The 89,614-nt window shown below is 71.8% G+C and carries 78 protein-coding genes and 2 pseudogenes; 34 read left to right on the top strand and 46 right to left on the bottom strand.

All coding sequences use genetic code 11. The features are described from left to right. On the bottom strand, window positions 1–2,222 hold a 2,222-nt coding region (locus CF165_RS25885; protein WP_276209741.1), incomplete at its 3' end, for an SdrD B-like domain-containing protein. A 1,195-nt stretch (window positions 2,223–3,417) separates the two neighbouring features. On the opposite strand from CF165_RS25885, the gene CF165_RS25880 reads away from it, so the two are divergent. After that, on the top strand, window positions 3,418–5,325 hold the full coding sequence (locus tag CF165_RS25880) for a tetratricopeptide repeat protein (protein WP_158226828.1): 1,908 nt from the start codon (window positions 3,418–3,420) through the stop codon (window positions 5,323–5,325). An 8-nt stretch (window positions 5,326–5,333) separates the two neighbouring features. Here the strand turns inward: CF165_RS25880 and CF165_RS25875 are convergent, their stop codons facing one another. Continuing rightward, window positions 5,334–6,959 carry a hypothetical protein gene (locus tag CF165_RS25875; RefSeq protein ID WP_093950158.1) on the bottom strand — a complete coding sequence of 542 codons (1,626 nt, stop codon included), beginning with the start codon at window positions 6,957–6,959 and terminating at the stop codon, window positions 5,334–5,336. Between the two features lie 239 nt (window positions 6,960–7,198). Here CF165_RS25875 and CF165_RS25870 point away from each other — a divergent pair, with 239 nt between their 5' ends. Both CF165_RS25870 and CF165_RS25865 read left to right on the top strand, forming a co-directional pair. Beyond that, complete coding sequence (locus CF165_RS25870) at window positions 7,199–8,053, top strand: helix-turn-helix domain-containing protein (RefSeq protein WP_158226827.1); 855 nt, start codon at window positions 7,199–7,201, stop codon at window positions 8,051–8,053. A 97-nt stretch (window positions 8,054–8,150) separates the two neighbouring features. Continuing rightward, a complete protein-coding gene (locus tag CF165_RS25865; protein WP_093950156.1) occupies window positions 8,151–8,408 on the top strand; it encodes a DUF397 domain-containing protein in 258 nt (85 codons plus the stop codon). A gap of 221 nt (window positions 8,409–8,629) precedes the next feature. Here the strand turns inward: CF165_RS25865 and CF165_RS25860 are convergent, their stop codons facing one another. The 4 genes from CF165_RS25860 to CF165_RS25845 all read right to left on the bottom strand — a co-directional run bounded on the left by CF165_RS25860 (window position 8,630) and on the right by CF165_RS25845 (window position 14,503). Next, a complete protein-coding gene (locus CF165_RS25860) occupies window positions 8,630–11,374 on the bottom strand; it encodes a bifunctional YncE family protein/alkaline phosphatase family protein (protein ID WP_093950155.1) in 2,745 nt (914 codons plus the stop codon). Between the two features lie 4 nt (window positions 11,375–11,378). Next, window positions 11,379–12,707, bottom strand: a complete 1,329-nt coding sequence (locus CF165_RS25855; RefSeq protein WP_093950154.1) for an ABC transporter permease — start codon at window positions 12,705–12,707, stop codon at window positions 11,379–11,381. Further along, entirely contained in the window at window positions 12,704–13,603 is a 900-nt protein-coding gene (locus CF165_RS25850; protein ID WP_093950153.1) for an ABC transporter ATP-binding protein, read from the bottom strand. The genes CF165_RS25855 and CF165_RS25850 overlap by 4 nt, the downstream gene beginning before the upstream one ends. A 213-nt stretch (window positions 13,604–13,816) precedes the next feature. Continuing rightward, window positions 13,817–14,503 (bottom strand): response regulator, encoded by a 687-nt coding sequence (locus CF165_RS25845; protein ID WP_093950152.1) that lies wholly within the window; start codon window positions 14,501–14,503, stop codon window positions 13,817–13,819. A gap of 115 nt (window positions 14,504–14,618) precedes the next feature. On the opposite strand from CF165_RS25845, the gene CF165_RS25840 reads away from it, so the two are divergent. Continuing rightward, complete coding sequence (locus CF165_RS25840) at window positions 14,619–15,299, top strand: hypothetical protein (RefSeq protein WP_093950151.1); 681 nt, start codon at window positions 14,619–14,621, stop codon at window positions 15,297–15,299. 44 nt (window positions 15,300–15,343) lie between these two features. Here the strand turns inward: CF165_RS25840 and CF165_RS25835 are convergent, their stop codons facing one another. The 3 genes from CF165_RS25835 to CF165_RS25825 all read right to left on the bottom strand — a co-directional run bounded on the left by CF165_RS25835 (window position 15,344) and on the right by CF165_RS25825 (window position 17,587). Further along, a complete protein-coding gene (locus CF165_RS25835) occupies window positions 15,344–16,021 on the bottom strand; it encodes a polysaccharide deacetylase family protein (RefSeq protein WP_093950150.1) in 678 nt (225 codons plus the stop codon). Between the two features lie 3 nt (window positions 16,022–16,024). Next, a complete protein-coding gene (gene xynA, locus CF165_RS25830) occupies window positions 16,025–16,684 on the bottom strand; it encodes an endo-1,4-beta-xylanase XynA (RefSeq protein WP_093950149.1) in 660 nt (219 codons plus the stop codon). 120 nt (window positions 16,685–16,804) lie between these two features. After that, entirely contained in the window at window positions 16,805–17,587 is a 783-nt protein-coding gene (locus CF165_RS25825) for a hypothetical protein (protein ID WP_093950148.1), read from the bottom strand. Between the two features lie 232 nt (window positions 17,588–17,819). Between CF165_RS25825 and CF165_RS25820 the strand changes: the two genes are divergently transcribed. Continuing rightward, on the top strand, window positions 17,820–18,686 hold the full coding sequence (locus tag CF165_RS25820) for a Scr1 family TA system antitoxin-like transcriptional regulator (protein WP_093950147.1): 867 nt from the start codon (window positions 17,820–17,822) through the stop codon (window positions 18,684–18,686). Then, on the top strand, window positions 18,683–18,901 hold the full coding sequence (locus CF165_RS25815; RefSeq protein WP_240521784.1) for a DUF397 domain-containing protein: 219 nt from the start codon (window positions 18,683–18,685) through the stop codon (window positions 18,899–18,901). Before CF165_RS25820 ends, CF165_RS25815 begins: the two co-directional genes overlap by 4 nt. A 388-nt stretch (window positions 18,902–19,289) precedes the next feature. Here the strand turns inward: CF165_RS25815 and CF165_RS25810 are convergent, their stop codons facing one another. Further along, a complete protein-coding gene (locus CF165_RS25810; protein ID WP_143268659.1) occupies window positions 19,290–19,958 on the bottom strand; it encodes a hypothetical protein in 669 nt (222 codons plus the stop codon). A gap of 187 nt (window positions 19,959–20,145) precedes the next feature. Here CF165_RS25810 and CF165_RS25805 point away from each other — a divergent pair, with 187 nt between their 5' ends. Then, on the top strand, window positions 20,146–23,013 hold the full coding sequence (locus tag CF165_RS25805; protein ID WP_093950145.1) for an AfsR/SARP family transcriptional regulator: 2,868 nt from the start codon (window positions 20,146–20,148) through the stop codon (window positions 23,011–23,013). A gap of 7 nt (window positions 23,014–23,020) precedes the next feature. On the opposite strand, the gene CF165_RS25800 is transcribed toward CF165_RS25805, so the two are convergent. Both CF165_RS25800 and CF165_RS25795 read right to left on the bottom strand, forming a co-directional pair. Further along, on the bottom strand, window positions 23,021–25,558 hold the full coding sequence (locus tag CF165_RS25800; protein WP_093950144.1) for an ABC transporter permease: 2,538 nt from the start codon (window positions 25,556–25,558) through the stop codon (window positions 23,021–23,023). After that, window positions 25,552–26,292: an ABC transporter ATP-binding protein gene (locus CF165_RS25795; protein ID WP_093950143.1), complete on the bottom strand. Its 741-nt coding sequence runs from the start codon at window positions 26,290–26,292 to the stop codon at window positions 25,552–25,554. The genes CF165_RS25800 and CF165_RS25795 overlap by 7 nt, the downstream gene beginning before the upstream one ends. Window positions 26,293–26,416: 124 nt before the next feature. On the opposite strand from CF165_RS25795, the gene CF165_RS25790 reads away from it, so the two are divergent. From CF165_RS25790 to CF165_RS25780, 3 genes are all read left to right on the top strand, one after another. Further along, window positions 26,417–27,613: a sensor histidine kinase gene (locus CF165_RS25790; protein WP_093950142.1), complete on the top strand. Its 1,197-nt coding sequence runs from the start codon at window positions 26,417–26,419 to the stop codon at window positions 27,611–27,613. Beyond that, window positions 27,601–28,257 (top strand): response regulator, encoded by a 657-nt coding sequence (locus CF165_RS25785; protein ID WP_093950141.1) that lies wholly within the window; start codon window positions 27,601–27,603, stop codon window positions 28,255–28,257. The genes CF165_RS25790 and CF165_RS25785 overlap by 13 nt, the downstream gene beginning before the upstream one ends. Window positions 28,258–28,328: 71 nt before the next feature. Continuing rightward, on the top strand, window positions 28,329–28,544 hold the full coding sequence (locus tag CF165_RS25780) for a hypothetical protein (protein ID WP_093950140.1): 216 nt from the start codon (window positions 28,329–28,331) through the stop codon (window positions 28,542–28,544). On the opposite strand, the gene CF165_RS25775 is transcribed toward CF165_RS25780, so the two are convergent. From CF165_RS25775 to CF165_RS25745, 7 genes are all read right to left on the bottom strand, one after another. After that, on the bottom strand, window positions 28,541–29,107 hold the full coding sequence (locus CF165_RS25775; protein ID WP_093950139.1) for a TetR/AcrR family transcriptional regulator: 567 nt from the start codon (window positions 29,105–29,107) through the stop codon (window positions 28,541–28,543). The genes CF165_RS25780 and CF165_RS25775 overlap by 4 nt on opposite strands. Before the next feature lie 60 nt (window positions 29,108–29,167). Beyond that, a complete protein-coding gene (locus tag CF165_RS25770) occupies window positions 29,168–30,481 on the bottom strand; it encodes an ABC transporter substrate-binding protein (protein WP_093950138.1) in 1,314 nt (437 codons plus the stop codon). Continuing rightward, window positions 30,468–31,535, bottom strand: a complete 1,068-nt coding sequence (locus CF165_RS25765; protein ID WP_093950137.1) for a branched-chain amino acid ABC transporter permease — start codon at window positions 31,533–31,535, stop codon at window positions 30,468–30,470. The genes CF165_RS25770 and CF165_RS25765 overlap by 14 nt, the downstream gene beginning before the upstream one ends. Continuing rightward, window positions 31,532–32,383 (bottom strand): branched-chain amino acid ABC transporter permease, encoded by an 852-nt coding sequence (locus tag CF165_RS25760; RefSeq protein WP_093950136.1) that lies wholly within the window; start codon window positions 32,381–32,383, stop codon window positions 31,532–31,534. The genes CF165_RS25765 and CF165_RS25760 overlap by 4 nt, the downstream gene beginning before the upstream one ends. Window positions 32,384–32,414: 31 nt before the next feature. Beyond that, window positions 32,415–33,122 (bottom strand): ABC transporter ATP-binding protein, encoded by a 708-nt coding sequence (locus CF165_RS25755; protein ID WP_093950135.1) that lies wholly within the window; start codon window positions 33,120–33,122, stop codon window positions 32,415–32,417. Beyond that, the gene (locus CF165_RS25750) at window positions 33,115–33,921 is read right to left on the bottom strand and encodes an ABC transporter ATP-binding protein (RefSeq protein WP_093950134.1); all 807 of its coding nucleotides are present in this window, start codon (window positions 33,919–33,921) and stop codon (window positions 33,115–33,117) included. The genes CF165_RS25755 and CF165_RS25750 overlap by 8 nt, the downstream gene beginning before the upstream one ends. 222 nt (window positions 33,922–34,143) lie before the next feature. Further along, window positions 34,144–35,121, bottom strand: coding sequence for an ABC transporter substrate-binding protein (locus tag CF165_RS25745; protein ID WP_093950133.1), 978 nt, complete (start codon window positions 35,119–35,121; stop codon window positions 34,144–34,146). Window positions 35,122–35,410: 289 nt separating this feature from the next. Between CF165_RS25745 and CF165_RS25740 the strand changes: the two genes are divergently transcribed. After that, window positions 35,411–36,454: a Shedu anti-phage system protein SduA domain-containing protein gene (locus CF165_RS25740; RefSeq protein ID WP_093950132.1), complete on the top strand. Its 1,044-nt coding sequence runs from the start codon at window positions 35,411–35,413 to the stop codon at window positions 36,452–36,454. 9 nt (window positions 36,455–36,463) lie between these two features. Here CF165_RS25740 and CF165_RS25735 read toward each other — a convergent pair whose 3' ends face one another. After that, a complete protein-coding gene (locus CF165_RS25735) occupies window positions 36,464–37,699 on the bottom strand; it encodes an MFS transporter (protein ID WP_093950131.1) in 1,236 nt (411 codons plus the stop codon). Window positions 37,700–37,729: 30 nt separating this feature from the next. Beyond that, a complete protein-coding gene (locus CF165_RS25730; protein WP_093950130.1) occupies window positions 37,730–38,353 on the bottom strand; it encodes a thioesterase II family protein in 624 nt (207 codons plus the stop codon). A gap of 87 nt (window positions 38,354–38,440) precedes the next feature. Between CF165_RS25730 and CF165_RS25725 the strand changes: the two genes are divergently transcribed. Both CF165_RS25725 and CF165_RS25720 read left to right on the top strand, forming a co-directional pair. Next, window positions 38,441–41,518, top strand: coding sequence for an AfsR/SARP family transcriptional regulator (locus CF165_RS25725; RefSeq protein WP_093950129.1), 3,078 nt, complete (start codon window positions 38,441–38,443; stop codon window positions 41,516–41,518). 48 nt (window positions 41,519–41,566) lie between these two features. Beyond that, window positions 41,567–42,334, top strand: coding sequence for a GntR family transcriptional regulator (locus CF165_RS25720; RefSeq protein WP_093950128.1), 768 nt, complete (start codon window positions 41,567–41,569; stop codon window positions 42,332–42,334). On the opposite strand, the gene CF165_RS25715 is transcribed toward CF165_RS25720, so the two are convergent. The 4 genes from CF165_RS25715 to CF165_RS25700 are packed head-to-tail and all read right to left on the bottom strand — an operon-like array spanning window position 42,331 to window position 46,166. Then, window positions 42,331–43,662 carry a hypothetical protein gene (locus tag CF165_RS25715; protein ID WP_093950127.1) on the bottom strand — a complete coding sequence of 444 codons (1,332 nt, stop codon included), beginning with the start codon at window positions 43,660–43,662 and terminating at the stop codon, window positions 42,331–42,333. The genes CF165_RS25720 and CF165_RS25715 overlap by 4 nt on opposite strands. Next, window positions 43,659–44,057, bottom strand: a complete 399-nt coding sequence (locus tag CF165_RS25710) for a PTS sugar transporter subunit IIA (protein ID WP_093950126.1) — start codon at window positions 44,055–44,057, stop codon at window positions 43,659–43,661. Before CF165_RS25710 ends, CF165_RS25715 begins: the two co-directional genes overlap by 4 nt. A 9-nt stretch (window positions 44,058–44,066) precedes the next feature. After that, window positions 44,067–45,683 (bottom strand): PTS system mannose/fructose/sorbose family transporter subunit IID, encoded by a 1,617-nt coding sequence (locus CF165_RS25705; RefSeq protein WP_093950125.1) that lies wholly within the window; start codon window positions 45,681–45,683, stop codon window positions 44,067–44,069. Between the two features lie 6 nt (window positions 45,684–45,689). After that, on the bottom strand, window positions 45,690–46,166 hold the full coding sequence (locus CF165_RS25700) for a PTS sugar transporter subunit IIB (protein ID WP_093950124.1): 477 nt from the start codon (window positions 46,164–46,166) through the stop codon (window positions 45,690–45,692). Between the two features lie 375 nt (window positions 46,167–46,541). On the opposite strand from CF165_RS25700, the gene CF165_RS25695 reads away from it, so the two are divergent. After that, window positions 46,542–47,486 carry an MBL fold metallo-hydrolase gene (locus tag CF165_RS25695; protein WP_093950123.1) on the top strand — a complete coding sequence of 315 codons (945 nt, stop codon included), beginning with the start codon at window positions 46,542–46,544 and terminating at the stop codon, window positions 47,484–47,486. Window positions 47,487–47,591: 105 nt separating this feature from the next. Here CF165_RS25695 and CF165_RS25690 read toward each other — a convergent pair whose 3' ends face one another. After that, the gene (locus CF165_RS25690) at window positions 47,592–48,089 is read right to left on the bottom strand and encodes a MarR family winged helix-turn-helix transcriptional regulator (protein WP_093950122.1); all 498 of its coding nucleotides are present in this window, start codon (window positions 48,087–48,089) and stop codon (window positions 47,592–47,594) included. A 77-nt stretch (window positions 48,090–48,166) separates the two neighbouring features. Here CF165_RS25690 and CF165_RS25685 point away from each other — a divergent pair. Beyond that, window positions 48,167–49,051, top strand: a pseudogene (locus CF165_RS25685) (EamA family transporter); the annotation flags it as partial. A gap of 293 nt (window positions 49,052–49,344) precedes the next feature. Further along, on the top strand, window positions 49,345–50,151 hold the full coding sequence (locus CF165_RS25675) for a lipase family alpha/beta hydrolase (protein WP_240521782.1): 807 nt from the start codon (window positions 49,345–49,347) through the stop codon (window positions 50,149–50,151). Here CF165_RS25675 and CF165_RS25670 read toward each other — a convergent pair. The 3 genes from CF165_RS25670 to CF165_RS25660 are packed head-to-tail and all read right to left on the bottom strand — an operon-like array spanning window position 50,141 to window position 53,015. After that, window positions 50,141–50,983, bottom strand: coding sequence for an ABC transporter permease (locus CF165_RS25670; protein WP_093950121.1), 843 nt, complete (start codon window positions 50,981–50,983; stop codon window positions 50,141–50,143). The genes CF165_RS25675 and CF165_RS25670 overlap by 11 nt on opposite strands. Next, window positions 50,980–51,891, bottom strand: a complete 912-nt coding sequence (locus CF165_RS25665) for an ABC transporter ATP-binding protein (protein ID WP_093950120.1) — start codon at window positions 51,889–51,891, stop codon at window positions 50,980–50,982. Before CF165_RS25665 ends, CF165_RS25670 begins: the two co-directional genes overlap by 4 nt. Next, window positions 51,888–53,015 (bottom strand): LolA-like protein, encoded by a 1,128-nt coding sequence (locus CF165_RS25660; protein WP_093950119.1) that lies wholly within the window; start codon window positions 53,013–53,015, stop codon window positions 51,888–51,890. The genes CF165_RS25665 and CF165_RS25660 overlap by 4 nt, the downstream gene beginning before the upstream one ends. 179 nt (window positions 53,016–53,194) lie before the next feature. On the opposite strand from CF165_RS25660, the pseudogene CF165_RS25655 reads away from it, so the two are divergent. Next, a pseudogene (locus CF165_RS25655) lies at window positions 53,195–54,263 on the top strand (methyltransferase). A 61-nt stretch (window positions 54,264–54,324) separates the two neighbouring features. On the opposite strand, the gene folP reads toward CF165_RS25655, so the two are convergent. Beyond that, on the bottom strand, window positions 54,325–55,197 hold the full coding sequence (folP, locus tag CF165_RS25650) for a dihydropteroate synthase (protein ID WP_093950168.1): 873 nt from the start codon (window positions 55,195–55,197) through the stop codon (window positions 54,325–54,327). A 95-nt stretch (window positions 55,198–55,292) separates the two neighbouring features. Between folP and CF165_RS25645 the strand changes: the two genes are divergently transcribed. Beyond that, the gene (locus tag CF165_RS25645; protein ID WP_093950118.1) at window positions 55,293–55,949 is read left to right on the top strand and encodes a rhomboid family intramembrane serine protease; all 657 of its coding nucleotides are present in this window, start codon (window positions 55,293–55,295) and stop codon (window positions 55,947–55,949) included. On the opposite strand, the gene CF165_RS25640 is transcribed toward CF165_RS25645, so the two are convergent. Continuing rightward, window positions 55,942–56,445 (bottom strand): YceI family protein, encoded by a 504-nt coding sequence (locus CF165_RS25640; protein WP_093950117.1) that lies wholly within the window; start codon window positions 56,443–56,445, stop codon window positions 55,942–55,944. The two genes, CF165_RS25645 and CF165_RS25640, sit on opposite strands and share 8 nt — an antisense overlap. Further along, a complete protein-coding gene (locus CF165_RS25635) occupies window positions 56,442–56,999 on the bottom strand; it encodes a hypothetical protein (RefSeq protein ID WP_093950116.1) in 558 nt (185 codons plus the stop codon). The genes CF165_RS25640 and CF165_RS25635 overlap by 4 nt, the downstream gene beginning before the upstream one ends. Before the next feature lie 121 nt (window positions 57,000–57,120). On the opposite strand from CF165_RS25635, the gene CF165_RS25630 reads away from it, so the two are divergent. Further along, the gene (locus tag CF165_RS25630) at window positions 57,121–59,889 is read left to right on the top strand and encodes an ATP-binding protein (RefSeq protein ID WP_093950115.1); all 2,769 of its coding nucleotides are present in this window, start codon (window positions 57,121–57,123) and stop codon (window positions 59,887–59,889) included. Between the two features lie 200 nt (window positions 59,890–60,089). Further along, entirely contained in the window at window positions 60,090–60,791 is a 702-nt protein-coding gene (locus tag CF165_RS25625; protein ID WP_093950167.1) for a trypsin-like serine peptidase, read from the top strand. 62 nt (window positions 60,792–60,853) lie between these two features. Here CF165_RS25625 and CF165_RS25620 read toward each other — a convergent pair whose 3' ends face one another. Further along, on the bottom strand, window positions 60,854–61,681 hold the full coding sequence (locus CF165_RS25620) for a DUF11 domain-containing protein (protein ID WP_093950114.1): 828 nt from the start codon (window positions 61,679–61,681) through the stop codon (window positions 60,854–60,856). 176 nt (window positions 61,682–61,857) lie between these two features. Next, window positions 61,858–62,484 (bottom strand): TetR/AcrR family transcriptional regulator, encoded by a 627-nt coding sequence (locus CF165_RS25615; RefSeq protein WP_093950113.1) that lies wholly within the window; start codon window positions 62,482–62,484, stop codon window positions 61,858–61,860. An 85-nt stretch (window positions 62,485–62,569) separates the two neighbouring features. Here CF165_RS25615 and CF165_RS25610 point away from each other — a divergent pair, with 85 nt between their 5' ends. The 4 genes from CF165_RS25610 to CF165_RS25595 all read left to right on the top strand — a co-directional run bounded on the left by CF165_RS25610 (window position 62,570) and on the right by CF165_RS25595 (window position 67,530). Next, a complete protein-coding gene (locus CF165_RS25610; RefSeq protein ID WP_093950112.1) occupies window positions 62,570–64,276 on the top strand; it encodes a TIGR03086 family metal-binding protein in 1,707 nt (568 codons plus the stop codon). 410 nt (window positions 64,277–64,686) lie between these two features. After that, window positions 64,687–65,271, top strand: coding sequence for a TetR/AcrR family transcriptional regulator (locus CF165_RS25605; RefSeq protein WP_093950111.1), 585 nt, complete (start codon window positions 64,687–64,689; stop codon window positions 65,269–65,271). A gap of 20 nt (window positions 65,272–65,291) precedes the next feature. Continuing rightward, window positions 65,292–66,464, top strand: coding sequence for a Glu/Leu/Phe/Val dehydrogenase dimerization domain-containing protein (locus CF165_RS25600; protein ID WP_093950110.1), 1,173 nt, complete (start codon window positions 65,292–65,294; stop codon window positions 66,462–66,464). 37 nt (window positions 66,465–66,501) lie between these two features. Beyond that, window positions 66,502–67,530, top strand: a complete 1,029-nt coding sequence (locus tag CF165_RS25595) for an LLM class flavin-dependent oxidoreductase (protein WP_093950109.1) — start codon at window positions 66,502–66,504, stop codon at window positions 67,528–67,530. On the opposite strand, the gene kstD is transcribed toward CF165_RS25595, so the two are convergent. The 3 genes from kstD to CF165_RS25580 form a co-directional block, all read right to left on the bottom strand. Then, window positions 67,527–69,251, bottom strand: coding sequence for a 3-oxosteroid 1-dehydrogenase (gene kstD / locus CF165_RS25590; RefSeq protein WP_093950108.1), 1,725 nt, complete (start codon window positions 69,249–69,251; stop codon window positions 67,527–67,529). The two genes, CF165_RS25595 and kstD, sit on opposite strands and share 4 nt — an antisense overlap. 141 nt (window positions 69,252–69,392) lie before the next feature. Next, a complete protein-coding gene (locus tag CF165_RS25585; protein WP_143268657.1) occupies window positions 69,393–70,079 on the bottom strand; it encodes a cytochrome P450 in 687 nt (228 codons plus the stop codon). 11 nt (window positions 70,080–70,090) lie between these two features. Next, entirely contained in the window at window positions 70,091–70,582 is a 492-nt protein-coding gene (locus CF165_RS25580) for a cytochrome P450 family protein (RefSeq protein ID WP_093950106.1), read from the bottom strand. A 204-nt stretch (window positions 70,583–70,786) separates the two neighbouring features. Here CF165_RS25580 and CF165_RS25575 point away from each other — a divergent pair, with 204 nt between their 5' ends. Further along, a complete protein-coding gene (locus CF165_RS25575) occupies window positions 70,787–71,491 on the top strand; it encodes an SDR family NAD(P)-dependent oxidoreductase (RefSeq protein ID WP_439098520.1) in 705 nt (234 codons plus the stop codon). Here CF165_RS25575 and CF165_RS25570 read toward each other — a convergent pair. Next, on the bottom strand, window positions 71,488–72,768 hold the full coding sequence (locus CF165_RS25570) for a 6-phospho-beta-glucosidase (protein WP_093950104.1): 1,281 nt from the start codon (window positions 72,766–72,768) through the stop codon (window positions 71,488–71,490). The two genes, CF165_RS25575 and CF165_RS25570, sit on opposite strands and share 4 nt — an antisense overlap. 190 nt (window positions 72,769–72,958) lie before the next feature. Between CF165_RS25570 and CF165_RS25565 the strand changes: the two genes are divergently transcribed. The 4 genes from CF165_RS25565 (at window position 72,959) to CF165_RS25550 (ending at window position 76,081) form a co-directional block, all read left to right on the top strand. Next, a complete protein-coding gene (locus CF165_RS25565) occupies window positions 72,959–73,984 on the top strand; it encodes a carbohydrate kinase family protein (protein WP_093950103.1) in 1,026 nt (341 codons plus the stop codon). Window positions 73,985–74,066: 82 nt separating this feature from the next. After that, window positions 74,067–74,867 (top strand): heavy metal-binding domain-containing protein, encoded by an 801-nt coding sequence (locus CF165_RS25560; RefSeq protein ID WP_240521781.1) that lies wholly within the window; start codon window positions 74,067–74,069, stop codon window positions 74,865–74,867. A 9-nt stretch (window positions 74,868–74,876) separates the two neighbouring features. Beyond that, window positions 74,877–75,683, top strand: coding sequence for a heavy metal-binding domain-containing protein (locus CF165_RS25555; protein ID WP_240521780.1), 807 nt, complete (start codon window positions 74,877–74,879; stop codon window positions 75,681–75,683). Next, window positions 75,683–76,081, top strand: a complete 399-nt coding sequence (locus CF165_RS25550) for a hypothetical protein (RefSeq protein WP_093950101.1) — start codon at window positions 75,683–75,685, stop codon at window positions 76,079–76,081. Before CF165_RS25555 ends, CF165_RS25550 begins: the two co-directional genes overlap by 1 nt. Before the next feature lie 93 nt (window positions 76,082–76,174). On the opposite strand, the gene CF165_RS25545 is transcribed toward CF165_RS25550, so the two are convergent. Continuing rightward, the gene (locus CF165_RS25545) at window positions 76,175–78,250 is read right to left on the bottom strand and encodes a PQQ-dependent sugar dehydrogenase (RefSeq protein WP_240521779.1); all 2,076 of its coding nucleotides are present in this window, start codon (window positions 78,248–78,250) and stop codon (window positions 76,175–76,177) included. A 311-nt stretch (window positions 78,251–78,561) separates the two neighbouring features. Beyond that, window positions 78,562–79,416 carry an alpha/beta fold hydrolase gene (locus CF165_RS25540; RefSeq protein WP_093950100.1) on the bottom strand — a complete coding sequence of 285 codons (855 nt, stop codon included), beginning with the start codon at window positions 79,414–79,416 and terminating at the stop codon, window positions 78,562–78,564. Between the two features lie 101 nt (window positions 79,417–79,517). Here CF165_RS25540 and CF165_RS25535 point away from each other — a divergent pair, with 101 nt between their 5' ends. Then, on the top strand, window positions 79,518–80,093 hold the full coding sequence (locus CF165_RS25535; protein ID WP_093950099.1) for a CGNR zinc finger domain-containing protein: 576 nt from the start codon (window positions 79,518–79,520) through the stop codon (window positions 80,091–80,093). Between the two features lie 152 nt (window positions 80,094–80,245). On the opposite strand, the gene CF165_RS25530 is transcribed toward CF165_RS25535, so the two are convergent. Then, on the bottom strand, window positions 80,246–81,082 hold the full coding sequence (locus CF165_RS25530; RefSeq protein WP_093950098.1) for an oxidoreductase: 837 nt from the start codon (window positions 81,080–81,082) through the stop codon (window positions 80,246–80,248). A 112-nt stretch (window positions 81,083–81,194) separates the two neighbouring features. Between CF165_RS25530 and CF165_RS25525 the strand changes: the two genes are divergently transcribed. After that, window positions 81,195–81,755: a TetR/AcrR family transcriptional regulator gene (locus CF165_RS25525; RefSeq protein WP_093950097.1), complete on the top strand. Its 561-nt coding sequence runs from the start codon at window positions 81,195–81,197 to the stop codon at window positions 81,753–81,755. 73 nt (window positions 81,756–81,828) lie between these two features. After that, window positions 81,829–82,236, top strand: a complete 408-nt coding sequence (locus CF165_RS25520) for a VOC family protein (RefSeq protein WP_093950096.1) — start codon at window positions 81,829–81,831, stop codon at window positions 82,234–82,236. Window positions 82,237–82,348: 112 nt separating this feature from the next. Here CF165_RS25520 and CF165_RS25515 read toward each other — a convergent pair whose 3' ends face one another. From CF165_RS25515 to CF165_RS25505, 3 genes are all read right to left on the bottom strand, one after another. Continuing rightward, the gene (locus CF165_RS25515; protein ID WP_093950095.1) at window positions 82,349–83,104 is read right to left on the bottom strand and encodes an SDR family NAD(P)-dependent oxidoreductase; all 756 of its coding nucleotides are present in this window, start codon (window positions 83,102–83,104) and stop codon (window positions 82,349–82,351) included. Between the two features lie 85 nt (window positions 83,105–83,189). Beyond that, entirely contained in the window at window positions 83,190–83,786 is a 597-nt protein-coding gene (locus CF165_RS25510) for a GTP cyclohydrolase II (RefSeq protein ID WP_093950094.1), read from the bottom strand. Continuing rightward, the gene (locus tag CF165_RS25505) at window positions 83,783–85,252 is read right to left on the bottom strand and encodes a PfkB family carbohydrate kinase (RefSeq protein WP_093950093.1); all 1,470 of its coding nucleotides are present in this window, start codon (window positions 85,250–85,252) and stop codon (window positions 83,783–83,785) included. The genes CF165_RS25510 and CF165_RS25505 overlap by 4 nt, the downstream gene beginning before the upstream one ends. 438 nt (window positions 85,253–85,690) lie before the next feature. Between CF165_RS25505 and CF165_RS25500 the strand changes: the two genes are divergently transcribed. Then, window positions 85,691–86,833: an OmpA family protein gene (locus CF165_RS25500; RefSeq protein ID WP_240521778.1), complete on the top strand. Its 1,143-nt coding sequence runs from the start codon at window positions 85,691–85,693 to the stop codon at window positions 86,831–86,833. 19 nt (window positions 86,834–86,852) lie between these two features. Beyond that, entirely contained in the window at window positions 86,853–87,692 is an 840-nt protein-coding gene (locus CF165_RS25495) for a hypothetical protein (protein ID WP_093950092.1), read from the top strand. Between the two features lie 235 nt (window positions 87,693–87,927). On the opposite strand, the gene CF165_RS25490 is transcribed toward CF165_RS25495, so the two are convergent. Then, window positions 87,928–88,788, bottom strand: a complete 861-nt coding sequence (locus CF165_RS25490) for an SCO6745 family protein (RefSeq protein ID WP_093950091.1) — start codon at window positions 88,786–88,788, stop codon at window positions 87,928–87,930. A 2-nt stretch (window positions 88,789–88,790) separates the two neighbouring features. After that, on the bottom strand, window positions 88,791–89,519 hold the full coding sequence (locus CF165_RS25485) for an SDR family oxidoreductase (protein WP_093950090.1): 729 nt from the start codon (window positions 89,517–89,519) through the stop codon (window positions 88,791–88,793). Between the last annotated feature and the right edge of the window lie 95 nt (window positions 89,520–89,614).

Genomic DNA, 89,614 nt, shown 5'->3' with positions numbered 1-89,614 from the left:
CGGTTCAGGTCCGCCCACACGAAGTCGCCGAGCCGGTTCGCCGCGGCGATCAGGCCGCCGTCGACGGTGTGGTCGACCGAGCCCGCCGGGCCCATCGTCACCTTGGCGGTGCCGGTGGCCGGGTCGACGTCGGAGTCGATCGTCGCGTCGCCCGCCTTCGGCACTGTCCACTTGATACTCGACAACGGTGGAGCGCCCGGCAAGGCAGCCGGGTCGACGCCCGAATAGTCGAACTTCACCGTGTAGCAGGTGCCGGCCTTGAGCCCGTCCGCGGCGCCGAAGTAGTACTCGCCGTTGGCTCCGGTCGTCTTGGTCGCCAGTGCCGCTCCCTTGCCGTCGCAGGGCAGCAGCAGCACCTTGACCCCGGCCACCGCGGGCTCGGCCGGGTCCTGGATGCCGTTCGCGTCGGTGTCGAACCACACGCGGTTGCCCAGCTGGACCGGCGCGCTGTCGCACAGCGCCTCCAGGTCGGCCAGGCCGTTGGCCTTGGCCCACCCTTCGGTCTTCGAGTCGTTGATCAGGTAGCTGTTCGAGTAGCCGGCGTTCATCATCGTGCCGTCGGCCCGGTCGAACCAGCCGACGCCGCCGGTGTTGATCGCCGTCGGATCCATCACCGTCGCGGGCATCCGCCCGGCCCCGAGCACCACCGCGAGGGCGCCCTGGGCGGTCTCGTTGTGCGGCTTGCCGTGCTCGGTGTCGCTGAAGTACTCACCGGGGTAGTACTCGACGACGTCGGTCGGCTCGCCACCGCCGTTGGCCGTCGCGTTGTTGTTGTTCGGGCAGCCGGAAGTGCCTTCCCAGACGTAGCCGCCGGCCTGCTTGCAGACCCGGTTCAGGTCACCGCCGCTGACGGTGTCGTACTTGTCGGGGGACCCGGCGAAGGGCGGCATGTCGTGCCCGCCCTGGTCGCCGAAGCGGTCACGGAAGCCGAGCACGAGGTCGCCCCCGGCTTCGGCGCGGATGTCGGTCAGCAGCGGTTCCGGACGCGTGATCAGGTGCCCGGCCTGAGGCGCGGGCGCCTGGTAGGTGGCCTGCCACGGGTTCCAGATGTGGGTGTCACTGCCGTTCCACAGCGCGTCGCCGCGCTTGAAGTCCAGTTTCCGGTCGACGAGCACCGGGCCGAACGCGCCCGCGGCGGCGTCGAACGCGCGGATCACCACCCGCATGTCGGCCGTCTTCTGCGTCGATTCGCCGGAGCACACCCCACCGACGAAGACGACGCCGTCGTGCACGCCGAGGCCGCCCGGCCGCCAGTCACCGGCCGCGGGGCAGTCCGGGTTCGGGATCGCGTAGCTCGCCTTCGGCGCGGCCGCGGTCGCGGCGGTGGCGTCGTAGAGGTAGAGCTTGCGGTCGACGAGGTTCACCACGAACAGCGTCGTGCCGTCCTCGCTGATGCGCATCGCGCCGAGGCTTTCCTTGCCCACCACGTCGGCGAACGCGCCGTCGAAGTTCGTCTGCATGGCGTGCGCGGTGTTCCCGGCCCCGGGCACCTTGGTGAAGAGCTTGGTGCTCTTGGCCGCGGTGTCCGTCACGTAGATGCCGCCGGTCCCGCCGGGGCCGTAGGCGGTGGCCCGCTTGGCGAACGCGCTGGAGAAGACGCGCTTGTCCTGCTTGCGGTACGCGATCCCGTAGACCGTCCCGGTGTCACCCTGGGTGGCCAGCGCGGTGGGGGCGGTCGTGGTTCCCCGCGCGGTGAACGGGAAGCTGATCAGGGAACGGGCCTTGGTGTCGATCCCGGGCGCGATGCCGTTGCGCTGGCAGGCGGTGACCAGTGCCGGGTTGTCCTGGCAGTAGTCGGCGGGGTTCCACACCCCCATCGTCAGGTCGGCCTTCTTGCCGCCGGAGACGTCGACGAACGAGGTGAGGCTGCTCAGCCCGCCGCCCGCCGGGGCCGGCTTCAGGTACGGCATCGAAGCGGGAATGCTCGCCTCGACGCGGTACTTGCCGCCGGCGAGCCCCGCGGTGGCCAGCTTGACGGTGCCGTCGCCGCCGGTGGTCCCGGTGGCCGTGCCACCCCCGGGGCCGGTGGCCTTGACCGGGATCCCGGCCACCCCGCCCTCCAGGGCCGGCTCGTAGTTGCCGTTGCCGTTGATGTCACGGACCACCCGGACGGTCAGAGTGCCGTCGGAGGCATCCGCGACAGCCGGCCCGGCCGGTGCCGCCAGGGGGAACACCGTCGAAGCGAGCAGGAACACCGCCCCGAAAGCTGTCAGTCTCTTCAAGTCTCACTCCACAAGCCGGGCCGCGACGGCCACTGTCCAATGCAGACGGTTGCGGTGAGTTTAAGAGCCGGGCAGAGTGAGTCACCCGGTGAAGACGGGTGAATGAAAAGCCGGTTTTGATGACTTCAAACCACACGATCGAGTGAGATGTCGCCCACCGACCGGGCTAGCCACGGCAGGCAGCTGCCGGAGAGAGAGGACACCTCCCACTCCGCCAATGCAGCCCGGCACGCTACGACGCGAAGGCGCCCGACTCGTCGCCGGACGTCACAGTGGCCTAAGAAACCCCTATGCCGGTCCCCGGGAATCCTCATGCCGATTTCCCGACCGGAAATCAAGCGCCCGGACGGCGGCAATAGCGAAAGTTTCGAACCGGTTCCCAGCGGGGAATTCCCGATAACGAGCAGTCACTCGACGGTAGCGGTACGATAACGACGTCGGAGCCGAGAGTCGTCCGATCGCCCTGACGGGACCCGCAGCGGACTGCCAAGCCCACGCCACGCACCGTGTTCGCTGTAGCAACGGACAAGCCCGGCGCGACTGCAAGTCATGGCCCTTCTCCCCGGATTCCGCCCGGACCCCGTGAGCACGGGCAAAACCACTCGATGGAGGGTCGCGTCCGACTTCGAGGACACGGGGCGAGGCCTTATCGTGCGAGAGATGTCATGCTCATGCTTCTGCACGTGCACTCCAACGGGTAACCGGTGCACCTCCGTACTACGGTGCGCCGTTGAGCAGGGTGTCACGTGGGACTCAAGTGAAGGTATGAGAGTGACAAAGCCGCTTACGGAGAAGCGCAGCGCGACGAACTCCACTTCGCGCCCGCCTACCCGTTTTACCCGGATCGAGGGCACTGAACGGGCAATGTTGCTGCAGGCAATGCGACAGGCTCCGATTATCGTGCTGCCGGTGAGTTACCCTGCCGCCAATGGGAAGAAGCCTGGAGAGCGACCACCGAAGCAAGGTATGGTGGGACGCTCCAGATCGTCGTACGGCGTTGAGTCACTCGGCGGGGAGCGAGCGAATGAGCGCTGAGATCGAGCCTGACAAGCCGGCGGTACCGATCACTCGCCGTACCCCGATAAGCTGCTCGTCGCCGGCGCCGTACACGCTTCACGACACCCCGCGGCAACTCCCGCCCGCGCCGCCCTTGTTCGTCAACCGATCACAAGAGCTGACGGCCATTTCCGACAAGGTGCGGAAAACGAAGGGCAACCGGGCGGCCGTGATAGTGCTGAGCGGGCTCGGCGGAGTCGGCAAGACCGCGGCGGTGCTCAAATGGGCCCACCGCCACCTCGAGCGCTTCACCGAAGGCCAGCTGTACGCCGATCTCGCCGACTACCGGCGCCCCGGCGGCGTCGAGCTCTCCGAGGTACTGGGCAGTTTTTTGCGCGTCCTCGGCGTCCGCGAGGACTACTTGCCCGCGTCCTTCCCCGAACGGGCTGCGATGTTCCGGTCCCGCACCCTGTCGAGACAGTTGCTGGTCGTGCTCGAAAACGCGGACCTGGCGGCGCAGGTGCGGCCGTTGATCCCGGGTTCCGGCCGCAGCGTCGTCTTGGTCACCAGCCGCCGCAGGCTGGGCAGCCTCATCACCGAAGGGGCCGAATTCATCGACGTCGCCCCGCTGACGGTTTCCGACAGCAAGCTGCTGATGGCGGAAATGGTGCCGGAACTCCCGGCCACAGACCGCGCGGCCGTCGGCGACCTCGTCGAGCTGTGCGGCGGTCTCCCGCTCGCACTGTGCGTAGCCGGCGCCCAGCTGGCGCTGCGCAAGCAGTGGTCCATACCACGCCTGATCCGCTACCTCACCGACGAGCGGCAGCGGCTCGACAGGCTGGCCTTCGAGGGCGAGGAGGGGGTGCGGTCGATGTTCGACGCGGCCTACGGCGAACTGCCGGACGACGCCGGAAGAATGTACCGCCTGCTGGGACTCCACCCCGGGCCGCAGTTTTCCCTGGACGCGGCGGCCGCGACGGCCGGGCTGACGCCGAGTGCCGCGGACGACCTCCTGGGCGTCTTGCTCTCTTCGAGTCTCCTGCAGGAACTCGGCAACGACCGCTACCGGCTGCACGACCTCGTCCACCTGCACGCGCGGGCCATGGCCGAGCGTGACGAGACGAAGGAAGCCAGCGATACCGCCGTGGAGCGGATGATCGGCTGGTACGCGCGCGCCGCGGCCGCAGCCGACCGGGCCGTGATGGGCGAAGGCCGCTGGCGGGTCTTCGGCCGCGTACCCGCCCAGTCGGAGCCCCGGTTCGACAAACCGGCGGCGATGGAATGGTTTTCGGCCGAGCAGTCCCATCTCCTGGCGGTCGTCCAGGAAGCCTGGCGTCGCGAGATGTTCGAGACGGTGTGGTGGCTCTGCGAATCGTTGTGGGCCTTTTACTACAACACGAAGATGTATTCGGACTGGCTCGAAACGCACCGGCTCGGCGTCGTCGCGGCACATCGATGCGGCAACGGCCCCGCCGAAGCGCGCATTCGCAACCAATTGGCGCGGGCGTTCATCGAACTGCGCGATTTCGAATCCGCCGACGAGCAGCTGACGGCGGCGATTTCGGCCGCGGAAGGCGATCTGCGCTCGGAAGCCGTGGTGGTGGAGTCACGCGGGCTGCTGTTCCGGGCTTTGCGCCGGTACCGGGAATCGGAAGAAAACCTGCGGCGCGCCCGCGACCTCAACCGCGTGCTGGGCAGCGACCGCGGCGTCGCCATCCAGACCTGCCAGCTCGGGGACCTGCTGGTCCAAGCCGGACGCCCCGACGACGGGCTGCGCACGCTCACCGAAGCGATGTCCATCGCGGAACGGATCCACGACAGCATGTGCACCGCGAAGGTCGGGATCGCGCTGGGGAGCGCCTACGAAAGCCTGGAGCGGTTCGAGGACGCGCGTTCGGTCCTGCGGTCGGCGGTCCAGACGACCCGCGACAGCCGGCTACCGGTGAAAGAGGCCCAAGCGCTGGAAATCCTGGTCAAGGTGGCCCAGCACGACAACGACCGCGAACTGCTGCAGCACTCCGCCCGGCGGCTCGTCCAGCTCTACGAAGCGGCCGGAAGCCCGTTGGTCAACGTGGCCAAGAGCCTGCTCGAAAGCGACCCGTCCTGACCGCTGGATCACGGCGCCGGGGTGAAGCCGAAGTGCTCGACCTCCCCCGGCCGGTAGCTGTAGGTCGCGCATCCCGGCCGGTCGAGCGGGTCGCCGTTCAGCCACCGGCGGTGCAGCACAGTGGCCGCGGCGAACACGTCGTCGCAGGCGACGTCGACGCGAGGGCCGCCACGCCAGCGCACCGCGATCCCGTCCGCGTGGCGGTAGGCGGCCACGCAGGCGCTGGGCAGCTCGGTCGGGACCCGGCCGCCGGCGATTCCGTTTTCTTCGGACGGGGTCAGCGTCGCGTCCACCCACTTCTCGCCCGCTGCCTTGGCGACCGGGTATGAGCGGAGCAGGATCTCGCCGTTGGACAAGGTGATCTCGTCCACCTCGGCATGATCGACGACCTGACAGACGTCTGCGTCCGGTCCCGCCCACGAAGTCCGGGCGATCCGGGGACAGCGTTCGATGAGGACAGTGCCGTCGTCGCCGGTCCTCGTGACGACGACCCAGGCGGTGATCCGGCGGCCCTTGATCAGCTCGGGATCGCCGACCGGCGTCATCCGGGGCGGATCGGGCAGGTCGGGCAGGCCGGCGAGGGTCCGGACGACGAACCGGAACTCGGCCAGCGACCGGTTCTGCTTCTGGAAGATCGAGTTCGCGATGTCCTGCGGGGACAGCAGGCGGGGGCCGCTCAGGTGGACCTCGATCTGGCGGCGGAGATCTCCCTCGAGGTCGAGCCGGGTCGCCTGCTCGCACAGCCGCGCCAGAGGCGATTCCGGCACAAGTTCCTTCCGCCCGTCGGCGACCAGGAGGAACCGGCATCCGATCGACGCGGCGTAAATGGACAACGAGGAGTGATCGCCCAGGCAGATGTCGGCGGCGACCAAACCCGGCTCCCACGGCGTCTGCGGCGGGACGATCACCAGCCCGCTGTCCAGCTCGTCTCGGAGCTTCGCTTTGATGCCGGCCGGCGAGTCGGCGAACCAGACGTTCTGATGCATGATCAACAGCACCCGGTACTGATCCATCGGGAGCTGCGCGAGCAACTTCATCGGCAGGCTCGCGGCGCTTCCCACCGTGCCCCACTCGCCCCAGGTCGACGTGACCGCGACCAGTTTCTGGCCGGGGAGGATCCCGAAGCGGTCCCGGAACTCGTCGCGCCTCGGCCGTGACGCGGCGATCCGGTCGAACACCGGGTCGCCGATGACCACAGCCCGGTCGACGGCCTCGGGCGCGCTCTCCCGCAGCCGCACGACCTGTTCCTCGTGGGACACTCCGATCGCGCTGGCGTACACCGTGCCGGCCTCGGTCGTCAACTGGCCGTCCACGAGGCCGGTCGCGAACCGGTCGCTCCCGCTCGACCAGCCGACCCGCCGGTTGTACCCCGCACCGTGCGGGACCACGAAGACCAGGCCGCGGAGCTCGCCGAGAGCCGCCGTCGCGTGCGCCGCCAGGATGACGTCGAACCGGGTGGTCTTCGCTTCCGCCCAGGTGAGCACCTCGAAGCCGAGCTGCTCGATGTGCGGCCCGAGCCCGCGGGCGAACTTCGATCCTTTCTCGACGACGAACTTGAGGTGCGGCGGGTCGGGGTAGAGCGCCTCGCGCAGGGTGAGCATGCGGTCGAGCGTGGTGAAGGTCCGGACCACCATGAGGACCGAGTAGGACGCCCGCAAGGTCCGGCAGTCTCGGCCGTCATCGTGCCGACCATCCACTCGCCATGCCCCGATCGTGCGTGCTTACTCACCAGTTGCTACTACGGGTAGCAGATGGTACTACTATGGACCTATGGCGGACCGCCACCTGGCAGATTTCCAGACTGGCGTCTTGCTCAACGGTCACCAAGCTAGCAGGCAGTGACCGGGCTGGACCAGTAGAGAGGGGGCTGATCATGCTCGGGGGACGCAATCCGGTCACCGAACGACGCAGGCTGCTGGCCGAACTCAGGCGCTTGCGCGCCGCGGCAGGGCTGACGCAGAAGCAGGTTTCCACCCATCTCGAGTGGTCGATGTCCAAAGTGATCCGCATCGAAGGCGGCACCGTCGGCATCTCGATCACCGACCTGAAAGCGCTCCTGGCACTCTACGGCGTCCAGGACCCCGAGGTGGTCGAGAACCTCGCCGGGGCCGCCAGGGCCGCTCGCGAAAAGGCGTGGTGGGACGACCACCGGCCACATGTGCACCCCGAGCTGATCGACTTCATCGCCGTCGAGGCCGCGGCGACCAGCATGGCGGAATACCAAAACTTCATCGTGCCGGGCATCCTGCAGGTCCCCGCCTACATCCGCGGCGTCGGGAAGGCCTTCGGCTCCAGTGAAGAGGCGATCGAGCGCTCGGTCTTCATGCGCACCGAGCGCCGCCTCCTCCTGACCGAGTCCCAGCCGCTGGAAGCCCGGTTCATCCTGGACGAGGCGTCGCTCCGCCGGACGATCGGGTCCGCCGACGTCATGCGGGAGCAGCTCGACCTCCTGGTTGAGCTCAACGAACTGCCGAACATCACCATCCAGGTCGCCACGCTCGACCGCGGCGTGACCGACGGCATGCAGTCCACCTTCACGCTTTTCGAGCTGCCCGACCAGGATCACGTCGTGTACCTCGACCAGCCCGGGTTCCGCGTGCTCGCGCGAACGGACCCCGACGAGGTCGGCCGGTACCTCGACGCGTTCGACAAGCTGACGGGCCCGGACCACGCCACCCCGCCGGACGAACTCAAGGCGACGATCAACCGGATCCGGGCGACCCACTAGCCGAAAAACCCCGAAACCCGGCGCATTTTCGAAAAGGGAGTAGAATCGGGAGGCTCTGAAGCACGTCCATTGGCCGGGGTGCACACTCCGGCCGATCATGGGTCGGGAGGGCCTGATGACCGGACGATTTGAAGCTCCCGTAATCGAGGTCGACGAACGGGGCCTTGCCTGGCACCGGAGTTCCCGGTGTCACCCGACCACCGAACCGAAGTGCACGGAAGTGGCTCTGGACGGCAAGATCGTGCGCGTTCGCGACGCCAAATCAACCCAATCAGGTGAACTGCACGTCAGCCGTACGGGGTGGCGCGCACTCCTTCGCCGACTGAGCGCGCCGCTTGATTCACCCGAGGGATGATCCGATTCCCTGAGCACCCCAAAACGACGACTCCGGCATTGACATATCCCGCAGCCGCCACCGGCGAAATGCACATGCCGATGCACGGGAGCGGCCGAACCCCGTTTTGTCAGCTTTTTGTCCAAATTCCACGACGCCGCAACTTGAATCATCGGCGCGGCGCCCACGGCGAGAGCGGTCACCGGGAGGCCCCGGCCGGGGCCTCCCGGTCCGGTGGGCGGTCAGCCGTCGGACTCCGCCGACGGCAGGTAGGCGCCCGGCACCTGGTCCGGGGCGTACACCCGCGGCTCACCCGGGTAGGGCAGCTGCCAGCCGTGCGTCTGGTACCACGTGAAGTGGTTCATCTGCGCGGGGTTGGCGTAGTCGGCGACGGCGTTCGGGCCGGTGAGACGCTGGTGCGTCGTCCACTCCTGCCACTGCGCCGCCACCTGCCGCTTGTCCGACGGCACCGCCGACGACGGCACCGGCGCGGCGGCCGGGTTCGCCGGCGCGGGGGTGTCCGGGCCGCAGGACGGCTGGGTCGCCAGGCCCGCCGTCAGGGAGGTCCGGTTGGGGACCGCCGTGAACGGCGTGTAGTCCGGCTTCGGCGTGAACGCCGCGCTCATCGGCGTCGCCGCGCTGTCCTTCTGGTTCATCGGGTGGACGCCGAGGATCTGCTCGATCGTGCGGATCATCGTGATCTGCGAGTAGTAGTGGCTGTCGACCACGCCGTGCTGCGCGTACGGGCTGATGATCTGCACCGGCGCCCGGTGGCCGTCGACGTGGTCCAGACCGGCCTGGGAGTCGTCCTCGACCACGAAGATCGCCGAGTCCTTCCAGTACTGGCTGTGCGAGATCTCGTCGACGATCCTGCCGACCGCGAGGTCGTTGTCGGCGACCTGGGCGGCCGCGTTCGGCGGGCCGCCGGTGTGGTCGCTGGACAGCCAGAACATGTTCAGGTCGGCCGGTCCGTGCTTCTCGAAGTCGTCCTTCCAGATCTGGTAGCGGTAGACGTCCGGCACCGAGGTGTCGAACTTCGGGAAGGCCGGCACCGAAACGTCGTTCAGCGACGGGATCGGCGACGACGACACCATCGGGTACGCGCTCGGTTCGCCGGTCGCGGCCATGTTCTTGGCGTCGCAGTACAGGTTCTGCCAGCTCGCGCCGTCCGGCTTGGTCAGGAACTGCTGGAACTCGCCGAAGTCCCGCACCGACTTCCCGGCCGCCTGCGCGCCGGTCCAGAGGAAGCCGCTGCTCTGGTGGCCGAGCGCGTCGTCCTCGGTGTCGTAGCTGCGCAGGTACTCCCCGGCCGAAGACTCGGTGTACTCCGGGTTGTCGGCCTGCATCAGCCAGTTGTGCCCCTCGGCGGAGTTCGTGCCGATGTCGTAGGTGTTGTCGTACAACCCGAACTGCCGCTCGAGGGCGTGCTGGTTCGGCGTGACGTTCTCGCCGAACTGCGTCACCGAGGGGTCGCCGTTGCCGCGCGCGTCGTCGCCGAAGACCTGGTCGTAGGTCCGGTTCTCCTTGACCAGCAGGAAGACGTGCTTGATCGTCGACGGGTCGCCGAGCCGCGCCGGGACCGGCACCGGGCTGCGGTGGCCGTTGTCGTGGGCCACCTGGACCGAGCCCGGGGTCCAGCCGTTCTGCCGGAACACCTTCGCCGTGTACCCGCGGATCGCGCGGTCGTCCGGCAGCCGGAACCGCTGCACGCTCGACGTCGTGTCGTGGGTGCCGTGCCCGGCCGCCGTCGTCGGGCGGCGGGCGTCGATCCCGCGGGTGTTGGAGACCACGACGTCCTGGCCGGACGTGGTGATCGCCGTCGGGAAGTAGTCCGTCGGCAGCAGGCCGACGTAGCTCACCGGCTCCTGCGCCCGGCTGTAGCGGTAGACGGCGACCGCGTTGGCGCGGCCGAGCGTCACCAGCAGGTGCCCGTCGCCGGTCAGGGTGACGCCGTCCGGCTCGTAGCCGACCGACGCCTCCGGCCACGGCTGCGTCGCGATGGTCTGGACGACCTTGTCGCAGGTGGGGTCGATGACCGAGACGGTGTTGCTCGCGGTGTTGGTGACGAACAGCGCGCCGTTCTTGGCGTACACCGCGGTCGGGTGCAGGCCGACGTCGATGCTCTTCGGCGCGGCGGCCGGGCTCGCCAGGTCGATGACGCTGACCGTGCCGCTGGTCGTGGCGCCGGTGAACCGGCTGGCGGGCACCTGGGTGTTGTAGGAGTTCAGCGTCGGCTCGCCGGGCCGCGCCGGACGGCCGCCTTCGTTGCTGACGTACAGCTTGTTCCCGACGCGGACCAGGTCGCGCGGCGCGTTGCCGACGGCCCAGCTCCGCTTGATCGCGCCGGTCGCCGCGTCGAGGGCGACGACGCGGTTCTGCCCGTTGACGGCGGAGTACACAGTGGACCCGTCGGGCGAGAACACCGCCTCCGCGACCAGCGCGTGGTTGGGCCCGTCCGCCGGGATCTTGACGGCCACCGGGGCCGCGACCGTCCCGTCGGGGTTCACCGTGAACCGCGTGTACCCGTCGGTTTGGGCCAGCCACAGCGTCTTGCCGTCCGGGGAGTACGACGGTCCTTCCTGGCCCACGTCGTTGCCGGGGATGCGCAGGTTCGCCGTCGCGGAGTTGCCGACGAGCTGCTGCACCTTCCAGCTCTTCAGGTCGACGACGGTGAGGGCGATCCCGCCGTCGGTGGTCAGCGCGGCGAGGTGGCTGCCGTCCGGGCTGGCCGAGGACGCCATGATCTTGCCGCCCGGCACGACGAGCCGGTCGCCGATCGGGTCGAGGTACTGGTCGGCGGCGACGACCTGGCCCTGGCCGGTGACCTGGCCGACCTGGTCGTCCCCGAACTGCTGCGTCGAGGCGACACCGGCGCCGGTGCCCGTGGCGACGAGCACGAGCGTGGCCGACCCGGCCGTCGCGAACCGGAACCGGTGCCGGACGCGGCGGTCCTTCCCGGCCCGCCGTCTGCGGCGTACTACCTGCATGGGCTCATCCCTTCGTGGTGGAGAGCAGCTCGACGTTGGCGTCGAACTGCCAGAGCGGGTTGGGCTGGTCCCCCGCCGGGGTCCGCACCTGGAAGTAGCCGTTCACTTCCTTCGGCCCGTCGCCGTCGGCGACGTACCGCCCGTCCGAGGTGACGTCGAGCTGGTAGATGGCCGTCCCGGTGGCGTCGACGCCGGGGAGGTGCCAGGAGACGACGCACCGCCAGTCGTTCCCCGGCCCTTCGGGCGCGACCAGGCCGTCGCCCTTGGTGCACGCCGCCGTCGCCGCCAGCTTCGCCTCGGTGACGTCGGGGCGGCCGAGCTGCCCGGTCTGCAGGCGGTACAGGTGGGCGAACGCCGTCGCGACCGACTGCTGCACCTTGGCCTGGTCGATCCCGGACCCCACGGACGGCGTCGCGGCGGCGATGATCCCGGCGGTGGCGGCGAAGAGCACGGCCAGGGGAAGCGCGGCGAGGGCCCGGCGGCCGGAGCCGTCGTGGGCCGGGTTGGTGAAGTCGCGGCGCACGAACAGCCGGTACGCCAGCGCGGTCGCGAGCACGGCCCACGCCAGGCCGACCCCCACGCCGATGAGCAGCGGGCCGAGCTGGCCGGGGTCGGTGAACAGGCCGTTCCACGCGACGAAGGCGTAGCTGGGCAGGGCGAGGCGGACGGCGACGGGCAGCGGCAGCAGCTGGGCGAGCGCCATCGCCAGCGCGACGACGGCGGGCAGCAGCAGCCCCATCGGCGAGCGTCCGCCGAGGACGGACCCGAGCAGGCCGAGCGCGGCCAGGGCCAGGGTCGGGGCGAGCACGCAGACCCAGGCGAGCAGGACCCGCCCGGCGGCGTCGCCGGGTGTGAGGAGGTGGCCGTCGAAGCCGACGAGAGCCCGGTTCCCGGCGGCGAGGAGACCGCCGGCGGTGCTGGAGACGGCCATCCCGGCGACGAGCACGAGGAGGACGGTGAGGCTCGCAAGCGCTTTCGCGGTGAACAGCCGGCTCGCCGACCGGACGGCCACCAGCAGGTGCCGCCAGGTGCCCAGCCGGTCTTCGGCGGCGAACACGTCCCCGGCGACCACCGACGTCAGCAGCGGAAGGGCGTAGGTCCCGGCGAAGCCGAGCATGACGAGCGGCCCGGCCCAGCCGGTGGCGTTCATCCAGCGGCCGAAGAGGGTGTCGACGGGCAGCGAGCTCTGCTCGCTCACCGCGGCGACGAAGAGCGCGGGAGCCAGCCAGCAGGCGAGCACGAGCAGCCGGATGCGCCACGCGGAGAACAGCTTGACCAGCTCGAAGCGGTAGGTGCGGGCCACTGGGACGGGACGCGCGACGGCGGTGGTCATCGGGTGCGCTCTTCCTGCTCGGTCAATGCGAGGAACGCCGCTTCCAGCGGCGACACGACCGGCGCCAGCTCGCGCACCGCGACGCCGTCCCGCCCCAGCCGCAGCACCAGTTCGTCGAGCGCGGAGACGAGCGCTCGCACGACCACGCCCTCGGCGTCCCGCGGTGCCCCGGCGAGCTTGATCCCCCGCGTATCCGCGATCACCCGCCGGGCGGCGGCGGGGTCGGAGGTGCGCAGCCGGTACGCGAGCTCGCCGTTCTCCGCCGACAGCTTGGCGAGCGGGCCGGTGAAGACCACCCGGCCGGTGGCGAGGATCGTCACCTCCGCGCACAGCGCCTCGAGGTCGTCCATCCGGTGGCTGGACAGCACCACCGCGGTGCCGCCCGCCGCGAGGCGGCCGAGGACGCCGTGGACGTGCTTCTTGCCCGCCGGGTCCAGGCCGTTCGCCGGCTCGTCGAGCACCAGCAGCCGCGGCTCGGTGAGCAGGGCCGCGGCGAGGCCGAGCCGCTGGCGCATGCCGAGGGAGAAGCCGCGCACCCGGTCGTCGGCGACGTCGGCGAGCCCGACCTCTTCGAGGACGTCGCCGACGGTGTGGCCGCCGAGCTTGGCGAGCGCGGCGAGGTTCTGCCGGGCGGTGAGCGACGGGTAGAGGCCGGGGCCGTCCACGAACCCCGCCACGCCGGCGGGAGCGGCGAGCGCCCGGCCGACCGGCGTGCCGAGGATCTCCAGCCGGCCTTCGTCGGCGACGGCGAGGCTCAGCAGCAGGCCGAGCAGGGTCGTCTTGCCGGCCCCGTTCGGGCCGGCCAGCCCGTGGATCTGCCCCGCTGCCACGTCCAGGTCGACGCCGTCGAGCGCGACGACGTCCCCGAAGCACTTGGTGATCCCGCGGGCTCTCACTGCCAAGGGTGCGTCCATGGGTCCCTTCCGTTCCCGGCCTGCGCGGAGAAACTTAGGTACCGCAAATGAAGGCGGCGGGCGCGCGGAGTGAACTGACGCGGAACGGGAGCCGACCGGCCGTGGCCGGACCGGTGAAATGTCCGGGTTGCGTGCGGGCTTTACCCTCGTCTTGCCTTGACGCGGGTGCGGGCCGGCCTCAAGCAGGCCGGCCGGTCACCGCGGCGGCCGCGCCAGCCCGTGGCCCACGGCGTAACGCATCGCCTCGACGCGGTTGCGCACGCCGATCTTGGCGAACGCGTTGTTGATGTGCGTCTTGACCGTCGACTCGCCGATGACCAGCTCGGCCGCGATCTCCCCGTTGCTCAACCCGGCGGCGATCAGGCCGAGCACCTCGGCCTCCCGCGCGGTGAGCCCGCCAGGCAGCCCTTCCTTGCGCGGTACGGCTTTCGCCACCGGGCCACCCGCGTCGGAAAGCGCGTTCGCGATCTGGCGCGAGACGCCGGCCCCGAACGTCAGCTGCCCGGCGGCCACGGCTCGCAGCGCGACGCCGATTTCGCCCCGGCCCGCGTCCTTCGTCAGGAACCCGCGTGCCCCGGCGGCCAGCGCACCGGCGATCGACTCGTCGTCCGAATGGGTCGTCAGCACCACGACGGCGACGTCCGGGTGGTCCCGGGCGATCAGCCGGGTCGCTTCGACCCCGCCCGGCACGGGCGTGTTCAGGTCCATCAGCACGACGTCGACCGCGTCGAGCCGGCGGAGGAGTTCGAGTGCCCGCGCGCCGTCCGCCGCCGAGCCGGCGACCTCGACGTCCTCGAGCGGGCCCATCAGCGCGACCAGGCCTTCCCGCCCGGCCTGCTGCTCGTCCACGACGATCACCCTGATCGCCCGCGGCTCCCCCATGATCCCCCTTCCGCCGTCGCCCCGAGGCAGGCTACCACCGCTGTCCGATTTCGTGGACACTCCATTGTGGAGGGTCCACCTCGACCGGGTGCCCCGGAATCAGGACAATGGCGGGATGCTGACCCCAGAGCTGGTGAAGACCCACTGGTGGCGCGTGGCGCTCGTGGTGGCGGCGGTGGCCATCGCCGCGTTCGCGCGGGAAGCGCCGTTCGCGGCGGTGTTCGCCCTGGTCCCCGTCATCCTGTGGTGCTCACTGGCGCCGTCGCCCCGGAGCGGGATGGTCGTCGGGCTGGTCCTGCTGGCGCTGCTGGCCTGGTTCGTGGTTCCGCGCGAACTGGGCCTTTCCGGACCGTGGGTACCGGCGAAGATCGAGGTCTACTGGCTCTACACGACGCTGGCGGCGGTGGTGTGCGCGATCGGTGCCCGGCGCGGCGCCGGCCGGTTGACAACATTGGTGGTCGCCGGGTTCGTCGTCACCGGCGGCGTCCTGTTCTCCGAGTGGGATGCCCCGCCCGGCGACGAAGGCGTGTCGCCTTGGCCCGCGCAGCTGCAGACCGCCGAGAGCATCGACTGCGGTTCCGGCGGCTGCTGGCGGGACATCACCGCGACCGGCGACCACGCCTCCGAAGTGCTGCGCGAGCACCTCACCGCCCGCCACTTCATCCCCGCGCCGTCGGTCATCTCGAACGCCGAACTGCTCTGCCGCACCACGGGGCTCCTGGTGACCCACAAGGCGTGCGCCAGGCTCTACACGTTCACGGAGACCTCGGCCCGCGTGGAGTGGTACGTGAACTAGAAAGGTGGTGCGGCGGCACCGGAACCGCCGCACCACCGCTCCCGTCAGCCCGGGGCGACCGCCCGCCCGGTCTGCGGCGAGATCATCCCCGCGCACAGCCCGCGGTTCCGCAGCGTCTGGGCGATCCGGGGAATCGCGGCCAGCGTGTTCGCCGGCCATTCGTGCATCAGGATGACCTGCCCGTTCGTGAGCCGGGCGTTGGCCGCCACGATCGCGTCCACGCTCGCGTTGTTCCAGTCACCCGAGTCGACGTCCCAGATGATCTGCCGGAGGCCGTACTTCGCCTCGACCGACTGGACCGTCGCGTTCGTTTCGCCGTACGGCGGGCGGAACAGCCGTGGCGTGCCACCGCCCGCGGCCGAGATCGCCTGCTGGGTCCGGGAAATCTCGGAATCCACCTGCGCCTGGCTCTGCTGGGTCAGGTGCGGGTGCGTGTAACTGTGGTTGCCCACCCACATGCCGGCGGAGACCTCGGCACGGACCTGGGCCGGGTACGCGGCCGCGTACTGGCCCTCGTTGAACATGGTGGCCCGCAACCCGTTCTGCCGCAACGCGTTCAGCAGGGCGGGGGTGTGGGCGTTCGACGGCCCGTCGTCGAAGGTGAGGCCGACGTACCCGTTGCACGTAGCGGCGTGCGCCGGGGTGACGGCGACGGTACCCGCCACGGCCATCGCCACGACGGCCATCGCCGCGGCGGCCGGCAAAGTGCTGCGAGGTCGCATGGGTCAGCCCACCGAGATGTTCGAGTTGCCGCTGCTCTGGTAACCCTCGGTCGCGAGGATCATGTAGTAGTTGAAGCTGCCGAGCCGCATGCCGGCGCGGGCCCACGCGTCGAAGTGGTTGCCGGTGGTGATGGTGCCGCCGGTCCGCCGCTGCTGCCGCACGCTCCAGTACTGGTTGAAGGTCTTGTTCCCTTCGACGGACGGCGCGTTGTAGCGGGTGGTCTGGTAGATGTCGTAGGTGCCGCCGTCGCTGGTCACGGTGCCCTTGTACGTCCCGGTCGGCCGCCAGCTGCCCCAGTTGTCGACGATGTAGTACTCGACGAGCGGGTTGGACGTCCAGCCGTAGAGCGAAAGGTAGCTGTTGCCGGAGGGGTTGAAGCTGCCGGAGTAGTTCACGTTCCGCCGGCTGCCGTTGCTCCAGCCCTTGCCGGCGACGAAGTTGTTGACGTTGCTCCAGTTCGTGCGGTAGTTGCCGCCGGAGCCGAGCGTCATGGAGACCGACCCACCACCGGCGCTCCAGAACGAGTAGTAGTACCCGTTGTTGGTACCGGTCTGGTTGGTGGTGATGACGGTGTCGGCTCGCGCCACCCCGGGCACCAGCGCGGCAATCACCGCGAGCGCGGCCCCACCGGCGAACACCCTGAAGCGGTTCTTGGTACGCATTCTTCCTCCTCGTCGAGGCCCGGCCAAGATGGCGAAAGCATGCGATCACCGACGAGGGTGGGGCAATCACTTTCGGAAAGTTTCGACCGTGGCGGAGAGTGTCCGCGACGATCGCGTGAGTCAGGCGAAGGGGTCACGCCGGGCCCGCAGCAGGCCCCGCGGTCGCGTGATCGTCGGGGCGGCGAAGAGCCGGATCCATGCGCCGGCCGCGCCTTCACCACCCGAGACGGCGACGGACCGGTACGCCCGGGCGCCGCTGTTTTCGCTGTGCCGGATGACTTCGTCGAAGAACCAGTCCGAGGCGATCACCGCCAGCACCGCCGCGGCGTCCGCCAGCGCGCGCTTGAGCTGCGGCGCGTCCACCAGGTGCTGGGCGTGCAGGATCGACGACCCGGTCACACCGTACTCGTCGTAGGACACCTCGCCGGCGTGCAGCGCCAGCCTGAGCCGGAAGCGTTCCTGCGGGGGATGAACCCCGTTGTGGGTGGCCAGTTCATCGGCGAGGGCGCCGAGGAGCAGATCCGCGAACAGCGTCTTGGTGACCTCAGCCGAGGCCAGCACGAGCACACCGTCGCCCAGATCCGAGTAGCGGCAGCCACCCCACGGGATCCCGGCGGCCGCGAAGGCTCGTTCGAGTGAGCGGTACATCCCCCGCCGGACACGCAGCCGGTTCGGGTTGGTCCGGCTGCGCCTGCCGAACCCTTCGACATCGACGACGACAACGGTGCAGTGCGCGGTGTCCAGCTCGACGCTGCCCCGCCAGTCCACCGAGCCCGGCCCCGCCCCGCGCAGCGGCGCGATCCCGATGGCCCCGGGAGCCCACCCGGTCCGCACCCGTGCCTGCGCGTGCGTCCGCCCGCCGGGCCGGGGCACCGGCGGCCTCGTCGCGTCGGGATCGGGCATCGTGCGTTTCCTCCGCCGAGCATCAGCCGATCGGGAACGCGTCGTCGGCGCGTGTCACCGTGCACTGATGTCTATCCTCAGCGTACGTAAGCGGTGATGGCGCCGGCACCACACTGGTACCATTGTTCGGTTACCGTAACCACGTACGTCCCTCGCAGCTGCGTCTGCTCGTGCAGAAGGTCGTGAACATGGGTGCCCTGTCCGGCCACTTCGGACACTAGCGGAGACCGACGTGTCCGCGCCCGCATCTCCGGTCGTCGCCTCGTGGGAACTCGCTCTTCGCCTGAAACGGCGTCGCGAGCAGCTCGGCGTCGAGGTCAGGACGATCACCGAGACACTCGGCTTCACCCGCAACTACTGGTCCGCGGTCGAGAACGAGCGCAAGATCTTGTCGCTGGAAAGCCTCACCCGGATCGTCGAGCTGTTCGAATTCGACGACGAGGAGAAAGCGGAGCTGCTCGCCCTGCGCGCGGCGGCCAAAGAGCGTGGCTGGTGGACGCGGTATTCCGCGCTTTTCGACAACGAGATCCAGCGTCTCTACGGGTTGGAGCAAGGCGCACGCGGTGTCCGGGACTACGAAAACCTCCTGGTTCCCGGGTTGCTGCAGACTCCCGACTACACGAGAGCCATCATGATGCCCGACGTGACCATGCGCCCGGTCGAGGTCGACCAGCGCGTGGAAGCCAGGCTACGTCGCCAGGCCCGCCTCTTCGACGAGAACGATCCGTTCACCTTCACGGCGGTCATCAGCGAAGCGACCCTGCGCCAGCAAATCGGCGGCCCGCGCGTGCTGCGGAACCAGCTCACGCACCTCGCCACCCTGATCGAGCGGCACCCGGGCAAACTCGACATCCGGGTGATCCCGTTCACCGCGACGGCGTGCGGGCTCTTCGGGGGAGCCACCGTCGTCCTCATCGATTTCGACAATCCGCAGCTGCCCACCCTGGCCTGGCAGGAAACCGTCACCACCTGGGGCATCATCGACGACCCGACGCAGGTCCGGAATCTCACGACCACGTTCGAGGACGCATACCGGCTGGCGCTCGACGCGAGGGCCACATTGAGAATGATTCACCATCACAGCAAGGAAATCGATTGACAAAGCAAATCTCGATCCCTGCCCGCCGCGTCCGCGCAGGGTGGTTCGTCAGTAGCTATTCCAACGCCGGGGGCAGCTGCGTCGAAACCAGTATCTCCACCGATGTCACTCTGGTCCGCGACAGCAAAGATCGCCGTCCCGACTCCCCGATCATCGAATTCACACCAAAAGCCTGGAAATCTTTTCTCAACGTCGTGACACGGGAGGATTCCTGACCTCGGATACGTGAGGCGCGGGGATGGGGGTGCGGCCGGAAACCCTCATCCCACCGCTCGCAAACCTTCCGGCCGCGACTGCTCACCGCACGCGCAGAAGACCGTACCTGCGCGGGTCGTTGTCGTGCCCGAAAACGTGGAAAGATTCGTACCTACGCAAGGACTTCATGTGATTCGGCAGATATGTGCTCACCACACCACGAGCAACTGCGGTGACTTCACCGCCGTGTGCAACTCGTGTGGCGCCACCCTAGTCCGGGACACCCCGGACTGCCGACCCGACTCGCCGGTCATCGCGCTTCCGGCCACTGCCGTGGCTGCGTTCCGGCTCCACATCGAAGCGCAGCGGGGCGAGGAAGCCGGTGAGGAACGCTCATCCGAGCGGTGATCATCCGGCCGGCTGCCGCCGGGCTCCGTCCCCCGATCCCAGCAAGCGAACCCAACCATGGGCCGCGGTTTCCTTCTCCTGGACCAGCACCTGCCGGAAGAGGTCCGGCCTGCTGACCGGGCTGTGGCGGATGATCTCGTCGTAGAACCAGGCCGACGCGATCAGCGCCAGATCTCCGCCCGCGCACGCCACCGCGTCCTCGAGCACCCTCGATCGCAGCAGCCGGAACGTGTGCACGATCGCGGCCCCGGTCGTGCCGTGCACGTCGTAACTCACCTCTCCCGCATGGAGAGCCACACGAAGCCGGATTCGTTCCGGCCGCACGCGGGCAGCGTTGTGGACGGCCAGGAATGCCGTGAGCTCGGCCGGGACCAGCTCGGTGAACACCGCCTTCGGATAGCCCGCGGGCACCAGGATCAGCACGCCGTCGCCGAGGTCGGCGCGGTGGCATTCTTCCCACTCCACTCCGACGGCCGACAGCGCCTGCTCGGCCACGCGGTAGATGCCTGCCCGGACCGCCAGCCGGTGCATTGTCGTCCGGTCGGGCGCGGAAAAACCCTCGATGGCGAGCGCCAGAATGGTGTGGTGCACCGGATCCGCGACCGGCTCGGCCGAGCAGTCCGGAAACGGCCGCTTCCGCATTCGTCCGGTCCATTCCCTCCACGACATCTGACCTCCTCCCGCCGGGCCACTCGTGTCGGGATGATCGTGAACGCCGGTGGTTGACGCTTCGGTTGCCGGTTGCTGGACAAATCCTTGACAGCCGGTTGACCTGCGCCGAACCGGCCTGCTCCGCGGGTTACTGTGCTGGTCGAGAAGACCTTGCCGGCAGGCCAGGGGTGAACGAGGAAGCCCGATGGAGTTCCGGATCCTGGGGGCTGTCGAGCTCCGGCTCGGCGACCGGAAAGTCGCGCTCGGGCGCGCGAAAGAGCGTTCGCTGCTCGGTGTGCTGATGCTCCACCACGGCAAGGTGGTCAGCCTCCGGACGGTCACCGAGGCGCTCTGGGACGACAACCCGCCCGACCACGCCAGGAAAGATCTCCAGGCCTACGTCAGCCGGCTGCGCGCTTCCCTGCGCGGCTCCGGTGTTTCGGCGCGGATCGTCACCCAGCGGGCCGGTTACCTGTTCCTCCCCGGCGACGACGATCTCGACTACGCGCGGTTCAAGACCCTGGTTCGCGACGCCGGGATCGCACGGCGGGCCGGGCGGCTGGACGAGGCCGCGGCCGCGCTCAGCGAAGCGATGGACCTTTGGCGCGGGCCCGCGGTCGAAGACCTCGGCACCGTCTGGATGGAGCGCAAGCGCGAAGACCTCGACCGCTACGACCGCGTCGCGGGTTACCAGGCGTTGTGCGCCGTCGAGCTCGAACGTGGCCACTTCCGCGAGGTGCTGCAGACCCTCGACGTCGCGATGGTCGAGCACGAATTCGACACCGAGTACATCGCGCAGCGGCTGACCGCGCTCGACGGTCTCGGCCACTACGAAGAATTCGACGCCTACTGGAAAGAAGTCTACGACCGGTCGGCCCGGTCGTTCGGCACCGGGCCCGCCCGTGAACTGCAGGAACTGCACCGGCGGCTGCTGCAGTCACGGGATGCGCTGGCGCCGGCGGATCTCCACCGCACCCAGGCCGCACTCCGTGCGCTGCCACCCGCCCAGCTGCCGTCCCGGGTCAGCGAATTCGTCGATCGCTCCGCGGAGCTCGCCCGGCTCGACGAGCTGCTCCTGCGCTCCCGCGTCGGTGGCTCACCGGCAACGCTGATCATCGCCATCACCGGCCCGGCCGGGGTCGGCAAGACGGAGCTCGGACTGTGCTGGGCGCACGGCATCCGCGACCAGTTCCCCCACGGCCAGCTGCACGCCGACCTCTCCGGGTACGGCACTGCCCCTCCGCGCGATCCGGGCGAGGTCCTGGGTGAGTTCCTCGACGCCCTGGGCGTCGCGGCGTCGGCGATGCCCGCGAGCCTGAGCGCCCGGACGGCGATGCTGCGCACCCTGTTCGACGACAGCCGGGCACTGTTCTTCCTGGACAACGCGCGGGACTCCGGGCAGGTCGTGCCCTTGCTGCCGGGCAGTGCCCAGTGCGTCGTCATCGTCACCAGCCGGCACCGGCTGAGCGACCTCGTGACCCGCCACGGCGCCTATCGCCTGGAGGCCGGGCGGTTCACCGAGATCGAGGTGGCCCGGCTGCTCGCCGGCCTGCTCCGGGACTCGCCGGTCGCGCCCCCGGAGCCGGCGACGGTCGTCGAGCTCACCGGCGGTACTCCGCAGGCCGTCCGTACCCTCGCCGAGCTCCTGCCCGACACCGGGGGACTACCGAGCCCGGCCGAGCTGCTCCTGGCCGGCGAACTCGCGTCGGGAACGATCCTGACTTCGCTGCTGTGGTCCTGCGACGCGCTCGGCCCCCGGGCCGCCCGGCTGTTCCGGCTGCTCGCGGTCCACGTCGAATCCGGCATCGGCGAGGAAGCGGTGTGCGCCCTCGACGGGACCGACGACGAGACCACCCGCGGCGCGCTCGCCGAACTGGCCGCCCGCTACCTCGTCATCAGGGAAGACGGCCGCTTCCGCATGGACGCACTCACCCGGGCGACCGGCGAACGCCTCGCGCTCGTCCACGATCCGCCGGCCGACCGCTTGCGCGCGCAGGCACGGCTGCTCGACTGGTACATCGCCCGCGTCCAGGAGGCCGCCGAAGCCCTGGCACCCACCCGGTGGCGCGGTGCGGATCGGCCGCCGGACTACACCGCGGCCAAGGCGTTCCTCGCCGAGGAGGAAACGTATCTGTCCGCCGCGATCCACCGCGCGGCGAGCAGTGACCTGGCCCGGGCGGGGACATTGCTGCGGTTGCTCCGGCCCCACCTCGATTTCACGGGCGCCGGATGGCACGAAACCGCCCAAGCCGTCTTGCTGGCCGCCCGAGCCGCGAAAGCTCTCGGTGCCGAGGGCCAGGCACTGACCGCGCTGGCACGCATCCACCAGGTGCTCGGCGATCCGGTGAAAGCCGAGGAATCCCTCCAGCTGGCGAGCACGATCTTCCGCGTCACGGGCGACAACCGGTCATCGACCGAAGTCCTTCTCCTGCTCGCCGGTCACGCGGAGGACTCCGGTGACCCGGCCTACGCCGAGTCCTGCCTGCGCCAGGCCCTGGAACTCCAGGACGGCCTGACCGAACCCGCACAATGCGCGGCGGTGCACGGTGCGCTCGGCGCGCATCTCCGCCGGCGGGAAAGGCTCGAAGAGGCAGCGCGGTACCTGACCCGCGCGAAACTGCTCTACACCGAACTCGGTGATCACCGGCGTCACGCCGCCATGGCGCTGGAGCTCGGCCTCCTGAGCCGCCGGGCCGGCCGGACGACGGAGGCCATCCGCTTCCTGACCGAGGCAGTCACGTTGCACGACCGCCACCCCGCGGACCACGAGCGGACGCTCACCGCGCTGGTCGAGCTGAGTGAGGCCGGCTGCGACGCCGGCGAACACGGCGATGTCCTGCTGTACGCCCGGAAGGCACTCGGCATTTCCCGGTCCTCCGCCGACCGCGGCCAGGCCGTCCGCGCGCTGGTGGCCTTGGTCCGTTCCCTCGCGGCCACGGGCCGGCAGGCCGAGGCGTGGAACGAATCCCGCCAGACCATCGCGCTCGTCGCCGAACTCGACGGTCCGGTGCACGAACACGTCCGTGCCGAGTTCGGCCGCCTCGGGCTGTGGCCCGCGGGACCCGGCCCGTGAGACCCGCCTACTCGCGCACGCCGATCGCATCGATCGGCCGGGCTCGCAGCGTCACCCGCGTCGCCACCCCGATCGCCACCATCCCGAGCGCCGCCGCGCCCGCGATGATTCCGAAGTAGACGGACGGCGGTCCCGCCGGAACCACGTTGCCGCGCAATCCGATGTTGAGCAGTGCCAACGGAACCAGGGCCACCAGCGTCCCCAGTGCCATGGCGATCCCCACCGTGGCCAGCGCCTCGAGCCGCATCATGTGGGTCACCTGACGACGCGTTGTCCCGACCAGGCGCAGCAGCGCGAACTCCCGGCTTCGCTGCGCCGTCGTCAGGACCAGCGTGTTGGCCACGGAAATCGCCAGATACCCGACGATCACGCCGGCCGCCACAAGGTTCAGGTAGAACTGCGCCTGCCGTTCGCCGCCTTCCGGGGCGGCCGAGGTCGGGGTGGTCAGGGTCAGGCCCGGGTAGGGCAGTGCCCGCAACGCCGTGGCCACCGCGGCCGCGTCGGCGCCGGGCCGGCTCCGGATCAGCACCGAGTCGTCCAGACGGCCGCCGACGTGCTCGCGGGCCAGCGCCACCGGCAGGACGAAGTCGCCGAACGCCAGGTCGTGCGTGTACGTCGCCACCAGCCGCAGCTTCGCCGGGACGCCGTCGCCGAAGTAGAACTCGACCTCGTCGCCGAGCTTCTTGTCCAGCCAGTCCGCTTCCGAGCGGCTCAGCGCCACGGTGTCGCCGGTCAGGTCCGTGAGCTTCCCCGCGTCGACGCCCAGTTCGAGGGCGCCGCCCGCCTCCTCGGCCGCCAGGCCCTGGGCCGGCGTCCGCTGGACCTCGACGCTGTCGCCCAGCGTGCTCGCGGTGATCACGGACGTCCGCACCACCGGCGTCGCCGCCGCCACACCGGGCACCTGCCGGGCCGCCTCCGCGACCTCCGGGGAAACGCCGCCCGGGGCCGCGAGCACGTAGTCGGCGGTCGTCGACCGCGCCGTCTGCTGCTCGGCCGCCGCCGTGGCGGCCAGCGGGCCGTAGAACATGGCGAGGGCGAACGCCACCGCGAGCATCAGCGGCGTCACCGCGGCGGCGACGCGCCGGGCGTTCGCGTGGGCGTTCGCGCCCGCCAGGTACCCGCTGATCCGCCACACCCGCGCCAGCGCCGGGGCCAGGAACCGCACCACCAGGCCGGTCACCTGCGGGCCCACCACGGCCAGCCCGATGACCACGACCAGCGTCGCCATCGAGGACACCGCGGCCGCGATGTCGCCGCGGAGGAACAGCGGGACGAGCGCGCCGCCGAAGCCGGCGAGCACCAGGCCCCAGCCGGTGAGCAGCCGGCCGCGGCCGAGTTCGCGCCGCTCCACTGCGGCCTCCCCGAGCGCCTCGACCGGCCGGATCGACGACGGCCGCCGCGACGCCGCCCAGGCCGCCAGCCGGGCCGCGCCCAGGCCGAGCAGCACCGCGGCGAGCAGCGGCAGCGGGCTGATCGCCAGCCCGAAGTCGGCCGGGATCACCCCGATCGCGGCGAACGCGTCCCGCAGCCCGGACGCCACCACCAGGCCCAGCGCGCTGCCCAGCACGCCGGCGACCAGCGCGACCAGCGTCGTCTCGATGCCGATGAGCTTGCGGATCTGCTTCGGGGTGGCCGCGACCGCGCGCAGCAGCGCGAACTCGCGGCGGCGCTGGTTGATCGTCAGGGCCAGCGTGCTCGCCACCACGAACACCGCGACCAGCAACGCGAACCCGCCGAACGAACCGGCGATCGCCAGCAGCAGCGTCCGCGTCTGGCTGACGTCGAGGAACTCGACGCTGCTGCGCTCGACGCCCGTGGTGACCTCCGCGCCGTCCGCGACCGCCCGCACCCGGTCGGCCAGGGTTTCCGGCGTCACCCCGGGGCCGGCGAGGACGCCGATCGCGTGCGCCCGGCCGGGCTGCCCGGCCAGCTCCGCCGCCCGTTCCGGGGTGAAGAACAACGCCGACTGGCGCGACACGCTGTCGACGACACCGCTCACCTTGAACGTCGCCGGCACCGACCGCGTCGTGATCCGCACCTGCCCGCCGATGCCGACGTCGGCCCGGCGCGCCAGGTCGGCGTCCAGCACGACCTCGTCGGCGGCCGCGGGCGCGTCACCGCCACGCAGGGTGAACGGCGCCAGCGCGGCCGCGTCCCAGTTGTGGCCGAGGGACTCCGGACCGCCGAGCACCTGCCCGTCGCGGGTCACCACCTGCGCCGGGAAGCTCTGCTCCGCCACCGCGGAACGCACGCCGGGCACGGAGGCGATCCGCCCGGCCAGCGCCGCCGGGACCGTGGGCTGCTCGCCGACCTGCTCGAAGGAAAGCGCGTCGGCGCCCGGGGGCCGGACGGTCTGGGCGCCGCCGACGACGACGGCCGCGGCGGCGTACCGCTGCGTGGGGACGCCGGCGCGCAGGCCGGACTCCATGAGGACACCGCACGCCGCCACCAGGGCGGTGCCGCACAGGATCGCGATGAACGCGCCGGCGAACCCGCCGAGCCGGGTCCGGATCGTCTGCCAGGCCAGTGTCAGCACGCTCACCACTCCCCGAGGTGCGTCATCCGCTCCGCCACCCGCTCGGGCGTGGGGTTCGGGAGGTGACCGGCCAGCTTGCCGTCGGCCAGGAACAGGACGCTGTGCGCCGCCGAAGCCGCGACGGGGTCGTGGGTGACCATCAGGACGGTCTGCCCCATGCCCTCGACGACGGCGCGGAGCAGGTCCAGCACCTGCCGCGCGGTGCGCGTGTCGAGGGCACCGGTCGGCTCGTCGGCCAGCACCACCTCGGGCCGGGTGACGAGCGCCCGCGCGATCGCGACGCGCTGCTGCTGCCCGCCGGACAGCTCCGCCGGACGGTGTTCCAGCCGGTTCGCGATCCCCACGCCGTCGACGACCTGCCGCAGCCACCGCGGGTCCGGCTTGGTGCCGGCCAGCCGCATCGGCAGCGTGATGTTCTGCAGCACGTTCAGCGACGGCAACAGGTTGTAGGCCTGGAAGACGAACCCGATCCGGGTGCGCCGCAGCCGGGTCAGCTCGTTTTCCTTCAGGCCGCCGATCTCGGTGCCGCCCAGCAGCACCTTTCCCGACGTCGGCCGGTCCAGCCCGGCCGCGCAGTGCAGGAAGGTGCTCTTGCCCGAGCCCGACGGGCCCATGACGGCGGTGAACGTCCCCCGCGCGACACCCGCCGACACGCCGTCCAGCGCGGTGACCGCGCCGTCGCCGGAGCCGTACACCTTCCGCACCCCGGTCAGCTCCAGCGCATACGCGCTCGTTGTGGTCATCTCGATCCCCTTCGTTTTCTCATCAGGAAAACTAGGTTCACGGCGGCCGCCGTTCGATCCCGTGGAGGGGAGAATCGGGGGTAGCGCCAGCACCACCACGGTGGTGGGGTGGGACACTGCAGGCGTGACGACCCGCTTGCGCGAGTGCTGGTCGGCGGTGCGTTACCTCGCCGTCGGCGCCGGCACTTCGATGCTGTCGATCTTCGCGCTCGCCGGGCTGTTCGCCGTCCTGCTGCTGTGCCCGTTCGGTGTCGGCATCCCGGCGCTGGCGCCCGCGATCCAGCTGGCGCGATGGCCGGTCGGGGTCGACCGCCGCCGCGCGCGGGCGCTCGGCGAGCCGATCCCCGAGCCGTACCGGGACGGCTCCCCGCTGAAGGACCCGGCCACCCGCCGGGATCTCGCGTGGCTCGCCCTGCACGCCGCGACCGGCATGCCGGCCGGCGCGCTGGCGGTCGGCCTGCCCCTCGGCGTGGTCCAGCAGGTCATCACGGCCTTCGCCTGGCCCGCGGTGCCCGGCGGGATCGAAGGCTCCTACGGGGTCGTGGTGAATTCGTGGCCGCTGGCCGCGCTCACCCTCGTCGTCGGCGCCGCGATGGCCGCGGCGACCCTGCTGCTGCCGCGCGTCGCCCGTTGGCAGGCTCGCACCGCCCAGAAGCTGCTCAAGCCCGCCCCGGGCGTCGTCCTGGCCGACCGGGTCGCCGAGCTGACCGCGACGCGGGCCGCGGCGCTGGAGGCGCACGGGGCCGAGCTGCGCCGCATCGAGCGTGACCTGCACGACGGCACGCAGGCCCGGATCGCGGCGGTCGTCCTGCAACTCGGCGTGGCGGACCAGCTCTACGACCGCGACCCGGCCGCCGCGCGCGACCTGCTGGTCAAGGCGCAGGACACCGCGACCGACGCGCTGGCCGAGCTGCGCACGGTGGTGCGCAGCATCCACCCGCCGCTGCTGAGCGAGCGCGGCCTGGCCGGGGCGGTGCGCGCGCTCGCCGAGCAGTGCCCCGTGCCGGCCGCCGTCGACGTCGCCTCCGAGGCCGGCCGCCCGGCCGCGGTCGAGGCGGCCGCGTACTTCGTCGTCGCGGAGGTGCTGGCCAACGTGACCAAGCACGCCGAAGCGTCCCGTGTGGACATCACGCTCGGTGGGACGGATTCGGTGCTGTGCCTGGAAATCCGCGACGACGGCCGCGGCGGCGCCGACGAGTCGCGCGGCAGCGGGCTCGCCGGGATCCGCCGCCGCGCCGAAGCCTTCGACGGAACCCTCACCCTGACCAGCCCACCCGGTGGGCCGACCGTGCTGCGAGTGGAGCTGCCATGCGGGTCGTGATCGCCGAGGACGACGCGCTGCTGCGCGAAGGCCTTTCCCTGCTGTTGAAGACGGCGGGCATCGAGGTGGCCGCCGCGGTCGACAACGCCGAGGACTTCCTGGCGTTCATCGAAAACGACCGCCCCGACGCGGTCGTGATGGACGTCCGCATGCCCCCGACCCACCGCGACGAGGGCCTGCGCGCGGCCGTGCGCGCCCGCGAAATCCACCCGGCCCTCCCGGTGCTGGTGCTGTCGGCGCACGTGGAGACGAGCTACGCGGTCGAGCTGCTCGCCGACGGCGTCGGCGGAGTCGGTTACCTGCTCAAGGAACGCGTCGGCAAGGTCGAGCGGTTCCTCGACGCGCTGCGGCGGGTCGCGAAGGGCGGCACGGCCATGGACCCCGAGGTGATCGGCAGGCTGATGGCCCGCCACCGCACCGCGGACCCCCTGGCCGCCCTGACGGCGCGGGAACGCGAGGTGCTGGCGCTGATGGCGGAGGGCTACAACAACAGCACGATCGCCGAGCTCCTGGTGGTCAGCGACGGCGCGGTGCTCAAGCACATCCGCAACATCTTCCAGAAGCTCGGGCTGCCGTCCGACGAAGGCGCCGGGCACCGCCGGGTGCTGGCGGTGCTGGCCTACCTCGGCCGCGACGCGGGGTAGCGCAGGCACCACCCCGGATCGGGGTGCGGACGGCATTCTCGCCGTCCCGCGGAATCCCTAGCGTTCTCGGCATGAACAACGACAACGCGGTCACCCGCTCTTCGTCCCCCGTCCTCCTCTGGCTGGTCCTGGCCGTCAGTGCCGTGGTCAACGCCGGCGGTCCCCTGGTGGGCCTGGGTCTTCCGGTGCGGATGGTCGCCGGCGGCATCGCGCTCGGCACGATCGCCCTGCTGGTCACCCACCACGTCCGCCGACGGCGGCAGCTCGGGGACCGACGTGTCCGCTAAGGACGGAGGCTGCGCAGCATGAGGCCGGCGAAGTGGTCGGCCACCTGCTCCCCCGACAGCTCGCCTTCGGCGTGGTACCACATGCCCAGCCGGTGGATGGCGCCGAAGTGGTAGTTGATCACCAGGTCGGCCGGAACGTCCCTGCGGAACACGCCCGTCCGCTGGCCTTCGGAAACGAGGTCGCGCACCCGCTCGTGGTAGGTGCGCCGCTCGGCGCGCACCTGGACCTGCTTGGACTTCTCCAGCAGCGGGAACGACTGGAAGAACACGGTCGCCGCGTCGAGGTCGGCGATGCTCGTCACCACGACGTCGGCGATGATCGCGTGCAGCCGTTCCGGCAGGGGGAGGTCCGATTCGGCGATCGTCTCCATGCGCCGGGTCTGCATCCGCAGCATCGCCGCGTAGATCTCGAAGAGCAGGTCGTCCTTGGACTCGAAGTAGTGGTACAGCCCGCCCTTGGTCACGCCGGCCTCTTCGACGATTTCGCGGACCGTGGTGGCCTCGAACCCCTTCTCCGCGAACAGGCGCACCGCCGCCCGCACGACCTTCTCCCTGACCGTCATGTCGTTACCCTATTCGAGTGAGCGGGGCGGGCCGGGCCCGCCACGAGCCCGGCCCGGTCCTCACTTGCCCTGCGGGTTCACCTGCTCCGGAGTGGCGCGCTCACCGGTGTACGGCGTGATCGCGCCGGTTCCCCGGTCGGTGACGGCCGGCGGCTGGATCACCGTAGTCGTGGTGTCCGGGTTGATCTTGAACACGTACGCGCCGGTGTAGCCGGAGTGCGAGTCCTTCGAGAACCCGAACGGTGTCAGCCCCGGCCCCTTGAGGGCGCCGGAGGTCATCGCGTCGACGAGCTTCTGCCGCGTCGGGTCCGGGCCCGCCGCCTTCAGCGCCTGCGCGAACGTGAAAGCCTGCACCATCCCGAAGAACAGGGTGTTGGTGAACGGCTCCTTCGGGATGTACTTGTCGTGGATGCCCTTGAAGTAGGCGACCCACGGGTCCGAAGTCAGCGCGACGTCCGGCAGGTAGCCGGTGCCGATCAGGCCGGACAGCAGCTGCGCGCTCGAGACGCTGGCGCCGCCGCGCTTGGCGAAGTCCTGCAACAGCCCGGAAAGCGTCGTCGGGTCCGCACCGATGCTGCTGACGACGAACTGCGGGTGGTAGCCGATCTTCGCCGCGGACAGGATGGCCAGCGCGGTGAACGCCGGGATGCACTCGCAGACGACGACCTCCGCGCCGGCCGCCTTGAGCGCGGACAGCTGCGGCGTGACGTCGGTGTTGGCGGTGTCGTAGCCCTGCCGGACGACGGTCTGGTCCTTGACGAACTGGTCGAGCCCGGCCTGGGTGTCGCGGCCGACGTCGTCGTTCTGCGTGAAGTACCCGATCTTCTTGCCGGCGAAGGTGTCCTTGATGTACTTGCCCTGGATCTTGCCCTCGCGGGTGTAGTCCACCTGGTACCCGAAGGTCATCGGCGCCTTCTGCGGGTTGTCCCAGGCGAGCGCGCCCGACGACACCAGGACATCCGGCACGCCTTCGGAGTTGAGGTAGTCGACCACTTTGGAGTGCGTCGGCGTGCCGAGGCCGCCGACGATCGCGAACACCTTGTCCTGCAGCACGAGCTTCTTGACGACCTCGACGGTTCGCGTCGGGTTGTAGCCGTCGTCCTCGACGCGGTAGTCGATCTTGCGGCCGTTGACCCCGCCGCCGTCGTTGATCGCCTGGTACACCGCGCGGGCGCCGACGGAGATCCGGCTGTACCCGGGCGCGGCCGGGCCGGTGAGCGGCTGGTGGGTGCCGATGACGACAGCGTCCTTCGTGACTCCGACCGCCGAGTCGGCGGTCTTCGCGCCACCGCCGTCGCTCTCGCCCGCGCCGCCGCACGCGCTCAGCGTGAGGGCGAGAGCCAGGAAACCCGCGCCGTACCTAGTGGTTCTCATGGTTCTCCTTCGCTCGGCGGATCGACGTGCCCAGTCTTCGGAAGCCACCCTGGATGCCGCGCGGGAAGGCGAGCACGACGACGATGAGGATCACGCCGTACACCGCGAGCGGGAGGTTGTTGGCCACGTCGGTGTTCAGGTGCAGGACGTCGGCGAGGTCTTCGGACCAGGCCTGGAAGTAGACGAGCGCGACCGCGCCCCACAGCGCGCCCCAGAGCGAACCGAGCCCGCCCAGCACCACGGCCGCCAGCAGGCTCAGCGACAGCGCCGGCGTGAACGACCCGGGTGCGGCGGTGCCGAGCAGGAACGCCTGCAGGCCACCGGCGAGCCCGCCGCAGACCGCGCTGACCAGGAAGGCGAGGATCTTCGTGCGGCCGACGGCGATCCCGGCCAGCGCGGCGGCGACCTCGTCGTCGCGGACCGCGCGGAAGTCGCGGCCGAGCCGGCCGCGGACGATGTTCACCACCAGCACCAGCGCGAGGAGCACGCTGAGCCAGACGATCCACGTCTGCCACCGCAGCTCCGGGATGACACCGACCACGATGGACGGTCTGCTGTGGACGGTGAAACTCAGCCCGTTGCTGCCGCCCAGGAAGTCCGGGAACCGGCGGGTGAGCGCGGGCAGGCCGACGGCCAGCGCGAGCGTCGCCCCGGCGAGGTAGGGGCCGCGCAGCCGGGCCGCGGCGGCGCCCGCCAGCAGCCCGGCGAGCCCGCCGGCGGCCGAGGCCAGCAGCAGGTCGGCCCACAGCGGGAACGACGGCACGCGGCGCACCAGCAACGCGACCGTGTAGGCGCCGATGAACATGAACGCGCCGTGTCCCAGCGAGACCTGGCCGGTGAGCCCGGTGAGCAGGGTCAGCCCGGCCACCGCAATCAGGTAGTAGCCGATCGTCGCGATCCGCAGGTTGGTGAACTCGTCGGTGACCAGGGTCAGCGCGACGACGACGGCGAGGGCGCCCAGGGCGGCGAGCGCGTGGACGAGCAGTGGCGGCAGCACCCGGCGCTGCTTCGGTGTTTCCACCGCGGTTTCCGGGACTTTCGTGCGCACGGTCATACCCGCCTCACCTTGGCCCGGCCGAACAACCCGCTCGGGCGCAGCGTCAGCACGACCACCAGGATCGCGAGCGCGGCGATCGTCACCAGCTCCGGTCCCAGGTATCCGGACACATAGGACAGTCCGACGCCGAGGACGAACCCGCCGGCGATGGTGCCCAGCGGGTTGTCGAGGCCGCCGAGCACCGCGGCGGTGAGCGCGTAGACGAAGACGCCGTCCAGCACGTTCGGGAAGAGGAACGGCGGCGTGGCGAGCAGCCCGGCCAGCGAGCCGACGCCCGCGGCCAGTCCCCAGCCGACGGTGAGCATCAGCCCGACCCGCACCCCCAGCGTCCGTGCCACGTCGGGGGCGAAAGCGGCCGCGCGCATCCGCAGGCCCAGCGGCGTGTACTTGAACACCACCAGCACGAGCGCGGCGATGGCCAGCACCACCAAGACGACGAACAGGTCGTTGGCGGAGAACCGGCCGCGGAAGTCGAAGGCGTACGGGAACGCCAGCGGCTCGTTGGACCAGATCATGCCCGAGACCGCCTGCAGCACCAGCAGGAGCCCGAGGGTGACGATGATCGAGCTCAGCTCGGAGCGGTGCCGCAGCGGCCGGATCAGCAGCCGTTCGGTGGCGACGCCCAGCACGGTCCCGGCGGCGATCGCGACGGCGAAGCCGAGCCAGTAGCTGCCCGTCGCCTTGGTCACCGAGTACGCGAGGTACGTCGAAATCAGGGCGAGCGCGGGCTGCGCGAAGTTCACCACCCGGGTGGCCCGGTAGATGATGACCAGGGCGAGCCCGAGCGCCGCGTACACCGCGCCGGCCGAGATCCCGCCGAGGGTCAGGTCGAAGAAGTTCTGCATACCGGACCGGTCACCTCCTGGTGAGGGGAAGTCAGAAACCGAGGTAGGCGTGGCGGAGGCCGTCGTCGGCCAGGAGTTCCGCCGCGGTGTCGACCGCCACGACGCGGCCGAGCGCGAGGACGTACCCGCGGTCGGCGATGGACAGGGCGCTGTGCGCGTTCTGCTCGACGAGCACGACGGTGAGCCCGGTCGAGGCCCGCAGGTCCCGCAGGATTCCCATGATGCGGGCGGTGATCAGCGGGGCCAGCCCCAGCGACGGTTCGTCCAGCAGCAGCAGCGCCGGACGGCTCATCAGCGCACGACCGATGGCCAGCATCTGCCGCTCGCCGCCCGACAGCGTCGACGCGGGTTTCGCCGAACGTTCTTCCAGCGGCGGGAAAAGCTCGTACACCTCCTCGCGCGCGGCCGCGCGATCGGCGCGGTCACGCCGCCACAGCGCGCCCAGCCGGAGGTTCTCGTCGACGGTCAGCTCGGTGATCACGCCGCCGCCCTCGGGCACGTGCGCGATCCCGCCGCGCGCGATGCGGTCCGGCGCCAGCCCGGTGAGTTCCCTGCCGTCCCAGGCGATCCGGCCGCCGCGGGCGGGCTGCAGGCCGCTGATCGTGCGCAGCAGCGTCGTCTTGCCCGCCCCGTTCGCGCCGAGGACGGCGGTGATCGCGCCGCGCTCGACCGTGATGCCGACGCCGTCGAGCGCGCGGACCGCGCCGTAGGCCACGGAAAGCTCTTCGATCTCAAGCACCGGGCGCCTCCTCGGCGGGATCGCCGAGGTAGGCCTCGGCCACGCGGGGGTCGGCCTGGATCTCGGCCGGGGTGCCCGCCGCGATCACCTCGCCGAAGTTCAGCACCACCACGCGGTCGCAGACCTGCATGACGAGGTCCATGTGGTGTTCGACGAGGACGATCGCCATGTGCCGCCGCAGGGACACGATCAACGTAGAGAGTTCGGCGAGCTCGGCGGCCGAGAGCCCGCTCGCGGGTTCGTCGAGCAGCAGCAGGTCCGGGTCCGCGACCAGCGCCCGCGCGAGCGCGACGCGTTTCCGCACGCCGTAAGGGAGAACGCCGGGCAGGCGGCCGGCGAGGTCGGCGATGCCCAGCTCACCGAGCGTTTCGCGGGCGCGGGCGGCCAACGCGGCTTCGTCGCGCGCCGAACGTCCGGCACCCGCGAGGGCGGGCAGCACGCCGGTCCGGGCGTGGCGGCCCGCCCCGGCCATCACGTTCTCGAGCACGGTCAGGCCGGGGAACAGGCCGAGGCCCTGCAGGGTCCGGACGATCCCGAGCCGGGCGAGGTGTTCGGTGCGGTGCCGCACGAGGGGCTGTCCCCGCCACAGCACGCGGCCCGCCTGCGGCCGCACGAACCCGCAGACGACGTTGAACAGCGTGGTCTTGCCGGCGCCGTTGGGCCCGATGACGCCGACGACGGTGCCGGCGTCGACGCTCAGCCGGACGTCGTGCAGCGCGGTGAGGCCACCGAAGCGCACGGTGAGGCCGTCGACCACGAGCAGGTCCGCTCCGGGCGAGGCCTCACCAAGAAGCGTCATCGATGACTCCTGTCTCACCAGGTGGACCAACCCGTACCGCGCGGTCGGTATGAAGAGGGTGGGCTGCGACGGCGGTCGTGTCAAGGTGCGAACCGCCGAAACCGGACTCCCGGTGACCCGGTCCGAAAATTTCGCGAAGCCCGCCCGGCCGGGAAAGTCCTTACGGCACAAAGAAGGGCGGGTGCGCGTTCGCGCACCCGCCCTTCGCGGCCCGTCCTCCGCTCAGCCGGTCCCGGCCTGCGGGGCGATCATCGAGGAGGCGTCGATCTTCGTCTGGACGACCCCCAGCTGCTGCAGCAGGTCCGGCACCCGCTGGATGCGGCGGGCGTCCAAGGTGGACCCGAAGGCCGGCATCACCATCAGGCTCGCGATGTCCTGGTCGACCCGGGCGTTGCGGACGACCAGGGGCTCGATCCGGGCCCGGTCCACCGCGGCGCGGGTGGCGTTGAGCATCGCGCGCTGGAAGGCCCGCAGCGTCTTCGGGTGTTCCTGGGCCCACTTGGCCGTGGCGCCGTAGCCGGTGAGGGGGAACGCCTGCGTGCTGCCGCTGGCCGCGTCGACCACGGGGTACGCCCCGGCCGTCTTGGCGGCCTGGGTGAGGAACGGTTCCGGCTGGTAGGCCGCGTCGACCCGGCCCTGCGCCAGCGCGGTGCCCATTTCGGGCAGCGGCATCGGCACCCACTGCACCTTGTCGGTCTCGATGCCGTGGTCCCGCATCACCGACCGGGTCAGCACGTCCGAAGCCGCGTTCTTCGAACTGATGGCGATCCGCTTGCCGCCCAGGTCGCTCACGGTCTTCACCGGCGAGTTCGGCACGGTGACGATCTCGTTGCTGCGCGGGCTCGCCGACGTGCCGTCGCTGACCAGCTTCACGTCCGTCCCGCTGTTCTTCGCGAGGAAGAACAGGGTGTAGGTGGACAGCGCGAGGTCGTCCTGGCCGTTCGTCATCCGGGTCAGCGTCTCCTGGCCGCTGGTGCCGACGTCGGTCTGCACGTCGAGGCCTTCGGCCTTGAAGTACCCGCCTTCCTGCGCCAGCCACAGGGGCGCGAGGTCGACGGTGGTGAGGATCGCGACGCGGATCGACGGCTTTTCGACGTCGCCGGCGGCCGTGGAACGGCCCGGCTGGCTGCACGCGCTCAGCAGCGCGGCGACGACGAGAGCGAGCGCGGCGAGCCGGCGGGGCGAGGCGCGATGGGGCATAGCTCTCCTGGAGAAAGAATCTTTTCGATCACGGAATCCGGCTCGTCGAGCCGTGATTCGCCGGACTGTAGATGACGATTTCCGGGTCCGCAAATACGTTGCCGAGAAATACGTCACAGCCTGGTCACGCGAAAGAGTGACGGGCACGCGAACGGTGACCCCCTGACAGGACTGGTTCGACCAAGGAAACAAACCCACCGGAATGCTCGGGTCCTCGTGATCTCGCCACCGCAGGTGGGCGGGGTCCCGACCGCCGTAACAGGGCGGATTCGCGGCGCGACTGGCTGATGTGACCTCCACCCCGGACGCACCGGACCCCGCCGAAGAACTGAGGAAAAGGATCGAAAACTCCGCGCCGGAGGACGGCTGGCGACACGTGGACACGGCGGTCGTCCACCGAAGCGAAGACGTCTGCAAAACCGCGACGCTTTGGTTCGTCCCCGACGGCGGCGACGACGGAAGACTGATTCTCGTCGCCAATTCCTGGACACCACGACCGGACCACTCCGGTTTCGACCTGAGGCCCGGCGCCAGCCAATGGACGTGCGAGGACGCCGCGGTCGGCGAACTCCACCGGTTCCTTTCCGCCCGGTTCGGCACCCCGGAGCCGAGAGCCGAGAACGATGCCTCGCTTTCGGCCGTCATCCGAAAGGTCCAAACGGGGGAAGCCGACGCGGGCCAATTGGCCCAGCTGGCCGAAGCGCTGGCGGAAGCCCCGAACGCGGCCGGGATCCTGTCCGCGCACGGCGCCGGGCAGGTGCTGCTCGACGGCATCCAGGCCGCGAAACAACGGGACGTCATCACGGCGCTTTCCGAAGTCGTCCGGGATCCGGCGGCCAAGGAGAACGAATTCCAGCGGATCCTCGAGGAAAGCTGGTGGATGTTCGGCGGCAGGTTCGTCGACAAGACGAAACGCCGGTTGCTGGCCGTCATGACCCAGCTGGACGTCCCGCTGATCAGGGCCGACGGCGCACTCCACGTCGTCGAGCTGAAACGGGCCTGCATCCGGGATCTCATCGTCCCTTACCGCAAATTCTTCGTCGTCGGCCCCGAGGTGAACAAAGCCGTCGGCCAAACCCTGAACTACCTGCGCGAACTGGACGAGGAACGCAACACCATCAAGCAGAAACTGGGCATCGAGTGCCGCCGCGCGTTCGCGACGGTGGTCATCGGCGACCCCCAGCACCTCGGTGACCCCGAGCTGCGCGAGCACGTCCCGGAGACGCTCCGGACCTACAACGCGCACCTCAGCCGCGTCGAGGTGATCACCTACGCCGACCTCATCCAGGGCGCAGAGAAGGCCCTCGAGCTGGCACCGTCCCCGGCCGGTTGACGCGCCGGGTCAGTTCGCGGCGGGTGTCGTGAAACGGCGAAGGCCGGGCGTGGCCGCGCCGACCAGCACCACCGCGACGACGCAGAGGAGACCGCCGCTGACCAGGGCGAACGCGCCGGACGTGGCGCCCGCGACCAGGCCGCCCCGGAGGTTGCCGAGGTCGGGGCCCGCCTGCCCGACGATCTGCTCGGCCGCGGCGACCCGGCCGAGCAGGGCGTCGGGGGTGGCGAGCTGGACGAGCGCGCCGCGGGTGACCACCGAGACCGTGTCGGCGGCGCCCGCGGCGACGAGGCAGGCCAGGCCGAGCCACGGATCCGGTGCCAGCCCGAACCCCGTGAGCGCGCCACCCCAGGCGAGTGAGCCGGCGAGCATCACCCGGCCCGGCCGGGGCAGCCGGGTGAACGTCCCGGAGAACACCGACGCGGCCACCCCGCCGACCGCGATCGCCGAGAGGAACAGGCCCAGCGTGCGCGGGTCGCCGTCGAAGCGTTCGGCGTTGACCAGCGGGAAGAGGCTGATCGGCATGGACAGGACCGTCGCGGCGAGGTCGGTGAGCAGCGCGCCCCGCACGACCGGCGTCCGCAGCAGGAAGGCGAGCCCGTCGAGAACGCCGCGCAGCCCGGGCCGCGCCGGTTCGCCGCCGGGCAGCATGGGCGGGAGCCCGATCACGCCGTAGAAGGCCATGCCGAAGGTGAGCGCGTCGACGAGGTAGCAGCCGCCGACGCCGAACCAGCCGAGGAGGAGCCCGCCGAGCGCCGGGCCGAGCAGCATGGCGCCCTGGAAGGCGATCCGGTTCAGCGCGAGCCCGGCGGGCAGCTGGTCCGGCGGCAGCAGCCGCGGGACGAAGGTGCGCGCGACCGGGCCACCGCCCGCGACGAAACAGGACTGGACGGCCACCAGCCCGAGGACGGCCGCGACCGGGACGTCACCGAGAAACCCTTGCACGGCCAGCAGAACCGAGCAGGCGGCTTGGCCCGCCGTGGTGACGAGGGCGAACTTCCGCCGGTCGACGCGGTCCACGAGCGTCCCGGCGGACAACCCGAACACGATCACGGGCAGGGCCTGGGCGAGCCCGACGGCCCCGGTCCACACGGTGCTCCGGGTCTGCTCCCAGACCTGGAACATCACGGCGACGAGGGTCATCTGGCCGCCGAAGCCGGAGAAGACCCGGCCCAGCCAGAGCCGCCGGAACGGCGGTGAGGTGCGAAGCGGCGTGAGATCGACGAGAGCGCGTGTCAGGGGCATGGCCGGACCACGCGCAGATTGTAACAGTGCTTACAGGTTTGGTGGCGTGTCCGGCTCCGGCTCCCGCCCGGCCATGGCGGAGATCAGGTAGGCGGAACGCAGGACCGCGTCGCGCAGCAGGGCGGCGCTGTCCCGCGTTCGCGCCGGGGCGAGCACGAACCCGGCGCCCGTGTGCTCACCCCAGCCGGTCATCACCTGCGGGTCGCCGAACCCGCGGATCGGGCACGGCAGGGGCGGCGCCACCGGGACGTGCGCGTCGCTCATCAGCAGGCTCACGTCGGCGCGTTCCGCCTGTTCCGGCACCGCCCGCGCGACCCGGGCGGGCGGTGCCTGGTGCGCCACGACGAGTGCCCGCGGGACCCCCAGTCCCGCGGCCACCCGCCGCTGCGCCAGCCGGTACGCGACGAGCGCGCCGAGCCCGGCCCCGAACAGGACGTGCGGGCGGGCGAGCACGTCGGCCAGTTCCGCGGCCAAGGACTCCACCAGCAGCCACATGTCCCGGTACGGGTGCTCGTCACGGCGCTCGCCGCGGCCCGGCAGCTCGACCACCTGCACGGAGATCCGCGGATCGCGCCAGGCCCGGTAGCGGCCCGCGGCTTCGCCCGCGTCCGGGAAACAGACGAACAACAAGCGCGCCCCGTCGTCTCGGTCCACCCCGTGACCTCCCGTCCCTCGTGTCCGGGGATAGGGTCGGCCACGGCACTTCCGTTCCGCTTCGGTCCGCCTTCCGGGGGGCAACACGTGCGCTACCGCCTGCTCGGACCCGTCACGGTCCTCGGCGACACGGGCCCGGTCCGTCCCGGCGGCCAGAAACAGACGTCCGTGCTGGCCGCGCTCCTGCTGAACCCGAACCGCGTGGTCAGCGAAGACCGGCTCATCGACCTGACCTGGGGCGAGAACGCGCCGCCGAGCGTCCGCGGGCGGCTCCAGGTGCACATCTCCGAGCTGCGGAAGCTCCTCGGCCGCGACGTCATCGTGCGACGCGCTCCCGGCTACGTCATCGAGGCCGCACCCGGCGACCGCGACCTCGACGTGTTCGACGACGAGGTCGCCAAGGCCAGGGCGACCGCCGGGCCGGCCGCCGTCGCGCACCTGCGGGCCGCGCTGGCCCTGTGGGACGGCACCCCGCTCGGCGGGGCGAGCGACGAGCTGACCGAGCGCGAAGGCCCGGCGCTGGCCGAACGCCGTCTCGTCGTGCTGGAGGAGCTGTACGAGCAGGAGCTGGCTTCGGGACGGCACGGCGAAGTGGTCGGCGAGCTGCGGCAGCTCGTCGAGGAGTACCCGTTCCGCGAACGGCTCCGCGGCGCGCTGATGCTCGCGCTGCACCGCTGCGGCCGCAGCCCGGAAGCGCTGGAGACGTACACGCGGGCGCACGACCTGCTGGTGGACGAGCTGGGCATCGAACCCGGCCAGGCCCTGCAGGACCTGCGGCTGCGCATCCTGCGTGGCGAAGGCGAACCCACGCCGGCGCCGGTCGCGCCGCGGCCCGCCGAACTGCCGCTGGACGTCCGGGGGTTCACCGGCCGGGCGCCGGAGCTGGCCGCGCTCGGCGAACCCGGCGAAGTCTGGGTGATCACGGGCACCGCGGGCGTCGGCAAGACCGCGCTGGCCGTGCACTGGGCCCACACCGCGCGGGAGCGCTACCCCGACGGCCAGCTGTACGTGAACCTGCGCGGCTTCGACGCCGACGACGAGCCGCTCACCCCCGCCGCCGCGCTCGCTCAGCTGCTGCGGACCCTCGGCGTCGACCTGCGGGACGTGCCGCCGGGCCTCGACGACCAGAGCAAGCTCTACCGGTCGCTGCTCGCCGACCGGCAGGCGCTGGTGGTGCTGGACAACGCCCGCGACACCGCCCAGGTGCTGCCGCTGCTGCCGTCGTCCGGCCGGGTGCTGGTGACCAGCCGCCACCGGCTCGACGAGCTGGTCGCCCGGACCGGCGCGCGGTCGCTGGGCCTGACGCAGCTGCGCGAGGAGGACTCCCGGGAGCTGCTGACCGCCCTGCTCGGCGACCGGGCGGCCGCCGAGCCGGAAGCCGCGGCCGAACTGGCCCGCCTGTGCGGGCACCACCCGCTGGCCCTGCGGATCGCCGCGGCGAACACCGGGGTCGCCAGTATCGGGGAGCTGGTCGACGAGCTGCGCGGCGATCCCCTGGCCCAGCTCGGCTTCGACGGGGCGGGGGAAAGCGCCGTCGCCAAGGCCTTTTCGGTGTCCTACCAGGCGCTGCCGCCGGTGCTGCGGCACGCGTTCCGGCTGCTCGCGCTGGTGCCGGGGGCCGACTTCACGGCGGTCGCGGCGGCGGCCCTGCTGGCGGTGCCCGCCGAGGAGGCGACCCGGCGGATGCGCGGGCTGATCGCGGCGAACCTCCTCGAGGCGCACGCACCCCGCCGCTACCGGTTCCACGACCTCGCCCGGCGCTACGCCGAGCAGTGCGTCCTCGCCGAGGAGGACGAGACCGCGCGGGACGCGGCGTGGGAGCGGCTGTTCACCGGCTACTGCGCGGCGGCGGACGCGGCGGTCGCGTTGCTCGGCGCGCGGATCGTGGCGCTCCCCCGCGAAGACGCGCCGTCGGCGCCGAGCCCGATCGTCTTCGGCGACGCCGCCGAGGCCGTGGCCTGGCTGGACGTCGAGGTGCCGAACCTGTCGGCCGCGCTGCGGCAGGCCGCGACGCGCGGGCCCTACCCCGGCGCCTGGTACCTCGCCGACGCGCTGCGGCGGTTCTTCCACGACCACGGCCGCCGCGCGGAATGGCTCGAGCTGGCCCCGATCGTGCTCCGCGCGGCGCAGGAGCGCGGCGCCCGGCCCGCCGAAGCGCTCGTGCAGCTGTCCATCGGCGGCGCGTACTTCCGCGAAGGCCAGCACGAAGCGGGCATCCGGCACTCGGAGAAGGCGGTGCTCGCCAGCCGGGCGTGCGGCTGGCGGCAGTGCGAGGCCACGGCGGTCGCGAACCTCGGGTCGATGCTGGAGTGGACCGGCAGGCTGGCGGAGGCCGTCGAACACAGCCGGCGCGCGATCCAGCTGTTCCGCGAGCTGGCCAACCGCTCGGGCGAGGCACTCGCGCTGAACTCGCTGAGCTGCCACTACCGGCAGCTGGGCCGCCTGGAGCAGGCCGAAGACTGCCTGGTCGAGGCGATCGCGCTGGCCCGCAAGGAAGACCTCGCGTTCTGGGAGGCCGCGAACCTCGCCGACCTCGGCTGGGTGCTGCTCGCCACGGGACGGCTCGCGGAATCGGGAGACGTCCTCGACCAGGCGTTGCGGGCGTTCCGCGACCTGGGGTCCAGCTTCGGCGAGGCCACCGCGCTGAACGCGGTGAGCGCGCTGCAGATCGCCCGCGGGGAGCACGCCTCGGCGGTGGCGACGGCGGAGGCGGCGCTGGAGTGCGTCCGCCGCGACGGCGACCGGCAGGTCGAGGCGGCCGTGCTGATCGCGCTGGGCCGGGCGGAAGAGGCACGGGACGACCTCGGCGCCGCGGAGCGCGTCCTGCGCGAGGCCAGGGAACTGACCGCGGAGTCGGGGCTGCGGGGCCAGCTGGCGGAGGCGTCCGCGACGCTCGCGCGGGTCCTCGCCGCCGGCGGCCGCCCTGGCGAAGCCGGCGAACACGCGCGGACGGCGCTCGACGCGGCGCGGGCGGGCGGGTTCCGCGTGGTGGAGGCGGAGGCCCTGCTGGGGCTGGCCGCGGTCGAGGCCGCGGCGGGCCGGTGGAGGCTCGCCGACGGCACGGCCCGCGAGTCCCGCGCCCGCTACCACGCTGTCGGGCACGTCACCGGCGAAGCCTTCGCCGAGCGGTTCCTGGCCCGTCTGGCCGATCGCGCCACCGGATGAGCCCCGGCGGGTGTTACCCCCGCACCCGCGGCGCGACATACTGAGGTCATGCCCCGTCCGAAACACGTTGCCGCGAGCGATCTGCGCCTCCCGGACGCGCTGCAGCCGGGGCGGCCGAAGGGCGACCAGCTCCGAGAGATCCTGGAGAGCGTCGCGACGGAGGCGGGTCCCGGCAGGCTGATGCCGTCGGAACGGTTCCTCGCCGAGCACTTCGGGGTCGCCCGCGGCACCGTCCGGCAGGAGATCAACCGGCTCGTCGCGGACGGCGTCCTGTACCGCCAGCACGGCACCGCGACGTTCACCGCGGAACGCCAGGCGGCGCACATCGACATGCTGACCTCGTTCACCGAGGACATGCAGGCCCGCGGCGTGGTGCCGAAGACGAAGGTGCTGCACGCGGAGGTGGAGAGCGCGGGCCCGCGCATCGCCGGGCGGCTGAACGTGCCACCGGGCGCGCGGGTGTTCCGGCTGGAACGCCTCCGCTTCGTCGAAAACGAGCCGTTCGCGGTCGAGCGCACCAACCTGTCGGTCGACCGGTTCCCCGGCATCGAGCTGTTCGACTGGGAAACCGAGTCCCTGCACCGCACGATCGAGGAGCGCTGGGGCGTGCGCGCGGAGTGGAACGACACGGCGATTTCGGCGGTGCTGCCGAACTCGGGCGACGCCGCCCTGCTCGGCATCGAAGCCACCCAGCCGTGCCTGATCATCGAAGGCACCCTGCACGACCAGAGCGGCGGCGTCATCGAGGCGGGCCGGTCGCTCTACCGCGCGGACCGCTACACCGTCTTCACCCAGGCGCGGCGCAGCCCGGCTTAGCCCCGGCGCTCACTCGTGACGCGGCTGAGGTGGTGGGCCCGCAGCTGCTTGAGACAGTGCTCCACCAGCACGTCCGCGGCCTCCGGGCGGAACAGCGTCACGTAGGACTCGTAAATGCCCTCCCGATGCCCCTCGGCGTCGGGCAGGTAGCCGAGGTAGCCGTCGGTGTAGCCGATCACCCGCGTGTGCCGGAACGGGCTGCCCCGCCGGATCCGCAGCCCCAGCGACGCGAACAGCTCGAACGGCGTGTGCAGCCAGGCGATCTCCCCGAGCGACACCACGGTGACCGGCACTTCGGCGCAGCCGGTCGGCGGGTTGCTGGCCGCCATCCCGGCGAGCATCGCGCACCCCTCGTACCGGGTCTGCGCGATCCGGACGGCCGGGTGGTCCTCGCCGTGGCTGGCCAGTTCGCGCTGCCACTCCGCCTCGGCCGCCTCGCGCAGCTCCACGCTGTCCTCCAGGGACGGCACGTCCCGGTATGGCAGGTGCAGCGTCGAACGGGTCAGCCGGACCGGACCGGTCGCCGACGGCGACGGAGCCCCCGCCTCGGCGAGGGTGCGCGCGATCGACGTCGCGAGGTGGCCGCCGAGCGTGCGGACCTCCTCGTGGTTGCGGCCGCGCCGCACGAACCTCGAGCTGGCATCGCCCGCCGCGCCCTGCAGGAAGGCCGCGACCGGCTGCCCGACCAGCGTGGCCAGCTCGCGGCGCGTCGCGCCCGGCCAGTCCGCCGACCAGGTGAGGTTGTCGGGGCCGAGCACGGTGGGGTGGCTGGCGTAGTCGAACAGCAGCGCGGCCGGCGATCCGTCGTCGCGGCGCAGCTCGAGCACCCCGAACGACGTGTCGTGCGGCCCGTCCGGCCGGTAGCGGTTGCCGCCGACGGCTTCCGTCGAACCCGCGTGCCAGCGGGCGCGGACCCGCTCGCGGCACGCCCGCAGCCGCAGCGCGGCGCCGGTGACCTTCTCCGCCATGCGGCCGACCAGCCCCGGGTCGCGCTGCCCCGGCAGCCCGGGGTGCAGCGGCCCGGTCCAGCCTTCGGGCCCGGAATGCGTGTGCGAAGCGCAGACCAGCACCCGCTCCGGGCCGATGCCCACCGCCGCGGCGACCGCGTCGGCCAGGGTGCTGGTGAGACCGGCGTCGACCGCCAGCGCGTCCAGCGCCACCCACAGCACGCCGGGATCGTCCTCGGTGGACAGCCAGATCAGCGACGCCTCGAGGTCGTCGTGCGTCCCGGTCGCGACGCCGTGCCGGGCCAGGTAGCCCCCGAGCGGGTGCCCGGGTCCCGGCGTGATCCGGACGTCCTGCGCGGCGAGCATCAGCGCGGCGGTCACCAGGTCGATTCCAGGACGTCGACGACGCCGTCGCGGCCGGCGGCGCGAGCCACCCCGGCCAGCTCGGTGACGTCGCCGGTCGTGTGCAGCAGGACTTCCAGCAGCATCGGCAGGTTCAGCCCCGACACCAGCTCCATGCGCGGGCGCGTGGCGGGCGCGGCGGCGAGCGCGCGGACGGTGTTGAACGGCGAGCCGCCGTGCAGATCGGCGAGGACCAGCACTTCGGCGGCGTCGCCGGCCAGCGCGAGCACGTGCGCGCCGAACTCGTCCGGGCTCTCGTGCGGCCGCAGCTCGCAGACCTTCAGCCGGGCCTGCGGGCCGAGGATCATCTCGGCGGCTTCCCCGACGCCGGAAGGCAGGCGGCCGTGCCCGGCAAGGATGATCGGGACGGTCATGGCGGACTCCTAACTCTTCGCCGGGGCAGGCGCGAACCAGCCGAGCCACCCCAGGATGACCCCGGCGACGACGACGATGCCGATGACCCAGACCGGCCGCAGCCGCGCCTTGACCGTCAGCAGGTAGACCCCGGCGGTGACCAGCACCGGGAGCAGGAACGGCAGCAGTTCGTCGAGCCGGGCCTGGATGGCCACGGACTGGGTCACCGGCTGCCCCTGGACCGTGGTGGTCTGCCGGTAGGTCAGCGTGGTGACGACCTTGACGATCGACGGGATGAACCCGCCGAGCACGACGAAACCGAGCACGGTCGCGCCCTGCGCGACGCGGGCGAGCGCGCCGGCGGCGAGGTGCCCGGCCAGCCGCTTGCCCTCGCGGTAGGCGAACCCGAACTGCCAGCGCCGCACGAGCGCGTACGGAACCAGCACCATCACGGCGGCGAAGACCGGGCCGAGCCAGTTGCCCTGCAGCGCCCACGACGCGCCCATGGTGAAGACGATGCTGTTGTACAGCGCGAAGACGACGGTGTCGCCGATCCCGGCCATGGGCCCCATCAGGGCGACCTTCGTGCTCGCGGCCGACTTCGGCGTGCCCGCCTCCTCCAGCGCGACCGTGGAGCCGAGGATCAGTGGGCCGCCGACCAGCACCGAGGTGTTGAAGAACTGGAGGTGCCGCTGCAGGCCGGCGGCGTAGTCCGCCTTGTCCGGGTAGAGCCGGCGCAGCACCGGTTCCATCGAATACGCGAACCCGAGCGCCTGCATCCGTTCGTAGTTCCAGGAGATCTGGCTCGACCAGAAGTACCGGCGGAACGCCCGGCGCAGGTCCTGCTTGGTCAGCCGCGGGTCGGCGGAGGGCTCGTCGTCGGCCGCCTCGGGCACCACGAGCACGGGCTCGTCGCGCTTGAGCGTCACGAACAGCATCGCGACGGCGACCCCGACGAGCGCGACCCCCAGGACCGGCAGGTGCAGGTAGGCGAACCCGACGAACCCGATCAGCAGCAGGTACCAGTACTTCGACAGCTCCATCATGCCGAGCAGCAGCGCGAAGCCGACCGCCGGCAGCAGCGACCCGGCCAGCGTCATGCCCTGCACGAACCCGGCGGGGATGCTCGCGGTGATGTCCTTGACCAGCCCGCCGGACGCGGCGAGCGCGGCGAGGAACGTCGGGATGGCGCGCACCGCGACCCACGGGACCAGGCTGACCCAGTGGATCATCGCGAGGCCGCGCGCGTTGCCATCGGCGGCGTAGCCATCGGCCCGGTGCACCAGCGCGGTGGTGACCATCTTGCCGACCGGGTCCAGCGCGGCCAGCAGGATCGCCGCCGGCAGCCCGACACCGATCCCGATCGCGGCCTGCGCGGACACCTCGCCGGCGGCGCCCGCGGCCAGCGCGGTGCCGACGATCGCGCCGGTCTGGTAGTCCGGGATGGTGGCGCCGCCGTAGGTGTAGACGCCGAGGGCGGCCAGCTCCAGCGTCGCGCCGATCAGCAGGCCGAGCAGCGGGTGCCCGGTGATCAGCCCGGCCACCGAGCCGGCGATCAGCGGGCGCTGGGCGTAGATGAGGAACGGGCCGAGCCCGTCGTAGGTGCAGTAGATCGCCCAGATGGTCAGGGCCAACGCGACGAGCATGCGGGGCTAGAGCCCTTTCCGGTCGAGCAACGGGACGAATTCGGTCGGCTTGTCCTGCGGCATCAGCTGGGTGACCAGCGGGATGCCCGCCGCGGCGAGCTTCCGGTAGGCGTCGGCCTCGTCCGCGGTGACCGCGATCGAGCGCGTCACCATCGTGTAGGTGACGCCCGGCCGCGGCGCGACGTTGCCGACGTTGACGACCTCGGGCCGCAGCCCGCCTTCGACGAGGCGGAAGGCGTCCTCGGGGTGCTGCGCGATGATCATGACGCCCGGGCCGGCGGGCGCGGCCAGTGTGCCGGCGACCGACAGCACGTCGGTCGGGAGACCTCGGGCGGCCTGCGGGAGCAGCATCCGCTGCAGGTCGTCGGCGGCGACGTCGTCGTTGCAGACGAGCAGCCGGCGCACGCCGAGCCGCCGGGTCCACGCGACGGTGACCTGACCGTGGATGAGCCGGTTGTCGATCCGGACGTGTGCCCCCGCCATGTGTCTCCTCCCGGCCGGCAAGGAGACATACTGGTTCGTACCAGTATCTGTGTCAACACGACCCGTGACCGGTGCCCGCGCCAACGGCTTCGCGCGGCCGACGGTAGGACCCCTCAGACCTGCCGTCGGCCCGCGAGCGCGAAGCCCCCTCGTTGTTTCCCGGACCCTCCCATAAAGGTATATACCAGTATGGACGGTCGAGATCGACTGTCAAGACCTGCGCCGATGATCGGCCGGAGAAAATTATCTACCGTTCAACCGACCGAAATTCGAAAGAATGACCGGAGGCCTCCCCCGGCCCGGAACGTTCCCGGAGAAAGCGCAACCTGGCCCGGCCACCGTCGTTAACCGCTTCGTCACTTCAGGGGAGGAACCATGCCGGCCGTCAGATCGAACATCGTCCCGCTCCGGCACGCGCGGCCGGGAGTGGTGGCGTACGTGAAGAGCCCGGCCGACTGGTTCGTCGCGAACAGCGGCTGGATCCAGGGCAGCGACGGCGTCGCGCTGATCGACACCTGCGGCACCGAGTCGGCGACCCTGGAACTGCTGCGCGACGTCCGCAAGTACGCGGGCGAGGTCGAGCTCACCGTCGTCATCACCCACGCGCACGGCGAGCACCACAACGGCCTCGGCGTCGCCCTGCGTGACGGCGGGACGGCACTGGCCGCGCCGGGCAGCGTCGAACTGGTCAAGGCGGGCCCGCAGACCTACGGCAACGTCTTCACCTGCACCCGGTGGGGCGTGCTGGAGCCACCGGAGCCGGACGCGGTGCGGCCGGTGAGCGGCCGGCAGCGCCTCGACCTCGGCGGCGCGGCCGCCGACGTGGTGGCCGTGCCGGGCGTCGCGCACACGGCGGGCGACCTGGTGGTGCACGAGCCGCGGTCGGGCACGCTGTTCACCGGCGACCTGGTGTTCATCGGCAGCACGCCGGTGGCGGTGCACGGCTCGATCCCCGGCTGGCTCGACGCGCTCGCCTGGCTCCAGGACACGTTCCGGCCGCGCACCGTGGTCCCCGGCCACGGCCCGGTGGCGACCCCGGGCCACACCGCCTTCCACGCGATGCGCGTCTACCTGGAGTGGCTGCTGGAGGCGACCGCGCGCCAGTCCGACTTCACGAAGCTGGCGAAGCAGGCGTCGCTGCGGTGGCCGGGGTGGCGCAACCCGGAACGGCACGTCGGCAACCTGATGCGCGCCTACGCCGACCAGCACGGCCGCAAGCTCGACGTCGACCTCGCGATCGACGCGGTCCTCGCGGCGGCGGGCGGCCGCATCGACCTCGACTACCTGCTGGACCGCGAACCGGTCCGGCAGATCTCCTAGCCTCCGCTCCCGGCCCGGCCCGGACGTCATGAACGACTCGTTCATGTCGTCGGAGGTCGTGAACGAGTCGTTCACGACATCGCCACCGGCACCGGCACGAGTTCCTCAAGAGCCCGCGCCGCCCAGGCTTTCCAGCAGCGTGCGCAGCGTCGCGGCCAGTTCGTCGCGCTCGCCGGCACCCAGCGCGGCCAGGATGCGGTGCTCGGTTTCCACGTGGTCCGGCAGGACCCGGTCGATCAGCTCGCCGCCGGCGTCGGTCAGCTCGACCCGCACCCCGCGGCCGTCCGCCTCGTCCGGGGTGCGCTTGACCAGCCCGCGGGCCTCCAGCTTGTCGAGCCGCTGGGTGACGGCCCCGGACGTGACCATGGCCGAGCGCATCAGCTCGGTCGGGGTCAGCCGGTAGGGCGGTCCGCTGCGGCGCAGGGTCGCGAGGACGTCGAAGCTGGAGCGGTCCAGGCCGTGGCGGGCGAACGTGCGGCGCAGCTCCGCGTCGACCAGCACGCTCAGCCGGCTCAGCCGGCCGATCACCCCCATGGGGGATACGTCGAGGTCGGGACGCTCGGCGTGCCACTGCTCCAGGACCCGGTCCACGTGGTCGGCCATGGCCCTCAGCGTAACGGATGCCTTAGCGGTAAGTGAGACAGTAGCGATCTACTTTAGCGCTGAGGTAATCTACCTTAGTGCTAAACAACCGGTTCGCCCTCATCCTCGTCACCGCCCTCGCCCCGGCCATCTGGGGCACCACCTACCTCGTCACGACCGAGTTCCTGCCACCCGGCCGCCCCCTGCTCGCCGCGGTGATCCGCGCCCTGCCCGCCGGGCTGCTGCTGGTCGCGCTCACCCGCCGCCTGCCCCAGGGCGACTGGTGGTGGCGCTCGCTCGTGCTGGGCACCCTCAACATCGGCGCCTTCCTGGCCTTGCTGTTCGTCGCCGCCTACCGGCTGCCCGGCGGGGTCGCCGCCACGCTCGGCGCCCTGCAGCCGCTGATCGTCGCGGGCCTGTCGACCGGTCTCCTCGGCGAACGCCTGAACCGCCGGACCGTGCTCGCCGGCGTCGCCGGGGTGCTCGGGGTCAGCCTGCTGGTCCTGCAGTCCGACGCCCGGCTCGACGCGCTCGGCGTCGCCGCCGCGGCCGGCGGCGCGGTCGTGATGGCCACCGGCGTCGTGCTGAGCAAGCGCTGGACGTCCCCCGCGCCGCTGCTGGCCACGACCGGCTGGCAGCTCGTCGCGGGCGGGCTGGTGCTCGTGCCGGTCGCCCTGGCCGTCGAAGGCGCTCCCCCGCCGTCGCTGTCCGGCGCGAACCTGGCGGGCTACGGCTACCTCGCGCTGATCGGTGCCGCGATCGCGTACGCCTTGTGGTTCCGCGGGATCCGCGCGCTGGCCGCGACGCACGTGACGTTCCTCGGCCTGCTGAGCCCGGTCGTCGCGACCCTGCTGGGCTGGCTGGTGCTCGGCCAGCGGCTGACGGCGTGGCAGCTGCTCGGCGCCGCGATCGTGCTCGCCGCCGTGGTGTTCGCCCAGCGGCGGACCGGGCGGCGTCAGCCGGCGAAGCCGCCCTTCACCACCGGCGTATCCCCGAGCCACGCGCACGCGGGCACGCCGGTACTCGACGGCACGGGCACCGCCCGGCCCTTCACCTCCACCCCCGGCTGCCCGCAGGCGACCAGCTCCACCACGAGCACCGGTACGACGAGCACCGCGGTCCGCACGCGCATGATCGGCTCACCCCGATTCCCTCTCACCACTCCCGCCGGGCACACGCCCTCCGCCGCACACCCGGTTCAGCGGCTCACCGGATCGGCGGAGTCCGGCCCGGTTCCCGCACGCCGTTGTGACCTCGGCGGGGTCATCATGGAACCGTGCGGATCACGGCCTGGTGGGGCGGACTCAGCCCGCGGCGGCGCTTGATGCTGAGCAGCGTCGCGGTGGCCGTGGTGGCCGTGGTCGCCGCCGCCGTCGTCGCCACCTCCGGAGCGAAAGCCGCGCCGGAGGCCGGGACGCCGGACCAGAACCGGCCCGGCCCGGTACTGCTCGTGCCCGGTTACGGCGGCGGCCAGGGGGCGCTCGACGAGCTCGCCGCGCGGATCCGGCAGGCCACCGGCCGCACCGCCGAGGTGCTCACCCTGGCCGGGGACGGCACCGGCGACCTGGTGGAACAGGCCGCCGTCCTCGCCGCGGCCGTCGAACGGGCGTACGAGCAGGGGGCGCCGTCGGTCGACGTCATCGGGTACTCCGCGGGCGGGGTCGTGGCCCGGCTGTGGGTCAGCCGCGAGGGCGGCGCCCACCAGGCCCGCCGGGTGGTGACGCTCGGCGCGCCGATGCACGGCACCGGGCTGGCCACGGCGGGCAGCGCGCTCGTCCCCGGCGCGTGCCCGGCCGCGTGCGTCCAGCTCGCGTCGGGCAGCAGCCTCCTTCAGGAGCTGGCGAAGGAACCGATCCCGCCGACCCTGCCGTGGCTGTCGATCTGGACCGACCGGGACGAGACGGTCACCCCGCCGGACTCCGCCCGGGTCGACGGCGCGGTCAACGTCGCCCTGCAGCAGATCTGCCCCGGCAACGAGGCGGCCCACGGCGACCTGCCCATGGACCCGGCCGTCACCGAGCTCGTCCTCCAGGCCCTCGGTACCAGCCCGATCGAAGTCCCCACGGACTGCCTCAGCTCGTGACGTCCTTCGTCGCGAAGTTCGCCCACGCCGCGCCGAAGAACACCACGATGTAGCCGGCCTGCAGCAGCAGCCCCTGGTCGATGTTGCGCCACAGCACCGGATCGCGGAAGAAGTCGATCCACGACAGCCAGTAGTGCGTCGGTAAGTAGGGCTTCACGGACGCGGCCGCGTCGAGGGCCTCCAGCACCGAGCTGATGATCAGCACGGCGAGCCCGCCCAGTGCGGCCCCGAGCGCGGAGTCGGTCACCGTCGAGAGGAACACGGTGATCGCGGCGAACCCCAGCATCGACACCACGATGTAGGTCACCGCGCCCAGCAGCCGCAGGCCGAGCGCGGACGAGCTGAGCGACTGCCCCGACAACGACGTCACGCCGGACGGCTGCCCGCCCGGGCCGGCCACGCCCGGAGTGCCGCCGGTGCCGAACAGGAACACCCCGAGCACCAGCGAAGTCAGCACGACGATGACGATCGCCGCGGTCACGTAGACGGCCAGCGCCACCATCTTCGCGCCCAGCAGCCGGGTCCGCCCGACCGGGCGCACCAGCAGGTACCGCAGCGTCCCGCCGGCGGCCTCGCCCGCGATCGCGTCGCCCGCGACCACCGCGACCGCGATCGGAAGGAACAGCGGCAGCACGAGCGCGAGCGCGGCGGCCGGGTACAGCGCGCCGTCGTTCACCACCGCCGACAGGAACGCCCCGCCCTGCCCGGGCGGCGGCGCGAAGTCAGCCGTCGCCAGGAAGACGCCGACGATCGCGGGCAGCAGGCACAGCAGCACCACGCTGACCCACACCCGCGGCCGCAGCGCGAGCTTCCGCAGTTCGACGCCGATCATCGCCCCGCCCCGAACCGGTCCGAGCCCGGACCTGTCACGTCGAGGACGACCTGTTCCAGCGTCCGCTGCTCGGCGTGGATGGACGTCACGCGCACCCCCGCGCCGACGAGCAGCGCGTTGAGCGCCGCCGGGTCGCCGTGCCGGATGACCAGCCGGTCGCCGTCGCGGGCCTCGAGCTGCCCGTCGAGGACGGCGGCCGCCGCGGTCGCGTCCGGTGTGCCGACCAGCACCCGGCCGGTCGCCGCCCGCAGCGTGGCCAGGTCGTCCTCGAGCACGAGCCGTCCGCGGTCGACGACGCCGACGCGGGTGCACAGCTGCTCCACCTCGGCCAGCAGGTGACTGGACAGGAACACCGTGGTGCCGCCCGCGTTCAGCGCCACCAGCAGTTCCCGGATCTCCTTGATGCCCTGCGGGTCGAGGCCGTTGGTCGGCTCGTCGAGGATGAGCAGCCGGGGCCGCCGCAGCAGCGCGCCGGCCAGCCCCAGCCGTTGCCGCATGCCGAGCGAGTACGCCTTCACCGGCCGCTGGTCGACCCCGCCGAGCCCCACCTGCTCGAGGGCTTCGTCGATGCGACGACGTCGCGTGCGCCGCCCGCCGCCACGCCCGGCGGCGTCGAGCAGCGCCAGGTTCCGCCGTCCGGACAGGTGCGGGTACGCGGCCGGGCCCTCGACGAGCGCACCGACTTCGGGCAGCACCTCGGCGACCCGTTTCGGCACCGGCTTCCCGAGCACTTCGATCTCGCCGGTGGTGGCGTAGACCAGGCCGAGCAGCATCCGGACGAGGGTGGTCTTGCCCGAGCCGTTCGGGCCGAGGAAGCCGTAGCGGTCGCCTTCGCGGACTTCGAGGTCCACGGCGTCGACGGCCACCGTGGTGCCGTACCGCTTGGTCAGCCCGCGCGTGACGATCATCGGCCGCTCCGGCGCAGCCGGGACAGCTCGTCGGCCACGGACTTCAGGACGTCCGGGGTCACCGTCCCGGCCAGCAGGTACGAGCGGCGGGAGACGGCCGAGCGGACGATGCCCAGGGACAACGGCGTGATCGACAGCTGCACCACGGTGCCGGCGGCCAGCTTGACCTGCACCCCGCCGGCCTTGCCCGCGGCGTCACCGGCCGCCGCGGCGACGGTGCGCGGCACGGCGATCACGGCGAACGACGCGAGCCCGGAGCCGTAGAGCGCGGCGCCCTCGATCCCGCCGAAGCTCGACGACGTCACCGGGCGGCCGGCGAGCTTCGCCGGCAACAGCACCTCGCCCATCGCACCGAGCACGTTCGAGACGTCCGGGGCACTCGCCACGGTGAACCCGGACCCGAGCGCGGGCCGCGGCGCCTCGACGACCGGCGTCGTCTGCGCCAGCTCCCGGAACTCGGTGACGAGGATCGGCGCGCGCTGCCCACGGGCGGTCAGCTCGACCCGCACGGCCACGCCGGTCGCCGGGTCCGCCCAGACGTCGACCTGCCCGATCGTCGTGTCCGGGTCGGCGGGGACGAGCCGGAGCCCGGACGCGGCGACCCCGGCGACGTTCCGTCCGGGGAGCGCGCTCACCGGGTCGTTCCCGGCGGCCCGGAGGATCCGCCGGGCGAGCTCGGGCGGCAGGAGGTCCCCGCCGCGCGGGAGCCGCACGGCCGGCTCGCCGATCAGCTCGGTCAGCGTGTTGTCGCCGTAGTCCCACGTGTATTCGCCGTCGGGCAGCCGGTAGACGTCGTGCTCGCCGGCGGTCCCGAGGATGTCGACGCGGTAGCGGTCGGGCCCGGCGTACCACGCGCGCATCGGCGTCTTCATGGAGAAGAGCGCGGTGACGGCGCCGAGGTTCGGCAGCTCCGGCAGGGCGAGCGAACCGGTGCTTTCGGCGTAACCCTGGTACGGCCGTCCGGCGGAGTCGAGGACGAGGGTGCGCAACCGGGCCGGATCGGCCGCCGCTCCGGCCGGGGCGAGCGCGGCGACGACCGACGGCGCGGACACGAGCACCGCGGCCACGGCGGCGACGACCGCCCACCGGCGCCGCTTCTCGTGCCGCACCACCGAGGGCGTCATCCGGCATCACCTCATCGTCCTTTGTACGCCATGGAACCGGGACCCGGGCTATGGTCGAAGGGTGACGACGCCCGTTCACGCTGCTGTCCTGAGCTAGTTCCCGCTCCGGTCCTTCGCACACCCCGCACCTCTCGCGGGTTCTTCGTCGTGCCCGCAGCAAGAACGGAAACCCTTCACCCGTGGCTTTTCTCGTCCTGCCCGGCGAACCCGATCGCCGGCTGTTCACCCCGCCTTCGCGTCGCGCCGTCGCCGCCGACGACCGGCTCCCGGCCGACGCCGCCCTCCGCACGATGTCCGCCGGGACCGCACTCCGGTGGCGCGGCAGCTACCCGGCCGCACGGCACCTGCTCGACGCCGTGAACCGGCGGATCCCGCCGCCCCCGCCGGCCGACTACCCCCGCTACCGCGCCGACCGGGCCCGCCGGGCCCGGCTGCTCTCCCTGCTGTACGTGCCGCTGGATCCGGGGCACGTCGTCCCGCTGCGCCGGGCCCCGGACGTCCGCGAGGCGTGCACCGCGGTCTACGGCCCCCCTGGACGTCCCGGCGGCGGTGCCGCTGCGGGAACTGCTCGGCGTCCTCGGTGCCGCCGAATGGCGTCGCCGGGGCATCGCCGTCCCCGCCTTGGGCGGGCGGATCCACCCGCACTACGGCGTTTTCGCGCCGCTGCGGCAGGAGTACGTCGACCTCGTCGCGGAGACGCCGTTGCCCGGCACGGACCCGGCGTTCGACATCGGCACCGGCACCGGCGTGCTCGCCGCCGTGCTCGCCCACCGCGGCGTCCGGCGGGTGGTGGCGACGGACTCCGATCCCCGCGCCGTGGCGTGCGCGACCGAGAACCTGGCCCGGCTGGGCTTCGGCGCGCGCACCGAAGTCGTGCGCGCGGACCTGTTCCCGCCCGGCCGGGCCCCGCTGGTGGTGGCCAACCCGCCGTGGCTGCCCGGCCGTCCGCGCACGCCGCTCGACCACGCGGTGTACGACCCGGGCAGCCGGATGCTGCGCGGGTTCCTGGACCGGGCGCGCAGGCACCTGACCCCGGATGGCGAGGCGTGGCTCGTGCTTTCCGACCTCGCCGAGCACCTCGGCCTGCGCACGCGCGGCGCACTGCTCGGCTGGATCGCGGCGGCGGGCCTGCGCGTCGCCGGCCGGACGGAAACGCGGCCACGCCATCCGCGCGCGCTCGACCCGGCCGATCCGCTGCACCGGGCACGGGCCGCCGAAGTGACGTCACTCTGGCGACTCAGTCCATAGTGGACACGTCCCGATGTCATGAACGACTCTTTCCTGTCGTCTGACGACAGGAAAGAGTCGTTCATGACATCCCGAGGCGCGCGACGGCCTCGACGGCTTCCCGCGTCTCCCGGACGTTGTGGGCGCGGAAGACCGCGGCGCCGGCGTGCGCCGCGATCGCCGTCGCCGCGAGGGTGCCCGCCAGGCGGTCGTGGGCCTCGACGTCGAGGGTTTCGCCGATGAGGTCCTTGTTCGACAGCGCGACCAGCACCGGCCAGCCGGTCGCCACCAGCCGGTCGAAGTGCCGGAGCAGCTCGAGGCCGTGCCGGGTGCTCTTGCCGAAGTCGAAGGTCGGGTCGATCAGCACACCGCCGCGCGGGACTCCGGCGGCGACGGTCCGCTCGGCCGCGGTGGTCAGCTCGGCGACGACGTCCGCGACAACGTCGTCATAGCGCGGCCAGAAGGGCCGGTCGGGGGTCGGCGCGGGGTACGGGTCGGTCCGGACCGGCATGCCCCCGACGTGGGAGCAGACGTAGCCCGCGCCGAACTCGGCGGCGATCTCGACCAGCTTCGGGTCGGCGCCCGCCCAGGTGTCGTTGAGCAGGTCGGCGCCCGCTTCGCAGACCTGCCGCCCGACCTCGTGCCGCCACGTGTCGACGCTGATGGCCAGCCCGGGGTGGCGGTCGCGCACCTCGGCCACGAACGGCACCACCCGGCGGATCTCCTCGTCGACGTCGACCTCGGGGCCCTCGCCCGCCTTCACCCCGCCGATGTCCACGATGTCGGCACCGGCCGCGACCGCGCGGTCGACGGCTTCCCTGGCCGCGTTCCCGGCGAACGTCGCGCCCTTGTCGTAGAACGAGTCCGGCGTGCGGTTGACGATGGCCATGACCAGGGCGCGGTCGCCGGGCATGCGGCGGCCCCGGAAGACCACCTCCGGCCGGTGTGACGTCATGGTCACCACCCTGCCAGGTCACAGCTGGGGCCGAAACGCCGCGTCCGGGGCCACCGGCGGCTATCCTCGGCGCGCGAGGGAGCAGGGGGAAACGCATGAGCACGACCGGTGAGGGCCCCGCCCGCAGCGAAGCCGAGCTGATGATCGCCGAGGCCAAGAAGGCCTTGTGGGTGATGGTCGGCCTGCTGGCGGTGCTGTGGCTGGTGCAGATCGTCAACGCTGTCGGGGGATACGACCTGAGCGGCGAGTTCGGCATCGAGGCGCGCAACCCGGCATCGCTGCCGGAGATCTTCAGCGCCCCGTTCATGCACTCCAGCTGGGGCCACATCGAAGGCAACTCGGGGCCGCTGTTCGTCTTCGGGTTCCTCGCCGCCTACCGCGGGGTGAAGAAGTGGCTCAGCGTGAGCGTGCTGATCATCGTCGCGAGCGGGCTGGGCGTCTGGTTCATCTCTCCGTCGAACTCGATCACCGTCGGCGCCAGCGGCCTGGTGTTCGGCTACTTCGGCTACATCATCGTGCGCGGACTGTTCGACCGGCACCCGATCGACATCGTGATCGGGCTGGTGATGGCGTTGTGCTTCGCCTACCAGTTCACGTCGCTGCTGCCCACCGACGAGCGGGTCAGCTGGCAGGGCCACCTGTTCGGGTTCGTCGGAGGCATCGTCGGCGGCTGGCTCTTCCGCGACCGGCGGCCCAAGGCGGTCACCGCCCCCGACGCGGCGACCGCCCTGCTCCCCAAGGACCTCAGCTAGGCGGCTCGAGCTCCGCCTCGACGACGATCCGGACGTACCGGCCGATCAGCGGCCGCGGCGCGCGCATGCCGAGCGGCGCCCGGTCCAGCGTCCCGGTCGCGCGGACCCGGGTGCCGCCGGGTGGCTCGACGTCGAGCGTCAGCGGGCACGCCGTCCCCCGCAGCCGCAGCTCGCCGGTGACTTCCCAGCCGCCGCCGCGCCGCTGCACGCCGCCGGCCACGAACGTCAGCTCCGGGCGGGCGGCGCTGTCCAGCAGGTGCGGCTTCCGCAGGTCGGCGTCGCGGCGCGGGTTCCGGGTGTCGAGCGCGCCGAGGTCCAGCTCCGCGCGGACGGCCGTCACCTCGCCGTCCCTCACCTCGACGGTGCCGGCGCGGACGCCGATCGTGCCGCGCACCCGGTTGAAGCCGAAGTTGCGGACCTCGAAGGCCGCCGTTGTCCGTCCACTGAGGACAGTCCACGTCCCGGTGCGGAGCGTGGCCGCCGTGTGCGGGCTCATCGCGCACCCGCCGTCGCCGGCAGGGCCGCGTGCAGCACGCGGTGCAAGTCGATCCGGTCGGCGCCGGGCAGCAGCGCTGGGTCTTCGCCGGGCAGCAGCTCGGTGGCCATGATCGCCTCCTGGACGGCTTCGACCGTCGCCAGCGACGCGGTGAACCCGACGACGACCAGGGACCGGTCTTCGGCGATGAGGGCGTAGGTCGTGCCAACGCCCTCGATGCCCCGCACCGCGGGCCAGATGCGTTCGCGCCCCGCGCGCTGCTCGGCGGCCGACTGGTCGGCGCTGCGCGGCCCGTCGAACCAGGTGATCTGGGCGTAGGCGGCGGCGTCCGACGCCGGCTGCACGTCGACGACCCGGTAGACGCCGGTGTCGAGCCAGGTGGTCCCGGCGGGCCGCCGGGCGGCGGCCTCGTCCGCGGCCGCGGCGTCGGGCCAGAAGGTGACGACGGCGCCGGCCTGGCCGCCGAGCTGGGTGAGCGTGGCGGCGCCGAGGGCGCCCTCGCCGAGGTCGTGAGTCCCGAGAGGACTCCTGAACTGGTGGATCGTGGCGTACATGGGTGCTCCCTTTTCGCTGGTCAAGCCGTTGGGAGCCACTCTCGCCACGGACGGCTTCCCGGACATCAGTGCCAGTACGGAGAACGGCACGGAAACCGGACGCGGAGGGGATACTGCTCGGGTGACGCGCAGCGAGCCGTTCGTCGGGCGGGCCGGTGCCGCGGCCGACCTGCGCGCGTGGCTCGCGGCGGCGGCCGGGGGCACCGGCGCGCTGGTCCTCGTCGGCGGTCCGGCGGGGATCGGCAAGACCCGCCTGGTCGAGACCGTCACGGACCGGGCCGCCGTCTGGGGCCGGTGCGTCGACGACCCGGGCGCCCCGCCGCTGTGGCCGTGGCGGCGGGTGCTGCGGGCGCTGCCGGAAGCCGGCGCGGAGGTTTCCCGCGCCCTCGCCGACCTCGACGGCCGCGACGGCGCCGACCTGGTCGCGGCCCGGTTCCGGTTCGTCGCGGTGGCCGCCGACGCGCTGGTCGACGCAGCCGGCCCGGACGGCCTCGTCGTGGTCCTGGAGGACGTGCACTGGGCCGACGAGGCGTCGCTGCGGCTGCTGCGGCACCTGGCCGGGGAGATCCGCCGCTCCCGGCTCGCCGTGGTCGCGACGTACCGGGACACCGGCTCGTCCGGCCCGCTCTTCGAGGCGCTCCCGGACCTGCTGGGGCGGCCGGGCACGGAAAGCCTCCGCCTGGACCCGCTGACCGAGCCCGACGTCCGCGCCTACCTCGCCGGGATCGGCCGGGCCGATGCCGACGCCGTCGACGCGTGGCGGCGGTCGGGCGGGAACCCGCTCTACCTCAAGGCGGTGGCCCGGTCGGCGGCGACCGGCGGCGGCGAGGCCGAGCTGCGGCACCTCGTCCGCACCACGGTCGCCGGGCTGGACGCGGGGACTCGGGAGCTGCTGGCGATCGCCTCGGTCCTCGGCGAGGAGGTCGAAGCGCACGTCGTCGCCGAAGTGGCCGCGCAGCCGGTGGACGGCGTCGTCGAGGCGCTCGACCGCGCGGTGCGCGCCGGCGTGCTGCTCCCCGCCGTCGCCGGATCCCGGCGGTTCGCCCACGCCGTCGTGCGCGACGGGATCTACGCCGACCTCGACCAGGGCGTCCGCGAGGAGCTGCACGCCCGGACGGCGGCCGCGCTGGAGCACCGGGCCGAGCCGGGGGTCGTGGCCGGGCACTGGCTGCGGGCCGCGGCGACGCCGGACGCCCTCGCCCGCGCGGCGGACTGGGCCGAAACGGCGGCGCGGGACGCGACCCGCTCGCTCGCCTTCACCGAAGCCGCGCGCTTCCTGGCCCTCGCACTCGGCTGCCGCCGCCGCGCGGGCACCGGCGACGGGCTCGCCGCCCTGCTCGTCGACCTCGCGACCGCGGAGTACCGGGCGGGCCGGTTCGCGCGCAGCCTGGACCACGCACGCGAAGCCGCCGCGCTGACGTCCGATCCGGCGCTGGCGGCCGCCGCGGCGCTCGTCGTCCGGGACACCGCCGCGCCCGGGCTGCTGCCGGAGATGGCTGAACTCACGGCGTCCGCGCTGGCCGCGATCGGCCCGGACGGGGATCCGGCGGTGCGGGCGAAGCTGCTCGCGCAGTCGGCCTCGGTGGCGGCCGACTGCGGGAAGACGAGCGAAGCGGCGAAGGCCGCCGACGAAGCGCTGGCCCTCGCGGAGTCCTCCGGCGACCAGGAGGCGCGGCTCGACGCCGTCCGCGCCCGGCTGAAGACGCGCCCGAGGGACCTGCCTCTGGCCGAACGGCTGCGGCTCGGCGCGCTCGCCGTGTCCCTGGGCGGACCCGGACGGCCGCTCGTGGCGCTGTGGGGGCACAAGTGGCGGATCGACGCGGCGTTCGAGGTCGGCACGATCCCCGTGGTCGACGCCGAGCTGAGCGCGATCTCCGACCTCGCGGCGACGACGCGGCTGCCACTCGTCCGCTGGCACGAGCTGCGGCTGCGGGCGTCCGTCGCGGCCTACCGCGGCGCGTTCGCCGAGAGCCGCGAGCTGAACCGGCTCGCGGCCGAGCTCGCGGAGGCGGAACTGGGCGAGGACCGGTCCACGGTCGCGATGTCCTTCGCCTTCGCGCAGCAGCTGGCCGAGGTGGTCGGCGACCCGGCCGAGCTGCCGGACGGGTACGACGAGCTGCTGGCGATCGCGCCGCCGCTGCCGATCACGGTCGTCTCCCGGCCGCTGTGCGCCCTGATCACCGGCCGCCGCGACGAGGCGCGAGCCGCCTACGACGCCCTGCGCCCGCACCTGCGCGACCCCGATTTCGTCGGGCATCCGCCGGGGATCGGCCCGACCCTCCTGCCGCTGCTGGAAGCTTTCGAGGACCTTGAAACCGCGGAGTGGCTCGCGAAGCGGATGGAGGAGGAGCCGCCGGTCGGCTCGCGTGGCGCGGGCACCTTCTGCAGCGACTGCTCCAGCAGCTGGGCCGGCCGCCTGGCCGCCCTCCTCGGGCGGCACGCCGAGGCTGTGCCGCTCTTCGAAGAGGCGATCGCGTGGGACACGCGGCTCGGCGCCCGGCCCTACGTCGTGCACAACCGCGTCCGGCTGGCGGGCGAGCTGGCCACGCTGGGAGAGCTGCCGCGGGCGGAGACCCTGGCCCGGCAAGCCGCCGACGAAGCCCGGCGGCTCGGCATGCCCGGCTGGGTGCGCGACGCGACCGCGTTGCTCGACCAGGTGCGCACCGAAGCCGATCCGCTGACCGGCCGCGAACGGGAGATCGTGGCGCTGGTGGCCGGCGCGCTGAGCAACCGCCAGATCGCCCACCGGCTGGTGCTGTCCGAGCGCACGGTGGAAAGCCACGTCCGCAGTGTCCTGGCCAAGCTGGGGCTGGCGAACCGGACCGAGGTGGCGGCGTGGGCGCACCGCCGGGGCCTTATCGCGGACCGAACTCGAACACCGCTTCGATGAAAACGACGAACTGCCGCACCGACCCCGGCTCGCGCCGCGGACCGCGCGGTCGCGCAGCCTGTGCAGCGCTGTGAGGTCACTATGAGATCGCTGTGCATCGGGCCGCGCACGCTGCGGATCCGGCGCCGCTGTGGTGATCTGGACCGGTGGCGATCAAGTTTCCCCGCACCGCGCTGACGGCCGCGGCGACGTTGCTGGTCATGGGGACCGGGCTGGTCCTCGGCACCGGCACGACCGCCGACGACGCCTACGCCGCGGGCGCGGTCACCACCCCGGCACCGACTCCGGTCACCCTCGCCGCTCCGCCCGCGCCGAAGGCCGCTTCCCCGGTCGGGGCGCTGTTCGCGAACGGCAGCCACTTCTGCACGGCGAGCGTCGTGCACTCCGGCGCCGGCGACCTCGTCCTGACCGCCGCGCACTGCGTCCGGGACGGCATGACCTTCGCGCCGGGCTACCACGACGGCGTCGCGCCGTTCGGGATGTGGCCGGTGACCTCGGTGTCCGTCGCCGACGGCTGGCGGTCGTCGGCCGACCCGGATCTGGATTTCGCGTTTCTCACCGTCCGGCAGGCCGGAAACGCGAACTCGCTGGAAAGCCTCACGGGCGCGAACGTCCTCGGCACCGACCGCGGATTCGACCACCGGATCACCCTCACGGGCTACCCCGACACGACCGATTCCCCGGTGGTCTGCGAAGGAACCACCACGCGCTCGGACACCTACCAAATGCGCGTGGCGTGCCCCGGTTTCCCCGACGGCACCAGTGGCGGGCCGTGGGTGACCGACGGCGCGGTCATCGGCGTCATCGGCGGTTACCAGCTCGGCGGGGATACGCCGGACGTTTCCTACAGCGCGTATTTCGACGACGACATCGCGAAGCTGTACGCGTCGGTCACCGGCTGAAACGCGAACCGGGCCCGCGTCCCTGGCGGAAGACACGAGCCCGGTTCACCTCTCGCGAACCCTCAGCAGGTCACGATGAGCCCGGTGAGCGCCGAGCACGTCTTCGACGCGCTGTCGTTGGCGCTGCTGGGATCCTCCGGCGAGCTCGCCGTCCGCTTGGCGGTCGTGGTGTACGAACCCAACGCGAGCAGGCCGCCGTTCACGGAGAACTTGGGCGTCGCGGACGCGCCACTGGCCAGCGAAGCGACGTCACAGTTGACTGTCCGAGTGCCGCTCACGTGGACGCACCCGGCACCGCTGCCGAACGACAGGCCCGCCGGATACGTTGCCACGACCCGGATTCCGGACGCCGCGGCCGGGCCGCTGTTCGTCACGGTCACCGTGTAGTCGATGCGCGCGTTCAGCCCGCCGTGCCCGGTGGCGCCCAGCGCGACCTTGACGTCGGCCTGCGTGGCCGGCTCGGCGATGGTGATCACGGGGCCGTCGAGGGTTTCGAAGGCGTAGTTGTCACCGACGAACTGGTGCTGCAGCGTGAACGACCCGGGTGCCGCGGTGTCCTTGACTCGCAAGGTCCACACCGTGGTCCTCGTGCCGCCGGCCTCGAGATCGCCGAACGCGGCACGGTAACTGCTCCCGGCCTGGAAGCAGCCGACCGCCGTCGTGTTGGTGCAGGACACGACGTCGACGACGTCGGTGATCGCGGTCGGCGTGCCGTAAATGGCGCCCTTCGCGAAAGTCACCGTGAAATCGGTGGGGTTGTAAATGGTTTGCGTGACGGTGAATGTCTGCCCCGGCAGCACGGTAGTGGGACTGACTTCGACGGAACTGGTGGGCGGTGCGGCCTGCGCCGCGGGCGCGATCGCGAGGAACGCCGTGGCCAGTGCGGCCACCGAGGACAGAATCGTGGTCCGTCGCCAGCTTCTTTGCATAATCGTCATCTCGCTGTTCCGGTCCGGGGAATGCCGCTCTGACAGATTTTCGTGGTCTTTTGTGGACAGCCGACGCTGATCAGTCGTCGCACTCCCGGAATTCGTTACCGCCATCCGGACGCGCCGCGGCACCGCCGTCAGGAGGGACGCCAGCGGCCGTTCATCTCACCCGGGCGCGGCGGCGGGCCCGGCAGATCGGGGCCGCCCGCCGACAATCCCTCGACGAGCAGGGCGAGGTACCGGCGCCGCAACTGCGCGGTGCGCTCCGGGTCGTCGACGCGGATCGCCGCGCAGCATTCGAGGATCATGCCGATGTCCTCGGCGACGGCGTCACGGCGCAGACGCCCGCTCTCGTGGGCCCGGGCGACCAGGCCGGCCGCCAGCTCGTTGGCCCGGCGGGCGTCGGCGCCCATCTCGGCCGTCGGGGTGAACGTGCCCGCGAGGTGGACGGTCAGCGAGTGCACATCGGCGTCCACGACCCGGGCGAGGAACCCGGTCAGCGCCGTCCAGCCGTCGGGCTCCCCGGCCGCGGCTTCGGCTTCGCCGATGAACCGGCGGAGGCCGTCGTGGCACAGCCGGCACAGCAGCACCTCCTTGCTGGGGTACCGGCGGTAGAGCGCGCTGATCCCGACCCCCGCACGCTCGGCGACGTGCGAGATCGGCGCCTTCGGGTCCACGAGGAAGACCTGGCGGGCGGCATCGAGGATGACGACGTCGTTGCGGGCGGCCTGGCCGCGGCGGCCGGGCAGGGCTGTCTCACTCATGGGCCGAGATTAACACTGGAACGGATCGTTCCGCTCTGCTAGAGTTCGGAACAAAGCATTCCGTTCCAGTCCGAAGGAGCCAGCCATGACGGTCCCCGCCCTCCGCCCGTTCCGCGCCGAGATCCCCCAGTCCGCGCTGGACGACCTGCAGAACCGCCTGCGCGGCGCGCTGTGGCCGGACGACCTGCCCGCCGGGTACGGCGTCACGAACGAGCGGGTCCGCGCGCTGGCCGAGCACTGGCTGGAGAAGTTCGACTGGCGGGCCTTCGAGGCGCGGCTCAACGCGTACCCGCAGTTCGTGACCGAGATCGACGGCGAGACCATCCACTTCCTGCACGTCCGGTCTTCGCGGGAGGACGCGACGCCGCTGGTGCTGACGCACGGCTGGCCGGGCTCGATCGTGGAGTACCTCGACGTGATCGGCCCGCTGACCGAGCCGGAGTCGGCGGACGAGCCGGCGTTCCACCTGGTCATCCCGTCCCTGCCGGGCTTCGGCTTCTCGGGCCCGACGCGGTCGGCGGGCTGGGGCACGCACCGCACGGCGGCGGCGTGGACCGAGCTGATGAGCCGTCTCGGCTACGAGAAGTACGGCGCGGTCGGCAACGACGCGGGGTCGATGGTCTCGCCGGAGATCGGCAGGCTCGCGCCGGAGAAGGTCGTCGGCGTGCACGTCACGCAGCTGTTCGCGTTCCCCTCCGGCGACCCGGCCGAGATGGCGGACCTGAGCGAAGCCGACCAGGCCGCGCTCGCGCACCTGCAGTGGTTCTACGAGAACATGTTCTCCTTCAACACGCTGCACAGCCAGCAGCCGCACACGCTGGCGTTCGCGCTCGCGGACTCCCCGCTGGGCCTCCTGGCGTGGAACGCCCAGCTGTTCGGCGAGCACCTCGACGCCGACTTCGTCCTGGCCAACGTGGCGCTGTACTGGCTGACCCGCACCGGCGGCTCGTCGATCCGCTTCTACTACGAGGACGCGCACACGACGGCGCGCCCGGAGGGGCCGACGACGGTGCCGACGGGCCTGGCGATGTTCGCGGGCGACTTCCAGTCGATCCGCCGGTTCGCCGAGCGCGACCACGCGAACATCGTCAGCTGGAACGCCTACGACGTGCAGTCCGGCAGCGGCGGCCCCCGCGACGCGGCGGGCCACTACGCGGCACACGAGGCCACGAACGTCCTGGTGGGTGACATCCGCGGGTTCTTCGCGGGCCTGACCCGCGGCTCGTCGTGGCCGGTCCTGGCGGCGGCCCACGAGGCCCTGCGGTCGGCGATCGCGGGCGTGCGGGACTGGGCGGCCCCGACGCCGTGCTCGGAGTGGAACGTCACCCAGGTCCTCCAGCACGCGGCGGGCGACCAGCTGGGCTACGCGGCGGCCATCACGGGCTCGGGCGGCCCGGACTTCAACCCGTTCGCCCCGTCGGGCGAGCTCACCGGCCGGGCAACCGACTTCCTGGAGCCCACCCTGAAGGCCGCGGCGGCGGCGTTCGCGACGGTGAAGCCGGACGCGGCGGAAGTCCCCACTCCCCTGCCGCAGGGCGCGCTCCCGGCGCAGGTGGCGGTGGGTGCGGCGGCCCTGGACGCGGCCGTGCACGCTTGGGACATCGCCGTGGCATCCGGCCAGGCGTCCCCGCTGACGCCGGAGCTGGCCGAGGCCCTGCTGCCGGTGGCGAAGCAACTGGCGGAACCGCTGCGCGGATTCGCCTACGCCCCGGCCCTGGAGGGCCCGGACGACGAGGGCGCGGTGCCGTCGCTGCTGCGCTACCTGGGCCGCGACCCGGAGTGGACCGCCTGAGGCCGAAGGCCGAGTTCGCCGGGGAACCACGACGGTTCCCCGGCAACAGGCATGTCACAGGCCCCGCAGCGCACCATCACCTCCCACCACCCGCACGCTGAAGGCACAACCGGCACCCCACCCAGACCCCTCCCCGCAACCCCGATACGAAGCCAGAACACGGACGGCAGTGCCGGGTCAAGGCACGCTTTCCCGCCTTGACGCGGTACTACCGGCCGTAGTCACAATCCGGCTTCGGGGTGGCGAGTACCGAGCCGGGCGACTCACGCAGCGACCGGAGAACCGTTCCCGAGCCCGGCTTCGGGGCGGCCTGAGCCCGGGAACCCCGCACCGGTCCTGACTGTCCGCACAGGCCGACAACCCACATTCGGCGCATCCCCCCGCGCCACACCGCTGGGTACGGTGGCCGCATGACGCGCAAGGCGGTCGCGGTGCGGCGGGAGGAGATCGTGCTCGCCGCGCTCGAGCAGATCCGGGCCCGGGGTATCGCCGGCGTGCGGGCCGCCGACGTCGCCAAGGCCCTCGACGTCAGCACCGCGCTGATCTTCTACCACTTCGGGACCCTGGAAACGCTGGTCATCGAGGCGTTCCGGCAGGCAGCGGAAAAGGACCTGGCGAACCTGCGTGCCGAGCTGGCGCGAGGCGGCCCGGCCGACGCCCGCCTGCGCTCGGTGCTGGCGCTGTACGGGCCGGCCCAGCCCGCCCACGGCTGGAAGCTGTGGATCGAGGCGGGTGCGGCAGCGATGCGCGACCCCCAGCTTCGCGCCGTGCTGCAGCGGCTGGACCTGCGGTGGCGGGACGCCGTCGTCGCGCTGATCGCCGAGGGGGTCGGCGCCGGCGTGTTCCGGTGCCCGGATCCGCACGGCGCGGCGTGGCGGCTGACCGCCCTGCTCGACGGGCTCGCGGTGCAGGTCGTCGCGCGCGAGGGCACGGTCACCGCCGGTGACTGCGCCCGGTGGGTCGAGCAGGCGATGGCGTACGAGCTCGGATATTGACCGGGCGATCAGGAGGGGCGATGACTGAGCAGGCCTTGCTCGAAGTGGCGTGGACCGACCCGGTCACCGGGTGCCGTGGCTACCTGGTGATCGACCGGCTCGTCCGCGGCGTGGCGAGCGGGGGCCTGCGGATGCGCCGCGGCTGCACGCTCTTCGAGGTCCGCGGCCTGGCCAGGGGCATGACGCTCAAGGAGGGGCTCAACTACGACCCCGGCGGCCGGTACGTCCCGCTGGGCGGCGCCAAGGGCGGCATCGACTTCGACCCGTACGACGAGCGCGCCAGGGACGTCGTCGCCCGCTACCTGCACACCATGCGCCCGCTGATCGAGCAGTACTGGACCATGGGCGAGGACCTGGGCCTGCGCCAGGACGTCATCGACGGCGTGATCGCGGAGATCGGCCTGCTCAGCCCGGTGCAGGCGGTCTACCCGCTGCTCGAAGACCGGGAGGCGGCGACCGCGCGGCTGGCGGAGGCGTTCCGGATCGAGGTCGGCGGCCTGGGGCTCGACGAGCTGGTCGGCGGGCTCGGCGTCGCGCAGGCCACGCTGACCGGGCTCGAAATGCTGGGCCTGGACAAGAACGAGAACCGCGCGGTGGTGCAGGGCTTCGGGGCGATGGGCGGCGCCACCGCGCGGTTCCTCGCCGACGCGGGGCTGCGGGTGGTCGGGGTCTCGGACGTGCGCGGGGTCGTCGTCAACCCCGCCGGGCTCGACATCGAAAACCTGCTGCGGCACCGGGACCGCTTCGGCGGGATCGACCGCGACAACCTCAAGCCCGGCGACGAGCTCCTCCCGCCGGAAGCGTGGCTGGACGTGCCGGCCGAGGTCCTCGTCCCGGCGGCGATCTCCTACTGCGTCGACAGCGACAACCAGGCCAAGATCGACGCGAAGCTCATCGTCGAAGCCGCGAACCTGCCGGTCACCCCGGACGCCGAAGAGCTGCTGGACGCCCGCGGCATCCGGGTGGTGCCGGACTTCGTGGCCAATTCGGCGACCAACTCGTGGTGGTGGTGGACCTTGTTCGGCGACGTCGGCGCGGACGCCGGCGAAGCGTTCGACAAGGTCCGGGCCCGCATGAGCGGGCTGGTGACCAGTGTGTTCGAGGTGGCGACACTGGACGGCCTGAGCCTGCGCGCCGCGGCCCTGCGGCTGTCGGAGCAGAACCTGGCGGCCATCCAGGCCCGGTTCGGCTGAAGGGAACGATTCGCCCCGCCAGATAGTTGAATGCTCTATGAAACTCGGCATCTACAGCTTCGGCGACCGCTCGCCCGACCCGCGCACCGGCGAGCAGCTCACCGTCGCGCGGACGCTGGCCAACACGCTCGAGCGGATCAAGCTCGCCGACGAGCTGGGCCTCGGCTTCTACGGCCTCGGCGAGCACCACCTCGACCAGTACGCCATCTCCAACCCGGGCACGGTGCTGGCCGCGGCGGCGAGCATCACGAACCAGATCACCCTCAGCTCCGCCGTCACCGTGCTGAGCACGGAGGACCCGGTCCGCGTCTACCAGCAGTTCACGACGCTCGACCAGCTCAGCCACGGCCGCGCCGAGCTGCTCGCCGGGCGCGGGTCGTTCACCGAGTCGTTCCCGCTGTTCGGCAACGACCTCGGCGACTACGACGAGCTCTTCGAGGAGAAGCTCGCGCTGCTGCTGCGCATCGACCGCGAAGACCCGCTGACCTGGTCCGGCAAGTTCCGGCCGCCACTGGAGAACGCACGGATCCTGCCCCGGCCGTACGGCAAGCGCCTGCGCATCTCCGTCGGCACCGGCGGCAACCCCGAGTCGTCGATCCGCGCCGGGCTGCTCGGGCTGCCGGTGGTGTACGCCGTGATCGGCGGCGAGCCCGAGCGCTTCGCCCCGCTGGTCGACCTCTACCGCCACGCCGGCGAGGCGGGCGAACAGGACCCGGCGGACCTGCACGTCACCATGGGCGCGATCGGGTTCATCGCCGAGAAGTCGCAGGACGCCAAGGAGACGTTCTACCCGTACTGGCTCGAGACGATGAAGTACGGCGCCCGCGCCCGCGGCTGGGCCGTCCCCACCCGCGCCGAGTACGACTCCTACACCCACGGCGCCCAGGCGCTGTTCGTCGGGAGCCCGCAGGAGATCGCCGAACGGCTCATCGAGGTCGGCAAGCTCACCGGCGCGGACCGCTACGCGATGCAGATGGACTGGTCCGGTGTGCCGCACGCCGACGTCATGCGGGCCATCGAACTCATGGGCACCGAGGTGCTTCCGCTGGTGGAGAAGGAGTTCTAGACGTCGTTCGCGGCGATGTAGCCGAACGTCATCGCCGGGCCGATGGTCGACCCCGCGCCGGCGTAGCTGTGCCCCATCACGGCTGCGCTCGCGTTGCCGGCCGCGTACAGGCCTTGGATCACCGAGCCGTCCGGGCGGAGCACCCGCGCCCGGGCGTCCGTGCGCATGCCGCCCTTGGTGCCGAGGTCGCCGGGAACGAGCCGCAGGGCGTAGTACGGCGCCGACCGCAGCGGCGCCAGGCAGGAGTTCGGCGACACCGACGGATCCGTGTAGTAGTGGTCGTACGCGCTCGAGCCGCGCCGGAATTCGGTGTCCACGCCGGACCGCGCGAAGCCGTTGAATCGGTCCACAGTGGACTTCAACGCGGCCGTCGGCACGCCGATCTGCGCGCCGAGGTCCTGGATCGTCGACGCCTTGAAGACCGCGCCGGCGGCGTACCAGGCGTCCGGGAAGGGCAGCAGCGGCGCGATGTCGCGGAACAGGTACCGGTTGCGGTAGTTCTGGTCGACGATCAGCCACGCCGGGATGTCCGGCGCCGACGGGTTCTTGTCGTACATCGTGTGCACGACGTCGCTGTAGGGCGCGGCTTCGTTGACGAACCGCTGCCCGGCCTGGTTGACGATCAGCCCGCCGGGCAGGGTGCGTTCGGCCAGGCAGAAGTACGGGTCGCCGGGGGTCGGGATGGCCGGGCCCCACCAGGCGTCGTCCATCAGGTCGAGGGCGGCGCCGGCGCGCTGCCCGGCGCGGTGGCCGTCGCCGGTGTTCTCCTTCGCGCCGACCGTCCAGTCGGTGCCGATCGGCTGCCGCTGGTACTGCGCGCGCATCGCGGCGTTGTGCTCGAACCCGCCGGAGCCGACGATCACGCCGCGGCGCGCCCGCACCAGCCCTTGCGGCGTCACGACACCGGTGACCGCGCCGTTTTCGACGTTCAGGTCGACGAGCGGGGTGTTCAGCAGCACCGGGACGTTCGCCCGCTGGAGGCCGACCCGCAAGCCGGCGGCGAGCGACTGCCCCATGGTGAGCGGCTTCTGCCCGGCCAGCGCGGCGGCCGTGCCGCGGGCGAGGCACTCGGCGGCGACCGCGGCGCCCTTGGCGTTCACCAAGGCGAGGTTCAGCCACTTGTAGTCCGCGCTGAAGACGACCAGCCCGGCCGGCGTCGCGAGGTAGGGCGGGTTCAGGTTCGCCAGCTCGGCGCCGAGCAGCTTGCCGTCGAACTGGTCCGGCTCGATGGACCGGCCGTTCGGCAGGCCGCCCGGCAGCTCCGGGTAGTAGTCGCTGTAGCCCTCCATGAAGCGGAACCGCAGCGGGCTGTTGGCCAGGACGAACGAAATCATCGCGGGGCCGTTGCGCAGGAACGCCTCCTGCCGCGCGGCCGGCACGTCCGGGCCGACGACCGCGGCGAGGTACTGCGCGGCCTTCGCGGGCGTGTCCGGCACGCCGGCGGCGAGCAGGACCGGGTTGTTCGGGATCCAGATCCCGGCGCCGGAGCGGGCCGCCGAGCCGCCGAACGTCGGCGCCTTCTCGAGCACGACGACGCTCAGCCCGCGCTTGGCCGCCGTCAGCGCGGCGGTCATGCCGGCCGCACCGGAGCCGACCACGACGACGTCGTACTCGCCAAGAGGTGCGGCAGCGGCGGGGGCCGCGAGCCCGGACGTCACGGCGAGGCCTACGCCCGCGGCACTGCCGCGGAGGAGCTGGCGGCGGGTCAGGTCGGCATCCATGGCGCACTCCTCGCTCGCGGAACGGCGAGGTCATGATGTCGGGAGCGGTCAGAAACAGGAACCTGTTCTACCCGCTTGGAGCAGTCGCGGCCCCCGCCGTTGCGCCGGTGGCGCCAACCGGTGACGGCATTCGGCGCAGGCTCAGGCCGCCCAGGTCACCGGCACCTCTTCGGGGCCCCGGACCGACAGCGGCGGCCGCCAGGCGATGGTTTCCGGCGGAACCGCCAGGTCCAGGCCGGGCAGCCGGTCGACCAGCGCCCGCAGGGCGATCTCGCCCTCCAGCCGGGCCAGCGCCGCGCCGAGGCAGAAGTGGATGCCGTGCCCGAAACCGAGCTGCGGGGCGTCCTTGCGGCGGATGTCGAACGCGGCCGCGTCCGGGAACACGTTCTCGTCGCGGTTCGCGGCCCCGACGTGCGCCAGCACCGCCTCGCCGCGCCGGACGAGGACCCCGCTCAGCTCGACGTCTTCGAGTGCCACGCGCAGCAGCGACGAGTCGACCGGGCCGTCGAAACGCATGATCTCCTCGACCGCGCCCGGCGTCAGCGCGGGATCGGCGCGCAACGCCGCCAGCTGCTCCGGGTACCGGCACAGCAGGACGACGCCGGAGGCGATCAGGCTGACCGTCGTCTCGTGCCCGGCGAGCAGCAGCTGCGTGGCGAGGTCGATCAGCTCCGGTTCGGTGAGCCGGTCGCCGTCCTCGTCGCGGGCGTGCACGAGGACGCTCAAGAAGTCCTCCGTGGGGTGCGAGCGCTTCGCCGCCACCAGCGCGGCCATGTCCTCGATGCTGTCCCGCCGTGCCTGCTCGACGTCGGCGGGCGCGTGCTGCATCGGCGTCACGATCACCCGCGACCACTGCCGGAACCGTGCCCGGCCGGCGAACGGCACGCGAGGAGCTCGCAGATGACAGCGGTCGGCAGCGGGAAGGCGAACTCCTCGACCAGGTCCGCCGGCGGGCCGTGCCCGGTCATCGCGCGCAGCAGGTCGTCGGCGATCTCCTGGATCCGCGGCCGCAGCGCGGCGATCCGGCGGACGGTGAACGCCTGCGCCGACAGCCGCCGCAGGCGCGTGTGGTCGGGTGGGTCCATGTTGAGGATGCTGTGTTCACCGGTCGAGAAGTCGCCCGGCTCGATGAGGCACGGCGCGCCCGGGTAGAGCAGCCGGCGGCTGAACCGCGGGTCGGCGAAGACCGTGCGGACGTCGTCGTAGCGGGTGACGAGCCAGCCTTCGTGCCCGCTCGGGAAGGCGATCCGGGACACCGGCGGATGGCCGGCGTAGAGCGCCCCCATCGGGACGGCGGGATGGTCCTTCTCGGCGGGATAGGCAGCGGTCATGCCGCCGATGATGGGCGCCCCCTCCGGCGCGGCGGAAGCCGCGGAACCGCGGAAAACCCGGCCGGACGCGGAAGTTCGCCCCAACGGCCTCACCCGGGCACCCTCTCTGTCCCCAGTGGACACTCGACAAGTTGACGGAACCCTCATTTTGTGACTAAGTTGAGATTAGTCTCAACTTACTTCGTGGAGGTTCTCTTGCCCAAAGTGATCGCTGTCCTCGGCGTCGGCCCCGGACTCGGCTTGTCGATCGCCCGCCGCTTCGGCCGCGAAGGCTTCACGACGGCGCTGGTCTCGCGCACCGACGCGCGGCACGCGGCCTACCGGGAGTCCCTCCCCGGGATCACCGCGCACACGTACACCGCCGACGTGACCGACGAAGCGCAGCTCAAGGCCGTTCTCGACCGCATCGCGGCGGAAGCCGGCGAGATCGACACGGTGTACTTCGGGCCCGCCGACGCCACGGCGGGCCCGGGCATCACACCACTGACCGAAGCCGGCGCCGGCACGCTGCGCGCGCCGTTCGAATCCCTCGTGCTCCCGGCGGTGCGACTCGTCGAAGCCGTGCTGCCGCGCATGCTGGAGCGCGGCTCGGGCTCACTGCTGTTCGCGGGCGGCCTGAGCGGCAAGTACCCGATGCCGATGCTGGGCAGCCTCGCCCCGGCGTCGGCGGCGCTGCGGATGTACGTCCTGACCTTGAACGCGGCCTTGCGCGAAACAGGCGTCTACGCCGGGACGCTGACCATCGGCGGCCTCATCGAACGCGGCGACATCCACCGCGTGTTCACCGAGCAGGACCACGGCTTCGCGGTGGGGACGCTCGATCCCGACGCCCTCGCCGAGAAGGCGTGGTCCCTGTACGTCGCGAGGGACGAAGCCGAAGCCGAGTTCAACGCGATGGCGGCGGTCTAGGCGAGGTAGGAAAGTTCCGGGTGCGCGGCGAGGTAGCGCTCGAGCAGCCGCCGCGCCACCGAGACCGAGTCGACCAGCGGGTGCAGCGCGAACGCCCGCAGCGCCGCCGCCCGCGAACCCGTCGTCGCCGCTTCGATCGTCGCCCGCTCGACGGCCTTGACCGCCGTCACCAGGCCCAGCGCGTGGTCCGGCAGCGGCGCGGCGGCGACCGGGCGGGCACCGTTCGCGTCGACGACGCACGGCACCTCGACGACGGCGTCGGCCGGCAGGCCCGGGAGCGCGGAACCGTTGCGGACGTTGAGGATCAGCGTCGTGCGTTCGCCGCCGGCCAGGGCACGCATCAGCGCCAAGGCGACCCTCTCGTAGCCGCCCCCTTCGAGATCGTCACGCTCCCCTTCGCGCGTCTCGGCCATGTACGTCGCTTCGCGCTCCAGGCGCGTGCGTTCCCACGAAGCCAGCGAAGGCTCTTCGTAGAAACCGCGTTGCTGCTCCAGCAGGAACGCGGCGCGCGACTCCGAACCGGCGGCCTCGCGCGCGAAGTAGTAGTAGTGCAGGTATTCGTTGGGCAGGGCACCGAGCGCGCGCAGCCAGTCCGCACCGAAGAGCCTGCCCTCTTCGAACGACTCCAGCGCGGCCGTGTCGGCGAGCAGCCGCGGCAGGACGTCCTCGCCGCCGACCCGGACCGCGCGGAGCCAGCCCAGGTGGTTGAGCCCCGCGTAGTCGAACCACGCCGTCGCCGGCTCCACTCCGAGAGCCCGCGCGACGCGGCGGCACAACCCGACCGGCGAGTCGCAGATGCCGATCACCCGGCCGCCCAGGTGCGCTGCCATCGCTTCGGTGACCATCCCCGCCGGGTTCGTGAAGTTGATGACCCATGCCCGCGGCGCCAGCTCGCCGATCGTCCGCGCGAGGCGGGCGGCGACCGGGACCGTCCGGAGCCCGTAGGCGATCCCGCCCGCTCCGACCGTTTCCTGGCCCAGCACGCCTTCGGCGTGCGCGACCTGCTCGTCGAGCTGCCGGCCGCGCAGCCCCCCGACGCGGATGGCGGAGAACACGAAGTCCACATCGGACAGTGCGTCGGCGAGGTCGGTGGTGGTCCGCACGCGCGGCGCGTCGTCCGCACCGGCGGCTTGCTCGGCGAGGACGCGTTCGACCGCGGCGAGACGTCCGGCGTCGACGTCGTGCAGGACCAGCTCGGTGACGGTCCGGCCGGTCAGCAGCGCCCCGTGCACGAGCGGCACGCGGAACCCGCCGCCGCCGAGGATGGCGAGCTTCACCGCGGCGCCTCGGCACCGGGCGGGAATCCCCCCGGCGAGTGAGGGCCGCCGGGGTTCAGCTCGTGCCGCATCCGGCGACCCTAGCAGCCGGAATCACGCAATCCGTGGCCGAAGGGCCGCAGCTCTTGCGAATCTCCCGCGGCTGACGCACGCTCGGGCCCACTGCCAGCGTGATCCCCTGGAGGCGCCCGTGCCGGCTGAGCCAGCCCCCGACATCGATGTCTTCCTGTCCGGCCTGCTGTTCTTCGACCTGGTGTTCACCGGGCTCGAACAACCGCCGTCGCCGGGCACGGAGGTGTGGACGGGCGGCATGGGCTCGGGCCCGGGCGGGATCGCGAACTTCGCGGTCGCGCTGAGCCGCCTCGGCCTGCGGACGTCGCTGGCGGCGGCGTTCGGCACGGACGTCTACGGCCGGTACTGCTGGGACGTGCTGGCCCGGCAAGAGCACATCGACCTGTCGCGTTCGCGGCGGTTCCCGGAGTGGCACTCGCCCGTGACGGTCTCGCTGGCCTACGCGGGCGACCGCGCGATGATCACCCACGGCCACCCGCCACCCGTCCCGGTCGCGGAGCTGGCCGGCTCGCCGCCGCCGAGCCGCGCGACCGTCGCGCACATCGGCCTCGACACCGCCGATTGGGTCCACACCGCGCACCAGGCGGGCAGCCTGGTGTTCGCCGACGTCGGCTGGGACCCGTCCGAGGCGTGGTCGCCCGCGCTGCTCGAACAGCTGGCGTGCTGCCACGCGTTCCTGCCGAACGACGTCGAAGCCATGCGCTACACCCGCACGGACACGCCGGAGGCGGCACTGTCCCGGCTCGCCGAGCTGGTCCCGATCGCGGTGATCACCCGCGGCGGCGCGGGCGTCCTCGCGGTCGACGGCACGACCGGCGAGACGGCGGCGGTCCCGGCCCTCCCGGTCGACGTGCTGGACGCGACGGGCGCGGGCGACGTCTTCGGCGCCGGTTTCGTCGCGGCGACGCTGACGGGCTGGCCGCTGGCGGAACGCCTCCGGTTCGCCTGCCTCACGGCGAGCCTGTCGGTCCAGCACTTCGGTGGCGCGCTGGCCGCACCGGGCTGGCACGAGATAGCCGAGTGGCACGCCCGCACCCGCCGCCCGGACTACGCGTTCCTGGACGAGGTCCTCCCGGCGGAGACGGTGGCGGGAATCCGCCGCGGACCGGTGACCCTCGGCTTCGGCGATGACAGCTGGCGCTGACCGCCGGACCTTTCGGACACAGCGTCGCCCAGCCGGGAATCCGTGCCACGATGGGAGCGGCAGTGCCGGAGGGAGGTCGCCTGTGCCCCAGTGGGAAGGTCACGCCCTGCCGCCCGCCGCGCGGGCCCGCTTCGACCGTTTCTCTCCCACCGGCCCAAAGACGTCGCTGCTCGGCGTGCCGGGCGCGGTCGGCGCCGCGGCGGCCGGCTTCACCCCGGTCGGCGACGTCATGGGCTGCGTCGTCCACCAGGTCGGCTTCACGGAATCGAGTTCCTGGGCCGCCGACCGGATCAAGCAGCTGGCGCTGATCCTGCGTCAGGGTTACGAGACGGCGCTCGACCGGCTCACCGAGGAGGCGGCCGGGCTGGGAGCCGACGGCGTGCTCGGGATCGAGTTCGAGATCACCTCGCCCGACGGCATGGCGCAGGAGTTCGTCGCCCTCGGCACCGCCGTCCGCGCCGAGACGGAGCAACGGCCGCGCCGGCTGTTCACCACCGAGCTGCCGGGCCAGGACGTCGGCAAGCTGATGCAGGCGGGCTGGGTCCCGGCGCGGGTCGCGGTCGGCGTGGCGGGCCGGGCGTTCACCGACTACTACTGGCGGCGGCCCATGGTCGCCGCGTGGGCCGGGAACACCGAGATCGCCATGGCCACCGAACTCGCCACCGCCGTGCGAGCCGCCGCCCGGGCGCAGTTCGCCGAAGAGATCCGGGACTGCGGCGCCGACGGCGGCATCGTCTCGGACCTGCGCTTCGAGATCTGGCCGGTGCAGGACGTCGCGGTGGCCGCCATCGCCACCGTGACCGGCACCGCGATCACCCGCTTCCACGAAGGCCCGGCCACCCCGGCCGGCGTGCTCCGGATGCTGCCACTGAACCGTTCCTGAGGAGGCTTCGTGACGACCGCGGATCACATCCCCGAGGATGCGATGCGCCGGCTCGCCGAGATGCGACCCGGCCAGAAGACCAGCCTGTTCACCTCGGACCTGACGGTCAACGAGTTCCTCCTGGTGCGCGAAGCCGGGTTCCGGCCGCTCGGCCTGGTGCTGGGCTCGAGCATCTACCACGTCGGGTTCCAGCGGGGGCAGTGGAGCAAGAACCAGGAGCTGGACCGGCTTTCGCAGGCGATGTACCACGCACGCGAACTGGCGATGTCCCGGATGGAGGCGGAGGCGGACGTCCTCGGCGCGGACGGCATCGTCGCGGTCCGCCTGGAGATCGAGTTCAAGGAGTTCGGCACCGACCTGGCGGAGTTCGTCGCCGTCGGCACGGCCGTGAAGGCCGAGGAGCCCGGTGAGTGGCGCAACAACACCGGGAAGCCGTTCACGTCCGACTTGTCCGGACAGGACTTCTGGACGCTCGTGCAGGCCGGGTACGCCCCGCTGGGGATGGTGATGGGCACGTGCGTCTACCACATCGCGCACCAGCGGTTCCGGCAGATGGTGGGCAACCTCGGCCAGAACGTCGAGATCCCGCAGTACACGGAGGCGCTGTACGACGCCCGCGAGCTGGCGATGTCCCGGATGCAAGCGGAGGCCGAGCAGCTGGAGGCGGAGGGCATCGTCGGGGTGCAGCTGCTCTCGCTGCCGCACCGCTGGGGCGGCCACACGACGGAGTTCTTCGCGATCGGCACCGCCGTGAAGCCGTTGCGCGCCGACCACCGCATCGCCAAACCGCAGCTCGTGCTGCCCCTCACCGACTGATGGACGGGCTGGACTTCCACCTGCTGGTGGCGGCCTTGCGCACGGACCGCGCGGACGTCGAGTCCTACCACCGCGTCCTGTCCGAGACGCTGGGCAGCGCGCTGCCCCCGGGCATGGTCGAGGTCGCGCGCCGCCGCACGTTCGCCGACCGCGTCGCGGGCCGGGACGGCCAGGCGGTGTCGGTGCGGGTGAACACCCCGGACCGGGTATTGGTGCTGCGCACGTCCGAGCACGGCGGAGTGGCAGCCGAGATCCACCACGTGGTCCGGGGAGTGGTGATCAGCCGGAAGCAGACCACGGTCGACGACTGGCTCGAGGCGCTGGCCCAGGAGCTGACAGCGCTGGCGGAGAAGGACACGAAAGCAAGAGCGGCCCTGTCCCGCCTGCTGGGCGGCTGAGAGGTTCGCTGAGAAGTTCGTCGCCGCGGCAGCCGGAATCGCCCGGCCGGCCCCCTCGGGCCCGGCCGGGCTCAACCGGCTGCCGGTCGCGTCCTACCCCACCGCCACCCGCAGGATCTTGTTGTGACTGTTGTGCGGAGTGCTGTCCTTGTCGCCGTCCACGCTGGTGGCCAGCCACATCTGGCCGTCGGGAGCGGGCTCTACCGTGCGGAGCCTGCCGTACGTGCCGTTGAAGAACGTCTGGAAGTTCGTCAGCGAGCTGCCGCTGATCACCGCGCGGTAGAGCCGCGCACCGCGCTGGCAGGCGACGTACAACGCGTCACGGATGATCGTGATGCCACTGCACGAGCCCTGCGCCACCGGATACGTCTTCTTCGGCGCGATGAACCCGGCGGTCCCGCACGAACCCGACGTCCCTTCGCACGACGGCCAGCCGTAGTTGCCGCCCTTCACGATCAGGTTCGTCTCGTCCATGATGCTGTTGCCGAACTCCTGCTCCCACAGCCTGCCCTGGGAGTCGAACGCGAGCCCCTGGACGTTGCGGTGCCCGTAGCTCCACACCGCGTTGTGGAACGGGTTGTCCGCGGGGATCGAGCCGTCCGGGCTGATCCGCAGCACCTTTCCGTTGGGACTGCTGGTGTTCGACGCGTTGTCGCCGTTCTGCGCGTCACCCGTGCCGGCGAACAGGTACCGGCCGTCCGGGCTGAACCGCAGCCGGCCACCGTTGTGGAACTTGTTGCGCGCGATGCCCGTCAGCAGGATCTGCTCGGTGCTCGTGGTCAGCGAGTCGGCGGCCGGGTCGTACTTGATCCGCACGATCCGGTTGTCGTTCGGCGAGGTGTGCATGATGTAGAGCCAGTGGTCGGAGGCGAACGTCGCCGGGTTGATCTCCAGCCCGGTCAGGCCGCCTTCGCCGTCGGTGCTCTGCACGTTCGGCACCGTGCCGATCGTCTTCTTCGCGCCGGTCTTCGGGTTCAAGTGGACGATCGAGTGCGCGTCACGCTGGTTGTAGAGGATCGTGCCGTCCGGCAAGGTCACCAGGCCCCACACGACGTCGTCGTCGGTCCCGACCTGGGTGGCGCCGCAGACTCCCTGCGACGGCGAACAGGTCGAGCCGCCGGTGGTCCTGACGTCCAGGACCGGCATGCTCGGCTCGCTGAGGTTGCCGTTCCCGTCGACGGCCCGCACCTGCAGGTGGTACGGGGTGTCCGGGGTCAGCCCGCCGAGGGTGGTGCTCGCCGTGTCGGACGTCCCGATCTGCGTGCCGGAGTTGTAGATCCGGTAGCCGGTGACCCCCACATCGTCGGTCGACGCGGTCCACGCGAGGCCGATCGAAGTGCTGTTGACCGCGGTGGTGTGCACGTTCCCCGGCACGGACGGCGGCGTGTGGTCGTCGGACGGCGGCGTCTTCACCGCGAGGGTGCCGCTGGCCTGTGACACGTTGCCGGCCGCGTCACGCGCGTTGACGTAGAAGCCGTAGCTGGTGTTGGGGCTGAGGTTCGAGCAGGTCGCGGTCAAGGCGCCGGTTGTGCTGGCGCAGAGCTGACCGTCCCGGTAGACGTCGTAACCCACGACGCCGGCGTCGTCGGTGGCCGCGGTCCACGAGATGGTCGCGCTGGTCGGCGTGACCTCGTCGAGCGTCGGCGTGCCGGGCGGCGACGGCGGGACGACGTCGCCGCCCGAGCCGTAGACGCCGAATTCCTGCAGCGAATAGCCCTTCGACGCGTCGGTGCGGCACCGTTTCGTGCCGTACATCCGCACGTAGCGGCCGGTGCCGTCGAGGGAGGTCAGGTCTTCGACGCCGCCCTTCCCCGTGGTGGTCGCGTAGATCCGCGTCCACGTGGCGTGGTCGGCGGAGGTGTCGATCTCGTAGGCCGTGGCGCAGGAAGCGTCCCACTGCAGCCGGACCCGGCTGACGTGCACCGCCGCACCGAGATCGACGTAGATCCACTGCGGATCGACGCCGGCCGCGCTGGCCCAGCGTGTCGCCGAGTCCCCGTCGACCGCGTTCGCCGCCGGACAGCACCCGCCCGACGACGACGCCGTCACCGGTTTGCCCTGCGACAGCAGGGGATCCGCGGCTTGCGCCGTCCCCGCCGCGGCGGTCGTCCCGATGACGAGCGCGGCCACCGCGGCCACGATCGTCCCCACCCGAATCCGTCTGGTCATCCCGTCCTCCACGCAGCCGGTGCGGAGGGTCGACAGCGCGACACGACACGCCGCGACTCGCCTCCGCGGAACACTGCCGCCGTGGCTCCCGTCTGCTGTAGCTCGCCCGGGCCCGTCGGTGAACGGCCCGTCGGCACAGGCAGAGGCGGATGCCTGACGACGACGGCGGGGTTCTCCGGGACCGGGACCGACCTGGAGCCAGGGCGATCTCGGGAAAACCCTACGAGCGGAACGTCCGGCCGGTCAACCGGCAACCGGCCCGGCTTCCCGCTCACCGGGCAGAGACGCGAACCCGTTGAGGCAGAAGAAGTTCAGTCCGGCATCACCCGCCCGAGGAAACCCCGGACATACCCGGCGATGGCGTCCAGGTGCGTCTCCAGCGCGAAGTGCCCCGAGTCGAGCAGGTGGATCTCGGCGTCGGGCAGGTCGCGGGCGTAGGCACGAGCACCGTCGGCGACGAAGATCTCGTCGTTGCCGCCCCAGACGGCCAGCAGCGGAACCTGGCCGGTCCGGAAGTACTCGTGGAACTTCGGGTACAGCCCGATGTTGTGGTGGTAGTCGGCGAGCAGGGCCATCTGGATCTCCGCGGCGCCGGGCCGGTCCAGCAGCGCCTGGTCGTGGATCCAGACGTCCGGGCTGACCAGCGACGGGTCGGGCACGCCGTCGAGGTACTGCGCCTTGGTGGCTTCGAGGGTGACCATGCCCCGCAGGTCGTCCGCGGTCAGGGTGCCGGCGGCCAGCTTCTGCGGCAGCCCGGCGCCCAGGCCCTCGACGTAGGCGTTGCCGTTCTGCGTGATGATCGCGGTCACCCGCTCCGGGTTCCCCGCCGCGATGCGCAGGCCCACCGGCGCGCCGAAGTCCTGGATGTAGAGCGCGAAGCGGCGGAGGCCGATCTGGTCGAGCAGACCGAGGGTGAGTTCGGCGAGGGCGTCGAAGGTGTAGCCGAACTCCGCCACCGAAGGGGCGTCGGACGCGCCCGCGCCCAGGTAGTCCGGCGCGACGACGTGGTAGCGGTCGGCCAGCGCCGGGATGAGGTGCCGGTACATGTGCGAACTCGTCGGAAACCCGTGGAGCAGCACGATCGTGGGCGCCCCGGCGGGTCCGGCCTCCCGGTAGAACAGCCGGTGCCCGGCGACAGTGGCGTAGCGGTGCTGCACGGTGACCATGACTTCTCCTCACCTCTCATGGATACTTATTCAGTTATCCATGAGATAAGGTAGGCTGTCAACGGATTGGGCAAACTGGGGAACGGATTCGGGAGGCGAACGTGGTCACTGCGGCACCCGGCGAGGACAGCTCCCCCGCCCTGGCATTGGTCAACACCTGGCGCTTGAGCACCGCCGGCGAGGTGGACGAACTCGCCGAGCCCGGCGACGCGACCGAGTGGCTGCGCCGGCACGGCCTCCCGGCAGTCACCCTCGGCCCGGACGACCTGAGCCGCTTGGCCACCCTCCGCACCGCAGTCCGCGAGTTGCTGGCCGCGCTGGCGGAAGAACGCTCACCGGACACCACCGCCGTGGCGACGGTGAACGCGGCCGCCCGCGCCGACACCGTCGCACCCCAGCTCAGCTGGCCGGCCGGCCCACGGCGGGAGTGGCACAGCACCCGGCCGGACACCCTCGACGAAGCCGTGGCATCCCTGGCCCGCGACGCGATCGACGTCGTCAGCGGCGACCTCGGCCGCCTGGTGCGCCCCTGCGAGGCGCACGGCTGCGTCCGGTTCTTCCTCCGCGAGCACGCACGACGCCGCTGGTGCTCCACGACGTGCGGCGACCGGGTCCGCGCGGCCCGGCACCAGCGCCTGGTGGTCGAACAGCGCGAAGCGTCCCAGCAACCCTCCTGACCGGCCCAACCCCACCGAAGGATGCCTCAGCACCCGCCGACCATTGCGGGTTGCGCGCCCAGACGCACGTCGGCCACGTCGACGCCCCGAATTCAATCGGCCACACCTACCCTCCCTCCAGCCTCAGACCCGCGTCTCCGGCCCGGTCGCGATCACTCCGCCGCGAACGCCGCCGAACGGCTCACCTCGGCCCATTCGGCCACCTCCTCCCCGCGAGCGCGTTCCGACCGTTGCACCGCTTCCACCGCGTCCGCGCCGAGCAGCAGCCGCAACGGTGGTTTGTCGAGCCGGACCAGGTCGGCGAGGATGCGGGCCGCCCGGGCCGGGTCACCCTGCTGCTTGCCGTCGCTCGCGTCGCGCAGCCGGTGCATCTCACCCACCGACGCGTCGTACTCCGGCCGGACCGGGGCGCGTTCCATCGAGGCGCCTTGCCAATCCGTGCGGAACGCGCCCGGCTCGACGATCGTGACCTTGACACCGAACGGCTTCACCTCCGCGTTGAGCACCTCGGAGAAGCCCTCCACGGCGAACTTCGCCGCCTGGTACGCGCCAAGGCCCGGCGACCCGCCGACCCGGCCGCCGACCGACGAGAACTGCAGGAAGTGACCCGAGCCCTGCTCGCGGAACACCGGCAGCGCCGCTCGCGTGACGTTGACGACCCCGAAGAAGTTGGCCTCGACCTGCGCCCGGAAGTCTTCCTCGGCCATGTCTTCGATGGGCGCGCTGTTCGCGTAGCCGGCGTTGTTGACCACGACGTCAAGGCCGCCGAACTCGCGCACGGCGAACGCGACCGCCTCACGCGAGGCCTCGGCATCCGTGACATCCAGCGCGAACGCGCGGATCGCGGCACCGAACTCGGCCACCAAGTCTTCCAGCTGTTCCGGCCGGCGAGCGGTGGCGACCACCCGGTCGCCGTCCTCGAGTGCCGCCCGCGCCAGCTCCCGCCCGAACCCGCGGGAACTGCCGGTGATCAGCCACGTCTTGCTCATGATGCCCTCTCCTAGCTCGTCCGGCTCGGCGCTAACCAACCGGTTGGTTATTTCAGGAAACACCTCGAGGGCGGGTTTGTCAACCAACCAGTTAGTTGCTAATGTGGCCGACATGAGAGACGCGGCGGAGACGAAGCGGCGACTGCTGACCGCCGCCACGGAGGAGTTCGCGGAACGGGGCATCGCAGGCGCCCGCGTTGACCGGATCGCGGCCGCCGCCGGCTGCAACAAAGCGATGATCTACTCGTACTTCGGCAGCAAAGACAACCTGTTCGACGCGGTGTTCGGCGAATCGGTCGCCCGGTTCGTCCTCGACGTCCCGCTCGACACCGGCGACCTGCCGGGCTACGCCGGAAGGCTCTTCGACCGGTACGAAGAGCGACCGGACGCGCTGCGGCTGGCGATCTGGCACCGGCTGGAACGTCCCGAAGGCAAGTGGGTCACCGAGATCGTCCTGGCCAACGAAATCCGGCTGCTCGACATGGAGCGTGCCCAGAAGGAAGGGAGACTGTCCGACCACTACACACCCATGGAACTGCTGGTGCTGATCCAGTCGGTCTCGACGGCGTGGACGACGACCAACTCGGAACTCGGCGTGCGCACCACCATCCCCCGCGAGGAACGGCGGGCACTGGTGGTGGACGCGGTCCGGCGCCTGATCGCGGAGCACTGACGAGAGCGGTACGGGAACACCTCGGGCACGAGTAGCGTGTGGTCCGCCGAGCCGGTCGACGGAAGGACACGCAATGGAGTGGACGCTCGAAGTGGTCGTGGTACCGGTGTCCGATGTGGACCGCGCCAAGGCGTTCTACAGTGACCAGCTCGGGTTCACCGTCGACCACGACATGACGATCGACGAGAACACGCGGTTCGTCCAGCTGACCCCGCCGGGTTCCGGCTGCTCGGTCGTGATCGGCAAGGGCGCCGTGCCGGACATGACACCAGGTTCGATCAAGGGACTGCAGCTCGTGGTCAACGACCTGCCGAAGGCACACGCGATGCTGCTCGAGCGCGGCGTCGAAGCCGGCGAAATCCAGGTCTTCGGCATGGGCGCCTGGGACGGAAAGGCCGACTTGGACAACGTCGGGTTCGTGCACTTCACCGACCCGGACGGCAACGCGTGGGCGGTGCAGCAGATCTCGTCGCGCCGCTGACCGGCGACGCGCCGGCAGCAGCACGAGCCAGGCAGCAGCACGAGCCGGGTCGCCGGCCGCGAACCGGCTGGTTGCGGTGGTGAACCCGCGGCACCGGCTCGCCACCGTGCGGCTAGTCGACCAGGGCACCGCAGCTGACGTTGACCGTGGCTGCCGTCATCGTGCGGGCGCGGTCGGACGCGACGAACGCCGCGACCGCACCGACGTCGGCGAGGGTGGCCGCGCGGCCGAGCATCGTCTTGCCCGCGATGCTGTCCTCGATGGCTTCCCGGCCGGGGAAGCCGTCCGGGAGCGTCTCGGGGATCCCGCCTGTCCGTAGCGTCACCGTCCGGATGCCGTGCGGGCCCAGCTCGGCGGCGAGCTGGCGGCGCATCGCCTCGAGCGCGTGGAACGCCACCTGCAGTCCGCCGACGGCGAACTCGCGCACGGGCTCGCCCGCCCCACCGAACAGGAGGATGACACCGGACCGTTTTCCGATCATGTGCCGGGCCGCCGCGCGGGCGGTCAGGAACTGGGTGCGCACGGCAGTCACGACCGGACGTTCGTAGTCCGCGAGTGACATGTCGACCAGCGGTGTGCCCTGGACGTCGCCGTGGGCGATGAGGTTGAACGAGATGTCGATGCCGCCCTGAGCGGCGACCGCGTCCGCGTGCTCGTCGACCGAGCGCTCGTCGAGGGCGTCGACCTGCGCCGTCTCGGCCGATCCGCCGCCCGCCCGGATGCGCTCGGCGAGCTCGTCCAGCCGGGCGAGCGTGCGACCGGCGAGGAAGACCATCGCGCCTTCCTGGGCGAAGCTGGTGGCCACGGCCGTGCCGATCCGCCCGGCCGCGCCGTAGACGATCGCGTTCTTGCCTTCGAGCAACGTCATGAGTCCTCCGATGTCCGGGTCCGTTCATCGGAGCGTCGAACGGGCGCACCCGGAATCGACAGAGGCACGCAGGCCGGAACGCCGATCAGGCAGGCAGCTTGTTCGGGAGGATCGCGTGTCCGTGGAGTTCCTTCGCGACCAGGTACTTCAACGCCGTGTCACTGAGCTCCGGCGGGACCAGCTGCTGCATCTCGACCTCGATGCCGCCCACTTCGAGTGCGTACACTTTGGCCGGGTTGTTGGTCAGCAGGGTGACTTTTCCGAGACCGAGCTGCTTCAGCAAGGCGGCAGCGTCCTCATAGGAGCGAGTGTCGGCCTTGTAGCCCAGCGCCGCGTAGCTGGCGAAGGTGTCGAGATCTTCCTTCTGCGACAACTGGAGCCCCTTGGCCTTGGCCACCAGGCCGGCACCGCGGCCCTCCTGGTCCAGGTAGACCAGCACGCCGGAGCCGTGCTCGCGGATGATGCGACGGGACTCGCGCAGCTGCCACAGGCAGTCGCAATCGGTCGACTCGAAGACTTCGCCGTAGAGGCAACGGGAATGGACGCGGACCGGACAGCCGTCGGACGGCTCGCCGTACACCGCCGCGCACGGCGGGTTCGCCCGGTCCGCTTCGGCCTCGAGGACGACTGCGCGGAACGCCCCGTCGGCGCCCTCCAGCTGGTGCACCACTGATCCGGTCACGGATTCTCCAGGATTCGGTCGGTCTCGAGGGTGCGCTCGACCTCGTCGCGGCCCGGCATGGACTCGGCGATCTCGTCGAGCGAAGGATTGGTCGCCATCGCCGCGATCGCCCAGCGCAGGGCTTCTTCGCGGCTCCGGCCGGCACCCTCTTGAATGAGTTTGTGGATGAGCGCCGCGGAAAAAGCTTCACGGACGCCCGGTGCGTCGTCGAGCGGGACCGGCGGACCCTCGATGTCTTGGGAGATCACGCTCGATCGGATCTTACAACCGAAACTCTCGATGACGCACACGGCACCTACGCCCAAGGACAACAGAGACCGGGCCAGGTCGTCGACGTTGCGGGGACCGTCCGGATCGGACAGCAGCCTGCGCAGCTCGCCTTCGCGGCCGACGAGGTAGTCCACCCCGCGAAGGAGCCGGTAGAGCTGCTGCGGGGTTTCGCGAGGTGGGGAAGCCTGCAGCAGCACCAAGGGCTTTTCCCGTTGCGCGGTGGCGGCCGAGAGTGCCCACTTGATCGTTTCCATCGGCGGTTCGAGCGTGACCAGCACGGCGTCCGCCGCGGCCATCGCCTCCCGAACCCGTGGCGCGCGAAGGTCCTCTCTGGACAAAGAGACCTCGGTTTCGTTCGTCCAGCCGAGGTAGCGGGTCTCCCCGGTCTGGCCGACGAGCACCAGCGCACGCGGGTTGGCGACGCCGGGCGTCTCCTTGACGAGCTCGGTCCCCAGCCCTTCCTTGCGCATGAACTGCAGCAGGTCCTTGGCCTGGGAGTCGCCACCGATCGCGGTGACGAGCCGCGCGTCGAGGCCCAGGCGGCGCCCGGCCACCGCGAGGTTGAGGCCCTTGCCGCCCGGGTGCACGTCGAAGGACTCGGCCTGGACGGCCTCGCCGATTCCGGGCAACTCCTCGGAGACGACCACGTGGTCGGTCACGGCGCTGCCCACCACCACGACGAAACCCACGGTTTCCCCGAGGGATTCGACGTCGGCAGGCTCGGCGTCGTCGACGCAGCGCTCGGCGAGCACGCCCAGCGTCCTGGCTTCGATCGTGCCGCGCAGGCTCCGGACCGTCGGAGACGGGTGACCGGGCGTGACGCCGAGCAGCTCGTGCAGGGTCTCCCAGCCTTCGGCGAGCGCGCGGCGCCGCTCCCCCAGGTCGTCCGCGTACAGCCGCTCCACTTCGGTTCGCTCGCCCACGCGCGCACGAAGGACGCCGAGGGCCAGCGCGGTGTCGGCGATCAGCAGGTCGGCCGGTTCGAGCGCCGCGACGACCGACGTCACGACGTGGACGATCGCTTCGCCCTCGGACACCCCGGTCTCGCGGATGTGACGGCGGACAGAAGGGAGTTCGGCGAGCAGGCGGACGTCGACCTCGGTGGCGTCGAGGCGCTCGACAGTGAGCCCGCTGCGCGTCCTCAGCTTGAGAAAGACGCTCCGGACGCCCTCGACGTTGGCGTCGTACCTCGCCATCGCCCCAGCCTACCTTTCGCTCGGCGTTTGCCTTCTTCCGGTCGGCACTTGCTCGAAGATTCCGGGCACCGCGTCGGCGGACGCGGGCAGCCGACCTCCCATTGTTGCCCCCTCGCCCCGGTGCGACTCGCGAAGTTGCTCCGTTCGGTCCGTTTGACTGCGGCATCCGGGTCTCCCGTGTCGACGGAACGGGCGCTTCCGGGCGTCGACCAGGGAAACCCCTGCCGACGACATCGTTTTGTCAATTGACATTGTTACAGGGCAAATGACACCCTGAAGATGCTCATGGACCCTCGGGAGGTCATCATGCAGCCTCGAAACCCCTGGACGGCGCAAGTAGCCCGGCCCTCGAACACCCTGCTGGGCCTGCGTGGCGCAGCGTCTCCACACGTCAGCGGCAGGGTGGCGGCATTTGCCGGAACGATTGCCATCGGCCTCGTGGTGAGTGGCTGCGCGCTGCCGACGCGGGCCGTGCTCCCCACCGGCGGCGATCGGGTGGTGGTGGTCGTCAGCGGGACGGCGAACGAGCCGCGGCCTGCCGTCACCGACGCCGTCCGCGCGGTACTGCGCGACGCCGCGAACAGCGGGAACGTCTCGCAGCAGGGCTCGGGCAAGAGCAGCGTCGTGCTGGTGTCGGCCGCGGACGGCGGCGACCAGCGCTCGATCGTGCTCACCCCGCGGCGGGCCGACGGGTCGCTGGAGCACGGCCTTTCCCGGCCGTCGCTGATCGACTGGAACGTCACCAGCGCGGTCGACGCGATCGGCGCCACCACGGCGCACAAGAGCGGGCTCGACCTGCTCACCGGCATCGCCGACGCCGTCCGCGGCGTGCCTGCCGGGACACTCGTGGTCCAGAGCAGCGGCTTGAGCACGGCCGGCGCGTTCGACCTGCGGCAGGTCGGCTGGGCGGCCGACCCCGCCGTCATCACCGCGCGGCTGGCCGCCGCCGGGCAACTGCCGCGGCTGCACGGCTGGCACGTGCTCTTCGCCGGGCTCGGTTCGGTGGCCGGCGCCCAGCCGCCGCTGCCGTCGCCGGCCCGCGACCGGCTGGCCGCGTACTGGCAGGCGATCTGCCGGGCGGCCGGCGCGGCGGCGTGCGACGTCGACCAGAGCCGGATCCCGGCCGAGCCGTCACGGGCCGCCGTGGCGACACCGGTCGTGCCGGTACCCGGGGTGACGTCGGTGACCGGCCCGCGCGGCGAGGTCACCACCACGGTTTCGGACTCCGCGCTCGGCTTCGCCGGGGACTCCGCGGTGCTTTCCGAATCGGCCCGCGACCTGCTGCGGTCGCTCGCGGGCAGCATCACGGCCGGCGGCTCGCCAGCGCCGGTCACCGTCCGCGGCTTCGCGGCCGACCCACCGGGGTCGACCGACGCGGGGCGGCGGGAACTGGCGGAGCAGCGAGCGCGTGCCGTCGCCGGCGCGCTCACCGAGGCCGGGGTGACCCAGCGGGTCGACGCCTCCGGCACCGGCACCCAGCCCGGGGTCACCGCGATGACCGGCGGGCGGTTCGACGAAGCGGCGGCGGCCCGGATGAGGCGGGTGGAGATCACGTACCAGGGCCCCGGCCCGAGCTCGTAGAAGACCAGGAGGCACGGCCATGACCAGCACCGACCAGACGCGCAACCTCCCCCTGCCCCAGCCGCGGCCCCGCCGGGAAACCCCCGCCGGCGACCTGCTCCTGGCGCGGGTGCAGGAGCTGAACTACCGCTCCGCCCGGGCGATGGAGGGCCACGTGGTGGGCCCGCACGGCCAGAACCTGACCGTCGGCGAGGCCCAGGCCCGCGCCGAGCTGATCGACCGGCTGATCGAGCTGGAACAGCTCCGCGGCAGCCAGCGCCACCGGCGTGCCGGCCGGCTGACCCGGATGCTGACCCTGCTCACGGTGACCGTGGTCGACCTGCCGATCATGCTGTGGCTGGCGAGTTCGGTGTTCAACGTCGACTGGAGCGACCCGCTGGGGCTGCCGCTGGCGATCAGCGTGGTGATTTCGGTGCTGGCCACCGGCGGCGCGGCGACCGCGCTGCACCACCTGGGTCACAACCAGCGCCAGCACAAGAACGCCAAGCGCCAGCTGGACTGGGCGAAGCTGTCCGCCGGCTCGAAGCTCAGCCTGGCCACGGTCGGGCTGCTCGTCGGGCTGATGGGGGTGGTGATGTTCGTCCGGGTGTACACCGAGGGCGTGCTGTCCGGGATGAACGATCTCGCGGTGCTGATGGCGGTGCTGGTCGCGCTGGTCATGGTGATCTCGGCGACGCTGGTGTTCTGGACGGCCTTCCGCGACGGCTCGCTGGAGCAGGACGACCTGCGCCACTACAGCGAATGCGTGCGGCCGTTCCTCGCGGCGAAGCGCGCGTATGAGGACGAGGCTCACGAGCTGAGCTGCCAGTACGACCTGCTGCGCCGCCAGGCGGCTCGCGGGGAGACCGGCGCCGAGTGACCCTGGGCGGGGCAAGTTGTCCACAGGCGGGCTCGCTTGTGGACAACTTCGCCCCGGGACGGCTGAACGGCCGGTTTCGTCGGTGGGAGTCGATAGATACGTGCGGCGAGCTGCTGGCCGGTGTCGGAACCACGACCACCTCGGCGACCAGCGGTCAAGGGCCGAGCCGGGCGTGCGTTTCCGGAGTCCGGGCGCACGACTTGCCGGAACCCGGTGAGCCGGCAGCCTGAGCCGCTCAGGGGCGTGAGACGCCCATCGGGTTCGGGACCGGGACCACGCCCGCATCGATCAACGCCCGGCTCAGCGGCACCGCCAGCTCCAGGAGCCGCTCGAGGTCTTTGCCCAGCTCCTCCGCCGGTGCTGCCGCCAGGCGGTCCGTGTCCTCCTCGATCCGGTGGCGCAGGGCACGGCCGGTCTCGGTCAGGCGGCCGTCCGCGTCGAGGATTCCGCGGGCCCGCAGCCGGTCCGTCGCCCTGTTCCACTGTTCGTCGGACCAGCCTCGGTGGGGCTGGACGTCAGCTCGGCCTATCACTCCGTCACCTATGTGGGTGAGCGTTGTCTCCAAGCCGCTCAACCCGGCGTGGACCGCCGCGAGGACGTGGCCGTCGCCGCGGTGCTCACGCAGCACCGTTGCCGCCAGCCACAGGCGGCTCCACGACTCCGGTGGCTTCGGTACCGCGGCCCAGCCCGCCGCCAGGGGGCGGCCGTCGCACTCGCACGCCTCCGCCGCCCGGGAAAGCAGGGCGGCCAGTTCCTCGGGGTCGTCCGGTCCCAAGGTCCGGCGCAACGCCGCCGAGACCGCGTCGAGCCGGGACCGGACGACGTCCGCGGGCGAAGCGAACGACCACGCGTCCGGCAGGGCCCGTGCCACCATCTCCGGGGCGAAGCCGAACAACATCGACGTCGCCGCCGCCGGGCCGATCCGGCCGAGGGGGGCCAGGCGGCCCGCGAAGTAGCCCATCCAGTACCCGCGCAGGCCCGCCGCCTTCGCCGCTTCGGCCGTCTCGGGTGCGAAGTAGACGACTGCGTGCAGCGGCTCCACGGCCGCCCACAGCTGCCGGGCCGGTGATGCTCCAACGCCGCTGCCGGGAACCATGGCTAGCGCGCTCCGTACGCGCCGCCGTTCACGTGGACGACCTGGCCGGTGAGGTGGCCCGCGCCCGGCGCGGCCAGGAACTCGACCGTTTCCGCCACCTCCTCCGGGCGGCCGGCGCGCTTGTTCAACGCCACCGAAATCCGCGAACTCAGCCATTCCTCCGTGAGCGTGCCGTGGAAGAACTCCGTGTCGAGGATAACGCCGGGCGCCACGACGTTGGCCGAACCGGTGTCACCGAGCTGACGCGCCAGGTCCGTGTTCCACGCCTCGATCGCCGCCTTCGCCGCGCCGTACGAGCCGGAGCCTTGCTTCGCCGCGACGGAGCCGAGAGTCACAACCCGTACGTTGTCCGCGAAGCGCGGCTTCAAGGCAGCCGTCACCAGGACGGCGGAGAGGACGTTGGCGTCGAAGTTCGCGTGCCACGCGTCGGCGAGGCCCTGCAGGTCGCCGGGCGCCGGGGCTTCGCGGACCCGGTCGGTGTTGCCGCCCGCGTTGTTGACCAGGACGTCCACCCGGGACGGCAGCTCCGCCAGCGCGGCCTGCACGGCCGCCGGATCGCTCGCGTCGAACGCCACCGCCCGCGCGCCGATCTTCTCCGCCGCCGCTTCGAGCACGTCCTTGCGGCGCCCGGTGACGGTGACCCGCTCGCCCGCCGCCGCGAACCGGGCGGCGATCGCCAGCCCGATGCCCGTGCCGCCTCCGGTGACCACGATTTCCCGCTGTTCGCTCATGCCGTCATCTTCGCGGAGGAAAGCGCTTACCGTCTCGGTTTTCCCGGCGAGCGGGACACGAAATCCCAGTTCGTTAGGATGCTTTACGAATAGGC

Origin of the sequence: Amycolatopsis vastitatis (assembly GCF_002234595.1) — a bacterium.
Taxonomy (GTDB): domain Bacteria; phylum Actinomycetota; class Actinomycetes; order Mycobacteriales; family Pseudonocardiaceae; genus Amycolatopsis; species Amycolatopsis vastitatis.
The sequence above is the reverse complement of the archived record's forward strand: the minus strand, read 5'-3'. Positions and strand labels throughout refer to the sequence as shown.

Bases quoted from the DNA above. Each gene is read 5' to 3' on its own strand.
- CF165_RS25835 (WP_093950150.1), bottom strand. From the start codon at position 16,021: ATGCGACCTCGCAGCACTTTGCCGGCCGCCGCGGCGATGGCCGTCGTG.
- CF165_RS25695 (WP_093950123.1), top strand. From the start codon at position 46,542: ATGCCGGCCGTCAGATCGAACATCGTCCCGCTCCGGCACGCGCGGCCG.
- CF165_RS25645 (WP_093950118.1), top strand. From the start codon at position 55,293: ATGAGCACGACCGGTGAGGGCCCCGCCCGCAGCGAAGCCGAGCTGATG.
- CF165_RS25855 (WP_093950154.1), bottom strand. From the start codon at position 12,707: ATGACCACCGCCGTCGCGCGTCCCGTCCCAGTGGCCCGCACCTACCGC.
- CF165_RS25875 (WP_093950158.1), bottom strand. From the start codon at position 6,959: ATGGTGGTCCGGACCTTCACCACGCTCGACCGCATGCTCACCCTGCGC.
- CF165_RS25615 (WP_093950113.1), bottom strand. From the start codon at position 62,484: ATGAGTGAGACAGCCCTGCCCGGCCGCCGCGGCCAGGCCGCCCGCAAC.
- CF165_RS25540 (WP_093950100.1), bottom strand. From the start codon at position 79,416: ATGGTCACCGTGCAGCACCGCTACGCCACTGTCGCCGGGCACCGGCTG.
- CF165_RS25780 (WP_093950140.1), top strand. From the start codon at position 28,329: ATGAACAACGACAACGCGGTCACCCGCTCTTCGTCCCCCGTCCTCCTC.
- CF165_RS25605 (WP_093950111.1), top strand. From the start codon at position 64,687: ATGACGCGCAAGGCGGTCGCGGTGCGGCGGGAGGAGATCGTGCTCGCC.
- CF165_RS25745 (WP_093950133.1), bottom strand. From the start codon at position 35,121: ATGCCCCATCGCGCCTCGCCCCGCCGGCTCGCCGCGCTCGCTCTCGTC.
- CF165_RS25670 (WP_093950121.1), bottom strand. From the start codon at position 50,983: ATGATCGGCGTCGAACTGCGGAAGCTCGCGCTGCGGCCGCGGGTGTGG.
- CF165_RS25545 (WP_240521779.1), bottom strand. From the start codon at position 78,250: ATGACCAGACGGATTCGGGTGGGGACGATCGTGGCCGCGGTGGCCGCG.
- CF165_RS25700 (WP_093950124.1), bottom strand. From the start codon at position 46,166: ATGGCGGGGGCACACGTCCGGATCGACAACCGGCTCATCCACGGTCAG.
- CF165_RS25785 (WP_093950141.1), top strand. From the start codon at position 27,601: ATGCGGGTCGTGATCGCCGAGGACGACGCGCTGCTGCGCGAAGGCCTT.
- CF165_RS25600 (WP_093950110.1), top strand. From the start codon at position 65,292: ATGACTGAGCAGGCCTTGCTCGAAGTGGCGTGGACCGACCCGGTCACC.
- CF165_RS25485 (WP_093950090.1), bottom strand. From the start codon at position 89,519: ATGAGCGAACAGCGGGAAATCGTGGTCACCGGAGGCGGCACGGGCATC.
- CF165_RS25720 (WP_093950128.1), top strand. From the start codon at position 41,567: ATGCCCCGTCCGAAACACGTTGCCGCGAGCGATCTGCGCCTCCCGGAC.
- CF165_RS25860 (WP_093950155.1), bottom strand. From the start codon at position 11,374: ATGCAGGTAGTACGCCGCAGACGGCGGGCCGGGAAGGACCGCCGCGTC.
- CF165_RS25770 (WP_093950138.1), bottom strand. From the start codon at position 30,481: ATGAGAACCACTAGGTACGGCGCGGGTTTCCTGGCTCTCGCCCTCACG.
- CF165_RS25550 (WP_093950101.1), top strand. From the start codon at position 75,683: ATGGACGGGCTGGACTTCCACCTGCTGGTGGCGGCCTTGCGCACGGAC.
- CF165_RS25765 (WP_093950137.1), bottom strand. From the start codon at position 31,535: ATGACCGTGCGCACGAAAGTCCCGGAAACCGCGGTGGAAACACCGAAG.
- CF165_RS25690 (WP_093950122.1), bottom strand. From the start codon at position 48,089: ATGGCCGACCACGTGGACCGGGTCCTGGAGCAGTGGCACGCCGAGCGT.
- CF165_RS25865 (WP_093950156.1), top strand. From the start codon at position 8,151: ATGGGTCGGGAGGGCCTGATGACCGGACGATTTGAAGCTCCCGTAATC.
- CF165_RS25520 (WP_093950096.1), top strand. From the start codon at position 81,829: ATGGAGTGGACGCTCGAAGTGGTCGTGGTACCGGTGTCCGATGTGGAC.
- CF165_RS25735 (WP_093950131.1), bottom strand. From the start codon at position 37,699: ATGCCCCTGACACGCGCTCTCGTCGATCTCACGCCGCTTCGCACCTCA.
- CF165_RS25805 (WP_093950145.1), top strand. From the start codon at position 20,146: ATGGAGTTCCGGATCCTGGGGGCTGTCGAGCTCCGGCTCGGCGACCGG.
- CF165_RS25750 (WP_093950134.1), bottom strand. From the start codon at position 33,921: ATGACGCTTCTTGGTGAGGCCTCGCCCGGAGCGGACCTGCTCGTGGTC.
- CF165_RS25490 (WP_093950091.1), bottom strand. From the start codon at position 88,788: ATGGTTCCCGGCAGCGGCGTTGGAGCATCACCGGCCCGGCAGCTGTGG.
- CF165_RS25705 (WP_093950125.1), bottom strand. From the start codon at position 45,683: ATGCTCGTCGCGTTGGCCCTGACCATCTGGGCGATCTACTGCACCTAC.
- CF165_RS25515 (WP_093950095.1), bottom strand. From the start codon at position 83,104: ATGACGTTGCTCGAAGGCAAGAACGCGATCGTCTACGGCGCGGCCGGG.
- CF165_RS25710 (WP_093950126.1), bottom strand. From the start codon at position 44,057: ATGACCGTCCCGATCATCCTTGCCGGGCACGGCCGCCTGCCTTCCGGC.
- CF165_RS25580 (WP_093950106.1), bottom strand. From the start codon at position 70,582: ATGACCGCTGCCTATCCCGCCGAGAAGGACCATCCCGCCGTCCCGATG.
- CF165_RS25495 (WP_093950092.1), top strand. From the start codon at position 86,853: ATGACCAGCACCGACCAGACGCGCAACCTCCCCCTGCCCCAGCCGCGG.
- CF165_RS25845 (WP_093950152.1), bottom strand. From the start codon at position 14,503: ATGGGGGAGCCGCGGGCGATCAGGGTGATCGTCGTGGACGAGCAGCAG.
- CF165_RS25585 (WP_143268657.1), bottom strand. From the start codon at position 70,079: ATGCAGCACGCGCCCGCCGACGTCGAGCAGGCACGGCGGGACAGCATC.
- CF165_RS25840 (WP_093950151.1), top strand. From the start codon at position 14,619: ATGCTGACCCCAGAGCTGGTGAAGACCCACTGGTGGCGCGTGGCGCTC.
- CF165_RS25635 (WP_093950116.1), bottom strand. From the start codon at position 56,999: ATGTACGCCACGATCCACCAGTTCAGGAGTCCTCTCGGGACTCACGAC.
- folP (WP_093950168.1), bottom strand. From the start codon at position 55,197: ATGACGTCACACCGGCCGGAGGTGGTCTTCCGGGGCCGCCGCATGCCC.
- xynA (WP_093950149.1), bottom strand. From the start codon at position 16,684: ATGCGTACCAAGAACCGCTTCAGGGTGTTCGCCGGTGGGGCCGCGCTC.
- CF165_RS25610 (WP_093950112.1), top strand. From the start codon at position 62,570: ATGACGGTCCCCGCCCTCCGCCCGTTCCGCGCCGAGATCCCCCAGTCC.
- CF165_RS25775 (WP_093950139.1), bottom strand. From the start codon at position 29,107: ATGACGGTCAGGGAGAAGGTCGTGCGGGCGGCGGTGCGCCTGTTCGCG.
- CF165_RS25530 (WP_093950098.1), bottom strand. From the start codon at position 81,082: ATGAGCAAGACGTGGCTGATCACCGGCAGTTCCCGCGGGTTCGGGCGG.
- CF165_RS25825 (WP_093950148.1), bottom strand. From the start codon at position 17,587: ATGCCCGATCCCGACGCGACGAGGCCGCCGGTGCCCCGGCCCGGCGGG.
- CF165_RS25505 (WP_093950093.1), bottom strand. From the start codon at position 85,252: ATGGCGAGGTACGACGCCAACGTCGAGGGCGTCCGGAGCGTCTTTCTC.
- kstD (WP_093950108.1), bottom strand. From the start codon at position 69,251: ATGGATGCCGACCTGACCCGCCGCCAGCTCCTCCGCGGCAGTGCCGCG.
- CF165_RS25625 (WP_093950167.1), top strand. From the start codon at position 60,090: ATGGGGACCGGGCTGGTCCTCGGCACCGGCACGACCGCCGACGACGCC.
- CF165_RS25525 (WP_093950097.1), top strand. From the start codon at position 81,195: ATGAGAGACGCGGCGGAGACGAAGCGGCGACTGCTGACCGCCGCCACG.
- CF165_RS25665 (WP_093950120.1), bottom strand. From the start codon at position 51,891: ATGATCGTCACGCGCGGGCTGACCAAGCGGTACGGCACCACGGTGGCC.
- CF165_RS25640 (WP_093950117.1), bottom strand. From the start codon at position 56,445: ATGAGCCCGCACACGGCGGCCACGCTCCGCACCGGGACGTGGACTGTC.
- CF165_RS25660 (WP_093950119.1), bottom strand. From the start codon at position 53,015: ATGACGCCCTCGGTGGTGCGGCACGAGAAGCGGCGCCGGTGGGCGGTC.
- CF165_RS25870 (WP_158226827.1), top strand. From the start codon at position 7,199: ATGCTCGGGGGACGCAATCCGGTCACCGAACGACGCAGGCTGCTGGCC.
- CF165_RS25795 (WP_093950143.1), bottom strand. From the start codon at position 26,292: ATGACCACAACGAGCGCGTATGCGCTGGAGCTGACCGGGGTGCGGAAG.
- CF165_RS25760 (WP_093950136.1), bottom strand. From the start codon at position 32,383: ATGCAGAACTTCTTCGACCTGACCCTCGGCGGGATCTCGGCCGGCGCG.
- CF165_RS25810 (WP_143268659.1), bottom strand. From the start codon at position 19,958: ATGTCGTGGAGGGAATGGACCGGACGAATGCGGAAGCGGCCGTTTCCG.
- CF165_RS25595 (WP_093950109.1), top strand. From the start codon at position 66,502: ATGAAACTCGGCATCTACAGCTTCGGCGACCGCTCGCCCGACCCGCGC.